The sequence below is a fragment of the Nostoc sp. FACHB-152 genome (genome assembly GCF_014697475.1).
In the GTDB taxonomy this organism is placed as follows: domain Bacteria; phylum Cyanobacteriota; class Cyanobacteriia; order Cyanobacteriales; family Nostocaceae; genus Nostoc_B.
The window spans coordinates 1-115343 of record NZ_JACJRV010000005.1 but is presented as its reverse complement, the minus strand read 5'-3'; the positions used below and the strand labels follow the sequence as shown (position 1 = coordinate 115343).

The 115343-nt window shown below is 40.9% G+C and carries 95 protein-coding genes, 2 tRNA genes, 3 pseudogenes and 1 CRISPR repeat array (1 of these 101 running past the window's edge); of the genes and pseudogenes, 65 read left to right on the top strand and 35 right to left on the bottom strand.

Annotation, left to right across the window (positions count from 1 at the left end):
• From H6G76_RS07060 to H6G76_RS06930, 27 genes are all read left to right on the top strand, one after another.
• A protein-coding gene (locus H6G76_RS07060) for a hypothetical protein (protein ID WP_190697550.1) crosses the window boundary here: on the top strand, positions 1-778 show its 3' portion. 47 nt of this gene lie to the left of the window's left edge; only the last 778 of its 825 coding nucleotides appear in the window; its start codon lies beyond the left edge, outside the window; the stop codon is at positions 776-778.
• Between the two features lie 185 nt (positions 779-963).
• Complete coding sequence (locus H6G76_RS07055) at positions 964-1344, top strand: nuclear transport factor 2 family protein (RefSeq protein WP_199337282.1); 381 nt, start codon at positions 964-966, stop codon at positions 1342-1344.
• Positions 1345-1362: 18 nt separating this feature from the next.
• Positions 1363-1941: an adenylyl-sulfate kinase gene (gene cysC / locus H6G76_RS07050; RefSeq protein ID WP_190697544.1), complete on the top strand. Its 579-nt coding sequence runs from the start codon at positions 1363-1365 to the stop codon at positions 1939-1941.
• 151 nt (positions 1942-2092) lie between these two features.
• Positions 2093-4255 (top strand): Rieske 2Fe-2S domain-containing protein, encoded by a 2163-nt coding sequence (locus tag H6G76_RS07045; RefSeq protein WP_190697539.1) that lies wholly within the window; start codon positions 2093-2095, stop codon positions 4253-4255.
• A complete protein-coding gene (gene fni, locus H6G76_RS07040) occupies positions 4252-5334 on the top strand; it encodes a type 2 isopentenyl-diphosphate Delta-isomerase (protein WP_190697536.1) in 1083 nt (360 codons plus the stop codon). Before H6G76_RS07045 ends, fni begins: the two co-directional genes overlap by 4 nt.
• 50 nt (positions 5335-5384) lie before the next feature.
• Positions 5385-6290 (top strand): DMT family transporter, encoded by a 906-nt coding sequence (locus H6G76_RS07035; protein ID WP_190697535.1) that lies wholly within the window; start codon positions 5385-5387, stop codon positions 6288-6290.
• Positions 6291-6342: 52 nt separating this feature from the next.
• Positions 6343-6945: a LysR family transcriptional regulator gene (locus tag H6G76_RS07030; protein ID WP_190697532.1), complete on the top strand. Its 603-nt coding sequence runs from the start codon at positions 6343-6345 to the stop codon at positions 6943-6945.
• Entirely contained in the window at positions 6945-7643 is a 699-nt protein-coding gene (locus H6G76_RS07025) for a cupin domain-containing protein (protein ID WP_190697530.1), read from the top strand. Before H6G76_RS07030 ends, H6G76_RS07025 begins: the two co-directional genes overlap by 1 nt.
• Before the next feature lie 13 nt (positions 7644-7656).
• Positions 7657-8451, top strand: coding sequence for an SDR family oxidoreductase (locus tag H6G76_RS07020; RefSeq protein ID WP_190697527.1), 795 nt, complete (start codon positions 7657-7659; stop codon positions 8449-8451).
• Between the two features lie 45 nt (positions 8452-8496).
• Positions 8497-13386 carry a non-ribosomal peptide synthetase gene (locus tag H6G76_RS07015; protein ID WP_190697524.1) on the top strand — a complete coding sequence of 1630 codons (4890 nt, stop codon included), beginning with the start codon at positions 8497-8499 and terminating at the stop codon, positions 13384-13386.
• Positions 13387-13457: 71 nt separating this feature from the next.
• The gene (locus H6G76_RS07010) at positions 13458-14234 is read left to right on the top strand and encodes an SDR family NAD(P)-dependent oxidoreductase (protein WP_190697521.1); all 777 of its coding nucleotides are present in this window, start codon (positions 13458-13460) and stop codon (positions 14232-14234) included.
• 29 nt (positions 14235-14263) lie between these two features.
• The gene (locus tag H6G76_RS07005; RefSeq protein WP_190697518.1) at positions 14264-16060 is read left to right on the top strand and encodes an ABC transporter substrate-binding protein; all 1797 of its coding nucleotides are present in this window, start codon (positions 14264-14266) and stop codon (positions 16058-16060) included.
• 82 nt (positions 16061-16142) lie between these two features.
• Positions 16143-17117: an isopenicillin N synthase family oxygenase gene (locus H6G76_RS07000; protein WP_190697515.1), complete on the top strand. Its 975-nt coding sequence runs from the start codon at positions 16143-16145 to the stop codon at positions 17115-17117.
• A gap of 58 nt (positions 17118-17175) precedes the next feature.
• Positions 17176-18165, top strand: coding sequence for an isopenicillin N synthase family oxygenase (locus H6G76_RS06995; protein ID WP_190697512.1), 990 nt, complete (start codon positions 17176-17178; stop codon positions 18163-18165).
• 35 nt (positions 18166-18200) lie between these two features.
• A complete protein-coding gene (locus tag H6G76_RS06990) occupies positions 18201-19370 on the top strand; it encodes a hypothetical protein (protein ID WP_190697509.1) in 1170 nt (389 codons plus the stop codon).
• Between the two features lie 33 nt (positions 19371-19403).
• Positions 19404-20924 carry an MBOAT family protein gene (locus tag H6G76_RS06985; RefSeq protein ID WP_190697507.1) on the top strand — a complete coding sequence of 507 codons (1521 nt, stop codon included), beginning with the start codon at positions 19404-19406 and terminating at the stop codon, positions 20922-20924.
• 31 nt (positions 20925-20955) lie between these two features.
• Complete coding sequence (locus H6G76_RS06980) at positions 20956-21666, top strand: class I SAM-dependent methyltransferase (RefSeq protein ID WP_190697504.1); 711 nt, start codon at positions 20956-20958, stop codon at positions 21664-21666.
• Positions 21667-21769: 103 nt separating this feature from the next.
• The gene (locus H6G76_RS06975; protein ID WP_190697501.1) at positions 21770-23608 is read left to right on the top strand and encodes a carbamoyltransferase; all 1839 of its coding nucleotides are present in this window, start codon (positions 21770-21772) and stop codon (positions 23606-23608) included.
• A gap of 5 nt (positions 23609-23613) precedes the next feature.
• The gene (locus H6G76_RS06970; RefSeq protein WP_190697498.1) at positions 23614-24021 is read left to right on the top strand and encodes an SxtJ family membrane protein; all 408 of its coding nucleotides are present in this window, start codon (positions 23614-23616) and stop codon (positions 24019-24021) included.
• Positions 24021-24185 (top strand): DUF5989 family protein, encoded by a 165-nt coding sequence (locus H6G76_RS06965; protein ID WP_190697495.1) that lies wholly within the window; start codon positions 24021-24023, stop codon positions 24183-24185. The genes H6G76_RS06970 and H6G76_RS06965 overlap by 1 nt, the downstream gene beginning before the upstream one ends.
• 10 nt (positions 24186-24195) lie before the next feature.
• Positions 24196-25482: an SGNH/GDSL hydrolase family protein gene (locus H6G76_RS06960; protein WP_190697493.1), complete on the top strand. Its 1287-nt coding sequence runs from the start codon at positions 24196-24198 to the stop codon at positions 25480-25482.
• A gap of 14 nt (positions 25483-25496) precedes the next feature.
• The gene (locus H6G76_RS06955; protein WP_190697490.1) at positions 25497-26588 is read left to right on the top strand and encodes a GDSL-type esterase/lipase family protein; all 1092 of its coding nucleotides are present in this window, start codon (positions 25497-25499) and stop codon (positions 26586-26588) included.
• A gap of 5 nt (positions 26589-26593) precedes the next feature.
• Entirely contained in the window at positions 26594-27553 is a 960-nt protein-coding gene (locus H6G76_RS06950; protein WP_190697488.1) for a carbohydrate-binding protein, read from the top strand.
• Positions 27554-27602: 49 nt separating this feature from the next.
• Positions 27603-28487, top strand: a complete 885-nt coding sequence (locus H6G76_RS06945) for a carbohydrate-binding protein (RefSeq protein WP_190697485.1) — start codon at positions 27603-27605, stop codon at positions 28485-28487.
• Positions 28488-28632: 145 nt separating this feature from the next.
• A complete protein-coding gene (locus H6G76_RS06940) occupies positions 28633-29319 on the top strand; it encodes a radical SAM protein (RefSeq protein WP_190697482.1) in 687 nt (228 codons plus the stop codon).
• A gap of 68 nt (positions 29320-29387) precedes the next feature.
• Positions 29388-30395, top strand: a complete 1008-nt coding sequence (locus tag H6G76_RS06935; RefSeq protein ID WP_190697479.1) for an isopenicillin N synthase family oxygenase — start codon at positions 29388-29390, stop codon at positions 30393-30395.
• Positions 30396-30464: 69 nt separating this feature from the next.
• Positions 30465-31418, top strand: a complete 954-nt coding sequence (locus tag H6G76_RS06930) for an isopenicillin N synthase family oxygenase (protein WP_190697475.1) — start codon at positions 30465-30467, stop codon at positions 31416-31418.
• Between the two features lie 6 nt (positions 31419-31424).
• Here H6G76_RS06930 and H6G76_RS06925 read toward each other — a convergent pair whose 3' ends face one another.
• Entirely contained in the window at positions 31425-32258 is an 834-nt protein-coding gene (locus tag H6G76_RS06925) for an aldo/keto reductase (RefSeq protein WP_190697472.1), read from the bottom strand.
• A gap of 151 nt (positions 32259-32409) precedes the next feature.
• Between H6G76_RS06925 and H6G76_RS06920 the strand changes: the two genes are divergently transcribed.
• From H6G76_RS06920 to H6G76_RS06905, 4 genes are all read left to right on the top strand, one after another.
• Positions 32410-33681: a glycosyltransferase family 4 protein gene (locus H6G76_RS06920; RefSeq protein ID WP_190697470.1), complete on the top strand. Its 1272-nt coding sequence runs from the start codon at positions 32410-32412 to the stop codon at positions 33679-33681.
• Positions 33682-33683: 2 nt separating this feature from the next.
• Positions 33684-35042, top strand: coding sequence for an MFS transporter (locus H6G76_RS06915; RefSeq protein WP_242056330.1), 1359 nt, complete (start codon positions 33684-33686; stop codon positions 35040-35042).
• Between the two features lie 74 nt (positions 35043-35116).
• On the top strand, positions 35117-37147 hold the full coding sequence (locus H6G76_RS06910) for an ABC transporter ATP-binding protein/permease (protein ID WP_190697467.1): 2031 nt from the start codon (positions 35117-35119) through the stop codon (positions 37145-37147).
• Positions 37132-37356 carry a hypothetical protein gene (locus H6G76_RS06905; RefSeq protein WP_190697464.1) on the top strand — a complete coding sequence of 75 codons (225 nt, stop codon included), beginning with the start codon at positions 37132-37134 and terminating at the stop codon, positions 37354-37356. The genes H6G76_RS06910 and H6G76_RS06905 overlap by 16 nt, the downstream gene beginning before the upstream one ends.
• Before the next feature lie 12 nt (positions 37357-37368).
• On the opposite strand, the gene H6G76_RS06900 is transcribed toward H6G76_RS06905, so the two are convergent.
• From H6G76_RS06900 to H6G76_RS06875, 6 genes and pseudogenes are all read right to left on the bottom strand, one after another.
• A complete protein-coding gene (locus tag H6G76_RS06900) occupies positions 37369-38115 on the bottom strand; it encodes a creatininase family protein (protein WP_190697462.1) in 747 nt (248 codons plus the stop codon).
• An 81-nt stretch (positions 38116-38196) separates the two neighbouring features.
• Positions 38197-39829: direct repeats of the CRISPR family, unit length 37 nt; unit sequence GTTTCAATCCCTGATAGGGATTCGGTGTAATTTCAAC.
• Positions 39830-40236: 407 nt separating this feature from the next.
• Positions 40237-40509, bottom strand: a complete 273-nt coding sequence (locus H6G76_RS06895; RefSeq protein ID WP_190697458.1) for a cupin domain-containing protein — start codon at positions 40507-40509, stop codon at positions 40237-40239.
• Between the two features lie 23 nt (positions 40510-40532).
• Positions 40533-40898 (bottom strand): Mo-dependent nitrogenase C-terminal domain-containing protein, encoded by a 366-nt coding sequence (locus H6G76_RS06890; RefSeq protein WP_190697455.1) that lies wholly within the window; start codon positions 40896-40898, stop codon positions 40533-40535.
• 911 nt (positions 40899-41809) lie between these two features.
• Positions 41810-42529 (bottom strand): annotated as a pseudogene (locus tag H6G76_RS06885) (RtcB family protein); the annotation flags it as partial.
• Positions 42529-43338, bottom strand: a complete 810-nt coding sequence (locus H6G76_RS06880) for a hypothetical protein (RefSeq protein ID WP_190697452.1) — start codon at positions 43336-43338, stop codon at positions 42529-42531. The gene H6G76_RS06880 and the pseudogene H6G76_RS06885, both read right to left, overlap by 1 nt.
• A 242-nt stretch (positions 43339-43580) precedes the next feature.
• Positions 43581-44042 (bottom strand): annotated as a pseudogene (locus H6G76_RS06875) (RtcB family protein); the annotation flags it as partial.
• 253 nt (positions 44043-44295) lie between these two features.
• On the opposite strand from H6G76_RS06875, the gene H6G76_RS06870 reads away from it, so the two are divergent.
• From H6G76_RS06870 to H6G76_RS06850, 5 genes are all read left to right on the top strand, one after another.
• On the top strand, positions 44296-45207 hold the full coding sequence (locus tag H6G76_RS06870) for a class I SAM-dependent methyltransferase (protein WP_190697449.1): 912 nt from the start codon (positions 44296-44298) through the stop codon (positions 45205-45207).
• A complete protein-coding gene (locus H6G76_RS06865; protein ID WP_190697447.1) occupies positions 45204-45932 on the top strand; it encodes an HAD family phosphatase in 729 nt (242 codons plus the stop codon). Before H6G76_RS06870 ends, H6G76_RS06865 begins: the two co-directional genes overlap by 4 nt.
• Positions 45933-45948: 16 nt before the next feature.
• Positions 45949-46021 (top strand) — tRNA-Ala (locus H6G76_RS06860).
• A 340-nt stretch (positions 46022-46361) separates the two neighbouring features.
• A complete protein-coding gene (locus tag H6G76_RS06855) occupies positions 46362-46748 on the top strand; it encodes a 6-carboxytetrahydropterin synthase (RefSeq protein WP_190697443.1) in 387 nt (128 codons plus the stop codon).
• Between the two features lie 432 nt (positions 46749-47180).
• Positions 47181-47396: a hypothetical protein gene (locus tag H6G76_RS06850; RefSeq protein ID WP_190697440.1), complete on the top strand. Its 216-nt coding sequence runs from the start codon at positions 47181-47183 to the stop codon at positions 47394-47396.
• Between the two features lie 210 nt (positions 47397-47606).
• Here H6G76_RS06850 and ribD read toward each other — a convergent pair whose 3' ends face one another.
• The 4 genes from ribD to H6G76_RS06830 form a co-directional block, all read right to left on the bottom strand.
• On the bottom strand, positions 47607-48848 hold the full coding sequence (ribD, locus tag H6G76_RS06845) for a bifunctional diaminohydroxyphosphoribosylaminopyrimidine deaminase/5-amino-6-(5-phosphoribosylamino)uracil reductase RibD (protein WP_190697437.1): 1242 nt from the start codon (positions 48846-48848) through the stop codon (positions 47607-47609).
• A 304-nt stretch (positions 48849-49152) separates the two neighbouring features.
• The gene (mreD, locus tag H6G76_RS06840; protein WP_190697434.1) at positions 49153-49767 is read right to left on the bottom strand and encodes a rod shape-determining protein MreD; all 615 of its coding nucleotides are present in this window, start codon (positions 49765-49767) and stop codon (positions 49153-49155) included.
• Between the two features lie 23 nt (positions 49768-49790).
• Positions 49791-50624, bottom strand: a complete 834-nt coding sequence (mreC, locus tag H6G76_RS06835) for a rod shape-determining protein MreC (protein WP_190697431.1) — start codon at positions 50622-50624, stop codon at positions 49791-49793.
• Positions 50625-50717: 93 nt separating this feature from the next.
• Positions 50718-51725, bottom strand: coding sequence for a rod shape-determining protein (locus H6G76_RS06830; protein WP_190697807.1), 1008 nt, complete (start codon positions 51723-51725; stop codon positions 50718-50720).
• A gap of 374 nt (positions 51726-52099) precedes the next feature.
• Here H6G76_RS06830 and H6G76_RS06825 point away from each other — a divergent pair, with 374 nt between their 5' ends.
• The gene (locus H6G76_RS06825; protein WP_190697427.1) at positions 52100-52462 is read left to right on the top strand and encodes a single-stranded DNA-binding protein; all 363 of its coding nucleotides are present in this window, start codon (positions 52100-52102) and stop codon (positions 52460-52462) included.
• 68 nt (positions 52463-52530) lie between these two features.
• On the opposite strand, the gene H6G76_RS06820 is transcribed toward H6G76_RS06825, so the two are convergent.
• The gene (locus tag H6G76_RS06820; protein ID WP_190697425.1) at positions 52531-53277 is read right to left on the bottom strand and encodes an SIMPL domain-containing protein; all 747 of its coding nucleotides are present in this window, start codon (positions 53275-53277) and stop codon (positions 52531-52533) included.
• 228 nt (positions 53278-53505) lie between these two features.
• Between H6G76_RS06820 and H6G76_RS06815 the strand changes: the two genes are divergently transcribed.
• The 5 genes from H6G76_RS06815 (at position 53506) to murI (ending at position 61594) form a co-directional block, all read left to right on the top strand.
• A complete protein-coding gene (locus H6G76_RS06815) occupies positions 53506-53913 on the top strand; it encodes an EVE domain-containing protein (protein ID WP_190697422.1) in 408 nt (135 codons plus the stop codon).
• Between the two features lie 123 nt (positions 53914-54036).
• The gene (locus tag H6G76_RS06810) at positions 54037-55416 is read left to right on the top strand and encodes a cation:proton antiporter (protein ID WP_190697419.1); all 1380 of its coding nucleotides are present in this window, start codon (positions 54037-54039) and stop codon (positions 55414-55416) included.
• 783 nt (positions 55417-56199) lie between these two features.
• Complete coding sequence (locus H6G76_RS06805) at positions 56200-58089, top strand: N-acetylmuramoyl-L-alanine amidase (protein ID WP_190697416.1); 1890 nt, start codon at positions 56200-56202, stop codon at positions 58087-58089.
• A gap of 621 nt (positions 58090-58710) precedes the next feature.
• Positions 58711-60579 (top strand): N-acetylmuramoyl-L-alanine amidase, encoded by a 1869-nt coding sequence (locus H6G76_RS06800; RefSeq protein ID WP_190697413.1) that lies wholly within the window; start codon positions 58711-58713, stop codon positions 60577-60579.
• A 148-nt stretch (positions 60580-60727) separates the two neighbouring features.
• On the top strand, positions 60728-61594 hold the full coding sequence (gene murI, locus H6G76_RS06795) for a glutamate racemase (RefSeq protein WP_190697804.1): 867 nt from the start codon (positions 60728-60730) through the stop codon (positions 61592-61594).
• A gap of 48 nt (positions 61595-61642) precedes the next feature.
• Here murI and H6G76_RS06790 read toward each other — a convergent pair whose 3' ends face one another.
• Together H6G76_RS06790 and H6G76_RS06785 are read right to left on the bottom strand one after the other, a co-directional pair.
• Positions 61643-61834, bottom strand: coding sequence for a hypothetical protein (locus H6G76_RS06790; protein WP_242056329.1), 192 nt, complete (start codon positions 61832-61834; stop codon positions 61643-61645).
• Between the two features lie 1006 nt (positions 61835-62840).
• On the bottom strand, positions 62841-63056 hold the full coding sequence (locus tag H6G76_RS06785; protein WP_190697407.1) for a hypothetical protein: 216 nt from the start codon (positions 63054-63056) through the stop codon (positions 62841-62843).
• A 378-nt stretch (positions 63057-63434) separates the two neighbouring features.
• Between H6G76_RS06785 and sds the strand changes: the two genes are divergently transcribed.
• On the top strand, positions 63435-64406 hold the full coding sequence (sds, locus tag H6G76_RS06780; RefSeq protein ID WP_190697405.1) for a solanesyl diphosphate synthase: 972 nt from the start codon (positions 63435-63437) through the stop codon (positions 64404-64406).
• 83 nt (positions 64407-64489) lie between these two features.
• Here the strand turns inward: sds and H6G76_RS06775 are convergent, their stop codons facing one another.
• Positions 64490-64966 carry a hypothetical protein gene (locus H6G76_RS06775; protein WP_190697402.1) on the bottom strand — a complete coding sequence of 159 codons (477 nt, stop codon included), beginning with the start codon at positions 64964-64966 and terminating at the stop codon, positions 64490-64492.
• 193 nt (positions 64967-65159) lie between these two features.
• Here H6G76_RS06775 and hetZ point away from each other — a divergent pair, with 193 nt between their 5' ends.
• From hetZ to gmk, 5 genes are all read left to right on the top strand, one after another.
• Positions 65160-66365 (top strand): heterocyst differentiation protein HetZ, encoded by a 1206-nt coding sequence (gene hetZ, locus H6G76_RS06770; protein ID WP_190697399.1) that lies wholly within the window; start codon positions 65160-65162, stop codon positions 66363-66365.
• Complete coding sequence (locus tag H6G76_RS06765; RefSeq protein ID WP_190697396.1) at positions 66358-67338, top strand: PatU; 981 nt, start codon at positions 66358-66360, stop codon at positions 67336-67338. Before hetZ ends, H6G76_RS06765 begins: the two co-directional genes overlap by 8 nt.
• 313 nt (positions 67339-67651) lie before the next feature.
• The gene (locus tag H6G76_RS06760; protein WP_190697393.1) at positions 67652-69949 is read left to right on the top strand and encodes a DUF3488 and DUF4129 domain-containing transglutaminase family protein; all 2298 of its coding nucleotides are present in this window, start codon (positions 67652-67654) and stop codon (positions 69947-69949) included.
• 287 nt (positions 69950-70236) lie between these two features.
• Positions 70237-70503 carry an extracellular matrix/biofilm regulator RemA gene (gene remA / locus H6G76_RS06755; RefSeq protein ID WP_190697390.1) on the top strand — a complete coding sequence of 89 codons (267 nt, stop codon included), beginning with the start codon at positions 70237-70239 and terminating at the stop codon, positions 70501-70503.
• Between the two features lie 175 nt (positions 70504-70678).
• A complete protein-coding gene (gmk, locus tag H6G76_RS06750; protein WP_190697387.1) occupies positions 70679-71281 on the top strand; it encodes a guanylate kinase in 603 nt (200 codons plus the stop codon).
• A gap of 254 nt (positions 71282-71535) precedes the next feature.
• Here gmk and H6G76_RS06745 read toward each other — a convergent pair whose 3' ends face one another.
• The 3 genes from H6G76_RS06745 to H6G76_RS06735 are packed head-to-tail and all read right to left on the bottom strand — an operon-like array spanning position 71536 to position 72796.
• Positions 71536-72054 (bottom strand): photosystem I reaction center protein subunit XI, encoded by a 519-nt coding sequence (locus H6G76_RS06745; protein WP_190697384.1) that lies wholly within the window; start codon positions 72052-72054, stop codon positions 71536-71538.
• 58 nt (positions 72055-72112) lie between these two features.
• Positions 72113-72262: a photosystem I reaction center subunit IX gene (psaJ, locus tag H6G76_RS06740; RefSeq protein WP_190697381.1), complete on the bottom strand. Its 150-nt coding sequence runs from the start codon at positions 72260-72262 to the stop codon at positions 72113-72115.
• Between the two features lie 39 nt (positions 72263-72301).
• Positions 72302-72796, bottom strand: a complete 495-nt coding sequence (locus H6G76_RS06735) for a Photosystem I reaction center subunit III (RefSeq protein WP_190697378.1) — start codon at positions 72794-72796, stop codon at positions 72302-72304.
• A 176-nt stretch (positions 72797-72972) separates the two neighbouring features.
• Here H6G76_RS06735 and tsaD point away from each other — a divergent pair, with 176 nt between their 5' ends.
• Positions 72973-74016: a tRNA (adenosine(37)-N6)-threonylcarbamoyltransferase complex transferase subunit TsaD gene (tsaD, locus tag H6G76_RS06730; RefSeq protein ID WP_190697375.1), complete on the top strand. Its 1044-nt coding sequence runs from the start codon at positions 72973-72975 to the stop codon at positions 74014-74016.
• 138 nt (positions 74017-74154) lie between these two features.
• Here the strand turns inward: tsaD and H6G76_RS06725 are convergent, their stop codons facing one another.
• Together H6G76_RS06725 and H6G76_RS06720 are read right to left on the bottom strand one after the other, a co-directional pair.
• The gene (locus tag H6G76_RS06725; RefSeq protein WP_190697372.1) at positions 74155-75087 is read right to left on the bottom strand and encodes an alpha/beta fold hydrolase; all 933 of its coding nucleotides are present in this window, start codon (positions 75085-75087) and stop codon (positions 74155-74157) included.
• Positions 75088-75269: 182 nt separating this feature from the next.
• Positions 75270-75989: a hypothetical protein gene (locus H6G76_RS06720; protein ID WP_190697369.1), complete on the bottom strand. Its 720-nt coding sequence runs from the start codon at positions 75987-75989 to the stop codon at positions 75270-75272.
• A 373-nt stretch (positions 75990-76362) separates the two neighbouring features.
• Between H6G76_RS06720 and H6G76_RS06715 the strand changes: the two genes are divergently transcribed.
• From H6G76_RS06715 to H6G76_RS06690, 6 genes are all read left to right on the top strand, one after another.
• Positions 76363-76908, top strand: coding sequence for a GNAT family N-acetyltransferase (locus tag H6G76_RS06715; protein WP_190697801.1), 546 nt, complete (start codon positions 76363-76365; stop codon positions 76906-76908).
• A 253-nt stretch (positions 76909-77161) separates the two neighbouring features.
• Positions 77162-77235: transfer RNA gene (locus H6G76_RS06710), tRNA-Pro, on the top strand.
• 658 nt (positions 77236-77893) lie between these two features.
• A complete protein-coding gene (locus H6G76_RS06705) occupies positions 77894-78691 on the top strand; it encodes a Tic22 family protein (RefSeq protein ID WP_190697366.1) in 798 nt (265 codons plus the stop codon).
• Positions 78692-78787: 96 nt separating this feature from the next.
• Positions 78788-79711, top strand: a complete 924-nt coding sequence (gene prmC / locus H6G76_RS06700) for a peptide chain release factor N(5)-glutamine methyltransferase (protein ID WP_190697363.1) — start codon at positions 78788-78790, stop codon at positions 79709-79711.
• Between the two features lie 100 nt (positions 79712-79811).
• The gene (locus H6G76_RS06695) at positions 79812-80387 is read left to right on the top strand and encodes an L-threonylcarbamoyladenylate synthase (RefSeq protein ID WP_190697360.1); all 576 of its coding nucleotides are present in this window, start codon (positions 79812-79814) and stop codon (positions 80385-80387) included.
• A 52-nt stretch (positions 80388-80439) separates the two neighbouring features.
• On the top strand, positions 80440-81381 hold the full coding sequence (locus tag H6G76_RS06690; RefSeq protein ID WP_190697357.1) for a sensor histidine kinase KdpD: 942 nt from the start codon (positions 80440-80442) through the stop codon (positions 81379-81381).
• On the opposite strand, the gene H6G76_RS06685 is transcribed toward H6G76_RS06690, so the two are convergent.
• The 6 genes from H6G76_RS06685 to H6G76_RS06660 form a co-directional block, all read right to left on the bottom strand.
• Complete coding sequence (locus H6G76_RS06685) at positions 81332-81790, bottom strand: GNAT family N-acetyltransferase (RefSeq protein ID WP_190697354.1); 459 nt, start codon at positions 81788-81790, stop codon at positions 81332-81334. The two genes, H6G76_RS06690 and H6G76_RS06685, sit on opposite strands and share 50 nt — an antisense overlap.
• 114 nt (positions 81791-81904) lie before the next feature.
• Positions 81905-82297: a hypothetical protein gene (locus tag H6G76_RS06680; protein WP_190697351.1), complete on the bottom strand. Its 393-nt coding sequence runs from the start codon at positions 82295-82297 to the stop codon at positions 81905-81907.
• Positions 82298-82363: 66 nt separating this feature from the next.
• A complete protein-coding gene (secF, locus tag H6G76_RS06675; protein WP_190697348.1) occupies positions 82364-83332 on the bottom strand; it encodes a protein translocase subunit SecF in 969 nt (322 codons plus the stop codon).
• Positions 83329-84741, bottom strand: a complete 1413-nt coding sequence (gene secD / locus H6G76_RS06670) for a protein translocase subunit SecD (RefSeq protein ID WP_190697345.1) — start codon at positions 84739-84741, stop codon at positions 83329-83331. Before secD ends, secF begins: the two co-directional genes overlap by 4 nt.
• A gap of 158 nt (positions 84742-84899) precedes the next feature.
• Entirely contained in the window at positions 84900-85883 is a 984-nt protein-coding gene (locus H6G76_RS06665) for an alpha-ketoacid dehydrogenase subunit beta (protein WP_190697342.1), read from the bottom strand.
• 233 nt (positions 85884-86116) lie between these two features.
• On the bottom strand, positions 86117-86407 hold the full coding sequence (locus tag H6G76_RS06660; RefSeq protein ID WP_190697339.1) for a DNA-binding transcriptional regulator: 291 nt from the start codon (positions 86405-86407) through the stop codon (positions 86117-86119).
• A gap of 834 nt (positions 86408-87241) precedes the next feature.
• Here H6G76_RS06660 and H6G76_RS06655 point away from each other — a divergent pair.
• Positions 87242-90493: an EAL domain-containing protein gene (locus H6G76_RS06655; RefSeq protein WP_190697336.1), complete on the top strand. Its 3252-nt coding sequence runs from the start codon at positions 87242-87244 to the stop codon at positions 90491-90493.
• Positions 90494-90584: 91 nt separating this feature from the next.
• On the opposite strand, the gene hemB is transcribed toward H6G76_RS06655, so the two are convergent.
• The gene (gene hemB, locus H6G76_RS06650; protein ID WP_190697333.1) at positions 90585-91565 is read right to left on the bottom strand and encodes a porphobilinogen synthase; all 981 of its coding nucleotides are present in this window, start codon (positions 91563-91565) and stop codon (positions 90585-90587) included.
• Between the two features lie 286 nt (positions 91566-91851).
• Positions 91852-92193: a DUF4870 domain-containing protein gene (locus H6G76_RS06645; protein ID WP_190697330.1), complete on the bottom strand. Its 342-nt coding sequence runs from the start codon at positions 92191-92193 to the stop codon at positions 91852-91854.
• A gap of 142 nt (positions 92194-92335) precedes the next feature.
• Here H6G76_RS06645 and prfC point away from each other — a divergent pair, with 142 nt between their 5' ends.
• The 4 genes from prfC (at position 92336) to H6G76_RS06625 (ending at position 100407) form a co-directional block, all read left to right on the top strand.
• Complete coding sequence (gene prfC / locus H6G76_RS06640) at positions 92336-93964, top strand: peptide chain release factor 3 (protein ID WP_190697327.1); 1629 nt, start codon at positions 92336-92338, stop codon at positions 93962-93964.
• Positions 93965-94072: 108 nt separating this feature from the next.
• The gene (locus H6G76_RS06635) at positions 94073-96340 is read left to right on the top strand and encodes a M48 family metalloprotease (RefSeq protein ID WP_190697324.1); all 2268 of its coding nucleotides are present in this window, start codon (positions 94073-94075) and stop codon (positions 96338-96340) included.
• A gap of 685 nt (positions 96341-97025) precedes the next feature.
• A complete protein-coding gene (locus H6G76_RS06630) occupies positions 97026-97514 on the top strand; it encodes an RNA-binding protein (RefSeq protein WP_190697321.1) in 489 nt (162 codons plus the stop codon).
• A 1621-nt stretch (positions 97515-99135) separates the two neighbouring features.
• Positions 99136-100407 (top strand): glycosyltransferase family 1 protein, encoded by a 1272-nt coding sequence (locus H6G76_RS06625; protein WP_190697318.1) that lies wholly within the window; start codon positions 99136-99138, stop codon positions 100405-100407.
• A gap of 25 nt (positions 100408-100432) precedes the next feature.
• Here the strand turns inward: H6G76_RS06625 and H6G76_RS06620 are convergent, their stop codons facing one another.
• The gene (locus H6G76_RS06620) at positions 100433-102754 is read right to left on the bottom strand and encodes an FAD/NAD(P)-binding protein (protein WP_190697315.1); all 2322 of its coding nucleotides are present in this window, start codon (positions 102752-102754) and stop codon (positions 100433-100435) included.
• A 382-nt stretch (positions 102755-103136) separates the two neighbouring features.
• Positions 103137-103286, bottom strand: a pseudogene (locus tag H6G76_RS06615) (selenium-binding protein SBP56-related protein); the annotation flags it as partial.
• Positions 103287-103590: 304 nt separating this feature from the next.
• Here H6G76_RS06615 and H6G76_RS06610 point away from each other — a divergent pair.
• Entirely contained in the window at positions 103591-105063 is a 1473-nt protein-coding gene (locus H6G76_RS06610) for an SIMPL domain-containing protein (protein ID WP_190697312.1), read from the top strand.
• A 203-nt stretch (positions 105064-105266) separates the two neighbouring features.
• Here the strand turns inward: H6G76_RS06610 and H6G76_RS06605 are convergent, their stop codons facing one another.
• Entirely contained in the window at positions 105267-105602 is a 336-nt protein-coding gene (locus H6G76_RS06605; RefSeq protein WP_190697310.1) for a hypothetical protein, read from the bottom strand.
• A 318-nt stretch (positions 105603-105920) separates the two neighbouring features.
• Here H6G76_RS06605 and H6G76_RS06600 point away from each other — a divergent pair, with 318 nt between their 5' ends.
• Positions 105921-107123 carry an FAD-dependent monooxygenase gene (locus H6G76_RS06600; protein ID WP_190697308.1) on the top strand — a complete coding sequence of 401 codons (1203 nt, stop codon included), beginning with the start codon at positions 105921-105923 and terminating at the stop codon, positions 107121-107123.
• 18 nt (positions 107124-107141) lie between these two features.
• On the opposite strand, the gene H6G76_RS06595 is transcribed toward H6G76_RS06600, so the two are convergent.
• Together H6G76_RS06595 and H6G76_RS06590 are read right to left on the bottom strand one after the other, a co-directional pair.
• The gene (locus tag H6G76_RS06595) at positions 107142-107864 is read right to left on the bottom strand and encodes a molybdopterin-dependent oxidoreductase (RefSeq protein WP_190697307.1); all 723 of its coding nucleotides are present in this window, start codon (positions 107862-107864) and stop codon (positions 107142-107144) included.
• Between the two features lie 109 nt (positions 107865-107973).
• Positions 107974-108573, bottom strand: a complete 600-nt coding sequence (locus tag H6G76_RS06590; RefSeq protein ID WP_190697304.1) for a cytochrome b/b6 domain-containing protein — start codon at positions 108571-108573, stop codon at positions 107974-107976.
• Positions 108574-108765: 192 nt separating this feature from the next.
• Between H6G76_RS06590 and H6G76_RS06585 the strand changes: the two genes are divergently transcribed.
• On the top strand, positions 108766-110097 hold the full coding sequence (locus H6G76_RS06585) for a Rieske 2Fe-2S domain-containing protein (RefSeq protein WP_190697301.1): 1332 nt from the start codon (positions 108766-108768) through the stop codon (positions 110095-110097).
• Between the two features lie 165 nt (positions 110098-110262).
• On the top strand, positions 110263-111486 hold the full coding sequence (locus H6G76_RS06580; RefSeq protein WP_242056327.1) for a glycosyltransferase family 4 protein: 1224 nt from the start codon (positions 110263-110265) through the stop codon (positions 111484-111486).
• Between the two features lie 193 nt (positions 111487-111679).
• Here H6G76_RS06580 and H6G76_RS06575 read toward each other — a convergent pair whose 3' ends face one another.
• Complete coding sequence (locus H6G76_RS06575) at positions 111680-113149, bottom strand: aldehyde dehydrogenase family protein (protein WP_190697289.1); 1470 nt, start codon at positions 113147-113149, stop codon at positions 111680-111682.
• Between the two features lie 515 nt (positions 113150-113664).
• On the opposite strand from H6G76_RS06575, the gene H6G76_RS06570 reads away from it, so the two are divergent.
• Entirely contained in the window at positions 113665-114198 is a 534-nt protein-coding gene (locus H6G76_RS06570; protein WP_190697287.1) for a hypothetical protein, read from the top strand.
• A gap of 212 nt (positions 114199-114410) precedes the next feature.
• Here the strand turns inward: H6G76_RS06570 and H6G76_RS06565 are convergent, their stop codons facing one another.
• Positions 114411-115181 carry an acyl-CoA dehydrogenase family protein gene (locus H6G76_RS06565; RefSeq protein WP_242056326.1) on the bottom strand — a complete coding sequence of 257 codons (771 nt, stop codon included), beginning with the start codon at positions 115179-115181 and terminating at the stop codon, positions 114411-114413.
• Between the last annotated feature and the right edge of the window lie 162 nt (positions 115182-115343).

Below are 115343 nucleotides of genomic sequence, written 5' to 3'. Positions count from 1 at the left end.
TTTAGTTAATAAACTCGCTTCTAAAATCTCCTGTATTTCTTATCAAAGTATCCGTCGGTCTAGCAGAGTATTGAGAGAATTTATTCTTTATTATTTTCCTATTTATAATCTCTCAATGAATGACTTTTTTCGATTTTATCCCATCTTAGGTTTTATCGAAGCTCTGGTATATCAAACTGATGACGAAGTAGAAAGAATCCAACATGATGGTTGTGAATCACTGCAAAATTCTCCTTGGCAAGCTAAACAGGAAATGATATTGGCTGTTTTAGAAGAATATAATCTCAAGCATTGCAAAGTAGAATTTTATATGCAGAAGCTAGGCGAGTATTTCGAGTTGGAAACTCACTTATTAGCCAGTTCTCATGTTACTCATGGCATGATTAAACAGGCGGCGGAATTACGTTCTTCTGACTATCGAATTTTGCATTGCACCTTGCTCAAAATGTTAGGTTTAAATTACCAACAAGATGAGTTAAATGAAGAATTAAGGTTAATGTGGCCTTTAGAGGTGTTAAATGACATCGAAGATGATTTGATGTCTTATGCAGAGGATGTGTCTGCTAAACAATATAATACTTATAGAATGTTTGTCAAAGTTTATGGAGAAAAAGCTCCATATTATTTAAAGAAAGAATTAGATTTTTATGAAAGTTTATATCATAAGCAAATAAGTAGGTTTTCAGGAATGAGACGAGAAGCTTTTCTCAAACCTTGGCAAGCTTATCGTCTTGATCATCCAGTACCAATGATTCCTGAACCGATTATTGAAGAATAATATCAAATATTGCTAATGGCTAATAGTAAATTGCTAGTTATAGCAGGTTATAGGAAACATAATTACAACTACTCTTTAGGGTTTTGTGATTACTCTATTGGCAACTGCTATATGGTTAATATCAACTATTGGTTATTAGCAAATGATTGATAAAGCGAAATGAAATGCATAACAGGAGTGTCATTATGTATGCCAATAGCAATTCGCAAATACTCACAGATTACAGTGCATTAGTGATTGAATTATTTCATGTTGTTGATTCCTGTAAATGGGAATCTCTCACAGATGTTTTTCATAGTAATATAATTTATGAACGTCCAGGTTACAATGCTTTTGTTGGCATTGAACGCTTGCTCAAGTTTTATCAGATGGAAAGAGTAATTGCATCAGGTAAACACTACATTGAGCATATTACAATTGATGGGAGTTATGGTGCTTGTTGGGGAAGATTTATAGGTGTTAGCAAAGAAGCCTGTCAAATAGATGAGCTTTTTGCTGATGTCTATTCGTTTGAAAAAGGTAAGATTAAAACTCGCAAAACACATTTTTTTAGACCAGCCGTTTAGTAAAATTGTTGAGGTGGGATGGTGGAGCAACAGCGTGGCGTAACAATTTGGTTAACTGGTTTGAGTGGTGCTGGTAAAACTACCATCAGTCAGTTTTTGGAAGCTCAATTGCGATCGCAAGGTTATAAAATTGAAGTGCTTGATGGCGATGTAGTACGGCAAAACTTAAGTAAAGGTTTAACTTTCAGTAAGGAGGATAGAGACGAAAATATTCGGCGGATTGGTTTTGTAGCGCATTTGTTAACTAGAAATAATGTCATCGTCCTGGTTTCAGCCATCTCACCATATCGAGCAATTCGAGAAGAAGTGAAAGCGAAAATTGGCGATTTTATTGAAGTATACGTCAATGCACCATTAGCAGTTTGTGAACAGCGAGATGTAAAAGGTTTATATAAAAAAGCTAGAGCAGGCGAAATCAAAAACTTCACAGGAATTGATGATTTATACGAAATACCTTTTAACCCAGATGTGGAATGTAAAACTAATCAAGAAAGTGTTAACGAAAGTGCTAATAAAATTTTAAATAAATTAGCAGAATTAGGTTACATTAATTCTATAGTAATGCCACAATTACACAATAACTGTTTGCCTGTATAGCAATTATACTTAATTTTAAAACTAGTTATGGAGATAGGCAATAGGCAATAGGTAATAGGCAATAGGTAATAGGTAATAAATTTGTTTAGCTCTCCTACACGGTTTGTTATAGATTATTTGATTTTGGCGATAAAAAGTAGGTAAAAATGAAATGGTTTTAGCCAAAGAAAAGGAATTATGTAAACTTTTTGTGGAAGTGGGACGACAGCAATACTCCCTTGCTTTTATGGGTAAAAATTTTGCTCAAAATGATGAATTAGCTTGGAATAGTTTTGTTAATAAACTACTATCATCTAAGGGCGAACCTGCTGTTGAAACAGCCTATAAATGTCTAGAAAACTTAGTTGATAAATATAATCAACGTCATCACACAGAAGTCGATATCAAAATTGTTTATAATTACTTTGCCGCTAAAATTATTCGTTCCATATTTGTGGAACCATCAAAATTAGAGAAAGACTGGTATTTTATTTGTTGCACCACAGAAATTCCCCAGGCTGGGGATTTTGTGACTGTGCAGATTTTTCAAGAACCGTTGGTGGCTGTACGTCAAGCAGACGGAAGTATTCGCGTTTTTCTCAATGTCTGCACTCATCGCCAATCACCAGTCTTTGAAGGTCACGGTTGTGTAGGCGTAGATAAAGCGGCTCTTTGTCCTTATCATGGATGGGCGTTTGGTATCGATGGTGATTGCAAGAATGCACCAGGGGCAAATAGAGGAGAGTTTGGGGCTGATTTTGACCTCAAAAATTATAGTTTGCAGGAGTTTGAGGTCAAAATTGATGACAATCAACGTGTTTTTGCCAAGATTGTCCAAAATAATCACCACCCCCTAGAAACACCGCCGCAAAGCCATCAAAACATCGGGGTAAAAATTACAAATCTGCTCAATTCTGTCAGTCCTGGCTATGCAGATGGGGAAACCGCCACCCTTCCAGAACAAATTCGCCTCTGGTTGAGGATAGGTTATTTAGAGGCGGAACTACAACAACTAATTGCAGACATCAACCAAGGACAAACAAGCATTAGCCAGCAATTAATGTTAGATTCATTACTTGGGGAACTGAGACAAGCTATTCTTACCGTCGATAGTGATGGGTTAGCTTCAGAATTGGATGAAGTGGTGCAAAGAGTTTATAGCTTTGACGAGCAAAAGCAGTTGATTGGCCAGCCGAGAGAATACCCGAAATTTGAGCCTGATCATAAAGAAGATTCCCCAACAGATGAAAGAAGACAAGCATTGCCAATTTGGATTTATGGCGATGCGTCATTGTTTGCTTTAGAAGTTGAGCATTTAATTAAACCAACTTGGCAATTTGTTTGCCATGTCAACGAAATTCCCCAACCAGGTAACTTTACTTGGTTAGATATTGTAGGCTTGCGCGCCTACGTTATTCGCACCGCCAATGGGGAATTTTTCGCGGGTAAACTTCTTGATGTCACACAACGGGGGAACTATCCGCAATTTGGTTTACCCAACTACGGTTTAGAACCTATTGATATTGACATTTTTTATGGATTTATTTTTATTCGCTTTACTTGGGAAGGCTTAAGATTAGCCGAGAGTTGGTATCAACCGGGCTTATTAGAACCATACCAACTCGAAAAAATGCAGCCGATTGGTGGTGTCGGTCGCTATGACATTAATGTGGAGGTGGATTACAAACTACTGTGGGAAAACTTTTTAGAAGATTACCACTTTCCCATGATGCACAAGGGTTTAACCCGTCGGTTTGGAGTGTCGAGCGATTGTGAAGGCATTAACGGCATGATTATTCCCATGCGCGATCCGGCTTCACCCAGCTTAACCCCAATCGAGCGCGAATATTATGATTGCGCTAAAGCGATCGCTCACCATTCTTGGGAACGCGAACAAGAATTACAAGAGTACGCCTCTCAAAATCATTCTTTACCCGAATCCCTCTGTTTCTCAGCCTTCTGTTCCATGTCGGCGCAAGAAGAAATCCCCATGCCTTTTTCTTTGAGCGTATTTCCTGAACACGTACAAACTTTTTCCTTAGTTCCCGCCGGGCCGAGAGAAGCTCGTTTTCACGTCCGTAGTTATGGCCATGTCCTCGATCCTGACGATCCTCAAACTCCAGCGATTGAAAAGGCGCGAAGCGCAAATATTCAACTACTGGTGGAATCGCTACATGAGGACATTCGCGTTAACTATATCTGTCAAGACAGTGTTTCCTCAAGACTGTTTGAGAAAACAGGTGTATTCAGTATTGCCGAGTTTGATGTGGCGAAATTTCAAGAGGCTATCCGCTTGAAGTTGCCCATCACCAGTCATCAAAGGAAACCCTTATGACTTCTACTGTGCCATTATTCAATCCTGCAACAGAAATTGAGACTCGCAAAGCTGACCATCTGCGTGTCTGCTTAGAAGAAGATGTCCAGTTTCAGCAAGTAACTAGCGGATTTGAATGCTATCGCTTTACACATCATTGTCTCCCGGAAATCAACCGCAGCGATATTAACCTGCAAACAACCTTTCTGGGTAAGCATCTCGGTGCGCCTCTATTGATTTCTTCGATGACAGGGGGAACAGAATTAGCAAAGCTAGTCAACACTCGGTTAGCAACAGTTGCTCAACGCTACCGATTAGCAATGGGGGTAGGTTCACAACGAATTGCGATCGAACAGCCTCAATTAGCCTCTACCTTTGCCGTCCGTTCCTTTGCGCCTGACATTTTATTGTTAGCCAACTTGGGGGCGGTGCAACTAAATTATGGCTGCGGGCTGGATGAGTGTTTGCATTTGGTAGATTCCCTAGAAGCGGATGCACTAATTTTGCATCTTAACCCCCTGCAAGAGTGCGTACAGTCCAAGGGAGATACCGATTTTCGGGGATTGTTAAGTAAAATTGCCCAGCTTTGTCAACAGCTACCCGTCCCGGTGATTGCTAAAGAAGTGGGCAATGGCATTTCTGCGGTGATGGCACAAAAGCTAATTGATGCCGGGGTTGCAGCTATTGATGTTGCTGGGGCTGGTGGAACTTCCTGGGCAAAAGTAGAAAGCCAACGCGCCAAAGATAACAAGCAACGCCGTTTGGGGCAAACTTTTGCAGATTGGGGTTTAGCAACCGCAGACTGTCTAAATTCCATCCGCGCGATCGCCCCGACAATTCCCTTAATTGCTTCGGGTGGGCTAACTAACGGATTGGATGTAGCCAAAGCGATCGCACTAGGAGCCGACTTAGCCGGATTAGCCCGACCTTTTTTAGCAGCCGCCGTCACATCAGAAGCCGCCGTTGATGAATTAGCCGAAATTCTGATTGCTGAACTCGAAACAGCTTTATTTTGTACTGGCAATACCAGCTTGGCAGAACTGAGAAGTTCTGGCGCGTTGCAACCTGTAGCGAAGTGGGGAGTAGAGAGTATGGAATAGGGGAAAAACCTTCTGCCTCCTGCCTTTTATAAACAAGTGATAAATGTAACATGAAAGTAGATGACTGCAACCAATCCACGCAAAACGGCCTGCATATTTGGGGCATAATTGCGATCGCGATCGTTAGCCTGATCTGGGCGACGACTTTTCCATTAACTAAAGATGCAGTCACTAGCTTTTCGCCAGCTGTACTTACCGCTAGTCGTTTCACTGTTGCTGCTGCAATATTTACCCCATCCCTACGTTCCCTCAACGCTGAGATATTACGCGATGGCATAGTTTTAGGGCTACTACTTTTCGTTTGCTTTACCTGCCAAGCGGTTGGGTTAGAAACTGCCAATGCCAACCAAGGCGGATTTATTTTCAGCCTGAATGTAATCATCGTACCCCTGCTAGGGGCTTTCTTTGGTCAGTCCTTGCTGCTGAAAACGGTACTCGCCGCCGCAATTGCCCTCACAGGCATCGGTATTATGTGCTGGGAAAATGGTTCTCTAGGTATGGGTGACTTGCTGTTATTTGGCGATACCTGCTTTTACGGGGTCTATATGCTAGTACTTCAGGGAACCGTACAACGCCATTCAACCCTTACCCTCACTGCTATCCAACTTTGGAGTATAGCAGTATTAAGTGCCATCTGGGCTGCACCAGAGATAGTCGGACAATTTGAGACTCTTAGCAATAACTATAGTGTTATCCTTTACCTCGGTTTAGTCGGGACTGCTGCCTGCATCTGGTTAGAAACAATAGGTCAGCAATGGATTTCTGCTTCTGAAGCTGCGCTATTGTGTACCCTCGATCCGGTACTCACCTCTGTTTTTTCCTTTTGGCTACTAGGAGAAAAGTTTGGAGTACGCGGTTTAATTGGCACAGCTTTAGTACTAACTGCATTGATTTTAAGCCAGAGTAAGTCTCAATATATAGACCGAAAATTAATATTTGGTACAGACGATGTTTAAGTATTAATATTTTTAACTCTCTTTCTTTCAATATTAGATTTTGGTTAAAACTATGCTGAAATTTTCAATTGAATTTCGACCTCCTACTCCTCCTAGCAAAACTTTAATTATTGGGACATTGGGGCCTAGTGGTACTAGTAGTGACTATGCTTCAACTCATATAATTAAACAATTAGAATCAGAGAAATTATCAGGAGAAATTCAGTTATTTGATACCTTCCCAGATGTCAAAGAAGCCTTACTCCAAGGCAAAGTAGATTTGGCTGTAGTTCCTCATGCTTACCACTCGATTAATGAGTTTTATATGGAGCCAAGCCTTGATTTAGGCTTCATTTTTATCTATCCAACTCCAGTTTATGGATTAGCTAAAAAGAAAAATACAGAGGTAAATTTTAAAGGAGCAAGAATTGTTACCCATCCTGCACCCTTACCTTTATTGTCGAAACTTTTACCAGAATCAGAAGACCAATCAGAAATTCAAGTTGATTTGTCTCCTTCTACTAGCGATGCAGCGATTCAAGTTCAAAAAGGTTTAGCAACTCTAGCCATTACTAATAAAAATGCTGTGGAAGCGTATGATTTAGAGTTTATTTCTACTTATGGGAAAATTCCTATGAGTTGGTCAATTTTTTATAAAAAAAATAGCATAAACTAATGAGTAAATATTTTCCTACACCCAAAGTTACACAACTCAACTCAGATGTAGAGTTAATTGCCTTCGATTGTCAAGATACGCTTGTGCAACTAGTGTATCTAGCACCAGGGGCAACTTTTCCCCTACATCAACATCTCGAAAGTCAAATGGGGATGATAATTTCTGGACGTTTAGAAATGAACGTTAACGGCATTAAAGAAATTATTGAACCACTACAACAAGCTTATATTGCTAATGCTTATGTTCCTCACGGTTCTGTAAATATTTTTCCAGAGACAGCACTAGTATTTGATGTCAAACGTACTATCAATTCTTCCCCATCAGTAAAAGTAGATGAAGTATTTATCAATGTAACGCCGAAAAAAGATGAAACTACAGGCTTTTTCTGCGAATATGTTGTTGCTTCTTGGTTTGAAATCGCGATTATCAAAATACCACCGGGAGGAGTAATACCGATTAATAAATCTAATAAAGAACAAATGGGAATCATCCTCAACGGTCAATTGATAATAACTGTGAAAGAGGAACAGCAACTAATAGAATATGGTAGTATTTATTATGCTCCAGCTAATATTTTATGTAGAGGATATAATTCCTCTGATGAGACAGTAAGTTTGGTCAAAATTTTGATTCCTCCTTGTTCTAATTTAGCTGAACAAGAAGCTAAAATAACTGCGCGATCGCTAACTGCTACCTAGAGGACTATTAAGTATGGATTTAGGACTATCAGGGAAAGTAGTTTTAGTGACAGGTGCTAGTGCTGGTATTGGTTATGCCATATCTGAAAAACTAGCAGCAGCCGGCTGTCATTTAATAATTTGTGGTAGGAATGCCGAAAGATTAGAACAAGCCTATCAGCAATTGGTGAATTCTCCAGGCAAAATTATTACCTGTTGTGCTGATGTTCACCAAGCAACTGACTCTGAAAAATTAGTGGAGTTAGCCCTCAATCAATTTAATAAAATTGACATTTTAGTTAACAATTCTGATGGAGCTAAATTTGCCAGCGTTGCAGTAGAAAATATATCTGATGAAGATTGGTCAACTGTATTTGAAGGGAAATTAATGGGCTATATCCGCATGACTAATCTGGTTTTACCTACTATGAAAAATCAGAAATGGGGACGGATAATCAATATTATTGGCACATCTGGTAAAGAACCTTCGCCACGTTTAATCAAATCAGGTGTAGCGAATGCAGCATTAATCAACTTTACCAAATCTGTAGCTACCCAAGTTGCCAAGTGGAATGTATTAGTTAACTCTGTTAATCCCGGCATTATTGATACACCAAGACATAGAGAATATTTAGAAGTATTCGCCCAAAAAGAAAACCGAAATATTGAGGAGATTATAGCAGGAATAGATAACAGCATTCCTATAGGTCGTCGTGGACTTTCTAGCGAGGTGGCTGATTTAGTAGCTTTTCTGAGTTCAGAATGCGCCAGTTATATCACAGGTGTAACTATTCCAGTTGATGGTGGATTATCGACGGCAGCTTTTTAAGTGATTTAGTTAGATTTAATAAAAATATATTTAATAAATAAAACAATGGTCGCTATACAAAATCAAAGTAAAAATAAAGATATCGAAGCCATTTATCCCCTCTCAGCAATGCAACAGGGGATGCTATTTCACACTCTTTATCAGCCAGAATCAAGAATATACTTTGAGCAGTTTCGCTTTACGCTGCATGGCAACTTAAATCAAAGTGCATTTGAGCAAGCTTGGCAACAGGTGGTGCAGAGGCACTCGGCTTTACGCACTCTGTTTGTTTGGAATAACCGCAAACAGCCACTGCAAGTAGTAAGGAAACAAGTTAGTTTACCTTGGATTAACAAAGATTTACGTTTCCTCTCACCTGAGGAACAGCAAACAGAAATTAATTCTTATTTAATCACCGATAAAGAAGAAAGTTTTGCACTGGATAAAGCTCCCTTGATGCGCTTTGTGTTGTTTCGGTTAACAGACGAGACTTATCATTTTATTTGGAGCTTTCACCATATATTACTTGATGGTTGGAGTTGGCCGATTCTCTTTAAAGAAATATTTGCTTTTTACGATGCGATCGCCAATCATCAACAATTATATTTAACGCCATCTCGCCCTTACCGAGATTATATTAATTGGTTACAGCAGCAAGATTTATCTCATGCAAAAGAATTTTGGCGGCGGACTCTGGAAGGTTTTAATGCACCTACCCCTTTAGTTGTAGAACAAACTGGAGGGCAGATTTCTCAGCAGCAAACTAGTTATATTCGACACCAAAATTTATCAGCCGAGGCAACTGCTAAATTAAAAGCTTTTGCTCAACAACATCATCTCACCGTTTCTACCTTGGTGCAGGCAGCTTGGGCATTGTTATTGAGTCGCTACAGTGATGAGTCTGATGTAGTATTTGGGGCTACAGTTTCCGGTCGTCCGCATCACTTATCTGGTGTTGAGTCGATGGTAGGTTTGTTTATTAATACTTTACCTGTACGGGTAAAAATTCTGGAAACAGCCGATTTGTTGCCTTGGCTTGTGCAGTTGCAACAAGAACACATAGAAAGGGAACAGTATTCATACACCTCACTGGTAGATATTCAAGGCGTAAGCGAAATTCCTCGCAATCAACCATTGTTTGAAAGCATTGTGGTGTTTGAAAATTATCCAGTCAACGCCACGCTGCAAGCACTTCCGGGAAATTTGCGAATAGCCAACCGCCAAGCTTTGGGCGAAACGAATTATCCGCTAACTGTGGTGGCAATTCCCGGTGAAGAACTGGCAATTAAAATTAACTACGATCGCCAACGGTTTCATGCAGATACAATTGACAGAATGATTGGTCATTTGCTGACACTATTGCAGGGAATTGTCACAAATCCGCATCGTCGTGCAGCCGAACTACCACTCCTCACACCAGCAGAACAAGATTTACTGTTAGTAGAATGGAACGCTACCCAAGCCGTCTATCCCATCAAAGATTGCATCCATCAATTATTTGAACAGCAAGTTGAAAAAACACCCGAAGCTGTAGCGGTTGTCTATGAGAATCAACAATTAACTTATCAAGAGTTAAACCAACGCGCCAATCAACTAGCCCACCATCTGCAAAATTTGGGTATCAAACCAGATGCGCCTGTAGGGATTTGTTTAGAACGTTCTCTAGAAGCGGCAATTGCCATTTTAGGAATCCTCAAAGCTGGCGGTGCTTGTTTTCCCCTTGACCCTACATATCCGCCAGAGCGTTTAGCGTTTATGCTGGCTGATACTCGTGCTAACGTCGTATTAACTCAGGCTAGTTTAAAGCCATTGCTAGAGAAAGATTTCCACCACCATCTAATTTTGTTAGATCAAGGATGGGAGGAGATAGGAAAAGAATCTGATATCAATCTTCAAACTGATGCACAAGCGCATAATTTAGCCTACATCATTTATACTTCCGGCTCTACCGGCACTCCAAAAGGTACGCTTGTCCCTCACAGATCCCTCACCAACTTAGTAGAATACCATCAAGCACAGATGGCTACAGGCGTGGGCGTGCTTCAGTTTGCTTCCCTCAGCTTTGATGTTAGCTATCACGAAATGTTTGCGGCGTGGGGTTTAGGCGGTACGCTGTATATGATTAGCGAAGGCGATCGCAAAGATTTAGATAAATTAATTAAGTTACTAGCAAAAGAAGCAATAGGAAAAGTATTTCTTCCCGTCACCCTTTGGCAACAATTAGCAGAAATATACGGAGAAGAAGTACATCTATTTAACAACATTAGAGAAGCGATCGCCTGTGGCGAACAATTGCAAATTACCCAACCCATGATTAAGCTGTTTCAACGTCTAGAGAATTGTAGACTTTACAATTTCTACGGCCCCACAGAAGCAGACTTGGTTACAGCTTATACCTTTAGCCAGCAACCAGAAACATGGCCAATTTATCCCCCCATTGGTAAACCTGCCGTTAACGTGCAAGTTTATCTCTTAGACCGCAATTTACAACCCGTACCGATTGGCGTTCCTGGCGAACTTTATGTTAGCGGAGATGGTTTAGCCCGTGGCTACCTCAACCGCCCAGATTTGACAGAACAGAAGTTCGTGCCAAATCCGTTTGAGGAGGCAGGAGACAGCACTCAGCACTCCCAAACAAAACTATACAAAACAGGCGATTTAGCTAAATATTTACCAGATGGCAACATCGAATTTTTAGGACGGATAGATGATTTAGTCAAAGTTCGGGGTTTTCGGGTAGAACTTGGCGAAGTAGAAGCCGTTTTGAGCAAACATCCGCACATCAACCAAGCCGTCGCTAAGGTGTTTGGAAAAAGTGCTAGAGAAAAATATTTAGTCGCTTACTTTGTCCCCATTCAAGGACAGACAATCACCGTTGAAGAGTTGCGTGATTTTCTGCAAGACCAGTTGCCCGATTATATGATTCCATCGGCTTTTGTGCAGGTAGAGTCATTTCCCTTAACCCCTAATGGTAAAGTCAATCGTCGCGCTTTAACAGAACCGACAAATAGCCGCCCAGAATTAGTGCAAACCTTTGTTGCACCCCGCACTCCCACAGAAGAAATTTTGGCAGGTATTTGGCGGGATGTTTTAGGGTTAGAACAAGTTGGGATTTACGATAACTTTTTTAATTTAGGGGGACATTCATTACTAGCTACACAAGTAATTTCCCTGACGCGCAAAGCATTTAAGATAGAATTATCCCTGCGGAGTTTATTTGAATCTCCTGCGATCGCATCATTAGCAAAAATCGTCGAAACAGCTTCACAACAAGAAAATTTGCCGGAAATTGTGCCTGTGCAATTACCAGAGGCAACACAGCCAATTTCCTTAACTCAGCTAGAGTTTTGGTTTTTCGAGCAATTCTATCCTGGTAATCCTGTATACAACTTACCGCTAGTTTATCGTGTCATAGGTGCGCTGGATGTACAAGCGTTAGAGGAGAGTTTAAGAGAAATTGTCCGCCGCCACGCAACATTGCGAACCACCTTTAAAGTAGAAAATGGACAAGTAGTTTATGCAATTTCCCCTGAACCTGTATTTGATTTTATTGTTATAGAAGTACAAGATATAGCGGAAGCGAAACAACAAGCAGAGAAAGAAATTAAGCAACCTTTCAATTTAGCGCGGGGGCCATTATTGCGAAGTAAGCTTTGGCGGTTAAGTGAAACCGAGCATTTACTTGTTGTGACTACCCACCATATTGTTGCTGATGGTTGGTCTTTTAGCGTGTTGACTCAAGAATTAGCAACGCTGTACGAAGCTTTTTCGCAAGCTAAACCCTCCCCGCTAACAGAGTTACCCATCCAATATGCAGACTTTGCCCATTGGCAACGGCAACTATTACAGGGGCAAGTTTTACAATCACAGATGGAATTCTGGAGACAACATCTAGGTGTTACTCCTCCGATATTACAACTACCAACCGACCATCCACGCCCAACTGTGCGAACCTTCACAGGTGCGCGTCATCCCATAGTTATTTCCAAAGACTTAACCAAAGCACTCAAAAACTTGAGTCAGGAAGAAGGCGTAACCTTATTTATGACCTTGTTAACAGCACTCAAGACATTACTTTTCTGCTACACAGGACAACCAGACATCGTGGTTAGCAGTACAGTTGCTAATCGTACCCGAAGAGAAACAGAAGGACTGATTGGTTTCTTTGTCCACTTATTGCCATTCTGCACAAACTTAGAAGGCAATCCCAGCTTCCGCGAACTACTGCGGCGAGTTCGAGAAGTAGCTTTAGGAGTGTACGCACATCAAGAAATGCCCTTCATCAAACTAGTAGAAGAAATACAACCAGTTAGAGATTCTAGTTACACACTACTAGCGCAAGTGATGTTTGTTTTTCAAAACACTCCCGAAGATGATTTAAAACTAGCAAATTTGACTTTAAAAGAGGAGTTTATAGCCACAGATACCAAAGACACAGCCGAATTTGATTTGAATTTAACACTCCAAGAAACATCCCAGGGAATTGAAGGCGCGTTAGTCTACAGAACTGATTTATTTGCAGCTAATACTGTTACCAGGATGATAGAAGTATTTAAAAAATTATTGGAACATATAGTTACTAATCCTAACCAACGTCTTAATGAACTTCCCTTTTTAAACGAAGGCGCGAATTTACCAATTCAAAATCACAAATTATTAGTAAATAAACATAACGAATTTACTGAACCTAAAAACCCCATTGAAGAAACCATATTAGCTATTTGGCAAGAAGTCTTAGGGTTAGAACATATCAGCACACAAGATAACTTCTTTGACCTGGGAGGACATTCTGCACTCGTTCTAGAACTCACAGACAAAATACAAAAAACCTTGCAAATAGAACTAACCTTAACTTTCCTATTTGAAAAACCAACTATTATCCAACAAGCAAAAACTATCAGCAATTTACTAAACAAATATTTATTTCACGCAGAGCCGCAGAGACACAGAGGCTAAACTCTCTCTGCGCCTCCCCGCCTCTGCGTGATAAATCATCTTAAAACCACCCTCACTCAAACAAAAAAACTGTGAAACCCTCCCTTTTTGACCTAACAGGTAAAGTCACCATTATCACCGGATCTGCAAGAGGTATCGGCAGAGCGATCGCACAAGGATTAGCATCTGTAGGTGCAAAGGTTGTAGTTGCCGATATTAAAGCACCCGAAGCCCAAAAAACCGCACAAATAATTCAGGAAGCTGGAGGCGAAGCGATCGCCATCCCCACCGATGTCAGAAATCACCAAGATTGTTTACGCCTAATTGAACAAACTCTAGACAACTATCACAGACTCGACATTATGGTGTGTAATGCCGGCATTGACATTATCAAACCGGCGGCTGTTTTAGACGAATTCGAGTGGGATAACATCATCAACGTCAATCTCAAAGGATACTTCCACTGCGCTCAACTGGCAGCTAAACAAATGATTGAACAAGGGACAGGCGGTTCAATTATTATGAACTCCTCCATCGGCGGTGTAGTGGGGATTGCTGGTTCAGCAGCTTATACAGCATCGAAAGGGGGTGTAAATTTATTAGTGCGATCGCTCGCCCTAGAATGGGCAGATCATAATATTCGCGTTAATGGTTTTGCTCCTGGTTATATCGACAACATTATGGAAGGTACGGAAGAATTTCGCCGTCCACCACAAGAAGATCAGCAACACCTCAGTGCTGTGATTCCCATGCGACGACGCGGTAAACCAGAAGAACTCATCGGCCCAGTGATATTTCTCGCCTCTCAAGCAGCTTCTTATGTAACAGGGGAAGTCTTGATGGTGGATGGGGGATACAGCGCGATGTAATCAAGGTGAAAGAATCTGGGAACACAACTATGCCAAGTTTAAGGAAATTTACTTCTATACGCCAATGGCGATTGCCAGTTCTACTAGGATTTATCCTGGGGATTGTGGCAATCGCAGTAGCTAGTTGTGAGCAAACTCAGCTGTTAGCCAAACCAGTAAACGACTCTCAAATTATTATTAGTAGTTCTGTCGAACCTAACACCTTTAACCCTCAACTCATGGAGCAGGGAGCAGGTATTTTAACTTTTATCTATGAAGGGTTAATTCGTGAGAATGGTCAAGGAGAAATTCAACCAGCCTTAGCCGAATCGTGGAAAATTTCTGAAGACCAAAAGCACATTACTTTTACGCTTAGAAAAGGATTGAAATGGTCAGATGCTAAACCTCTGACTGCTGATGATGTAGTGTTTACTTATCAAGATATTTATACCAATCCGGCTATTCCTTCCTATGCCAAAGATTTCTTACAAATAGGACAAAATCGCCAATTTCCGATAGTTAAAAAACTGGATAATTTGCGTGTTGAATTTACACTGCCAGAACCTTTTGCTCCCTTTCTGCGGACAACCAAACTTGAAATTTTACCGGAGCATATATTACGAGATAGTATCACCAAAAAAGACTCCGCAGGTAGACCATTATTTCTTTCAACTTGGGGTACAGACACACCACCAAACCAAATTATCAGCAACGGTGCTTATAAATTAGAATCTTATATTCCAGGTGAACGGATAACTTTTCGTAAAAATCCTTATTACTGGCGTAAATATAATCAAAACTACTCTCAGCCTTATATTGATCGCATTATTATTAGTACTGTGAGTAATAATGATACAGCATTAATTCAATTTCGTTCTGGCAGACTTGACTATCTTGATGTAAATTCCAACTATTTTTCATTATTAAAACGAGAAGAAAAAAAAGGCAAATTCACAGTTTATAACGGTGGTTCTCAAATAGGAACTACAGCAATGATGTTTAATTTGAATACAGGGGTGAGAAATAATCAGCCTTTAGTTAATCCGATTAAATCTCGTTGGTTTAATACAGTAGCATTCCGCCAAGCAGTTGCTCACAGCATCAATCGTCAGCGTATGGTCAATAACCTATATGCGGGGGTAGGAGCGTTACAAAATTCACCCATCGCTGTGCAAAGCCCTTACTATCTTTCTCAAAAAGCAGGTTTACCAGTCTACGACTATAACCCACAAAAAGCAAAAGCATTACTTATCAAAGCAGGTTTTCGATACAACAATCAAGGTGAGTTATTCGATAGCGATGGGAACCGAGTCCGGTTTACACTCACCGCTAATGTCGCTAATAAAGTCTTGCAAAACATGGCTCCACTAATTCAAGAAGATTTGCGTCAGATAGGAATACAGGTAGATTTGAATTTAATTGCAGTGGGATTAGTTGTAGATAAATTAACAAATCGTCTCGATTGGGATTGTCAAATTATTGATGGTTTTCCCATGACGATAGAACCCAACGAAGCAGTAAATATTTGGGCTACTAAAGGGAATTGGCATTTTTTTAATCGCCAACCTCAAGCCGGACAAGTACCAATTACTAAACAGCGAGTGGCAGATTGGGAACAAAATATTTCTGACCTCTACATTCAAGGTGCAGCAGCAAAGGAAGCAGAACGAAAACAAATTTATGCAGAAACTCAAAGACTAAGTCAGGAATATTTACCGTTTATCTATTTAGTTAACTCATTATCAATGGTTTCTGTACGCAATCGCATTCAAGGCATAAAACACTCAGCTTTACAAGGAACATTTTGGAATGTTTATGAATTAAAAAGTAATCTTATCAATAATTAATAAAAACTCCGCGTTACTTTGCGTTTACTTTGCGCCTCTCTGCGTAAAAAAAAATACGAATTATACAGAGGATTTTTTTACAATGAACCCAATCAAAGAACGTGAACCTCAATTAATTGTTTCAACACTGATTCCGGTTATTGATTTCCATCCATTTATAGTTGGTGACATGGCTGCTAAACAAGCAGTAAGCGATCGCATTTTATCTGCTATTCAAGAAGTTGGCTGTTTTTATCTGGAAAATTGTGTACCTCAAACCTTAGTCGAGCAAGTGTTTGCTCAAGCGCAGAGTTTTTTCGCATTACCACAAGAAGAAAAAGACCAAGTAAACCTACTTCCTGGTACTAGTCGCGGCTATGTGGCTCGTGGTAAAGAGAGGATATTATTAGAAGCATTCAATTTTGGTTTAGACGTTACGCCAACTGAAGCGGGTGTAACTCAGCAGCAGTTTGGTGAACCAAATCGCTGGCCTGAAAATCAAACTCAGTTTCGTCAACTGTTATTGGAATTTTTTGCAACTTGTCGTGATGCCTCTTTTAGGATTTTACAGGCACTAGCGATCGCCTTAAAACTACCACAATCCTACTTCACCGATTTCCATAAAGAACGTAACTTCAACACCTCCATCAATCACTATCCGGCTATAAATCAACCCCTGTCCCCTACAGAGACAAGGTTTGCCGAACATACAGATTACGGTAGTATTACTCTGATATTTCAAGATGAGACAGCAGGGTTAGAAGTTTGCGACGATGTAGGGGAATGGGTTGCAGCACCCTATCTACCTGGTAAAGTTCTGGTTATCCTTGCAGATTTAATGCAGCGTTGGACAAACGATAAGTTTCCCGCCACTAAACATCGAGTTCCTTTACCTTCTCAATTTCCTACTAAACCCAGATACTCAATTATCTATTTTGAGTCTCCTGATTATGATGCGGAAATTAGTTGTATAGAAAGTTGTGTAGAAGTAAACACAACGCCCAAATATTCACCAATTCTCACTCATGAATATATCAATCAAGTGACTACAGGAGGCTATACATCTGAGAAAAAATAAACTTTCTCTTCTTACCTTCTTTTTTTGTGTCCTTTGAGTCCTTTGTGGTTCGTTAATAATGACCCTAATCAACAAACTTTCAAAAGAATCTATTGTTTCCACACAGATTCCTGTTATTGACTTCCATCTATTTTTGGCAGGTGACAGAGTTGCTAAAGAATTAGTTGCTAATCAAATTGCCAGTGCTTTACAGGAAATAGGATGTTTCTATCTTAAAAATCACGATATTTCCCCAAGTTTAATTAATCATGCTTTTGCTCAAGCCAAGCATTTTTTCGCACTGCCATTAGAAGAAAAACAACAGATAGCCTTAACAGAACAGTGTCATCGAGGATATATCCCTATAGGTAGTTCAAGTATACTCAGCGAACAATTTTACTTTGGTAGAGAAATGAAACCAGAGGAATTAGATAAGCTAAATCATCCATTTCACAAACCGAACCAATGGCTACAAAATCAACCAGAGTTTCGGGAAGTAATGTTGCAATTCTTCGTTGCTTGTCATGCAAGTACGCTGAAAGTTCTTGAAGCTTTAGCCATTGCTTTGAAATTGCCTGATTCCTATTTTTCTGAGTTACATTTTGAGCAAAATCATGCTGTAGGATTGCATCACTATCCTGCTGCATCTCAACTTCCCCAAGCCCAAAATGTTCGCTTGGGAGAACATACAGATGGAAATACTATTACTTATGTATTTCAACATGAAATAGAAGGTTTAGAAATTTGTACCAAAACTGGAGAGAGAGTTCCAGTCACTTTAATTCCTGATACGGTTATCGTCATGGCAGGAGAAGTTTTGCAGCGATGGACAAACGATAAAGTTTATGCCACAAAACATCAAGTTTCTATCCCCTCTAAAACCCAAAAAATCCAACCAAGATACTCCTTTGCTTTTTTTGCATCTCCTAATAATGATGCTGAAATCGTCTGTCCCGCAACTTGTTTAGACGCAAATGAAACTCCAAAATATCCACCGATTTTAACAAGTGAATTTTATATCCAAAGAAATAATAACAATACATCAATTTTAACTTCCTACAAAAATTAAACTTGTTCGTCTTTGCATGAAACAAAAATACGACAATGAATATAGATATTTTAACCAAGACTATACCAAGACCAGTAGTGATGTTTTTTTATAGCATGATATTTGTGCTTGCTGTGATTTCAAGTGCTGGATTAATTAATATATTTTTACCATCTTCTAATATTCCTCAAAATCTTGATGATATTAGTACTAAATTTGAATATTTTGCTAAATATAAAGATGATTATGATGTGATTTTTTTGGGGTCTAGTACCACATATCAAGGAGTTGTCCCCAAAGTATTTGATGAAACAATGGCAGCTAATGGTAGGAGGATCAAATCTTTCAACTTTGGAATTATGGGGGCAAATATAGCTGAAATGGATTTTTACTTAGAAAAAATTTTAGCTTTAAAACCAGCAAACTTAAAATGGATATTTTTAGATTGTTTAGTTAACGGTTTTATGGAGAATGCGCCAACTGCGGCTAAAAATGTTTACTGGCATACTCCTCTTAAAACAATAGAAAATTTTCAATTAATTGCAGAATCAAACTATGACTTCAAAGAAAAAATTAGAGGATTTTATGCAAATTCAATCAGCTTTATCTATCGATGGTTAGGAATTGGTTATTTTTCTAGTTTTTGGCAGCAAAGCCCGGATAAATTACCAGCAACTGGATTACAAAAAGTAACCTCTAGTGACAAATTACTACAGGAAGCTGGATATTATGCAATGGATTGGATGAAAGATAGTGAGGAATGGAATAAAACTTTCCAATCTAAATATTTGGAGAGTTATCAACAGAGATTAGAAAAAGCAAAATCAGGAGTTTTTGAGCAAAATAAATCATCTACATATCCAAAAAATTCCTCTGGTATTAAAATCATTAATAAGGTTATTCATAAAATTGATAAATCGGAAAGTTCTAGCAATAATAAAATTGTACCTGTGTTCTTGATTCCTCCAGTCCTAGATTCTGATGCTGACCCTAATTCTATTATGACAGCTTACGATTTAGGATACATTTCAACACTATTTGCTTTCAATAATCCTAATACTTTCGCCACTTTATATGAACTCGATCGCCGCGCTGATGGTAGGCATTTAAATCACCAAGGGGCTGAAGAATTTACCCGGATTTTGGCAACAGAGTTTTCTAAACATCTGAAGTTATCTCAAAATGGAATATCTCAACGATCGCCTATATCTATAAGTCAGAATTGATGTTGTAGACGTTAATTTTCCCATAAAATCAATATGGTATTTACAGAATTTCGTTTTATATTTTTCTTTATTCTTATTTTCTGCGTCTACTGGGCTTTGCAGAAACAAAATCATCGTAAAACCTGGTTGCTAGTCTGTAGTTATATCTTTTATGGTGCTTGGGATTGGCGGTTTCTCTCCCTGCTTTTGCTTTCGACAGTGGTTGATTACTTTGTGGGTTTGATGCTATCTAGACCACAGGTAGATAGTGCCACAGCAAAAGCAGAAATTCCCACAAGCGAGGCTATTAAGGAGGGATGGAAAAATTTATTTTCTTGGGATGCCCTGCTAACTAAACCACTAAATCAGCAGCAACGCCAAGGATGGTTGATACTTAGTTTAGTTGTAAATTTAGGGTTATTAGGATTTTTTAAATACTATAATTTCTTTGTTGACTCTGCCTTACATTTATTAACTTTTTTAGGATTATCTGTTAGTGTTACAACCTTGCAAATTATTCTGCCGGCTGGCATTAGTTTTTACACATTTCAAACCCTAAGTTATTCAATTGATGCGTATCTAGGTAAAGTCAAACCTGTTAGAAGTTTTTGGGATTTTTCTTTATTTGTATCTTTCTTTCCACAATTGGTTGCCGGGCCTATTGTCCGGGCATCTACATTTTTGCCGCAATTACTAACATCCAAAAATTTAAACGACGTTGATTTTCGGGGATGTTTAACGCTGTTTTTGGTGGGATATTTTAAGAAAGCTTGTATTTCGGATAATCTCTCTCCGTTGGTAGACCAATATTTCACGAATCCGGAGATTTATACTGCCTTAAGTTGTTGGGTTGCTGTAATTGCTTTTGTAATCCAAGTATACTGCGATTTTTCTGGCTATTCAGATATGGCGATCGCCTGTGCAGGGTTACTTGGCTACAAGCTACCCCTCAACTTTAATTTTCCCTACTTCTCTAGCAATATTACTGAATTGTGGCAACGTTGGCACATTACCCTCTTCACCTGGCTACGAGACTATATTTATAGCCCTTTGATGAAAATGCGTCCTAGAGAACAACGCACAGAACTTTTTAGGTATAGAAATATTCTCATTTTGATGCTTACCTCTGGGTTCTGGCATGGTGCGGCGTGGCATTTTGTAATTTGGGGAGGTTTGCATGGCATCGCTTTAATTGTTCACAAGCAATGGTCATCTTGGCTTGCTCCTTATAAGCAATTGTTGCCACTGAGAAATATTGTAGGTCTTCCCGTCACATTTTACTGGTTTTGTGCCTCGGCAATCTTCTTTCGCAGTAACGATATTATCAGTGCCATACAAATAGAGAAAGCTTTTTTATTCCTAAATTCTCCTGGTTCTGAAAATATAAATATTCAAATTGCCTGGTTTTTTCTACCTTTAATTATTCTGCACTGGGCTGCTTATAAGGGTTGGTTAACAGACTGGTGGCAGAAAATTCCTAAATGGAGTTTTGCCGTTTTTTATGGGGCATTAGTTTCACTAATACTTAGATTTACAGCAATCAATCCTCAACCATTTGTCTATTTTCAGTTTTAATTATCTTTGACATTTATCCTAATTAAAAATCATGAGTAAAAACACCATTTTAAAACCAATTAAGTCTTTTTTTGACTATGTATCATTTAACCTGCAATATGAATTAATGCTTTTATCGTATCGAGGTAAAAACAGAAAAGAAGTTTTTAATGATATATATTATCGTAATAGATGGGGTGGTCAGGAATCTATTTCTGGCAGAGGTTCTACTCTGAAACAAACATCGGTAATTATCCAAAAACTACCAAGGTTACTAGAAAAACTTAATGCCAAAATAATGCTTGATGCTCCCTGTGGAGATTTTTATTGGCTAAAAGAAGCACAACTTAATTTAGAAAAATATATCGGATGTGATATTGTTGCTGATTTAATTACCACAAATCAAAGTAGCTATGGGAACGAAATCAGAGAATTTATCAATCTCGATTTAGCAACAGATCCACTGCCGCAAGTTGATTTAATTTTCTGTAGAGATTGTCTCGTACATCTTTCATTTAAAGATGCTCTGGCTGTAATTAAAAACTTTAAAAAAAGCAATTCTACATATCTATTAACAACAACTTATCCGGGAATAATCGAAAATAAAGATATTGTTACCGGTGATTGGCGAGCCATCGATTTACGATTACCTCCATACAACTTTCCTGATGTGCTGGAAATTATTGATGAAGAATCCACGGAAAGAAAAGACTACCCACAAAAGAGTTTGGGTTTGTGGAAATTGAGCGATATAGATTTATAAAACAGGGAACGCACAATAAAAACATACTCTAAGTGAAAAAAAATAAATACGACTAAAACTTTCTTTCCTCCTGCCTTTTTAAAAATAGGAGTTTTATATAAAAATGCGTATTCTAGGAATTTCAGCTTATTACCACGATAGTGCCGCCGCCTTAGTTGTGGATGGTGACATTATTGCCGCCGCACAAGAGGAACGTTTTTCCCGCAAAAAACATGATGCGAGATTTCCTAAAAGTGCGATCGCTTATTGTCTCCAACAAGCAAATATTAAATTACGAGAAATAGACCAAATCGTTTTTTACGATAAACCATTGGTCAAATTTGAACGACTCCTAGAAACCTATCTCGCCTACGCACCCAAGGGATTAGCTTCTTTTATTGCAGCGATGCCAGTTTGGTTAAAGGAAAAGCTTTATCTAAAATCACTGTTAAAAAAAGAACTATCAACCCTCGGAGATTGCAAAAAAACGCAATTACCCCAACTTTTATTTACTGAACATCACCAAGCGCACGCCGCCTCGGCCTTTTTCCCCAGTCCTTTTGAACGGGCGGCGGTACTGTGTCTCGATGGAGTAGGAGAATGGGCAACTACCTCAGTTTGGTTAGGAGAAGATAATCAACTTACTCCCCAATGGGAAATTGATTTTCCCCATTCTCTAGGACTGCTGTATTCTGCCTTCACCTACTACACAGGTTTCAAGGTCAACTCTGGGGAATACAAACTCATGGGTTTAGCACCCTACGGTGAACCCAAATATGTAGACCATATCCTCAACCATCTTTTAGATCTCAAAGAAGATGGCACATTTCGGTTGAATATGGACTACTTCAACTACACCACGGGGTTGACCATGACTACCCCGAAATTTCATGAATTATTTGGTGGTGCGCCACGGGAAAGCGAAGGGAAACTCACCCAACGCGAAATGGATATTGCCCGTTCCATCCAAGAGGTGACAGAGGAAGTCGTTTTGCGTTTGGCGAGAACGGTCAAAAAGGAACTGGACACAGACTATCTTTGTTTAGCTGGAGGAGTCGCTCTAAATTGCGTCGCTAATGGTCGCATTTTACGAGAAACAGGTTTTCGAGACATTTGGATTCAACCCGCCGCCGGAGACGCAGGAGGCGCAGTTGGGGCAGCCTTAGCTATTTGGCATCAATATCACGAAAAGCCGCGCATTCCTCATGATGGGGATGCGATGCGGGGCGGTTATCTCGGCCCTTGTTTTGGGAAAACAGAGATTCAAGACTATCTCCAGTCCGTGAATGCGCCTTTCCAATACTTAGAAGATGATCAACTCATGCCTCATCTGGCGGAAATTCTCGAACAAGGTAATGTTGTAGGTTGGTTTTCTGGACGGATGGAGTTTGGCCCCCGCGCTTTGGGTGGTCGTTCAATCATTGGTGATCCTCGCAATCCCAAAATGCAATCGGTGATGAACCTGAAAATCAAATATCGTGAATCCTTCCGTCCCTTTGCCCCTTCTGTTATAGCAGAACAGGTTTCTAACTACTTTGAACTTGACCGTCCCAGCCCTTATATGCTTCTGGTTGCACCAATTCACCCCGAACTGCGGATTCCCATGACATCAGAACAGGAGGAGTTGTTTGGGATTGATAAATTAAACGTCAAGCGATCGCACATTCCCGCCGTCACTCATGTAGACTACTCCGCGCGGATTCAAACTGTTCATCAACAAACTAATCCGCGTTATTATGACCTGCTGCGGCATTTTCAAGCCAAAACAGGTTGTGCAGTTTTGGTCAACACATCCTTTAATGTCCGGGGTGAACCCATTGTCTGTACACCCGAAGATGCCTATCGCTGTTTTATGCGAACCGAGATGGATTACTTGGTCTTAGAAAACTTTATCCTCGCCAAATCCGACCAACCCCAGGTACAGAAAGACGAATCTTGGAAAACAGAATTTGAATTAGATTAACGCCTATGAACGAGATACAACAACTTGATCGCAAAGGACTACGGGATTTTGGACTGCTTGGCGGTGCGATCGCTGCCGGATTATTCGGTAGCCTCTTACCCCTACTCCATCACGAACCCTTACCGATTTTACCTTGGGCGATCGCTGGCATCCTGTGGGTGTGGGCGCTCATTGCCCCCGCTACCCTCAATGGTCTTTACCAAATTTGGATGAGAATTGGACTGGTTTTAGGTTGGATTAATACTCGGATAATTCTCAGTATTCTTTTCTATACCTTAATCATGCCAATTGGTATAGTGATGCGGTTCTTATTCCGTCATGATGCGATGGCAAGAAAGTTCGATGCTGACGCAAAAACCTATCGCATTATCAATCAAGTAAAACCTATAAACACAATGGAGAACCCTTTCTAATGTTTGATACAACACAAGACTTAATTAAAGATTTGTGGGGATTACTGAAAGAACGCCGTAAATTCTTCCTCTTTCCCCTCATCGTCACATTATTACTTTTAGGTGTCCTGATTGTCTTTGCACAGTCCTCCGTACTTGCGCCCTTTATTTACACACTATTTTGAGGAAAGAGAGGTGGCAACATCGTCATTACCCTTAAAGCGGTGGGTAGCGGTAACGCTGACCCTAGCTTTATTGCTAGGCGGAATTGTCTTGGGGCTGGCTGTCGTAGAAATTGGCTTACGCATTGCTGGCATTGAATCCAAGACATTTTATACCTACGACCAACATAGAGGTTGGGCAGGAAGACCATATATAGCTGGCTGGGTGCATGATGAAGGGGAAGCCTACATCCAATACAACAGTGAAGGTTTCCACGACCGAGAACACTCCCCGATTAAGCCACCTAATACTTTCCGTATTGCCTTGTTGGGAGATTCTTTTACAGAAGCACGCCAACTCCCACAAGCACAAGGAATCGCCGCCGTCATCGAACGCGCACTGAAAACTTGTCCCACCCTCGCAGGTCATGACGTAGAAGTGATGAACTTCGGAGTTAATGGTTATGGAACTGACCAAGAACTCATCACCTTACAGGAAAAAGTTTGGAACTATTCACCAGACTTTGTACTTTTAAATTTCTATCCCGGCAATGATTTGATCAACAACTCCCGCACTCTCGCCGAAAAAATGGTGAGTACAACTGCTATGGATGATAGCTCACTGATGAAACCTTTTTTTGTTAATCAAAAAGGTGATTGGGTGGTTGATGACTCATTTGTCAATATGGATATTTATCGTTCACAAAAGTCATGGTGGCATCAAACTTATCTCCAACTTCAAGACCATTTGCGGATTTTACAACTGATCAAACAAGCAAAATACGCTTTCCCACTTCCGCATCAAGAGAATAAAAAACCAGACACTCAGTTAGCAACCAAACCCGCAATACTATCTCCGGTCACTGACCCTGAATGGCAGAATTTCTTGAAGCAAACAGAATGGCTTGTTTACAATACTGCAACCGATCCTGAATGGCAACAAGCATGGCAACAAACAGAAGGACTAATTCGCTTAATACATAATCAAACAATTGTTAAAAAAGCGAGTTTTGCAGTAGTTACGCTAACAACTCCTCTGCAAGTTAATCCCGATTCTAGCGTGCGTCAGCGTCAGGAGGTATCAGGAGTAACAGATTGGTTTTACCCAGAAAAACGACTAGCAGCGTTAGGAGAAAAAGAAGGTTTTACCACAATCAATTTAGGACAAACTTTTCAGGCTTATGCCGAGCAAAATAATGTTTGCTTGCATGGGTTTGATAATACTTTTCGCTGCGACGGACATTGGAATGCTTTAGGACATCAGTTAGCAGGAGAAATTGTGGCTAAACAACTATGTCAACAATCTATAATTCGTAATTAAAAGAGTAACAAGTAATGCGAAAAATCAAGCCTTGGCTACAAAATTTATTCCTCATGCTGGCTGGAGTTATAGTCGGGCTGTTAATCGTTGAAACTTTTGCCATTACTACCGGAGTTGCTACCCCGCAAAAGTCCAAGGCGCAAATTTTTTATCAGTTTATTCAACCCGATACTCAATTAGGCTACAAGCCAAAATCAAACCTGAAGGATTTTAAAACTGTTTGGCAAGAAGCAAAAGTTACGGAGATCGCCAATACAGATAGTTATGGATTTCGCAATCTCGGCAGAGATTATACCAAATCAAATTTATATTTTATTGGAGATTCATTTACCTGGGGGCAATGGGTAAATGAACAAAAAACATTTCCCAGACTTGTAGAAGCAAAATTGCAGCAGCCAGTCATTAATTTAGGTGTTCCTGGTTATTCTTTCGCCCAATATGAAACATTGTTTAATGAATGGATTGCAAAATATAAACCTCAGAGAGTAGTCTTATCTATAGTTTCTAATGATTTGACTAACTATTCATCGGATATTGGTCAAAAGATATATAATACTCTTAAACAAAGAAGTTTTTCACCTTGGTATGAAAAAAGTTTTTTATATCAATTTGTTTTAAAAAATAACAAAACAAGCTTGCCAGCAGCAACCGCAAATTCTATTTATAAAGAAGCCAAAAATGGTTTAACTCTATTTAATTTAGGGCTGGCAGCACCAGAATCAGGGGTAGGTGTAGATAGCGATTATTTAACATCTGGTGGTGTTGTCAAAGTAGAAGCGGCATTAACACGAATTATTAACTTAACAAAGAAAAACCAAGTTAAGCTGTTTGTTTTTCTTGTACCTTCAAAAGAATCAGCCTATATCAAAGATTACGCTCAATTATTTCCTGAAAGTGTAGCTTTACTTAAAAATGAAGAAATTGGTTATCAGCGTTTATGTGATCTGGCTAAATCACAAGATATAACTTGTGTCAATTTAACAGATGATTTTAGGAAAAATAGCAACCAAGAAAAGCTTTACTTTGATATCGATGGTCATTGGAATGCTGCGGGACATCAACTAGCAGCCGAAGTAATTTTAAATACCCTCAATCATAATTCATAATTCACATGAGCCAAACAACCACCGAGCAAATATCTCATGAAATGCCACCTCTGGAAATGGAAATTCCAGATGTGTCACTACGTATGCCCTATCCTCCACCAACCCCATACCCGATGATGGGTGCTGCTTCCACAGAAGATATGCCAAGGTTTGCTATGGATGGCGAAAAGCTTGGCGGCTACTCTCAGTATGGTATTGCTGCGACTTCGGGGGCAGAAAATCGATTAGATGTTTTGACGATTGGCAAGGATAGTGCTGTTTACTACAAGAGGTGGAATGGCTCTATTTGGAGTGATTGGGAAAGACTTGGGGGTTACTGTATTTCTGCACCTGCTGCGGTTTCGAGAGGAGAAAACCGACTTGATATTTTTGCGATTGGGGGCGATCGCTCCGTCTACTATAAAAGCTGGGATGGTTCAACCTGGAGTGATTGGCTAAATCTTGGCGGCTACTCCCAGTATGGTGTGGCGGCTGCTTCTGGCGGAGAGAATCAGCTGGATGTGTTTATCGTTAACTGGGATGGTGCGATATACCAAAAGTCTTGGGATGGTTCAATCTGGGGCAATTGGGAGAGGCTAGGAGGGTACTGTATTTCTACACCAGCTGCGGTTTCTTGGGGATTAAACCGGATTGATACCTTTGCATTGGGTAGCGATCGCGCAGTCTATCACAAGTATTGGAATGGTTCAAACTGGGTTGGTGGGGAAAAACTCGGCGGCTATTCTCAGTATGGTGTGGCGGCTGCTTCTGGGATGGAGAATCGGCTAGATATCTATATTATTGCTCGTAATGGTGCTGTGTATCAGAAGTATTGGGATGGCTCTAACTGGATTGGTTGGAATAATCTAGGTGGTTACTCGATTGCTGCGCCGGCTGCGGTTACTTCAGCACCAAAGCGTGTTGACACTTTTGTTTTGGGGAGTGATCGCGCAGTGTATCACAAGTGGTATGGGGTGGGGAATTAAGAATTTGTCTCACGCAGAGGCGCAGAGAGTAGGAGTTGAAGAGAGAGAAATGACAACAAGCAATTTAATTACAGCAGCAATTGGTATGCCCTTTCCGGCGATGAGTCCCGCATCAAAAGAAGATATGCCCACATTTTCTAGTGATGGGGAATATTTAGACGGATACTGTCAATATGGTGTAACAGCTACTTCTTGGTCAGAGAATCGGCTAGATGTCTTACTGACTGCGAGTATTGGCCCTTTATGGCATAAGTGGTGGGATGGCTCAACTTGGAGCGATTGGCAAAGACTGGGAGGTTACTGTATTTCCTCGCCAGCTGCGGTTTCTTGGGGGAAGAACCGCATTGATACCTTCGTTTTGGGTAGCGATCGCGCCACATACCGAACATGGTGGGATGGTTCAAGTTGGAGCCGTTGGGAGAACTTGGGCGGTTACTCTCATTATGGAGTCGCCGCCACTTCTGGTGGTGAGAATTTGCTAGATATTTTTACTGTTGGCTTTGATGGTGGGATGTACCATAAGCGGTGGAATGGTTCAGCGTGGGATGAGTGGGAAAATCTCGGCGGTTACTGTGTTTCTGCGCCAGCTGCGGTGGCTCGTGGGATGGATTGTATTGATACCTTTGTGTTAGGCGGGGATGGTGCGATTTATCACAAACGCTGGAATGGCTCAAATTGGAGTAGTTGGCAAAATCTGGGCGGGTATTGCCAGTATGGTGTGAGTGCTACTTCTAGCTCAGAAAATAGGCTAGATATCTTTACTGTTGGCTGTGATGGTGCAATGTACCGTCAGAGTTGGGATGGTTCAGCCTGGAGTGATTGGCAGCATCTCGGAGGTTATTGTACTTCTGCCCCGGCTGTGGTTGCTCGCGGGAACTGCATTGATACCTTCGTTGCGGGTGGCGATCGCGCCGTATACCACAAATGTTACTAGCTTGAAGACTAAGTAAGTCGGTGAGAAAAAACCTATGTTACGAAAATTTAACTAAGCTAAAAACCTCTTCCCTTCTGCCTCCTGCCTCCTGCCTTATCCCCACTACAAATATTTACGCCGTTCTACTTAATTTGCAATTAAAACAATGTATATTTATCAAGTTGAAATTTCCAATTTTTGTAATCTTACTTGCTCTTACTGTCCTCACCCATCTCAAAGTAGAGCGAAAGGAAATATGACATTTTCTACATTTGTAGATGTTGTAGAATTAGCAATTGAATGTGGACAGAAAGATTTATTTCTAAATAATTTTGGTGAACCCCTAATTCATCCAGAGTTATTTGATTTTATTGCTTATGCCCAAACCAAAGGCATCGAGTGCAAGTTTATCACTAACGGGATACTTCTTGACGAAGAAAAGGCGCGGCGTTTAGCCCAATTAGGTGTGCGTGATATTTATCTTTCCGAACATCTTGTTGGGCAGAAAGAACGTATTCAAGAAATGTTTAAAGAAAAGTCCATCCCTTTATCTATTGTCTATACCTATAATCCTCATCAGCAAGAAAAGCATGATTGGGCTGGGCAAGTTACTTCTAATACTACATCCCGTCGCAGTTTAACGATGACGCTAGATAAGTACAAACCTTGCATTTTTGAAACGAAAAAGCGAGTTGTAGTTTTATGGGATGGCAGCATCAACACCTGCTGTATAGATGTGAACGGCACAGGTATTGTTGGTACTGTGAAAGACTACCTTGGCAGAACAGATGAATATGAATTTCAGCAAATTCCGCTATGTAGCACTTGTGATTTAATGCGTGACGAAGAATAAGTTTTACAGAAGGTAAAAGATTTAATTACTCAAGAAGAAATCATCAATTTTTTAGGAAAATTTTAACTATGACCTCACTCAATGAACTGACAAAGCAAACCACTGTAGCATCCCAGATTCCCATTATTGATTTATATCCATTTGTTACGGGTGATAGCAATGCCAAAGCAGCAGTAGCAAACCAAATCTCTGATGCTATTCAACAGATGGGCTGCTTCTATTTAAAAAATGGAGTTTCTCAAACTTTAATTGACCAAGCCTTTACCCAAGCCGAAAAGTTTTTTGCACTCCCATTAGCAGAAAAAGAGAAAGTAGCCTCAGCAGTAACCGGGCGGAGTCGCGGTTACATACCCTTTGAGAAAATGTTCATTGGTACTCAACCAGGACAATTACACGAGTCTTTTAGTTTTGCTAATGAACTTGACCCCAACAAAGCCGCAATTGATAGTTATGCAGAGATGTTGGATGTTCCAAATCAATGGCCGCAAAATCCGCCCCAATTTCGTCAAGTCCTGCAACAATTTTTTCAGGCTTCCCAAGAATGTGCTTTGAATGTATTGGAAGCATTTGCGATCGCTTTACAACTACCAAATTCCTACTTTACCGATTTACATTCTCAGCAAAACCACGCCGGAGTCTTCAATTATTATCCCAACATCTCCCAAGCCCCCAAAACAGGACAAACTCGCTTTTATGAACACACTGATTTAGGCAGCATCACCCTGCTATTTCAAGATCAGGGAGGAGGGCTAGAAGTATACACACCTCAAGGAGAATGGATTACTACCTCTTCAGTTCCGAACACTGTTTTAGTCATGGCTGCCGATATGATGTCACGCTGGACTAACGATAAATTTTGCGCCACACCTCATAAAGTCTCTGTACCAACTGACTTCCAAAAAGTAAAAGAAAGATACTCATTTAGCTTTTTTGTCATTCCTAATTACGAAATAGAAGTCACTTGCCTAGAAGGTTTCTTAAAACTCGGTGAATCTCCCAAATATCCCCCAACATTTGTAGGCGATCATCTGCTCAAAAGAACCAAAGACCGAGCCACAAAATACGGTCGAAATTGAAACTCCGCGTACCTTCGCGCTAACCTCATACCCCTCTGCGTTTAAAAAAGTTTACTCCAATCACACCCCATGAACACCATTCAAAAACTCGCACAACCTACTGCGAGTTCTACACAAATTCCCATACTGGACTTGCATAACTTGACTGCCGATCGCGTATTACGTGCAATTCAAGAAGTAGGCTGCTTTTACCTCAAAAATTGTGTCTCCCAAAATGCAATTGACCAAGCCTTCGCCCATACTAATGGCTTCTTTGCACTACCAGAATTAGAAAAAAGACAGCTAGCTTGGAAAGACGGCGCACCACTCGGATACTTTTACAGTAAATATAACGCTGACTTTAGAGAAGCCTTCGTCTTTGGCGAAGCCGTTTTAACAGACAAGATATATACAGATTCCACTGTCGCGCAGCAGGTTCATCAACACCTTAGACAGCACCCCGCCTTTTGTGATGCTGTACAACAATTATTTATAGCTTGTCATAATGCTGGTAATAGTATCCTCAAAGCGATCGCCCTTGCCCTTAACTTACCAGAATCTTACTTTAGCGATCGCCATCCTCAACAAGCCGACTATGGGCTATTACATCGCTACTATGAAGTATCCGAACCTCCCCAACCCGGCGAAGCACGTTTCGAGGAACATACAGATTGGGGCAGTCTTTCCTTACTGTTTCAAGATGAAAATGGCGGGCTAGAAATCTGCACTAATGCCGGAGAATGGATTGCTGCGCCCCCCCTCCCTAACTCAGCAATAGTCTTTATCGCCGATGTCATGCAGCGATGGACAAACGATAAACTCCCGGCTACCAAACATCGGGTATTAATGCCAGCTAATGTCCGTAGTCTTCCAGAAAGATACTCCTTAGTTTTCTTTCTCTCTCCTGGAGATGATACAGAAATTGCCTGTATTGAAACTTGCTTAGATGCTGGCGAATCTCCTAAATATCCGCCAATACTCACCAAGGAATTTTATAAACAGAAAACCGAAGATTTGGCAAAAAGATTTAACAACCCTACATAAAGGAGATTACCAATTATCAAGCAGCGCAATAGGTGCAGATGGGGGAGGAAAAGCAACATCCAAAGCATTCAGTTCTTCTGTTGTTAACTTTAAATCGAGGGCGGCGCGATTTTGTTCAACGTGGGCGATACTGCTGGCTTTGGGAAAGACTATCACCTCTTGCTGCAACAACCAAGCGATCGCCACCTGTGCAACGCTTACCCCGCGCTGTTGGGCAATTGAGTGCAATTTAGGATGCTTGAGTAATTCACCTTGTAACAAAGGTGAATGCGCCATGATTGGGATTCCTCTTTGCCGACACCAAGATAACAACTTCCACTCACAGTTGCGATGCTGCAAATTGTAGGGGATTTGATTAGTAGCAATAGCTTTATCTCCAGCTAAAGCACAGGCTTCTTCCATATCCGCAACATCAAAATTGCCCACCCCATAATCTCGAATCTTGCCTGATTCTTTCAACTTCTCCAATGCTGCCAAAGATTCTGATAACGGTACATTCCCCCGCCAGTGCAACAAATAAAGGTCGAGATAATCTGTCTGCAACCGCCGTAAACTGTTCTCGCAAGCTGCGATCGCCCCTTGTCCAGCCGCATTGCGAGGCGCAACCTTACTCACGAGAAAAACTGATGCACGACAATTAGCGATCGCTTCCCCAACTAACCTTTCTGCTGCACCATCACCATAAATTTCTGCCGTATCAATCAACGTCATACCCAAATCAATCCCGCGACGCAAAGCAGCAATTTCATTTTCCTGTTGTGCGATCGCCTCACCCAATCCCGCCGTCCCCATTCCCAATCTCGGTATCAATTGACCAGATGGTAAACAAATACTTTTCATAAACCAATTTTTAACCTAAAACTTCTAAATTTATCTAACTAGTTTTCAATATTTTCACATAATAAAACCACAATATTTTTATTTTTTAAAACTCCTAAATTCTCTCTGCGCCTCTGCGCCTCTGCGTGAAAAAACTCTCATCTTCCAAATTATGAAAATTGCCTTTTTCGATTATCATGCTACCCTAGCCGAACCCCCTAAAACCGGAGGAATTCGCCTAGTATCTTATGCCTTAGCACTACGTTTAGCTCGTGCTGGACATGAAGTTTTATTCTATGGCTCCAAAGGTCACTATCAAGAATTGGAATATTACGAAGATGGCATTACCTATCGCCGCATTCCCGACTCATGGATAGATAAAATATTAGATCCATTAAACCTTCTTGATATCTGGGGAATTTCCCACCCCCAAAGACCTTTTTACGCCTCCACATTATTTTTTCGGGAATTTTATCGTCAAGTGGCTAAGGATATTCAAGCCCAAAAATGTGATGTAATTCACATGAATATCGTGTTTCAATTCGTCCCCCTCATGCGTGCCTATAATCCCCATGCAAAGATAGTTTTACATCTCCACAGTGATTTTCTACCGTTATTCGATCCAGTAATAGTTGAACAGCACCTTAAGTCAGTTGATTTAGTAGTTGGATGTAGCAATTACCTAATAAATCAAGTTCGTAAATATTTGCCTCAAGTGAAGAGCGAAACTCTTTACAACGGTGCAGATACTCGTCACTTTACTATCTCGAATAATTCCTATAAAAAAGTTAAAAATAAAGATATTAAACAAATATTATTTGTAGGCAGAATTTCACCAGAGAAAGGTGTACACATTTTAATTGATGCTTTTAATAAAGTAGTATCTCGTTATCCCCAAGTACAACTAAAACTTGTTGGTTCAGAAAATGCCTTAATACCTTGGTACACACTGGATAGAGAAGACCCACAAGTGCAAAAGATTCTGCTTTATTATCAAGGTAATTATAAATCGCAATTAGAAGAGCGAATTAATCCTAACGCCGCCAGTTCAGTTTTTTTTCTGGGCAAAGTTCCTCATTTCGAGCTACTTGAATATTATCAACAAGCATATATATTTGTTTTTCCATCTGTTTGGAATGAGGCATTTGGAATGCCAATTATTGAAGCCATGTCAATGGGATTACCTGTGATTGCGACTTATGGCGGTGCATTCCCTGAATTAATAGAAGATGGAAAAACAGGATTATTAGTAGAACGTGGTGATGCGGATGCTTTAGCCGAAGCCATGCTGCGGTTGCTTTTAGATGACAATCTCGCCATTGCGATGGGAGAAGCAGGAAGGCAACAAGCCATTGAAAAGTTTGATTGGGAGCATCAGGCGCAAAAGCTATTGCATTATTACCACGCCATGATGAATCTGACTGCACCTACACTTAGGAGTTAATCATGTTGGCAAGTATAGAAAAAACGCCACTGACGATTTTTCGAGAGATGAAGCTGTTTATCATTGTTTGGGTGGGACAGCTGGTTGCATCTATTGGTAGCAGCATCACTGCATTTGCTTTGGATGTTTGGGTTTACGAACATACTGGTTCCGTCACCCAATTTGCTTTGATTACCCTTGCCAATACTTTACCCCTGATCATACTTGCACCTGTAGCTGGGTTATTAGTGGATCGTTGGGATCGTAAATGGACAATGATTCTCAGCGATTTATTTGCAACTTTATCAACAGTAGCGATCGCAATTTTATTTAGCTTCGGTCGCTTGGAAGTGTGGCACATTTACTTAGCCAATACTTTCAGTGCTATTTTCATGGCTTTTCAAATACCCGCTTTTTATGCTTCCATCAGTTTACTAGTACCAAAACACCACCTTGGTCGTGCGAATGGAATGCTGAGTTTTATGAACGGTACAGCGAAGCTAATCGCACCACCATTAGGAGGAGTGCTGCTAGGCGTGATTTCTCTACCAGGAGTGATAGTGCTGCATTTAACCAGTGTATTTTTTGGGATTACTCTTTTGTTACTGCTTCAGTTCCCTAAATCTACTACTGCTGCTGTGGCGATCGCCCAAAATTCTTTTGTCAAAGAAACAACCTATGGACTGACATATTTACTAGCTCGACCAGGACTGCTAGGAGTGTTAATCATCTCAGCTTATAGCATTTTTTTGGTCGGAGGAGTTCAGGTAATCACTACACCCCTGATATTATCTTTTGCTCCCGTCACAGTTTTAGGAACGATTCTTTCGCTGTTTGGCGTTGCTATTTTGGCAGGTGGGTTGCTGATTGGAATCTGGGGTGGTCTAGAGCGTAACATAAATATGATCTACGGTTGTATGCTCCTTACCGGGGCGTTTTTGATTGTTGCTGGTTTGCAACCTTCTATTTTTGTTTTCATTATCGGCGTATTTTTATTCTTTTTGCTCCGACCCATAATTGGTAGTTCCACCCAAGCTATTTTTCAGTCGAAAGTAGAACCTTCAGTCCAGGGTAGAGTATTTTCTATCAAAGGAGCGATCGAAGCCGTAGGTTTACCTCTGGGCTACATTACGATTGGCCCCTTAGCAGAAAAGATTTTTGAACCTTTAATGGCTACTAATGGTTTATTAGCAGGTAGTATCGGAAAAATTCTTGGTGTAGGTATAGGTCGTGGTATGGGACTGTTGCTTGTAATTATGGGAATCTTAACTATTTCTATCACCTTTATTGCCTACTTCTACCCTCGTCTTAGACTTGTCGAAGACGAACTACCCGATCATGATGTTTTATATCCAAGCAATACTCAAAATCTGATTCAGTAAAGTTTTAAGGATATATCTGCCTCGATTGTCAGTGATCCAGTTATAGAAAATTTTTGACCTATTAATTATAAAATATGCAAGCTCAAGCTGTTCGCAATCAATCCTTAAAAGATAGTACCTCTGCTTTTTCGGATTTTAATCAATTTTGGGAGGATGTCAAAGCGATCGCCGCACCATATTGGTATCCCACAGAGCCAGGAGGTAGAGCGTTCTCTGAGGTTCTGCGTACATGGGGAATGCTTAGTCTCCTGATATTATTAATCATCGCTCTTGTGGGCGTAACTGCATTCAATACCTTCGCAAGTAACTATTTAGTCAATGTCATCATTGAAGATAAAGATTTTGATAAGTTTTATCAAACGTTAGGTGTGTATGGCGTTGGTTTGCTCAGTGTCACGATTTTGCTAGGATTCACTAGACTTGTGCGAAAAAAGCTGGCGCTGGACTGGTACAAATGGCTAAATAATCAAATTTTAGATAAATATTTAAGCAATCGAGCTTATTATAAAATTAACTTTAAATCTGATATTGATAATCCAGATCAACGCATATCTCAAGAAATCGAACCTCTAACTAGTAATACTTTGAGCTTTTTAGCTACTACCTTAGAAAAAGTGCTAGAAATGCTGGTTTTTCTCGTAATTATGTGGTCGATTTCCCAGTTTGTTGCAGTTGTTTTGGTTGTTTATACAATCATAGGTAATTTGATTGCTATTTACTTAACTCAAGAAGTAAATAAGATTAATCAAGAACAACTAGATTTGAAAGCAGAGTATACTTACACTATTACTCATGTCAGAACTCATGCTGAATCAATAGCTTTTTTTCAGGGAGAAAAAAAAGAGTCAAATATAATTGGGAGCAGATTTAGTAGACTTCTGAAAAGTATTGAACGCAAAATTAATTGGGAAAGAAACAAAGACATCTTCAACAGAGGCTATCAGGCTCTAATTCAAGTTTTTCCGTTTATAGTTCTTGGGCCTTTATATATTAATGGCGAAATTACTTTTGGACAAATTGGCCAAGGCAGTTTAGCTGCTGGCTTTTTTGCTAACGCAATGGCTGATTTAATCAATGAATTTGGCAACTCTGGGCGATTTTCGAGTTACATTCAGAGGTTATCAGACTTTTCAAATGCTTTAGAAGGTGTTACCAAACAACCAGAGAAGGTTAGTAGCATTAAAACAATAGAAGAAAACCGTCTGGCTTTTGAAGATGTTACCTTAAAAACGCCTAACTCTGAGCAGGTAATTGTCGAACATTTAACATTGACTGTTCAACCAGGAGAAGGTTTATTAATTGTCGGGCCAAGTGGTCGAGGTAAAAGTTCATTACTAAGAGCGATCTCAGGTTTGTGGAATGCGGGAACTGGTCGCTTGGTCAGGCCTCCTTTAGAAGAAGTGTTATTTTTACCCCAACGTCCTTACATCATCTTGGGAACTTTGCGTGAACAGTTGCTTTATCCTAATACAAACCGTCAAATGACCGACGCACATCTGAGAGAAGTTTTGCAACAAGTAAATCTCCAAAACTTACTCAGTCGAGTGGAGGGTTTTGACACGGAAGTTCCTTGGGAAAATATATTGTCATTAGGAGAACAACAACGCCTTGCTTTCGCACGACTATTAGTGACTCATCCTCGGTTCACAATATTAGATGAAGCCACAAGTGCATTAGATTTAACTAACGAAGGTAATTTATATAAACAATTACAAGAAACAAAAACAACATTTATTAGTGTTGGGCATCGAGAAAGCTTATTTGATTATCATCAATGGGTTCTAGAACTGACACAAGATTCCAATTGGCAACTTTTGAAAGTACAAGATTATCGCAACCAAAAAACAACTACCCAGAACTCTAATGAAGATACTCTCACTACTACAGACAGCTTGCCTAATCATGAATACCAAAATAAATCAACAAGATTGATTCAAAATAGTCTAAGTGAAGGGCTTTCTCATAAAGAAATGAGTGAATTAACATTCTATGCCATTAACACTATAAGGAGTAAGGCAAGCAAAGGAGAGACGATTACAGCTAAAGATGGCTTTGCCTACCGCTATGACAAAGATCCTCATGTACTGAAATGGATCAGAATTTAACAGTTATCAGTTATCAGTTATCAGTAAAGGATGAGGTGTTTATCTTTGGCGAAACACCACAACAATTGGTGGTAGGCGTTGGTGGCGGGTTTAAATCTCCATCATACGCCGTGATTACTGTTCACTGTTTAACGCGTGACACTTGCTACAAGTCGGCAAAACCGCCCACCACGCTGTCTCCCCTTGCGGACTATTTGTATCAAACTTAAATTGAAACGGTATTAATCCGAGTTCACAAATTCCAAATAACCATTACTAAGTTCTTTCACTGCCAAGTCATAAAACTGTTTACCATGTTCTGGTGTCGCTAAAGCAGGATTTGAACCCATACGTCCATCTGGGTAACGATTGCGAAAGTCAGTTGCACTATAAATTTTGTGTCCACCCGCAACTTCTGGCGAGAGAGGTGCTTGCTTAATTGCTTCAGGATAGACAAATTGAGTCACAGCCACTTCACTAGGAGTTGCATGAGAGCCTTCTTGATCGCCGTATAATTCTTTTGCCAACTCATATACAGATCTGCACATAAACCAGTTAGCTACCTGACATTGCACCTGATGAGCATCGGGAATTTGTAAATCTTCGAGATAGGCGTAAGTTTCGGAGAAAGCTGCTTTGAGAGTAGCGATATTACCGCCGTGACCGTTGATAAAGTAGAACTTAGTAAAACCAGCTTTGACTAAACTACTCACATAATCTCGTACTAATTGAATCATTGTACTAGGACGCAAACTAATCGAACCAGGAAACGCTGTGTGGTGTAATGCCATCCCTACATTGATTGTAGGCCCAACCATCGCCCCAGTCGCTTCACCCACACCGCGAGCGATCGCCTCTGCACAAATAGCATCAGTACCAATTAATCCTGTCGGCCCATGCTGTTCTGTAGAACCAATCGGGAAAATTATCCCCTTAGACTGCTGTAGATAAGTTTCAACTTCCTGCCAAGTACTCAAATGCAATAACATTTTTATCTACGTCCTCATTTCAATTGCTGTGAAAGGCCACTTTCTCTGCTGTATAGCATCCTTTCCCAATTATGAATGCAGGTTTCAATCCCTGATAGGGATTCGGTGTAATTTCAACATTATGAAGCAGTCCCATTATCACAATTAGAAACTGTTTCAATCCCTGATAGGGATTCGGTGTAATTTCAACCTTAGAATTAGTCCAGGGTAAGGAAGAAATTTTAGGTTTCAATCCCTGATAGGGATTCGGTGTAATTTCAACTTTAAACTCTTATAGAATAAGGCTTTCAGCGTTTTAGTTTCAATCCCTGATAGGGATTCGGTGTAATTTCAACGTTAAAGTCACTGGTGCGAAGTCTCCAATCAAGCCAGAGCGTTTCAATCCCTGATAGGGATTCGGTGTAATTTCAACCTTTGCGGCTACTGAAGCAAAAACAATGCAGCTGCAAGTTTCAATCCCTGATAGGGATTCGGTGTAATTTCAACATTCCCGTTCTTAACATCACGCTGACAAGGCATAATCCGGTTTCAATCCCTGATAGGGATTCGGTGTAATTTCAACGTGACTTTTTAAATAAGTCTAAACCCTGGATAAGTTGTTTCAATCCCTGATAGGGATTCGGTGTAATTTCAACCAATTGTTAAGCGCGCCAGCCGCGCTTTTTTATGTGTTTCAATCCCTGATAGGGATTCGGTGTAATTTCAACATAAGCTGTTGCTTTGAAATTAGCCTCTGGTACTTCAGTTTCAATCCCTGATAGGGATTCGGTGTAATTTCAACGCATTACCTGATTTCACGTTTGAGGATACAGAGTTTCAATCCCTGATAGGGATTCGGTGTAATTTCAACTTCTACATTTATCCATTGAGTTCCGGTAGCTGCTAGTTTCAATCCCTGATAGGGATTCGGTGTAATTTCAACTTGAGTTCCGGTAGCTGCTAAACCGTATCCATTAGAAGGTTTCAATCCCTGATAGGGATTCGGTGTAATTTCAACTTCCTTTATGTTTGATTAAATGTGTGTACGTTTGGTTTCAATCCCTGATAGGGATTCGGTGTAATTTCAACTTAAAGGAGGTTGGAGAAGTAGGTATTTAATAGAAAAAAGGTTTCAATCCCTGATAGGGATTCGGTGTAATTTCAACTTTGCAGAAGTTCAATAATTTTAAATTTCACACGTTTCAATCCCTGATAGGGATTCGGTGTAATTTCAACTAAAGAGTAGAATCTTGTCTGAAAAAAACAAGTTTCAATCCCTGATAGGGATTCGGTGTAATTTCAACTTTCAATTCCAACTATTAGCATTCCTGGCGTTTCGTTTCAATCCCTGATAGGGATTCGGTGTAATTTCAACAACCTTACGACTTTGAAAAACATGGTGATGGTACAGGTTTCAATCCCTGATAGGGATTCGGTGTAATTTCAACGGGTGCTGGAGCTTTGGCTTATGCTAATCGGAAAAGTTTCAATCCCTGATAGGGATTCGGTGTAATTTCAACAAAAAATTCGGCTACAACAATCACTGAGCTAGAGTTTCAATCCCTGATAGGGATTCGGTGTAATTTCAACTCTAGCCTCTAAAGGATATTACGAAATGCCAGATGTTTCAATCCCTGATAGGGATTCGGTGTAATTTCAACTTTAAGGCGTTCAGAAAGTTTTTTCAACTGTTCCATTGTTTCAATCCCTGATAGGGATTCGGTGTAATTTCAACTGCGGAAGGCTGAAAGTCAATGCTTATTAGGTTTTCATGGTTCAGTTTCGCGGATGGTCTGATTTTATCACTATAAAATATCAACTGATTTACGCAAGAACCCCAAAAACCTTACAGGTAAAGATGCGCGGCTAATTTTAATTTATTTTTTTCGCAAAAGCTTACACAGCAAAGGATACAGGCATTTTGCTAGAAACCTGTTTTTGTACACCTACACATTCGCGCGATCGCAATTAGACTATTTATTTTTGGCATGACTGTTTTGGTGATCTCGTAACGAGCTTTGCAAAGGATTGTGAAACTTGCAATTAGGCGATCGCTGCGAACCATTATACAAGTAAACTGAGGCATACTTGCGTTGGGATCATTCAAGGATGCAAAAGAAATAATCCTTGACTATTTATGGATTAACTAAAATAATAATGTTTCTTTACGTCGCTGATAACTTCCCATATACAGGACATACCAGCAGGAAAAGTCACCAAATCTCCTTTACCCATTTGCACTGGTTGTCCGCCAGATGGCGTAACAATTACATCGCCTGCCAAAAAGTAGCAAGTCTCTTCAGTATCATAAGTCCAGGGAAACTTGGAGACTTCTTTTTCCCAAATCGCCCATTTGAACACACCCAAGTTTTGTAGATATTCTTGACTGGGTTGATGCTCAACTTTGATTTCCATGTTTAAGTCTTCTCGGTTTGTATTTAACAGTAGGATTGGATATCTTCTCCACACTCATCTACTAAATAACACAAAGCACGAAAACGCAAGCCGACAAATTGATCGTAAAGAGGATTAAGCTTACACATAGGAGGAATGTGAGCTATTGTGCGACCGAACAAAACAATGTCGCGCTCGAAAGGACACTGTGCTGGGATCAATTTAGCAATAAAGTGTGCTAGTTTACGATTTTGGATTTCGAGTTCGTCAAGCCATTGTCGTAATGGTTGTAAAACATCATATTTAGAGTTAGCCAACGCTTTTTTCTTAGCGACTGGCGCAGTTTCATCTAAAGTTTCAGGCTGAATAAAAGCAGCAAGAATAATATGTAGATTAGTTGTTTTAAGCATAGTCGTTAGCAAGAATTTTCTCAGGTTGATAAACTAGCGCGTTGCAGATTTAAGTCTGAACCCGCAATTTATTTCAGCAGATTAGGTTGCACTTGCAGACATATGTTCTCCAAGTACAAAATGCTTGTTTGTTTTACAAAATGCGGGAATGTTGACTTAATTGATATTTAAACTCACCGTATGGTGGAGAACTGTCCCGTTAAATACAAAATAACAAAGAAAATATAAAAGTGGGATTTTTTTAACTTATCAATTGCTAATACGGTGAATAGCAATTTCATATCTTGAATTTAGAACATAGTGCGGAAACTACACAGTACCTAGAGATGGACTTTTGCAGGGAAAAGCACATTTGTATTCTAACTTCAGCTAGACTTCGTGAGAATTATTCCCCTAAGCTAAATGATTGTAGGTCATTAAGTATAAAAAAAATTGTTATGTACGATACATAAACAGCCCTAGATATTATTTAATTAGTTACACAAAATCCTTAGATAAGGATAAATTAATTATGTTGTGCAAATAACCAAGCAGAACATCAGGACGTAAATTAAATCTACCCCCGTAGGGAATAACGAGATACGAGAAGTAGACACTTCCTACTTAAATAAATGCCAAAGCAGAAATACCTAAAAACTTCACACAATCTTCATACAAAAACCAATTTCACTACCTCAACTGGTAGGTTAAAATTTCTAATTCAGCAGCAGTTAATATTGTTATTGCTTGATATTAAGCTGCTTTATCTAATATCTTTCAAATTATTTCACAACTCAAGAGCAGCAACTTGACACAACACCCTAAATTCAAATCCCCTCTCACCTACAAAATCTCAGCGCACCTCCGCGCCTACCTCAGCGTTAATCTGCGTTAAAAAATAAAAAAGTGGGCATACACCCACCATTTTTAATTTAACCCTTCACACAAACAACCTGCTTAAGTGTAGCGACAACTTCCACCAAATCTGCTTGATTTGCCATCACTTGCTCAATTGGTTTATATGCACCAGGAATTTCATCTAAAACATCATTATCCTTTCGGCATTCTACACCTTTAGTTTGCTCTATTAAATCATCAAGAGTGTAGACATTTTTCGCCTTATTTCGAGATAATAATCTGCCTGCGCCATGACTACAAGAACAGAAACTATGAGTATTCCCCTTCCCTTTGACAATGAAAGATTTTGCTCCCATTGAACCAGGAATAATACCATAATCTTCCGTTTGAGCGCGGACTGCACCTTTACGAGTTACATACACATCTTCACCAAAATGAACTTCTTTTTCGGCGTAATTATGATGGCAATTTACTTGCAATAAAGGTTTAGTTACTTTTCCACCCGCCAGATGCTTTTCGATGATGTGCTTAAAACGTGCCATCATCACATCGCGGTTGACACGTGCATAGTCTTGCGCCCACTGCAAATCATTCCAGTAAGCTTGAAATTCTGGTGTATTAGCGACAAAGTAAGCTAAATCAGGATCAGGTAAATTATTCCCTGCCATCTTGGCTAACTCTTTGGCAGTATTAATATGACATTGGGCTAATTTATTTCCAATGTTGCGTGAACCAGAATGTAACATCAGCCAAACTTGGTTTTCTGTATCGAGGCACACTTCAATAAAGTGATTCAGTTTGTTACTGATTGCTTGCTTAATTTATTTAGTCTCCATAGTCTTAGTTCTACACTATTTCGACTTCTATTAAGCACTTCCATTGAACAATCAATTGAATGGGTTTTAATAAACTGATCTTCTTCAGGTGTCCATAATTTTCTATGTTTCACCTTTCTCATATCAGTAGGACGACTCCAACTCAGCACTTCACTTGCCTTGATTAGTTTTCTAGATAAAGCTAGGCAATTATCATAGTACAAGTGTCTAACTAATATTTGAGCATCTTCCTTGTAAACCACTATGTTATAAACGCTATCTCTAGTATTCCTTGTAGATGTCTTTACTTTGCCTGTTACCTGGTTAATAAATTCTATATACCCAACAGCAATCTTGGAGCTAGATGTAACCAGAGATAGAAAAGGAAATCCTTTTGCAGTAAGCCCTAAAGAACCATCTCCATCTATCAGACCTCGAAAATAATCAACTTTAGAGAACTGACCACTAGGGAGCTTTATTAACTGTGATTTACTACCATTCGGTAAACCCCACATTTCAAGATAATCTCGAAACCTTTTATCATAAACTCTCCAAATAACTGATTTTTGATTCGCACTAAAATTAGTTGTGCGTACACGTTCAGTAATGGAGGAATGAAAAGGTATGAAATTCTTGAAAGCCAAAAGTATGTGTTCATCCTGCTTATTGATTTCTATACTTAGACGACCGCGATCGCGAGTGCTATTGTATAGATGACCGTCAGTTTGAATGAAGCCAAATAAGTAGGCATAATAGGGGTTTTCGAGAGTGATATCAGTGGATTCCATGAAACCACAATATCATAAATGAAAGTTGCAATCGATCAAGTCATTTCTGCTTGATTCTATACCTTCCTATTCGGTATAGTTCGGAGCACACCTTCATCCTAAATTATTAATTATTTAGGATGCCCAAGTCCCTCTGCTCTCTACGGGGCGTTTTACCGCTTCCCTCGGTATTAGCAATCCCAGCTTTCACCGATTTGGACGAGTTTTGATTACTGTATTACTACAGTAAGGGGCAATCTTTTACCCCCGCCGAGAGAACCCATTTGTTTCATGGCTTTATTTTGTAAGTCTTGCACACCAGGATGCAAGTCTTGAAAATCTTGCCAACGTTGCCAATTAGTTACTGACTTTTCAATATCTTTGTTTTCGTTGAAACCTGTAGGAATTACTGCTTCAATATCTTGGCGAATTTTCTTGAGTTTACCTTCTAATTTTTCGCCTGTGAATGGCATTTTAATTGCACACATACCGCAACCAATATCCACGCCCACAGCAGCAGGAATGATGGCATCTTTTGTAGCAATTACAGAACCAACTAAAGCACCTTTCCCTAAATGAACATCTGGCATTAATGCTACGTGTTTAAACACAAATGGTAGCGATGCCACATTTTTAGCCATCTTGGTTTCATCGCTGGCTAAAGGGTGATTCGCCCAAGATAAAACGGGTGATGGTGTGTTGATGTCTAAATTTTCGTAAGGCATAATTTTCTGTATTTGTGTTGAGAAATTATCTAAGTGTAATCCTTTGGTTTTTGTATTGAACAGTCATCATATTGATGAATCCATACGAAATTAAATTCTGCATTGTGTTTTAATTATTTGTCCGCATATACTACAAATGTAATATATGTAAATATGAGTGTCAATCATCGCTCCAGTAAGAAAAGCAGATTTTGGCAAGATATATTAAAATTCGTAAAGAAAGTTACTAGTTCATCAACTCAAAATCCATTCTATGGCTGTCCCTCAAGCTACCCTCTGGGAACGTTTTTTATCTCCAGTAGTACGATTTTTGATTGATGAGGAGAAGTTACAAAGATACGCGCAAAGTATTGATTGGGAAAAAGAAAGCGCACGTATCCGTTCTGCCGATGTGACAATTCCTGCGTACTACAAGCAAAAATTTCACGGAATCAAATCAGGATATCTTAATTCTAGTGCAGCCGTGAGCTATGACCCAATTACGGAATACGCCCTAGCACCAAATGAAACTTGGGTACGTCAAGCCTTAATTGATGCGGTAAAAGTTCAGCCAAGGCGCATACTTGACTTAGGCTGTGGTACGGGTTCTACCACTTTGCTGTTAAAGCAGGCTTTTCCGCAAGCAGAAGTTATTGGCTTGGACTTATCGCCTTATATGCTAGTCAGAGCAGAAGATAAAGCCAAAACTGCGGGTTTAGATATCAACTGGCGACATGGAAATGCAGAAAAAACTGGCTTTTCAGATGCTTCTTTTGATTTAGTCACAGCTTCCTTGCTATTTCACGAAACACCAAGTGTAGTTACTCAAGCAATTTTGCAAGAAAGCTTTCGCTTATTAGTCGCTGGTGGACAAGTTTTAATTTTAGATGGAAATCAGAAAACTTTACGTCAGTTAGATTGGCTCAACAATATTTTTGCGGAACCGTATATTCATGAGTATGCTGCTGACAGTATAGACGCACGTATAGGTGCTGCTGGGTTTGAGGCGGTACGCACCGAGGATATTTTGTGGATACATCAAGTCTCTAGTGGAATAAAGCCAACTCCTGTCAAAAACTCAATGCAAGCAAAAGTCCGCCAGTACAACAGGGGATCAACAGACAACACAATAGATAATAATGATTTGGAGGGTTTAGGATCTCCAGTTTTTGGCATAACGGCATGAGTTTAAAGGCAGTTCTATTTGATTTTAATGGTGTCATCATTAACGATGAGCGCATCCACCTGCAATTGATAGATGAGATTCTCATTCAAGAAAATCTCCAACCCCAAAAAGTCCAAGAGCGTCAGAGTTCTTTAGGAAGGAGCGATCGCGCTTGCTTTCAAGAACTGCTGGCGAATCGCGGTAGAGTAGTAACGGATGAGTATCTAAATCAGCTACTTAACCGTAAAGCTGAAGCTTACGTGCTGGAATTAGAAAAATTAGATAAACTGCCGATATATCCGGGTGTTGAAGATTTAATATATCAGGTGCGTTCTCAAAATATAAAACTAGGCTTAGTCAGTGGCGCACTACGCAAAGAAATAGAATTGGTACTCAATCATACCAAACTAGCAAACTACTTTACAGTTATCGTTGCAGGTGACGACATCACCACCAGTAAACCACAACCAGATGGTTATATATTAGCTGTAGAACGCTTCAACCAAAACTATCCCGAATTGGATGTGCAACCGCAAGAATGTTTAGCAATTGAAGATACCCCCGCAGGTATCCAAGCAGCAAAACAAGCACAAATGCAGGTAGTTGGCGTAGCGAATACATACCCCTTTCATATGCTTCAGCGTTGTTGTAACTGGACTGTAGATTATCTGACTGATTTGGAACTAGAACGAGTTCAAAATGTTTTTTCTGGCAAAGAACCGCAGCCAAGTGTAAGTGAATGTTAGAATATGCTGTGATAACGGGGAATTAGCTCAGTTGGTAGAGTGCTGCGATCGCACCGCAGAGGTCAGGGATTCGAGCTCCCTATTCTCCATTTGTCCATTAAATAATTATTGTCAGTTTTAAAGAATTATTGTCCAATTTGACCAAGTGAAGGGACATAAGTTACCGATTTTTCTGAATTTTCAGCATCAAATTGATATTAATTTATTAGTTTTTGTAGATTTTTTAACATTAAATAAATGTAATAGGTTGATTGATGTTTAGTGGAAAAGAATATTTACAACATTTGTGATGGTCACAGGCGATCGCTTTTTCCTTCTCCTTCTTAATTCAAGTATTAAGCAATACTGGTAAATATCCTTTTCATCACTTTAGTTAAGATAAAGTGGCATCAGAATTAACTTAATAATTTATCACGAGGTGATAATAAAATGCCTAAATGGAAAGTAGTTACAGAATTTTCCTTTAATAGCGCCCACTACATCAAAGATTATGATGGCCCTTGTGGTCGGATGCATGGGCATAATTATCAAGTCCGTATTGAAGCCATCTCAACACAACTGCACTCTTCACAATACTGCCCTCACCCAGTGATGGTAGCTGATTTTAGAACTTTACGCTGGGCAAAGCAAGATGTGACAAAAGGAGGGCTTGACCACGGCATTCTTAATGAAGTTATGCCTCCTGAATATGAGACTACTGCTGAAATGATTGCTAAGTACATTTACGATGAAACTAAGAAGCGAGTACCACCAAATGTGCAGTTGAAAGTTCAAGTTTCAGAAACACCCAATAGCTGGGTAGAGTATGAAGAGTAAGGTATAGCAATCCTATGTCATTCATAAATTACTTGTCGGTGCAGGCAATAGATTTGTTTTAATCTCATTTATGTTTGCGATATAAATATTATAACTTCAGTAAAAATACAGATAAAATCCCATAATTTATCTGTATTTTTTACTATTTATTTTTAATAGATTGTTAAGCAATGTATCACACAAAAATAGTTGCAATTAGAATATTTCTTATGATATATGTCATTTAGATAGCAGTATGTTAACTACAGGATTGTAACAGTAAATTTTTATGAACTGATAGGTTGATTGCCACATTTCTGAAAGTTCATAAAGTTATAAATCCTAATATTAATTTTTTAATAATACTTATCTCAAGTTCTACATTTATGGCGTAAATTCCTATCAAAATTGTGTAACCTGAAAACAGCTAGGCTAATTTTCAATTGAGGTCTGATGACTCCTAAAATTCTGCGTCAGCTTTGGTCCGTGGTTGAAACTTCCCAAACCGTGACCCTTTTGCAGCTGGACGATGCTAGCTTGGTGCAATGGTTAGTAAAACAAACCACAACACAAGTATTGTTAGATCCTAACGAGACTGATTTTTTGTGTGACTATATCCAATCTCGGCTAACTCTCATACGTGATATTGCTTATGAACGAGAGTTTTAGCTATAGCCTTGATAAGTTCAGCGTTAACTCAAGGATGAAATATGAAGCCCCTCATCAACTAATGAGGGGCTTGAAAAAATATGGCTTGTTTTTCGCACTATGTAGCTCGAAACAGTTTTTTATCAATTAAAAACGATTAAATGTGGGGGTATTTATCCGTTTTTTCATCCTTTATCGTTCATCTTGTTGATGGTTAATGGTTAACTATAACTATTGACCAAATTTTTGGGATAAATAACCTTCAACTAAGCAATCTGAACCAATTACGCGCCAACGAACACGCTCTAGGGGCAATGCTTCAGTCATATTGGTAAAACCTAAGTCACCTACAGGTGTAGGCGCATGGCTACCACCAATAATTTTAGGAGCAATAAAGGCCAAAACTTTCTGTACTGCGCCTTGAGCGATCGCACTGGCGGCTAATTTACCGCCACACTCCCATAAAGCACTGCAAAAACCGCGTTCATATAAATGTGCCATTGCTTGTTCGGGTGTCAGTGCGGGTAATTCTACAACCTCCACGCCCCGTTTGAGCAAAAACTTTTGGAAATCTGGGTTAGCTCCGATTTCGGTTAACACTAAAGTGGGGGCTTCTTCTGTTTGCCACAAGCGCGCGTTTTCTGGCAAATTCAGTTGGCGACTCATTACCACCCTCAGGGGATTATGCGCCCCCGCTTGATGGCTAGTTAAGTAGGGATTATCTTGCCGGACTGTATTACCACCCACAATAATCGCATCACAAGCCGCCCGCAGTTGATGTACTTCACTCCGGGCGGCTGGGTTTGTTACCCAAGCACTATGACCAGAAGTAGTGGCAATTTTGCCATCTAAAGTCATGGCATATTTCAAAATGCCTAAAGGTTTTTTGTGGAGAATGCGATGGACAAAAGCTTCGTTAAGCTGCTGACAAGCTTCTGTTTCAACCCCGACCACCACCTCTATACCAGCAGCGCGTAAACGGGCAATTCCCCCACCAGCTACTAAGGGGTTCGGGTCAACCATACCCACTACCACCTTAGCCACACCAGCTGCAATTAAACCTTCCGAACAAGGAGGAGTGCGGCCGTAGTGATTGCAGGGTTCGAGGCTGACATAAACTGTAGCACCACGAGCGCGATTCTCCTCAGGAGAGGCTGCGCCAACGCCTGCTGCCCTCAGTGCAAAAACTTCCGCATGGGGTTCTCCAGCACGGGGATGAAACCCTTCCCCGACAATTTCCCCATCTTTAACTACAACCGCCCCCACCATCGGGTTAGGCGAAGTGCGTCCCAACCCACGACGGGCAAGTTCCAAGCACCGCCGCATCATGCGGGAGTCAAAGTCAGCTTCACTGCCCATAGTTTCTTGCATTTGTGAATTAGATGTAACTGCCGATGGCACTAGCAGCCCATTTTCTTGAGTGTAAATTGTTGAAGATGTATCTGCTTGAAGAATAGCTTGAGAATTATCCATAAGTTTTGGCTAAGAATTTCAATATTTTGCACCTTGTCGGCTTCTTGATACTTCAACAGTAATATCTCAAAGCTATTGTTCGCTGTCGGGGTGCTTACTTATATTGTTTTCTTTCAGTTTTATACATTTAGACAAGCAGGGGAAGTAGAGGTGCAGAGGGAGCAGGGGGGGTAAGAAATAAAACAACTAATGACATATGACCATTGACCCTTGACTCTTAACCATTAAAAAGAGTGAGGAATTACGGGCATAGACCCTAAATCCTCACTCCCAAATTTAAACTCAAAATTATCTCCTACTGTAACTATTGCTCTAGCATTTTTCTTTTTTGCCACCAACGATTCAGAGGATAGTAAACTACAGGGGCCCAAAGACTACTGAGAATGGCTGAAGCCAGGGCGACTCGTTGGTAATAAGCCCAAATGTATTCCACCTTGCGATCGCCAGTCAAACTCAATTGCACGCCGAAAATGGTTTCTGCCAAAATTGCCATTAAAAAGACAATTAAAGCTATGGAAATGAAATCTTCCTGAATAAATCGTTGTTTGTGAAGTATTCCAGTCAGAAATCCCACTAACCCCAAAGCTACAGCATGAGTGGGATCAGGTGATGTCATGGCATCTTGAAGTAGCCCCAGAAGTATACCCGCTATCGTTCCTTCCCAAACTGAACGCTTCACACTCCAAGCCACTACCCAAATTAACAACCAATTCGGCCCAATCCCCAACAATTCTGTACCAGGGAAGCGAGTTGGCAATAACAGCAAACATAACAGCACAGACCCAACTGTTACTGTCCAATCTAACAGTTGAACTGCGCGAGGATGCCAACGTGCTTTTGGCTTGCGATAAGCCTTAGATTTTCGCTCCGAAGATTTTGGCTTTTGTTGTCGGCGACCATTCAATGAGGGTAACTTCATTGTTTTGAGATATTTCCTCGCATCTAATTAGACTTTTGCGATTGTTGTGCCTGTTCTTGCTTCGCCGACTCAGGATTTTCTTGTTCTTGGCTGGTCGGTTTCGGATAGACAGCTACCCAATCTAATGATCTAATCGGTGGAAAAAGTTCAACTTTCGCCACTGATGCGGGGAGTTTCTTTAAGTCTAAAGATTTGATTCTACCTACTGGTAAACCAGAGGGGAATTTTTGACTGTAAGTTGAAGTAGAAACTAAATCTCCTACCTTTACATTGGGAACTTTTTCATAAAATTCCAGCACAGCTTCTGCTGAAGAATCGCCGCGCAAAACGCCTTTAGCTGAGGTGCGACCAATAGTTACACCCACTTGACTTTTTAGGTCACTAATTAATAACACACGGCTAGTGTTAGGAGTAACAGAGTCCACCAACCCAACTAATCCGCCCTCAGCCCTAACAATAAATCCTTCTTGAATGCCAGAATTTGAGCCACGGTTGAGAGTAACTTGTTGCCACCAATGATCTGCACTGCGTCCTACTACCTGTGCTGGAACTGGACGTGATGAAACTGGCTGTGTTTGCACATAGCCTAACAAGCTTTGTAATTGTTTGTTTTGGCTTTCCAGTTCTTGGATACGCGTTTGCATTTCCATAAAGTGGGCATCTTTTAAGCGTTCTTCCAAACGTTCTGCTGGCGTTTGCTCAGATTGCAACATTTGTAAAGGACGCGTTACGACTTGGTAGACTTCCAGCAGCATTGCTCCTTGAGTCTGCCGTAATATTCCAGCACCACCTAATAAAAGGGCAAACAATCCTATTTGTAACCCTTTGCGACCCCACCAACGACGTACAGTAACCATTTAGACCTATTTTTATAAATTAAGAGATATCGGATTCTATTTATATAGAACCCAAATCACAGCTAAATAGAACCCAATATCCAATATTTATCGCTACATATTTTTAGAACGTGCGCTGAATACGCGTTCTAGCTGCTTGAAGTTTTCTAACACACGGCCTGTCCCCAACACAACACAGCTGAGAGGATCAGCTGCAATATGAGTAACAATGCCTGTCTCATGACTGATGAGGGTGTCTATGCCTTTGAGCAATGCGCCACCACCGGCCAGCATGATCCCGCGATCGATAATGTCAGATGCTAGTTCTGGCGGTGTCCGTTCCAACGTCCGCTTGACAGCTTCGACAATTACTGATAAAGGTTCCATCATACTTTCCCGGATTTCTGGGCTTTTGATGGTAACAGTTCTTGGTAAACCAGAAAGCAAGTGTACACCTCGGACTTCCATCATGGCTTCATTATCATCATTGGTAGGATAGGCGGAACCAAGGCGAATTTTGATGTCTTCCCCAGTGCGTTCGCCAATCACCAAGTTATGAACTTTCTTCATATATTGGATGATGGCTTCTGTGAGTTCATCCCCTGCAATGCGTACAGATTCACTCAATACAGTTCCTTGTAAACTCAATACAGCCACTTCGGTGGTGCCACCACCAATGTCAATAATTAAGTTACCAGTTGGTTCAGCTACTGGTAGTCCGGCTCCAATTGCCGCAGCTACAGGCTCATCTATTAAAAAGACTTCTCTCGCACCAGCTTGCATGGCTGCATCCATCACTGCCCGTCTTTCGACTCCTGTGACACCACTAGGAATCCCAATCACAATCCGGGGTAAAATCAGCGATCGCCCCTCACTAACTCGCTGAATAAAGCTTTTCAACATCAACTCGGCGGTATCAAAATCAGCGATTACACCATCGCGCAAGGGGCGCAGGGCAATCACGTTTTCGGGTGTCCGACCGAGCATTTTTTTGGCATCTTCACCTACTGCTAATGCAACCTTTTCGATTTGATCAATTGCCACTACAGAAGGTTCTTGCAGTACAATGCCTTTACCAGACACATAAACAAGGGTATTGGCAGTACCGAGGTCGATACCCATATCCCACGATGAGCGAAAGTTCCTAAACAGACCCACGCGTATCTACGCCCCCTATTCGCAATACTTTTTTGACTATAAAAAAATGTTAGAGTGAATCGTGCTGGATTCTATTACGTTTTTCATCCTCAGTCTAGTAAAGTTAGCTAGTCTTTGTTTGACTTTTAGCTATACTTCCTAAGTTTTAAGCATTCACGTCTTTGATATTCTCAGACCAATTCAATATATCCGTACAGTTTTTTAGTTTTCCCAAGTGATAACTCAAATTTTCCTGCCCTGCAAGGTTGTTAAGTTTTTAACACATTTTCAATAAGTTCACAATTGGCTATTATAGAAGTCAAAATAAATAAGTACGTCAGTACTAAAGGGTAAAACACATGACTATTAATATAGTCCACCTCATTGGGCGTGTAGGTGGAGACCCAGACATTAAGTATTTTGAGTCTGGTAAAGTTAAGTGTAGATTAACACTGGCAGTGAACAGAAGAACACGCAATAGTGATGAGCCTGACTGGTTCGAGTTAGAACTATGGGGAAAGACAGCCGAAGTTGCAGGTAATTACGTGCGTAAAGGCAAACAAATTGCTGTCAAAGGTTCGCTGAAGTTTGACACTTGGAACGATCGCCAAACAGGAGCCAGTCGTTCTAAACCAGTTATTCTTGTAGACCAGCTAGATTTATTAGGTTCCAAACAGGAAGGAGACGGCGGGATGAGCGATATGTCTCCAGATAATTTTTAGATGGTCAAGAGTCAATGGTCAATGGTCAAACATTTATAACCTTTGGACTATTGACTCTTAACTAGTAACTAATAACTAATTTGCAGCGTTACCGATGCTTCAACTTCCTGTTCACCACCAACCACAGGAGTGGAAACATCCTCATTGGCAACTTTCGCAGCCTGGGCGCGTAACATTACAGGAGGTGGCGGTGCGCTGGCATTATTAATTTGGATAGTAACTATTTCTTTTTGTTTGAATCCTAACGCACCGAACACAGCTTCAGCTTGCTGTTGAGCATCTTGGGTGGCTTCTTTAAGTGCGACTTGCCGAGCAGATGCGATCGCTTCATCAGTAGCAATAAAACTAACACCGTTAATTTGAGTTGCCCCAGCTTTCACCGCATCGTCTAACAATGTACCAGCTTTCTCGGTAGGGATGCGAAAACTAACAGTATTACTAGCAGCATAGCCAGTAATGCGCTGCACGTTATTGGTGTAACTATAAACTGGGTTGAGGCGAATACCTGTAGTTTCTAGTTTCTCGACATTGCGGCTTTTGAGCAAAGCAACTACAGCAGATGTTCTCTTGGCTGCTTCTTGCTGTACCCCTTCGGCAGTTTTTCCTTGAATTTCTACGCCCAAATTAACGAGTGATAAAGTAGTAGGAATTGATTCCGTCCCGCGTCCACTAACAGTCAAAGTCCGCCACACCTTTTCCCTTTCCTGTGCAGATGCCGGTAAAACCAACGTAACGAATAACAGTAAAACTAACGGTAAAGATTTCCATAACTTGCCAGCACGAAACCCAGAACCAGACAAAGCGGCTCTATGCATAAACTTGCACTCCTCTGAAAAATATATACAGATGCTAATAAGTAAACTGCATCAAGCAATCATCCGTTAACTGTTGAGTATTAATAGTTAACAGTCAGTTCAACTCAGAACTTATAGCGCGATCGCTCGATTGGATGTTTCTACTGTGACACTGCTGTAGTCAAAAACAGGTATTGTTACATTTTTGGAAACTAAAAAAATCACAGCATAATTTCTGGAGATTGTGTCATGGCGTATTGGCTGCTAAAAACTGAACCGGATAAATATTCTTACGCGGATTTAGCACGAAACGGCAGTACAGTTTGGGATGGAGTTACAAATGCTTTAGCACTCAAGCATATCCGCACAATGCTTCCCGGTGATTTGGCTTTGATTTATCACACTGGCAAAGAACGGCAAATCATGGGTATAGCAGAGATAATCAGCCAACCATACCCTGATCCAAAATTAAATGATGCCAAGCTGGTAGTTGTTGATCTAAAGGCAATCCGCCCAGTTTCTCAGCCTGTCAGCCTTACCCAAATCAAACAGAACGACAAATTTACAGACTTTGACTTATTGCGACTTCCTAGATTATCTGTTGTCCCAGTATCAGAAGCTCATTGGCAGCAGTTAATCCATCTCACAGCAATGTAGAGACGCGACGGCCGTCGCGTCTCTACAGAACCAATATAATTCAAAATCCTCCTTCCAGAGAGTAACCACGCCAAGAATTGCCACAAAAGAGTAAAAATAAGGAGAAGGATTTTTACGGAAACCATGCAGTTTTTAGGTGAAATCAACTTCTCTTTTCCTCTGTTAGCCACTAACACAACAGAACCAGCAGACGGTTCTATGGTAGTAGCAGCAGTCCTACTGAGTTTAGTGGTAGTTTACCTGGCCAGCAAAGTTGGCGGGGAAATATCCAACCGAGTCGGCTTACCACCCGTCTTAGGCGAACTCGTAGGAGGTGTATTTGTAGGTATTTCTGTTATGCATCTGTTGGTATTTCCTGGAGGTGGTGCAGACAGTTCTACTTCTCTAATTATCACATTCCTCCAAACGACTGCGGGCCTCAGCCCAGAGGCAGCACCACAGGTATTTGCAGCCCAATCAGAAGTCATCACTGTGTTATCAGAATTGGGTGTAATTATTCTGTTGTTTGAAATTGGCTTGGAATCTAACTTAAAAGATTTAATGGCAGTTGGTATCCAAGCCACTGTTGTCGCAATTGTGGGGGTGGTAGTACCCTTTACTGCTGGAACCGTAGGTTTAATGACTTTATTTGGTGTTGGTGCTGTACCAGCAATTTTTGCGGGTGCAGCTTTGACAGCTACAAGTATTGGGATTACATCTAAAGTCTTGTCAGAACTAGGCAAGCTTAATTCCAAAGAAGGGCAGATTATTCTTGGTGCGGCTGTGATTGATGACGTACTGGGAATTATTGTGTTAGCGGTAGTTGCCAGCCTTGCTAAAGATGGTGTAGTAGATGTGGGCAAAGTCATTTACCTAATTATCAGTGCTACGGCATTTCTTTTAGGTGCGATCGTTCTGGGTAATGTTTTTAATAAAAGCTTTGTGGCGATCGCTGATAACCTAAAAACACGGGGTGAATTAATCATTCCCGCTTTTATCTTTGCCTTTGTTATGGCATATCTAGCCGCCGTCATTCAATTAGAAGCAATTTTGGGAGCTTTTGCAGCTGGTTTAGTTTTAGAAGAAACTGATAAGCGCATAGAACTGCAAAAGCAAGTGATTCCTATTGCCGATATGTTAGTGCCAATTTTCTTTGTCACCGTTGGCGCAAAAACTGATTTAGGAGTTCTAAACCCAGCTATTCCTAGCAATCGCGAAGGTTTAATTATGGCTATTTTCCTGATTACAGTAGCCATTATTGGTAAAGTGATTACAGGTTTGAGCGTATTTGGTCAACCCCAAATTAATCGTTTAGCGATCGGTGTGGGTATGATTCCTAGGGGTGAGGTGGGATTAGTATTTGCTGGTGTCGGCGCGGCTAGTGGCGTTCTCTCAAAACCATTGGGAGCGGCAATTATTATGATGGTTATTCTCACAACCTTTTTAGCTCCGCCTTTGTTACGTTTCGTCTTTCCCGAATCCGATACACTGGCAACTGAAAGCGAGCAATTAATTAAAGATTAAGTATTCAGGGCTGGGGATGAGGAAGAATCAAGGCTGAAATTTCATACTTTCTCCTTCATGCTTTCTTCCTCAATCCGACTATTAAAACAGTGAACAGTGATCACGAAACCCGCCACCAACGCCTACCACCAATTGGTGTGATGTTTCGCCAAAGATAAACACCTTATTCTTTACTGATAACTGATAACTGTTAAAAGGAAACTTCTATTCCTCTAGTTACGTCCTTAGATATCGTTGTTTATATGTCTAGCAATGTTATTTGTTACCAATTTTACTTTAATTCAAATCATTACTTAAATATGTTGCTTAAAATTTAGAAATTAATAATTTATAACTCCAGCAAAATTAGTCAAAAGTCATTGAAATTTCAACTAAAAAAATTGTTTTATAGTTTTTACAAAAATCAAAATAGATGGTTAATTAATCAAAAATTAGCAAGGATTGACTATTTATAGTTAATTCTGGTTAGATTTTTGTGGCAACCAATACTATTTACAGCAGTTTTCATCCCCATGAGGTACATTCCTCTAGCCTCTAACCCCTAGCCTCTTGCTCTGTCTACTTGTACTGCACTCAACCGAAAAACGCTATAAATAGAAGTTTTACCTTTCGATAATACCGCAACATCCTATGTAAAAAATCTAGATCATTAATTGTTGTTTACCTCAAAACAGAAATTAAAGTCAAATCTCCAAGCTTAAGATTAGCTAATGACGGTGGGAGGATTTACCCATATGTTGAGATATTGACAGTTCCCATGAATGTGAATCAGGAGAAAGGATTGTGAAATTACACTGGTTACTACCCGGTACTGTTGGGATTATCTGCTTACTGTCGTCGCCAGTTTTGGCAGGTAGACTAGAATCGTGGCGTTTTGATGCCAAGCAAAACCGCTTAGAATTTAATACTGTGGGCGGTGTTCAACCCAAAGCGCAACTAATATTCAATCCCACACGGCTAGTTATTGATTTACCAGACACAACCTTTGGCAGACCACAGGTAACACAACCTGTAGGTGGAGCAATTCGTTCTGTTCGTGTTGGACAGTTTGAACCGCAAACAGCGCGAATTGTGGTTGAACTAGCTCCTGGTTACACTCTTGACCCCCAAGGTATAAAATTTGTTGGCATGACTGCCAGCCGTTGGAAGGTACAATTACCCAGACCCAGACTACAGGCAGTAGAGTCTTCTTCAGATAGCGTTTATAACTTAGTAACCCTGGATTCAAATGCTAGGCAAGAGTTGCCCAGAGTTACCAGCACTACACCTAGGCCAGAGTTACCTCCAGTTGCTAGCACTACACAAGCAACAACTCAAATAGAAAACTTACAAGTTACAGGAGATGGGTTGTTTGTTCGGACTAACGGCGGCAATCCGCAGGTGAGGCTGAACCGTAGCCGCGATCGCGCTACTATTTTTATGGATATCGCTAGCGCAACTTTATCAGCAAATTTAGCGCAGCGAGATTTAAGTGTTAATAAACATGGTGTGAGTCTTGTTGAATTCACCCAACTCCAAACTAGTCCACCCACTGTCCGCATGACCTTGCGGGTAGATAAAAATAGTCCCGACTGGCGAGCTACAAGAAGTGGTAATAATGGTCTAGTTATTCTACCTAACCGCTTTGCTTCATTACTAAGAAATAACTCTAATAATTCCTCAAACAATCAACCAGAATTCTCTCCACCTAGCCGCCGGAGTGTTAGCGATGAACTAGCAACTATTGAAACTTTAGAACTTGATGATAATAAGCAACTAATTATTAGAGCTAATCAACCTATATCTGCTAAGGGTGGATGGGATCGCAGCTCTGGTTTATATCGCATCACAATTAACAATGCTAAATTAGCACCTCGGATTAAAGGCCCGAATTTTAACGCCAATAGTCCCATCCTGCGGGTACGTTTGCAAACACCAGAACCAGATACTGTAGTTATATTTATTCAACCAGCTGCTGGTGTGCAAATTGGGCGCATTAACCAAGACGGCGACCAACTAGCTCTGCAATTACAAGGTTCACGCCGAAACGTCGCAATTCCAGGAAATTTCCCTTTACCTCCACTAGGTCAACTACCAGACCCTAACGAAAATACCCAGCCAATTCCTCAACCAGGGATACGTCCCATTCCTAGAGGCAAATTAGTAGTTGTGGTTGACCCTGGACACGGCGGAAAAGACCCAGGTGCAATTGGTATTGGCGGAGTCCGCGAAAAAGATATTATTATGCCCATTGGCAGAAGAGTAGCTGAAATTCTGCAACAAAATGGTGTGCAAGTAATTTTGACTCGGACTTCTGACTACTTTGTGACCCTCCCAGGACGAGTCCAAATGGCGGAGAGAGCTAATGCTGATGTGTTTGTTAGTATTCATGCTAATTCCGCAGGTGCTGGTCGTCCTGATGTCAGTGGTTTAGAGACTTATTATTATGGTAGTGGTTTAAGTCTAGCTCGCGTTGTGCATAACACCATTCTTCAGGGTTTGAATGTTAGAGATCGGGGAGTGCGGCGAGCTAGATTTTACGTCCTCAGAAAAAGTTCTATGCCCTCAATTTTAGTCGAGACAGGTTATTTAACTGGGCGAGAGGATATTGCTAAATTACGCAGTTCCAGTTATCAAGAGCAAATGGCAGCAGCGATCGCTCGTGGTGTACTTCAGTATCTCCGACGCAGATAAATAATTAAAAATTAAGTATTTTTACTTAAAAAATCCGCTTAGTCAGCAATTGATTTTTCCTTTTAAGAGTAGTCTTGCTGATTCTGAGCAAAAGTTGACCTCAATTTTACTGATGCTCATCTGTTGTTCTCACTACTTGTCGGTGAGAACATTTTTTTAAGTATTGAACAATACTTGTATCAATAATATTGCTTTTAAAATGCTAAATTAAATGTCACTAGCTTTACCATATCAGTTGTTACTAGTTGGAACTTTTTGGGTACATTGATTATCAGCTATTAGACAAGTCAGCACCAATCCCTACGGATTTTTTGTGTTATTCACTGAAGTTATTATTTACAGTTAATTTTGATTGATTCTTATTGAGTGTTATCTCATGCCTTCTCAGTAGAATTCCTTACTTTGATAGCGTGGCAAAATCAGATGGTCATGCTAAAATCTTGCGCCATTAATTGTTGAATACCCGATCAAGATTTTTGGCTGGCGTAGAAGTTCTGATTAGCAGTAGACACTGTGAAAACTTCAGAATCAAACAACTCAAGTCTGGCGGTGACGGTGTGAGGATTGACCAATATCTTGACAAATAACGGCTCCCATAAACGTGAATTAGGAGAAAAGACTGTGAAACTACACTGGTTACTAACCGGTACTATTGGAACTATCTTCTTACTATCGTCGCCAACTTTAGCAGCAAAGCTGGAGTCTTGGCGTTTTGATGCCCAGCAAAACCGCTTAGAATTTAATACTTTGGGGGCTGTTCAACCCACAGCACAACTGATATTTAATCCCACACGTTTGGTAATTGATCTGCCAGACACAAACTTTGGCAGGCCGCAGTTAACACAACCAGTCGGCGGAAGAGTCCGCTCCATTCGCGTTGGACAATTTGACCCGCAGACAGCCCGGATTGTCGTAGAATTAGCTCCTGGTTATACCCTTGACCCTCAACAAGTCAAGTTTGTCCCAACCACTGGTAGTCGCTGGATAGTACAATTACCAACACCCACAGCCGAGCCAGTCGGCTCATCGCCAGATATTGCACTACAGCCACAACCTCCAACATCTAATTCCCAGTTTCCTCCCAGAAATATTTACAGTGTCATCAGAACAGAACCAAGCCGCAGACCTGTTGGTAACACCATCGCCGCCGCCACAACTCAACTTGAAAGCGTCCGCATCACTGGGGATGGTTTTTTTGTGCGTACTAATGGCGGCAGCAGTAATCCTCAAATTCAGGTAAATCGCACTTCCGACAAACGAGCAGTTAATATTGATATCACTGGCGCGTCTTTATCACCAACTTTGGCGCAGCAAGATTTATCTATTAATCGTTACGGTGTCAGTCGGATTCAATTTTCTCAACTGGAAACAAGACAACCAACAGTCCGCATGACTTTGTATGTGGATCAAAATAGTCCAGACTGGCGTGCAAGCACTAGTAGTATTGGCGGATTCGTACTTCTACCTAGCCGCGTTGTCAGATTACCAGGAAATAGCGATGCCACTGTGATTTCTGAAGCTACTGACTCACCAGCCCAAATTCAAGCTGTGGAATTAGCTGATAGTGGTACTCAACTTTTAATTCGCTCTAACAAACCTATATCTGCCAAGGGTGGTTGGGATAGGTCTTCTGGTTTGTTCCGCATTACAATCGCTAATGCTAAGTTAGCTCCGAGGGTTACCGGCCCAGCTTTTAATGCTAATAGTCCTATCCTCCGAGTGCGTTTGCAACCTCAAGAAGATTCCGTAACAGTTTTGCTGCAACCAGCTTCTGGGGTACAAATTGGGGAACTTAACCAAGTCAGCAATCAGTTGTTGGCTTTACAATTACAGCGCAGTCGTTCAATTACTCCGCCAGTAGGTTTACCTATTCCATCAACTAGCGGTCAATTACCAGATATAAATGTTCCCCAACCTGTATCGCCACCAGCAACACGTCCAGTTCCTAGAGGAAAACTGCTAGTAGTGATTGACCCTGGACATGGTGGTAAAGATTCGGGCGCACCTGGTTTAGGTGGATTATTAGAAAAGGATGTTATTTTACCCATTGGTAAACGGGTAGGTGCAATTTTAGAGCGAAATGGTGTACAAGCTGTTCTGACGCGAGATGCCGACTTTTTTGTTGAACTTCAAGGCAGAGTAGATATTGCCGAACGAGCAAATGCGACTGTATTTGTCAGCATTCATGCGAATTCGGTAGATAGTCGTCCTGATGTTAATGGCTTAGAAGTATATTATTACGATAGCGGTTACAGTCTGGCGGAAGTAGTTCGCAAGACTATTCTTGAAGATATTGGCACTATTAAAGACCGAGGCACACGCAAAGCCCGTTTCTATGTTCTCAGAAAAAGTTCTATGCCTTCAATTTTAGTAGAAACAGGTTATATGACTGGTCGAGAAGATAATCCGCGCTTAGGTTCACCAGAGTACCAAAACCGAATGGCTGATGCGATCGCTCGTGGAATTCTCCAGTACCTCCGCCAAAGGTAAGAATACAGCTAAGTTAAAAATATAGTACAAATTTTTAATTAACGAGGTCGGATGTAAACTTCTTAAGTATCAAGAATTTAGTGGTCAGTTCACAAATTGTCTGCTAAATTCTGTATTTTAAATGCCAAACCTAAATAAATATCTGCCTGTGTATTCATCTTCTCTCTTTGAAGGTAATCTTTACGATTTTTCTGATAAAGAACCTCAACGCGCTCCTATCGGCGTTTTTGACAGTGGTGTGGGTGGGTTGACGGTATTACGACAAATCTACCGCCAACTACCAAATGAATCGATTATTTACTTTGGCGATACAGCAAGACTGCCTTACGGTATCCGTTCACAAGCCGAAATTCTCCAGTATGTCCGCGAAATTTTGGACTGGATGCAACAGCAAGGCGTAAAAATGGTGGTTATGGCTTGTAACACCAGTTCTGCCCTCGCCTTAGAAATTGTGCAAGAGGAATTTAACATCCCGATTTTAGGAGTAATTCTCCCTGGTGCTAAGGCGGCGGTGCAGCAAGGAAGGCGTATTGGCGTGATTGCTACGCCTGCAACCGCTAAAAGTAATGCCTACAAGCAAGCAATTTTAGAAATTGATCCTGAAGTTCAAGTCTGGCAAGTTGGCTGTCCAGAGTTTGTCCCCTTAATTGAACAAAATCGCATTCACGACCCTTACACCACTGAGGTAGCACGTTCTTATTTAGAGCCTTTACTTCACCAAGAAATTGATACTTTAGTCTACGGTTGTACTCATTATCCTCACTTAGCACCAGTACTGCGATCGCTGCTTCCGGCTCATATCAAGTTAGTTGACCCAGCTGTTCATGTCGTCGCCGCTTGTAATCAAGAGTTAGACTTACTTGGCTTAAGTAATACTTATCCCCCATTACCTACTCGGTTTATGGTTAGCGGTTGTCCCCAACAGTTTGCTCAATCCGCAGTTCAATGGTTAGGTCATACGCCAATGGTTGAAGTCGTAGACTTAACGAATACAGTATTCTCCCAACTCTCCTAAAAAAAATGAAGTATGAAGTACAAAATTTCACACTTCATACTTCATAATTCAGGTAACTATTGACTCTTGATTGTTAACCATCTCAGCCACCTGTGATTCTACTGAAACTTCCTGTTGATGTTTCTCGTTATTTATAGGTACAAAATTTCGAGGAGCAGATTTTTGACCACTGCGTTTTGCTAATGCTAATAATAAATAAACTGTGAATAAGTATCCAGCAGCTAAAATAAAAATCATCATAGGCATATTTCCGTACATCATTGTGCTACCAACTTTTTTCAGAAAAATAAAAAATTCCATACAATTAATCGAACCTCAACCATTTAAGAAAATTCTTAATGGCCGTGGTTTTCTATACTAAATTCTGCCGTCAAGTTCTATTACTCTCCGGTCGCCAAACTAACTATTCAATTGAGCTATTTGCAGACTACAAACACCACAACAGTTAAATTGCCAAACGGCATCATTAACTGCGCTCCTCAGCAGTTTGTTTAGTCTGCATTATTCTTTTTCAAGCCTCTGTGGTAGGATATACCACGACTTGCAGCACAAGCTGTAAGCCGAAAGCGAACTCCTTTAAGGATACCGCCTAACTCCATCCCAAGAAGTTTACCTGCCGCTAAAAAACCACAAGAAGTTTTTTCTTGTCAGTATTTGACAGCAATTAGCTATTTTGGACTTCCAACAGTATGAAGGCAACATCACATAAAAGTGCTTGACCTTCACATTGCCAATACCTGAAAAATTTAAAATTCCTACATTTTAGCGTAACACAATGATCCTGACTTTAAGCCACCTTTGAGGCTAATTTTTGGATTTTTTCTCAGGCTAAATTCAAAGGCATAACAGATTTTTATTTAGTCAAAAATATTATTTGTGTCAAAAGTTATGAGGAATAATCAAACTGTAATATTTTAATATTGTGCTTAATACTACCTTCACAAATAGAAGAAAATATAAATTTATTATGAAAAAGCAAGCAATCTTTAGGAAACAATGCTTATTTAATCAGTAAGCAAGGATACTTGGCTAATTTATACTAGTGAATACACTGAATTACTGAGGTGAGCAGAACATTGGGAATCAGGAAGAAGCAAGCGAGAAATACTGAAAATTATCTAAATACGCTGTCAGGAAGAGGACAAGGGACAAGGGGGCAGGGGTAAAAACCCCATACATAAATGTGGAGGCTTGAAATAAGGACGTATTATTTTGAGACGCGAAGCGCGGCGAGAAATAAATGTTTTTATAAAGCCCCTTCTCCTGCGGAGACGCTACGCGAATGTGGGCGAAAAAATCCTTGTCTCCCAAGGTAGGCTAAAACCCCAACGCCAGTTCTCTCAAGTCGAGCCACTGCTTTGCGGGGGTTCCCCCCGTTGAAGCAAGTGGCGGTTGGAAACCCGCCCACGAGACTGGCTCCCCCTGGTGGGTGGCTTGCCCTACACCCTTTTATTTTGAGCATAAATAAATGTAGGAGCTTGTATCCCTTTTGGCAGGGGATTTCTAGAATCTTTCTCCTCTGCTCCCTCTGCTACCCCTCATGATTGGATATTTTTTAGTTGGAAGTCCCTCACCGGACACGATATTATCCGTCCTTTTCCCTTTTCGCCTTAACCGAAAACTATAGCTTCTCATAATTCATCTAGCACTAAAAAAACTTTTACCATCCCAAAACTGCCCAAATACCTTGATGAGAGCGCAACGGCATCTACTTTCCGTAATGACTTTACAGAGAAAGAAGAAGTATTCTCTCATCAAAACTTTGCGCTGGCACAGGGTTATCTTAAAATGAGTATAGGATATGTAAACTTTCGTAACCTAAGCCAGAGTCCGGCCATCCATGACCCCAGCTACCTCCCTGTTCACCCCTGTGGAAGCAGATTTGCAAATACTAGCCGATAACCTCAAGCAGCTAGTTGGCAATCGCCACCCCATTCTTTTTGCAGCCGCCGAACACCTATTCGGAGCTGGGGGAAAGCGCATCAGACCAGCCATCGTCCTGCTAATATCGCGGGCGACAATGTTAGAAGAAGAAATTACCCAGCGTCACCGCCGCCTAGCCGAAATCACAGAAATGATTCACACGGCAAGCCTAGTACATGACGACGTGGTAGATGAATCACAAATGCGTCGTGGTGTGCCTACAGTTCATAGCTTGTTCGGAAACCGCATTGCTGTACTAGCCGGAGACTTTCTCTTTGCTCAATCATCCTGGTATTTGGCAAACTTGGATAATTTGGAAGTAGTAAAACTGCTTTCAGAAGTAATTATGGATCTGGCTACTGGAGAAATTCAGCAAGGCATGAACCGCTTTGATAGTAGCTTGCCAATTGAAAATTACCTTCAAAAGAGTTATTACAAAACAGCTTCACTAATTGCTAATAGTGCTAAAGCAGCAGGAATACTTAGTGAAGTTGCTCCAGAAACCGCCCTGCATCTATATAGCTACGGGCGTAATCTAGGTTTAGCGTTTCAGATTGTTGATGACATTTTAGATTTCACTAGTACCACAGATACTTTAGGTAAACCGGCGGGTTCTGACCTCAAGAGTGGCAATCTCACTGCGCCTGTTCTATTTGCCTTAGAAGAAAAACCATATCTAGAGGTGCTGATTGAACGTCAATTTGCCCAGGAAGGAGATTTAGAGCAAGCACTGGAACTAATTCAAGATAGCCAAGGAATACAGAAGGCAAGAGAATTGGCTGCTCACCATGCGAAGTTAGCAGCTGAAGATATTGCAGTGCTTGCACCGTCAGCATCACGGCAAGCTTTAACCGACATCACCGAATATGTATTAAGTCGGCTTTATTAAAAATTTTTAATTGTAAATTTTTAATGTTAAAGTTTGGAGTTGGAAAATTGGGTTGTATCCAAAATTCCAACTCCAAATTTCTTTTAAGCAATGTTGGGTGGGATATTTTTAGACTGTTGCGGCTGCTTTGGTTTTAGCTGTTTTTGAAGAATTTTTTCAAACTGGGAACGCTGTACTTCAAAGGCATTATTCAGTGTACCCGGTGTTTCTAAAAAAACTATGCTATCTACGGGTTTTAACGCTACTAATTGGAACAAAATATGGGTTGCAGCGATGGGTGTAGGCACCACCTGAGGGTCTCGCCCAGCAGATGAAATTAGGGAAACATCTTGTATGGTAGAAAAAGCGTAAATCACCTGCTTCTCCAATCCAGGATTTGCACGGTGGCTCAATGTAGTTAAGACCCAGTTTCCTTCTTTTTGGAGAATATAGTACTGGGAGTGGCGTAATTGTTGAGCGATCGCGCGCAGAGCAGGAGCAATTGCTGCAACAAGATGTGGTGTAATACCATCGCGGGGTGCATTGTCGATCAGCAATTGAATTTGTGTTTCTACATCCATAATCACTTGTCACCGACTCTTGGGTAATAGCAAGGCAAAGTGTGAAAAATCCCTTCTAAGTTGGGAATAATAAAATCAGTCATACCTCCATACATGATTGGTCTGCATTTAGCTTATAAGCAAAACACACACAGCTAATACCCACAGTCGTACAGGTTATCTCTATGTATAGGGTCTTTTAAACACCGAGACTATGAATTCAGCCGCAACCGCAACTATTCCAACCACAACTTTTCTGGGAGAACATACTATCGGCGTGGAGGTGATATTTCAACTCCTGTTTAAGGAGCTTCGGCAATCAACCAAAGCCTCAGAACAAAATTGCCATGATGTGGCAACACGTATTACTACCGAAGTATACCGAATTTGCAGCGAAAGTAAACGCATCCAAGCTTCTGGTGCTATCGAAAGCTCGGCAATGACCCTAGCTAGACACCGCCTACAACAATGTCTCCGATACTACCAGTTAGGTTCCAATAGAGGCAGAGTTGAATTACACAGTACTTTAAGTGCCATTATTTATCGTTACATTAATCCTCCCCAACGGCAATTGAGCTATCAAGGGCGGCTAACAATCATAGAAGATTTTCTACAAAGTTTTTATCTCGAAGCATTAAACGCTTTCCGGCGGGAGAATCAACTAGGTACAACCTATCGTCCACAAACTCTCTTAGAATTAGCCGAGTACATGGCCTTTACCGAACGCTATGGTAAACGCCGCATTCCTTTACCAGGCCGTCAGCAACAGCTAATTATTCTGCGGGCGCAGACCTTCTCTCAACAGCAACCCCCCGAAACGAGCGTAGATATAGAACAAGCTGCTGAAGGTAGCTCTAGTGATGGCGATGGTTCTTGGGAAGAGCCAGCAGTACACCAATTACGCTCCACAATGGCGACACAACCAGAACCAGAACCCGAAGAAGATACTTTGCGTTCGGTTGTGATTACAGAATTAATGAATTATTTGGAGCAGAAACAACAATCTGATTGTGCTGATTACTTCTCCCTGCGTCTTAAAGATTTATCAACACAAGAAATTGAGACAATTTTAAATCTCACCCCTCGTCAGAGAGATTACTTACAACAACGCTTCAAGTATCATTTGATTAGGTTCGCTTTATTACACCGTTGGGAACTAGTTCATGAATGGTTAGAAGCTTCTCTACACACAAATTTGGGGTTAACTCCGCAACAGTGGCAAGCCTACACCTCTCAACTGGACGAGAAACAACGGTCTATACTCGACTTAAAGCAGCAAGGACAACCCGACGATAAGATTGCCAAAACTCTAGGGTTATCAATGGCACAACTGCAAAAACGCTGGTTTAAGATTCTGGAGCAAGCTTGGGAAATTCGTAACTCATTAGTGTCCGGATCAGGTGCATCTACTCATGAATAGTGACTCAGAATCCTTAAATGACCAATTACTCACGTGGCTGTTGGCAAATAATGTCAACACCAGTGAAGATAAATTGAGCGAGTTTAAGGAGATTGACGGGGTTGATAACTCTCTCAAACAAGCCGCCACTTTCGCCAGTGGCGAGCCAAAGTTGAGAGGGAAACCCCAAACCTTGAAACTGGGAGACATTCCTACTGTGCAAGACCGTTTCCAAGCCGTACTCAAGCGTCGGTTACAAACCGAAATCGAAAACCAGCCACCTTTGTTTCCTTGGGAAACACAAATGATGGAATATCCTGAGCGTTTGGAAGAGCGATCGCTCACATTAGTTCCTGCGTGGGGCTGGAAGGTACAACAATCTAAGCTGAATCTGCCTGTTTCTCTGCCAGAAGAAGTTTTTCGAGAATTGCTAGAAAAGTGCCAAACACTGCTGACTGCTTCGATGCCTTTGGGAGCTAAATTAGTTCAAGCAGTGGAAAGCTTCTTTCCTCAAGAGCCTCAGGCAATCAATGATATCGCTGGTTTGGTGCTGAGAAGTACCTATCGGTCTGCGGATGTTCTCGATCACAAACTCAATATCGAGAGCGATTATCCAGATCTACAACCACGTCAACAAATGGCATTGTCTCTACTCGCCGCTAAACAACTGCTAGAAAATTTAAGTCTACCAGTCACACCAAACAGTCCAGTAGTAGAAAGACAATGGTTTACAAGTGAGGGTCTTTTGACTCTGCGGGTAGAATACCAATCTCGCGGTAAACAAACCCAGTTAAAAGTTCAGGCTGATTTACCTACCAAAGGTATTGTGACATTGCGAGCAGATGGTACTTTGGCAATGGCTCAGTCTTCAAGTGCGGGCTGCTTGAATGTCGAGTTATCATGTGAGGAATTTAACCCAACTTATACATTAGAAGTTGAGTTTCCTGAAATAGATCAACAGCCTTTGTTGTTTGTGATTAATCCCACGACTTAGCCAAAGTTACCAAAGCTACCATAATTGGTTGAAGAACGCTGAGAAATTAAAAAAATTATTGTGGTTTTGGAACTTAGCCTTTTTTAACAAGCGATCATTAGGGCTTCTACGTTTTTGAAACGATCATTAGGGCTAAAAATATTAGACTCCCAAAGACTGACTTCGGGGAGTTACAGTTATCTGAATAGGAATTTACGCAGGGTATGAGCTACAACTAGGTAGATAGTTTTACTCTGCCCATTTTAGATTGGGTCATTGAGCAATTCAAAATCCAAAATTGTTTGACTGCATCTACACCATTGCTACCCTTTAAATGTTTAATTCATCCAGGATTAGTCGGTTTTCGCGTCTACCTATAGTTGCTAATTGGCGGCAAAATAACCAGGGGTCGCCTTTAATTTCCGTGGAAGATTCTATTTCCCTGCGGATGTTCGTGTTAGGGCTGGTAATTATGGGAACGGTGGCTGTAGATATTGCCGCCAATACCAAATTTAGTCTTTGGTCAGTACCGCTAAATGTTGTCGGTGCGATTTGGAGTTACCGTTATCGTCGCCATCCCAATATTCCAGTTAAATTTTGCATCGCCATTGGAATGTTAGTTGCACTAGGTGCATTCTTTGGGCGGTTGTTGGGAGAATTGAATGATACGCGACTGGCTTTAGCAGAGTTATTAATTCAACTTCAAATACTCCACAGCTTTGATATACCCAGGCGTAAGGACTTGGGTTATTCAATAGTTATTGGACTGATTTTATTGGGTGTGGCAGCAACGCTAAGTCAAACTTTAGCGTTTGCACCTGTATTACTCTTATTTTTAGCGATCGCCTTACCAACTTTAGTTCTAAATTACCGTTCTCAACTGGGTTTAACTCAGCCAACGGTTAAAAAGCAAAAATTACAAATAACATCAAAATTACCGTTTTATTTTTTATTATTTACTGTAGTTATTGTGCTAGGGTTAGGGATTTTTGCTATCTTACCCCGATTCCCTGGTTATCAGTTACGCACATTTCCAGTTAGTTCACCTATTGAAGTCAAAGGTGGGTTTACTGGAAAAAGTATTATTAATCCTGGCTATGTCCGCCAAGGTAATGGCGAAAATCAAGGTAGTGGCACAGGTGAAGGCAAAGCTGGGCAACCCGGCAAGATAGACGATAATTTTTATTACGGCTTTAATAGCCAGATGAATCAAAACCTGCGGGGAACCATGACACCCAAAGTAGTAATGCGGGTGCGATCGCAGGCAGAAGGATTTTGGCGGGTATTAGCATTTGATCGCTACACAGGTAAAGGTTGGGAAATTTCCCGCAATGAAGATGTTACCACTCTCAAGCGATCGCCTTGGTCTTATCAAATTTATCTGTCTCCACCTGCTACCTCTGGTAAAACCAGAGAGGTAGTACAAACCTACACAGTGGTAGCAGATTTGCCGAACTTGATTCCGGCGATGACCTATCCCAAAGAAATCTATTTTCCCACACCAGTTGTCGCTGTAGATAAAGAAGATGGACTGCGATCACCTGTAGGTTTATCTGAAGACCTTACCTACACCGTCATCTCGGAAGTACCATACCGCGATCGTACCGCGTTAGGAAAAGCTACTACTGACTATCCCCAGCATATTAAAAAATACTATCTCCAAATTCCGCCAGAAATTGCCCCCAAAGTCCGACAGCTAACTGAAGAAATTCTGGCTAACTACAGTCGAGACAATGTATCTAGAGTCTCAAAAACTTTGGATTCAACCTATGAAAAAGCACTTTACCTAGCGCAGTACCTCAAGCAACGTTACTCTATTCCTGAAAATCCCTTCGATTTTCCTTATTTAGAAGAAAAAGAAGATTTAGTAGAAGCTTTCTTGTTCAAATACAAAGGAGGCTACCCAGACCATTTCTCAACAGTACTAACCATGATGCTGCGTTCCATTGGTATTCCAGCGCGGTTAGTAGCGGGGTTTAGTCCTGGAGAGTTTAATCCTTTTACAGGGATGTATGTTGTCCGTAACACCGATGCTTACGCGATGACGGAAGTTTATTTCCCCAACTATGGGTGGTTTGCCTTTGACCCAATTCCCAACCATCCTTTAATACCCCCATCAATAGAAGATTCGCAAACTTTTAGTGTTTTGCGTCAATTTTGGAATTGGGTAGCTGGTTGGCTACCTACACCTGTGACTGGGTTACTTAATAATGTATTTGGGGCAATCTTTAGCTGGGTAACAAAAGCGATCGCTTGGTTTATTGCTTTATTCACTCAAGGTTGGCTAGGTGTGCTAACTGGCTTAACCTTAGCCACTACAATCGCTTTCTTTGGTTGGCTAGGTTGGGTACAGTGGCGCGAGTGGTTAAAGCATAGGTGGTTGAGTAAATTGCCACCTATGGAAAAACTTTATCAACAAATGCTGCAATGGACTACAACCAAAGGTTTAGGTAAGCATCCAGCACAAACACCGCTAGAGTATGCCCAAGTTTCATATCAACATCATGCCCCAGCCACCGCGCAGGTAATAGATGAAATTAGTCAAGCTTATGTTAGCTGGCGTTATGGTGGTCATACGCCTAACTTGCAACAATTACGCCAAAAATGGCGGGACTTAAAAAAAAGTCAATAGTCAATAGCCAATCGTCATTGGTGATTAGTTCTTCTCTTGTTTGTCTATCCAACTCTCTATTCCCTACTCTCTACTCCTAACGCTACTAGATTACATTCTTGTAGTTCTGCATATGTCTTTAGGATGATTTTCAGTATATTTGGCAAATAAATAGCTAAAAAAAAGCGTTTGCTCTATAAAAACTAAAGCAGGCTAGATGTGATGCGTTGTAACTCCTGTTTTTTATGGATAACATGGAAATAAAGTCCTTACTGGATTCTAGTGTCACATTTAGTGTCAGTTATTTTATGGATATTCAATTAATAAACATTGGTTTCGGCAACATTGTGTCGGCTAACCGAGTAGTTGCGATCGTTAGTCCAGAGTCAGCCCCAATTAAGCGAATCATTACTGATGCGCGAGACAGAGGGCAGCTGATTGATGCGACTTATGGCCGTCGAACCAGGGCTGTAATTATCACTGATTCTAGCCACGTAATTCTTTCCGCGATTCAACCAGAAACGGTAGCAAATCGTTTCGTGATTTCTCGTGATCATCATGCGGTAGATAATTAACTAGGGATAGTTGACAAATACTCAGATTATTTGCACCATATCGGCAGTACCATGTGAATTAAACTGGTGTTATGTCACCAGTGCTACAGTGCTACAAATTCGTTAGTCGAGGTAGCTCTGGCAACGAACATAAACTCACTAATCATGTTTACTGATTAATTCACAGGTTGAACGGATGATGCAAGTTTTACCCATCCAGAAAAGTGCTACTACCACCGAAGAATGCCCGTCTACAGGCAAGTTAATCGTTTTAACAGGCCCTAGTGGAGTCGGCAAAGGTACCTTAATGCGATCGCTTTTGCAGCGTCATCCGCAACTTTATTATTCTGTATCCGCGACAACTCGTTCTCCTCGTCCTGGAGAAATCAACGGCAAAAACTATTACTTTATTGATCGTAATAAGTTTGAACAGCTGGTTGCTCAAGGTGAGTTTATAGAGTGGGCGGAATTTGCGGGGAACTATTACGGTACTCCGCGTGAAGCTGTGCTAAACCAAATTCATTCGGGTAAGTTAGTAGTGCTGGAAATTGAGTTGGAAGGGGCAAGGCAAATTCGCGCTTCCTTTCCTAATGCCCTCAGCATTTTCATTTTGCCGCCTTCCTTTGATGAATTAGAAAGACGGATACGTGGTCGTGGCCAAGACTCGGAAGAAGCGATCGCTCGTCGCCTATCCATTGCTAAAGCAGAAATTGAAGCAGCTGATGAATTTGATGTTCAAATCGTGAATGACGATTTTGAAACTGCTATTCAGGCGATCGAAGCGGCTTTATTTGAATAATCACAACCAAGCATTTCATACACCAAATAATGAAGGACACATAGAATTATGTGTCCTTCAAATGTTTTTATGGTGAGAATACATTTTTATATTAGATAGTCTATCTCTGTCATCTTTCATCTATAACCTGTTCCCTGTTCTCTGCCATAAGATTTTGGTAAATGGTAATCAGTAATTAGAAAGTTATAACCAAAAGTTATATTTCTGATTATTAACTTCCATTAATCACTAATTACCAATTACCAAAAACCAAATTAGCCGACCAGACCTTGGATCAGCGCAATATTGCTAGTTAAGAAGTAAGCAACTACTGCACCACCAATGCCACCAATTAAGAAAGCACTGGCGAAATTGTTCCAGCCTTCGTTTGATTGAAAAGCATCTGGAGGGTTGGGTACAGTAACACTACCTAAGGCTTTGGGAGGATTACTATTGGCATACAAAGATAGTGCGGCTGTGAATAGCACAACTAAGCCAATGTCCGCCAATAATCCAGCTAAGTTAGCATTAGGAGCATTACGCAGGGGGCCATATTTAGCGAAGGGGCCAAATATCCAGTAGCCATGTGCCATCCCAACTTCTAGCCCACGTCTGAAAGGAGTAAGACCAGGGCGGTAAGCTGGCAAGTTATTAATGAACCACTTGACCAATGGAGAAGAATTAATTGGAGTTTCAAGATTGCCTATCTGAGGATCGCGATGTGCGGGAAAAACTACTTCCCGATTTCTAGGATCGCTCGGCGAATTTTTGGATGCATCTACTGCTTGCGCCATAATTTTATGTTTGCCTCTCAATTACACGTGCAACAGTCGTAAAATCTCAATGCGCTGCTTATGGCATTGGGTGGAACAGTAGGTCTGGAAAAAAGCGGTTAAACTCAATCAAAATACCTGCTGTAATTGTCAACCAGATGGTAGCTGCAACTGGTGCTGTGGAAATAAATTTAATCAAATAGGATGATTGATCGGTTTTTTCAGCCATGTATTTAGCCTCCAAGAACAATGAATTAGTGATGCTGAATTAACGAGGAGAAACAGGAATTTCTGTATCTTTAGCAGTCAATTCACCAGAAAGGAATTCTTTCAAAGCTGCTGCTGGCCAAGCGAAACCTGAAAGCATGATGGGTAATGCTCTAGGTAAATCGATTTGGATTTCTTTTTGTTCGGAGTCAGATTCTTTTCTGACTGAGATGAGGTAAGCACGACCTACCCAACCAATCCAACCAGCAATATAGAGAAAAAGAATGCTGGGAATGATAAAATCACCAGCACGATCTAGACGACCATCAACAATCAAGTGAGGGTAGCCTTCAGGGCCACACTGAGCTTGAGCGTAACGCTCAAATCTCTTTTGACCTGATTGGGGATCAGAAGTAGTATTCCGGGCATTTTGAGCTAATGCTTGAAATGCGGGGTTGTCTCGGCAAGGTGTCAGGTTAGCTCCTAAAGCTTTAGCTGGTGGAGCAAAATTGAACCAAAGACAAATCGCTAAAATCAAAGCAAACAATCGTCGCATGGAGTTGTTTCCTTTTATTACAAAAGAAAAAGTTTTATGTACAAAACGAAGCGGCTTGTACATCCTTTATTTGGCTAACTAGCAAGTCATCATACTCTTGCCTGGGAACCGAGTAAAGTTTAAGTAAATAAAAGTTAAAGCTTCTCAACCAAGTCGGTATTTGGATGAACCCTGGTATGGCAACCGTTTTAGCAATCGAAACAAGTTGTGATGAAACTGCCGTCGCAATTGTTAACAATCGTCAAGTTTACAGCAGTATTATTGCTTCACAAATTCCAGTGCATCAACAGTACGGTGGAGTTGTGCCAGAGGTAGCATCGCGTCAGCATTTAGAAACGATAAATGAAGCGATCGCTCAGGCTCTAGAACAAGCCGGGTTAGACTGGTCAAAAATCGATGGTATAGCTGCCACCTGCGCTCCTGGGTTAGTCGGAGCGTTATTGGTGGGATTAACTGCTGCCAAAACTTTAGCAATGGTACACAATAAACCATTTTTGGGAGTTCATCACCTCGAAGGCCACATTTACGCGACTTACTTGAGTGAGCCAACTTTAGATCCCCCTTTTCTTAGCTTACTGGTTTCAGGCGGACATACAAGCTTGATTTATGTAAAAGAGTGTGGTACGTACGAAACCTTAGGAGAAACCCGTGATGATGCTGCGGGGGAAGCCTTTGACAAGGTGGCACGGTTGTTAAAGCTAGGTTATCCGGGTGGACCAGTCATTGACAAGTTGGCACAGCAAGGCGATCCCCAAGCTTTTGCCCTGCCAGAAGGCAAAGTCTCGCTCCCTGGCGGAGGATATCATCGCTATGATGGCAGTTTTAGTGGCTTAAAAACGGCTGTGCTAAGGCTAGTGCAGCAATTAGAGCAAGATAACAAGCCTGTGCCTTTAGCAGACGTAGCAGCCAGCTTTCAGACAACAGTAGCAAAAGCTCTGACCAAAAGAGCGATCGCCTGCGCCCTTGATTACGGTTTAAATACGATTGCTGTTGGTGGCGGGGTAGCAGCAAATAGCGGGTTGAGGCAACATTTGCAGGCCGCAGCTAGTAAACATAACCTGCGTGTTTTATTCCCACCCCTAAAATTCTGTACCGACAACGCCGCCATGATAGCCTGTGCGGCATCTGACCATTTATCTCGTGGTCATATCTCCCCCTTGACATTGGGTGTTGAATCACGACTATCCCTGAGCCAAGTTATGAAGTTGTATAGCAGGTAACAGGTTATAGGTTACAGGTGAGACCACTGCGGTGGACGGGTTTCCCGGCATAAAGCAAGTGGCGAACCCGAAGGGTGACAGAGTTACAAGCCTTAGTCATTTGCGTTTTATGACAAACTATTGACTTTTGACCAATGACTATTGACTAACAACTATTGACTCATGACTTTTAACTATTGACCGGATATGGTTCGCAACTGCATCTGGTTGCTCTAACATTGCCAAATGTCCACAATCAGGAATTTCAATCACATTGTCACCACAGTATTGAAAAAGCCGATGAAAACTGGCTAGATGACGAACATACTTGGGTTCCATTACCTTGTCATTTGCACCAGCCAAAAAGTAAACAGGCTGCTTCAATTGAGAGACTAACTGAGGTAAGCGGTTAACTTCCTCTTCTGTTGTGGAGTCTAGTAGTGAACCCAAAGCGGCTTCTGGGTCAGCAACCACGAAATCTATTACCCTTTGACGCGCCCAGTAGCGGTCTAAGGGACGAGATACACTAGCTCTGGTAAAGAGCAAATCAATCAAAGGTAACTGAGATAGCCAGCGCGGACGAACTTGTAAAAATTTCTGACCGGCTGAACGAAATTGTTCAAAAGCTTCTTTGAGATAAATACCGCCACCAGCGTTAATACAGATAACGCCTTGAACAAGCTCAGGCATGAGGGCTGCTGCCCAAAGAGCGATCGTTCCACCCAAAGAATGTCCAATTAGCCAAGCACTGGTAATATTTAGCTCTTGTAACAAACTGGCTAAGTCCTGAGCATAAGCAGTTGGTGTATACAGAGAATCAAGTTGTGAGCCAGACGCATCAAGCAAGTTGGATGTCAGCCCAAAATTAGTTTGTACTCGATTTACATCAGTTTCTGGCTGGGCTTGCGACTCGCCAAAACCTCGTAAATCATAAGATAAACACTGTAAATCAACTGACAAACGGGAAATCACAGGTTGCCAGTACCCACGGCTATTTAGCCAACCGTGGATAAATACTAAAGCATGGGAGCATGACGTAGGAGCCGTTAACTCGTATGCGTGTGGAACGCCCAAGATTTCTATAGTTGCCATATTTCTATCGTACCCTTAAGGATGGGTACGACTAAATACAAAAGTAGAGACTAGAGATTAGAGATTAGGGGTTAGGAACTAGTATTTTCATCAGCACTTTTAAATCAGCTATTCATAAAAAAATTACACAACCAAACATGAAAACATTCTTCTCTAGCCTCTAGTCCCTATCCTAAGCACCTCTATTTCCCTAACAATCTCTGTCGGACTCCTTCAGCAATTTTGTGTCCTAAATATTCAGGAATCAAGCTTTCATTCGGCCCTAACAAATAGAGAATCAGCCGTGTACGTCCCCGCCAAACTAGTAAATTAGCATTGACTACTAAAAGATCTTCCTGCCAGATGGCGTACATCACTTTATAAAATAATCCTGGCTGGTTATCTGCTTCAATCACCAAAGCCGGTAGATGAAATACTGGATCGACATAAAACTCAGTTTGTACTTGCTCTAAGCCTGCATCTAAATTAAATTCTACCGCTAGCATTTCCTCTACCTCAAACCGCCCTCCTAAAGCCTCCCGAATAGCGCGACAAACATTTTCTGCGGTTTTATCCGTCAAAGCTTTGCTACCACGAGACACCAAAAGTTTGATAAAAACCAACATTGGTGGGCGGATTTGTCCATAAAGACTCAGACCGTGGATGGTCAAACCGTAAGCCGCCAGGACACCAAAAATATCACTGAGGAGAAACGACTGGTTGCGGTAGGCAAAATGCAGCGCGCTTTTACTACCTTCCGGCTTTAATTCGATAACAGCGCGTTTAGTTTTATAGAGACGGTAAGCTAACCGCAAATTTTGCAGTTGAATTTCGCTACTGACAAATTGCTCATAAAACTGGGGAAACGCTCGGTTAAAGCGTTTTAGGAGTTCTAGTGTCGAAGATTTTAAACCAGAAGCCATCGTTGTAGGTAGACTCGCTTGCTTTTGTCGCCTGGGGGCTGGGGACTAGGTAAAAAGTAGATATTGGGGGTTAACAAAGAGTATTCCCCATAAACAGTATTTACTACCTAATTCCTGGTTCCCCTTTATATACAATTGACTCTCATAACTTCGTCTTTTGGGGAATTTCTTCTAGGCTTTACAACAAAATGCTAAAGTTGAAAATGATTGGTATGAAACACGCTTAGGAAAAGCTATTGCCATTGCCTATCCCAAGAAAACTCGAAAAAATTCGGTGTTTGGGGTATAAAATGGTATTTGCTTGATAAAACGTGAATCATCACTCAAAAAGAGTGGTAGCCTATCTCAGTTATATTACCCGAACCACGTTGGCATGGGTTTTTGGAAAACTTGGTTTAGTACTCCTGAATCTGTAGCGATAAGTAAAACAACCTCTGATGAACATACAGCAGAAGTTGACAGTAGCTCTAGTACCAATAGTGATGCAGCGTCACGCAACGCAGAACGCATCGTTTTTAGTACGGAGCGAGACATCGACTTGTATGAATTAGAAGAACTGTGTGATGCAGTTGGTTGGTCGCGCCGTCCCTTGAGAAAAGTCAAAAAAGCTATTGAGCATAGTTTTCTCGTTGCCTCAATGTGGCAAGTGCGAGGAAACCAAAGGCGGCTCATTGGTTTTGCCCGTGCTACTTCCGATCATGCATTTAATGCCACGATTTGGGATGTAGTAGTTCATCCAGATTTTCAAGGTAAAGGACTGGGTAAAGCCTTAATGAAATACGTACTCAAAAAGCTCAGAAGCGAAGAAATCAGCAATGTCACTCTCTTTGCTGACCCTCATGTTGTTGATTTCTACCGGAGTATGGGTTTTATGTCCGATCCTGAAGGTATTAAAGGAATGTTTTGGTACCCTCATTAAAAATATTTAGTTCTCAATGCCACAACTTACTTCAAGCCAAGCCTAGATACTTGTGCCACAAAGTTGGATGAGAGCAAAAATTTTTGGTTAGGACAAGAGAAACATAAGTAAGGCGTACTTTACAAATATATGTTAAACTTAGTATAGTAATGTGGCTGGTGTGGTACGATAGTAATCTTGAAAGTTCAAGTTACTTTTACCTGCTTTCTAATTTTGTTAAATTAGCAAGCCAGCAAAACTTGACTAAGACCTTCGGGATGTAGCGCAGCTTGGTAGCGCGCCTGCTTTGGGAGCAGGATGCCGCAGGTTCAAATCCTGTCATCCCGATTTTAATCTATACTTTGCAAAATATCCTATCTAAGAGTTTTTTTATTAGATAGGATATTTTTTGAGAATTTTTAAGTCACAATTAGAATTTACTATATTTGAACTCAGCCGGGAATGGGGTTTGTGTAGTAAGTTTGACAATTAAATAGTAAATATTACAGTAAAAAATAATTTCATTTATTTAATTTTAGTCTTCAGTTTAGGAATTATAGCTCTAATATGAGAATCAGCTTGAAATAGCTCTAGGTATTGATTTAGGCAGTAATAAACTAAATAGATAAATGGAACGAATTACTTGGCGATCTCGTCACCTGTTTTTGAAAAAGCCAACAAAATGTCACTAACTGTCTCAACGGTAAACAAAATTTTTAATTCCTTGAAGGCGGCCTATAATAGGCATTTATAATTCTTGTGCAGGAATTCAGTCAAAGCAAAGTTGAAAAAAGCAGGTTGCATCCCAGTTAACTGGAGACAAAATCTCATAGAAGTTTTCAAGAATTTAGAAACATCAAGTTTTGCGAGTTAATTGCGACCATGTAACAGGAGTGCGGCTTTTTTACATCTCAAATGGATTGCTATATAACTAAAAACAAGTTAATACTGTGCAAATCCAACCATTAGTCTGACTTAATTAGAAGCATTGACACTAGGAGTAGTCATGAAAGCATTAGTTCGCTGGGGCGCAACATTGGGTATCGCTGGTAGCGTAATTTTTGGGGGAATATCGGAAGTAGGAACATTGCGGGCAGTAGCCTTGCCACAAAATGAGATAGTGAAAAAGCTACAGCCAGTACCCGTTTTTACTCTGGTTAACACCAAAGGCGAATTCTTAGTTATCTCCAGAAACAACGAATCTAAGCCTATTTCACAAGTCGGGTTTTTTATCAGCAAGCAAGATGCTCAGAAATTTCTAGATGTGCGGATTAAGAAAGAAAACCCTAAGTTAGCCAGTACGTTCCAGGTAAGACCTCTATCTTTAGCAAATTACTATCAGATAGTACAAGAAGCTAAAAACAAAAAAGATTCGACAATTTATACTTTAGTACCAACACAACAACAGTTAGAATCAGCAAAAACTCTTCTGAATCAAAACGGTCAAAAAGTACAGCAATTTAACGGTATTCCCTTGTTTATACCGAAATTGAAAAAAGGTTATCTAACCATTCCTATTCCCCAAAGCAAAGAGCGGTATGTCCCTTTATATTTCGAGAAAGAACAAGCCACAGCTTTGTTAGACGAATTTAAAAAAGCTGTACCACAAGAAGCTAAGGATGCGGGGATTGAAGTAGCGGATTTATACAGTGTGATTGATACTCTCAATAAGAGTAACGATCCAAGTATGAATAAATTTATTCTGTGGCCATCACGGGAGTCTATAAACTTTCTCAGCTCACTAGCACCCAAGCCAAACGCGCCTAATCCAGCACCAGCTAATAGACCTGCTCCTAAAAAATAATTAATTTAGGATTTGCACAATGTATATCCGAACTCTACCAAAAAATCATGCTAGTGGTGGTATAATTCCCAGTCTGCAAAGTCAAAAAGTTCCAGCATGGTAGAGCAACAGGCGGTAGTGTCGGGTATAGAACTTTGGCAGTGGCGGAATCAAGCAATGCAAGCTGCGATCGCCACTGCTGTACCACCATATGAAGTTGATTGGCTGCTGCAAGAAATTGCTGGTTTAGACCGCTTGGCACTACGTTTAGAGTCTTTCAAAGACTGGTCGGAAATTCCAATCGCAATGTCTCTAGCAGACTTAAATCAGCTTTGGCAAAGACGATTGCGCGATCGCTTACCAGTGCAGTACATTGCCGGAGTTACACCTTGGCGACAATTTAAACTGGCGGTGTCGAGTGCGGTTTTAATTCCGCGACCAGAAACAGAATGCTTGATTGATTTAGCTGTGGCAGCTATTAGCTATAGTGCGGTAAATCCACCCTTAGACAGAGGACACTGGGTAGATTTGGGAACAGGCAGTGGTGCGATCGCCATTGGGCTAGCAGACGCGTTACCTCAAGCCCAAATTCATGCTGTTGATTACAGTCCCGCAGCTTTAGAAATTGCCCAAACCAACGCCCAAAATTTGGGATTTGCTGACCAGATTCAGTTTTATCAAGGTTCTTGGTGGGAGCCATTGGCATCTTTGAAAGGACAAATTAGTGGTATGGTTTCTAACCCGCCATATATCCCTACAGCAACGGTGGCTACCCTAGAACCAGAAGTCATGCAGCATGAACCACATTTGGCCTTAGATGGTGGGGCTGATGGGTTAGATGACATTCGTCATTTAATCGAAGTCGCTGCCAATTATTTGCGGCCTGGTGGCGTGTGGCTGATTGAGATGATGGCAGGACAAGCCGATACAGTGCGAGAACTGCTGCAAAGTCAAGGTAGCTACTGCAATATTCAAATTCACTCTGATTTGGAGGGGATTGAACGTTTTGCTCTAGCTTATATGAAGGAAATAGGCGAATGAATTCGCCCAGGCTGCTCATATAGGAGTTATGAATTGTGTGAAATAAAAGCGAAAATACAAAAAATCGCTTTTTTTCCATTCATAACTCCTAACTTTTATCGTGACCCTAGTTAACTTAGAAACCCTCATAGCTGGCGCACAAGCTGGCCGCTTAGTGAGTTTTCCTACTGATACTGTACCTGCGCTGGCAACTTTACCAGAAAAAGCAGGATTAATTTTTGCTGCTAAACAGCGCAGTCAGGATAAACCTTTGATTTTGATGGCTGCTAGTGCCGAGGATTTATGGCCTTATGTCAAAAGTAGTGAGCATGAGTATGAAATTTGGCAACAAATAGTGAAAAAATATTGGCCGGGGGGATTAACGTTGGTGTTGCCAGCAAGTAACCACCTGCCTCCAGAAATGAACCCGACTGACCCAACTACCATTGGTATTCGAGTACCTGACAATGCGATCGCACGTTCTATTTTGGCGAAAACCGGGCCTTTAGCCACAACAAGTGCCAATTTTTCTGGTCAACCGCCGCTACAAACAATGGCTGAAATTGCTGTTCAGTTTCCTGATGCTTTGGCGTTGGCAACAACAGAAGCCTCAGGTGGTGGTGTACCTTCTACCGTTGCTAAGTGGACAGGGACGAATTGGCAAATTTTGCGACAGGGTAAAATCACACTGGATTAATCTGTGATTTTGTATGATTGTGTTTTCCTAAAAAGTTATTAATCGCCAAATTATGAATTGGAGCAATTGGGTATATATCGGAGTTGGATTAGTATTGGGAATGGGTTTAAGCCAGTTATTGGCAAGGTCTAGAAATAACGCCTCTGATTCATCTCCCATAGAATCACAAGAGCAACCAAGTGTGCCAGAACTGCTACAAGAAATTAAGCAAACGCAGCTAGCATATCAAATGGCACAGGAAATGAGCCAGTTTAAAGCGGGTTTTTTGGCGCGGACTACCCATGAACTGCGATCGCCTCTCAATAGTTTAATTGGCTTGCATCAATTAATTTTGTCAGATTTATGTGAAAATCCGGAAGAAGAACGCGAATTTATTCAACAAGCTCACGAAAAAGCTTTGAAATTGCTCCATTTGATGGATGAAATTCTCAGTGTAGCGAGAACAGAATACGGCACGAATAAATTAAATATTCAGCCACGCTCTTTAGAAACAATTTTTCAGGAAGTTAAAGATTTAACTTATATGTTGGCCGCCAACCGCAATTTTTCATTGCGCGTGTCGCCCGTTGAGCCAAAAATTTATGTGTTGGCAGACCACCGTTGGCTACGCCAAGTATTAGTTAATTTAGTAGACACTGCTATTAAACAAATGGAAGAAGGGCGTATTGACCTTTCCAGTAGTGTTTCACATACCAGTAATACAGTTCATATTTATTTGGATGTGCCTAGCCATGCATTCCCTAAAAGTGAACCGATTGATTTAATCCAAAATAGTAACCAGCCTCCTCAAAGTAAAGATGAGCAGGACAATTTATCGCCAGGAATGAAGCTATTACTCAATCAAACTCTATTAGATGTGATGGGAGGAAAGCTAGAAATACATTCTATTACAACGAAGGAATCAATTGAACAGCTTACTAGGGTGCAAATTTTTGTCCCCCTAGCTATTCCTGAAACTGTAGTTCCGCAGCCGATAGAGAATCAAGTTGTTTAGATTGGTTTAGCACCATAGTTGTGGTGGTGTTGGGTTTGAAACCAATTTTTTCGTAAAATCCTTGTTGGTGAGTTGTCATTAAGTAGACTCGCTCAACCCACCTCATACGGGGATGGCTCAACACAGTTTCAACTAACTTACTGCCTAGTCCGGTTCTCTGATAGTCTGGGTGAATTACGACATCCCAGATTGTAGCGCGATAGATACCATCAGAAGTTGCTCTTGCAAAGCCAATAAGTTTTGTGTCATCCCACAAAGAAATTACGGGGTCGCTGTTGGTAACGGCTATGCCTAAATCCTCAATACTACGTCCTTTGGCCCAAAACGTTGAAATATTAAATAACTCTTGGAGTTGGTAAAGGTCTACATCAGAGTGGCGATCGCTAAATTTAATCTGAGAATAGTTCATTTGTAAGCACTCAATTGCCGTAATAAGTATTTTTGCTTTTGTTTAGTCATATTGTGCTAAATATTTTTGCATAGGTATATCTACAAGTAAGTATAAATTTATCTAATGCAAGATTTACTGACAAATTAACTTCCATAGCGGATGAGAAGGCCCTTGCTGGCGGATTCGACAAACTTGTTTTTCTAAGCGTTCCTTTTCTTCCTGTGGTAGTCCAATTAAAATATTGCGACTTTGCCACACTAAAACTGCAACGGTCATTCCGATGCAAAAACTTAAACCTAGGGTAGACAGTGGATGATATATAAGTCCATATCTTACCGCTACCCAGGTAAAATACTGTTGCCACAAAGCAATGTCTGAGCGTAAATCCCACAGGCAAAACGGTACAATTGTCAGCCATAGAAAAGTAACAAACAACCATCTGCCGTATACAGTCAGCTGATGTAGTTTCTGAACTTGTTGAGCAAACAATGGGTCAGTTATTGGTGGCTGTTGGGATTGATCCATATTTCGAGAAGCAGGAGATTGATGAGTGGAGGGTACAGCATAGGCAAGACAGAGAATAACTTTTGATTAATTCTCCGCAGATGTATCAATTGCTTCGCTGCTTGTTGCCAGGGTAGATTGACCTGTACGTTCTCGCCACCAAGCAAGGAGAGTGCTGGCAATAAAAATACTGGAATAAGCACCCATTGTGAAACCGATGATTAATGCCAAAGAGAAATTTCTGAGCGTTTCTCCACCAAAGAAAAAGATGGCTGATAAGGTGAGCAATACTGTTAAAGTCGTATTAATTGACCGCGCCAAGGTTTGATTGACCGCATCATCTACAATTTCAGCAATTGGGCGGTTGGGATGGGTTTTGGTTGTTTCGCGGATGCGATCGTAAATTACTACTGTATCGTTAACCGAGAAACCTGTAATTGTCAGTAGGGCAACGATGAACAGGCTATCAACTTCAGTACCAAAAACCAAACCCAAAATTGAAAAAGACCCGACCGTAATCAAAATATCGTGGAACAGCGCAACGATCGCAAAAATGGCAAAGTCCCATTGAAAGCGAAAGCTCATGTATAAAGTAATGCCCAAAAAGGAAACTACCAGGGCTATGACTCCAGAACGAAAAAGTTCTTGTCCTAAGGTAGGCCCAACAGAATCTATTTGATTTTTTTGCGGATCAAAAGCCCCTACTTTTTCACTTAAAGCATTTTGTAACTGGGTGCGTTGGTCTACATCTAGATTCTTTGTCCGAACCGATATACCATTTTCCCCAACAATTTGAATGCTGCTGTCACCTAAACCTTGGGCTTTGGCTACATCTCGAACGGTTGTGATATCAATTGCTTTGTCGCAGTTACCTGGTTTTGTACAATCGCGCTCAAACTGTAACCTTGTACCACCAACAAAGTCTAAACTTGGACGCAGGGGAGAGCGAATTTCTGGGTTCTGCCAAGAAATTACCATTGCAATGATACCACTGAGGATGATGACACTAGAAATAATCCACCAGAGCGATCGCGATTTATTAATACTTAGTTTCATTTAGCCACCTCAGCCTTATTCGATACTGGCACGTTAGGACAGTAAAGTTCAGGTTTCCGCAAATTAGAAAGGGAAATTGCCAAAAACAAAAATGTCCGACTACAGGTAATTGCAGTAAACATACTAACTGCTACCCCCAAAGCCAAAGTTAAGGCAAAGCCTTTCACTAAGCCAGAACCTAACCAGAACAAGGCAGCACAAGCAATCCAGGTAGTAACATTACTATCTAAGATACTGGAGAATGCGCGGTAAAAACCCGATTCCACAGAACGATACAAGGATTTCCCTGCTTTTAATTCTTCCCGCGTCCGTTCAAAAATTAGCACATTGGCATCAACTGCCATACCAATACTTAAGATAAAACCTGCAATTCCTGGCAGGGTCAAGGTTACACCCAACAAGGCAAAGCAAGCCCAAGTCAGGAGTGAGTAAATTACTAATGCGATATCGGCAATTAATCCTGGTAAGCGATAGTACACGATCATAAAAACTAATACTAAAGCTAGACCACCGACCCCAGCATAAATACTGCTTTGAATACTGTCTTTACCTAATGTTGCACCTACAGTCCGTCTTTCGGCAATTTCTACGGGTACAGGTAAAGCACCACCACGCAACTGTACACCTAAATCGTTGGCTTGTTGAGCGGTAAAGCGTCCTGTAATTACGGCTGCACCACCAGTAATCCCAGTCGCAGCAAATTCAGGGCCAACAACAGGCGCGCTGATAAGTTCGTTATCAAGAAAAATGCCAATACTGCGACCCGTACCTGCAAGATTTTTTGTGATTTCGGCAAATAATTCACCACCCTTTTGGTCGAAGCGAATGGCAACATTCCAATTGTTACCTTGAGTGGGTTCACCGTAAGCATCTTTGAGGTACTTACCATTGAGTGGGGGGTCGGTGCTTTCAAACAATTCTAGAATTGCTTGATTATTTTTTTGTAATTCTTCTTGATTTTTGGCAATTGCTGCTTTGTCGCTGCTATTCCGCAATTCTTGTTGCTTGGCTTTCAGTTCTGCGCGCGAGGATTGAAAGGCAAACACTTGAGTTTCTGTTCCAGGTTTTTGTTTGCGAAATTCTAATTGTGCTGTTCCACCTAGCACTCTTTCTGCTTGTTCTGGGTCGTTTACCCCTGGTAACTGGACTAATATTTTGTCTGCACCTACGGTTTGGATAACTGGTTCTGAAACACCAAGGCTGTTAATTCTGCCCTCAACAACCTTCTTCACCGCATCCAATTCACGTTCAGTGATTTGTTTAATTTCTGGAGTGGGTTTTACCTGGATTGTAAGTTGGGAACCTCCCCGTAAATCCAGACCCAAAGGCACAGGAATTGTGGCAATCACCGCGATCGCGGCAATTACCAAAACTAAAATTAAAGCTAATACCGACTGCTGTCTTTGCATACCATAACTCGCAACTGACAAAGGCTATAATAACGCTCTTTGATTGAGTTATGAGTAAGAATTGGGAGTGGGTAGGGGCGGGTTTAAACAGTGATTCTGTGGGGAGATGAAATTCTTCATGAACCCGCCCCTACAGTTTCTTCCCTATTCCTTATTCCCTAAACTCGCATTGCGACCATTTTCTGCACAGCTTCGACGATTTGCTCTGGCTGAACAATGGTGAGACGTTCCAGATTACCGTTGTAAGGCGTGGGAATATCTTGAGAAGAAAGACGCAAAACTGGAGCATCTAATTCGTCAAACAAGCGATCGTTAATTGAGGCGGTTAATTCTGCGCCAATACCCCCAGTCCGCATACACTCTTCAACGATAATTACTCGATGGGTTTTGCGTACTGATGCGCCTATGGTATCAAAATCTAATGGTTTTAAGGATATTAAATCAATTACTTCTGGATCGTAACCTTGTTTTTCTAAAGGTTTCACAGCTTGCATTACATGATGGCGCATCCGTGAGTAAGTCAAAATTGTGACATCTTTACCGCGACGCACCACTTCAGCTTTATCCAAGGGAAGGAGATACTCTCCTTCTGGTAAATTTTCTTTCAAGTTATACAGCAGTACGTGTTCAAAGAACAGCACTGGATTATCATCGCGGATGGCTGATTTTAGCAATCCTTTGGCGTTATAGGGTGTTGAGCAAGCAACAATTTTTAATCCTGGAACAGCTTGGAAGTAAGCTTCTAAGCGTTGGGAGTGTTCTGCACCTAGTTGTCTACCCACACCACCAGGGCCACGAATTACCATTGGAATTTTAAAGTTACCGCCGGAGGTATAGCGCAGCATTCCGGCGTTATTCGAGATTTGGTTAAAGGCTAAGAGCAAAAAGCCCATGTTCATACCTTCAATTATCGGTCGCAACCCGGTCATGGCCGCCCCGACTGCTATACCAGTAAAGCTATTTTCGGCGATGGGAGTATCTAAAACTCGCAAATCACCATACTTTTTGTATAGGTCTTTGGTAACTTTATAGGAACCACCATAGTGTCCTACGTCTTCACCAAGCACGAATACACTGGAATCATGCGCCATTTCTTCATCAATGGCTTCGCGCAGAGCGTTGAAAAATAATGTTTCTGCCATTTAAACCTTTAGTTCCGACTGTTGTTTTAAAATCTTATCGTGCCTTCGTGACCAATACCGTGAGCGATCGCACTAGTAAAACTATGACTTGAGGATAGAGGTTAGAGATTAGAGAGTCTCAAACATTTTTTTAACTCTAGCCCCTAGCCCCTTTTTCCTACACCAGATTTACTCACCCAAGCTATCACCATAAACTAGATTTTATCAGTGGCTATGCTACACTTAGCAGCCTATCAGGTGCAAACTGGTGAATCCGTCATCTGAGCTACCTGATTATCAGGAAAGCGTTTTGGTCTGCCAGGTTTACGCTTATGCCGTTGATTTATTGACTTTTCGCTCGCGGCTGCCAATTCTTCTGGTGTACATCTGAACAAACGCAAAGCATCTAAATATTTTTTTGGTGTCATTGTTGGTTCGGTGCGTCCGGCTTCCCAGTTACGAACACTCGTCTCACTGATTGCAAGCCTGAAGGCTACCTCTGCACGGCTAAGTCCAGCACGCTCTCTCAGGACTTGCATATCCATAATTCCATGCTCCCCTTAAAATAAATTATAAATTATTTATTAAATCAATTGGCGTTTCAGCCAGTTGCCATTAATTTGTCAATCATTTTATTTGATTAGCAATCGCCCGTTCCTCTAGCAAACGAGGTAATTCCTTTAGGAAATAGGCATAAAGGTTAATACCGAGTAGCAATCCAAGATAGTAACTTGGGCTAGGAGTAGGGAATAGGGAGTGGGGAGTAGGAGTACTATTTCTATACGCTTGGTATCAGTAGTTGAGATCGGTTGTAGGGGTATAGAGTTTAGGAGACTTCTTTAGGACTTACGCAAAAACTCTCTCAAACTCTTACGTCTTCGTGTACTTTGTGTCCTACCCTGCGGGTTCGCCGTCAGGCGTTCTCGTACTGCTAAAGCAGAACCCGAAGGGTAGAGTAGCCGCTTGCGTGTCTATGCTGTTCGTTCTTCTTTATCCGTGCGTAAGTCCTATTCTTTTAGAAGTCAAAAACAGGGTGTGGGGCAGGGCTTGTACCCACTGGTTGTTAGGGCTGTCTTTTTCCCCACACCCGCCCCAACGGGGCTTGCTCAAAAAAAATGGTAAGGGGGAAATAGTAACATTTTTTCCGTTGTCTCCACCGACTGACAATTAGCGGTAAGCGAAGCCATACAGTTAGGCTGATCGCAACAGTAAATTGTTCTGAAAGTTCTCAATCTTGTAGCAATTGATAGCACACTGGGCCATGAATTTTGTGCCAATTTTTAAAAGAAAAAAGTTTCGCAAATGTACTGTGTTAAGTCAGATAGCGAAACAGGCATCATAAAAATCTAAATTAAAGTATTTTTAAGATTTTTACACGAATGCTTATATCTTCTACCGCTTTGACAGAGGCTGATCTGGAATTAGCGATTGTTCGTAATCCTTTGATGGTTTCGCCAGATACAACTGTAATGACGGTAATTACTCAAATGAGCGGTATTCGGGATGTTTGTCCATCTTTTAAAGCAACAAATACTGAAATTGATGCCATACATATTGAAGCACGCTCAAGCTGTGTATTGATTGTAGATGGGAATCAGCTATTGGGTATTTTTACGGAACGAGATGTGGTGCGCCTCAGTTCTCAAAAGACATCCTTTGAGAATATATCCGTCGCTGAGGTAATGGCACATCCGGTTATTAGCTTGCATGAGTCTGCATTTACCGATCTATTCTTTGCGGTCAATTTACTTCAGAAATACCATATTCGTCACTTACCACTGCTCAACCAACAGAATCAAATTGTGGGACTGCTAACTCATGAAAGTTTACAGCAATTATTACGTCCCATAGATTTATTACATCTCCGCCGGGCAGCAGATGTGATGACATCTGGGGTGATTTGTGCTGTTCCTAGTGTTTCTATGTTAGATATCACGCGTCTGATGGCAGAACATCAAGTAAGCTCAGTGGTGCTAATAGAAGAACAAGTTAACAAACTACAAAATAAACTTCTACAATTACCGATTGGCATTGTTACAGAGCGAGATATTGTTCAATTTCAAGCCTTAGAACTAGATTTTGAAGATATTCCAGCACAAGTTGTGATGAGTACTCCGGTTTTCTCAGTCAAATCTGAGGATTCTCTGTGGAAAGTACAGCAGATAATGAAGCAATATTTAGTAAAGCGAATAGTAGTAACAGGAAATCAAGGAGAGTTGTTAGGGATTGTTACTCAAAGCAGTATTTTGAAAGTACTTAGTCCTTTGGAGTTAACTAACTTAATTGGATTATTAGAACATCAAGTATGCCGGCTAGAAGCAGAAAAATTAGAGTTGCTGCAAAATCGTAATACCGAATTAGAGCAACAAATTCAAGAACGTACAGCCAAACTAAAACTCAAAGCAGAGCGAGAACAATTGATGGCAACCATTGCGACTCAAATCCGTTCTTCTCTTAACCTACAGGATATTCTTCAAACAACAGTTCAACAAGTGCAAGCTGTATTAGGGTGCGATCGCGCTGCCATTTGGCAATTCCAATCAGATGGCGGCATAGTTGTAGTTGCAGAAACGGTAAATAATGGTTGTCTTTCTTTGCTGGGTCAATCTATTTACGAGCTAGATTGTGCCGCTAACTGGATTACTTTATATGGCAATGAACGAATTAGGGTCGTGTCTGATATTTATACGACACATATGAGTGATTGCCACCGGGAGCTACTAAAATCTTTGCAGATTCGGGCAAAAGTTTTAGTGCCAATTATTCATGATGGTAACATTTGGGGATTGCTCAATGTAGTTGAATGCCATACACCTAGAGAGTGGCAAGCCGAAGAAATCACTCTATTACAGCAACTTTCAACTCAGTTAGCGATCGCTATCCAACAGGCTACTGCTTACAAACAACTACAAACTGAACTAGCAGAGCGACGAAGGACTGAAGCGCATTTACGCCAAAGTGAACAACGTTATGCTTCTTTGACAGCCGCCGCTCCCGTTGGCATTTTCCGAACAGATGCTCAAGGTAAATGTATTTACGTCAATGAACGCTGGTGCAAAATTGTCGGGCTAACTCCTGAAGAAGCTATGGGTAATGGATGGGTGAAAGGACTTTACCCTGATGATCGAGAAAAGGTTTCTCATGAATGGTATTTTGCGGCTTTAGAAAATCGACCTTTTCAGCTAGAGTATCGGTTTCAACAGCCTGATGGTGCTGTGATTTGGGTATTTGGACAAGCTGTTGCCGAGTTCGATCTCACAGGGCAAATCATCGGGTATGTCGGTACTATCACCAATATTAGCGATCGCAAACAGGCAGAAGAAAAACTTTTTTATCTCGCACTGCATGATCCTTTAACTGGCTTACCCAATCGTAACTTACTCATGGAACGTTTGGAATTAGCCATTCATCGAGCCAAACAAATTGAAAATTATCATTTCGCAGTTTTGTTTCTTGATTTAGATCGGTTCAAAATCATTAATGATAGCTTGGGACATTTAGCTGGCAATGAACTACTAATAATCATCGCTCAGAAGCTAAAATTCACAATTCGTTCAATAGATTTAGCATCTCGATTAGGTGGTGATGAATTCGTCATTTTACTGGAAAATCTCGCAGGGATTGAAGAAGCAGTTATAGTTGCCGAGCGGATATTAGCAAAATTTAAAACTCCATTCATGCTCAATGGCTATGAAGTGTTTATCGCTACTAGTATTGGAATTGTTTTAGGTAATCAAAAGTATCATCAAGCCTCTGATTTGCTGCGAGATGCTGATATTGCGATGTATCGTGCCAAAGCTCAAGGCAAAAATTGCTATAAAATTTTTGATTCCCTAATGCACACTCAAGCGGTAAGAAGACTTACATTAGAAAATGACCTACGTAAAGCTTTAGAACGACAAGAGTTTATTGTTTACTATCAACCAATTATTGATATTCAGAAAAACCATTTGATTGGTTTTGAAGCATTGGTACGTTGGCAAAATCCGACTCGTGGATTTGTTTGTCCTGGAGAATTTATTGCGATCGCAGAAGAGATAGGGATGATTGTGAATTTGGATAAATGGATTCTTTACACTGCCTGTCAACAGCTTGCTACTTGGCAAACTCAATTTCCTGATCACAATTCTCTAAAAATTAGTGTCAATCTCTCAGTTCAAGATATTCGTAAAAATACTCTAGTTAAAGATATAGAAGATATTTTATCTCAAACAGGGTTAAGTGGTCATTGTCTCACATTAGAAATTACTGAGAGTATCTTGATTGAAAATATCAATGAATTCATAATTGTTTTAGAACAATTAAAAAAATTAGGTATCCAAATCAGTATTGATGATTTTGGTACAGGATACTCATCACTCCATTACCTCCATCGATTACCTGCCGATACCTTGAAAATTGATCGTTCTTTTATCCATCAAATGGAATCAGAAAATCGCAATTATCAAGTTGTCAAAACTATCATCGCACTCAGTAATCAGTTGGGATTAGCAGTCATAGCCGAAGGAATTGAAACACAAAAACAGCTTCAATTGCTACAGGAACTTGATTGTGAATTTGGACAAGGTTATTTGTTTTCTCAGCCTTTAGCTGCTGATGAAATTGAGTCAAAATTTCTCAAACACTATTAAACAATCTCACGCCTAAACACAAAAACACAAAGATAAACTCTGCGCGATTATGCCTCTGCGTGAGATTCCAAGAGAACTGACAAAAATCAACCTACCGCAACCAACGTGCAGCATCTTTGGCATGGTAAGTTAAAATCAAGTCTGCACCAGCACGTTTAAAGCTGGTTAATGTTTCCATAACTACACGCTCTTCATCAATCCAGCCGTTGAGAGCCGCCGCCTTAATCATGGAATACTCGCCAGAAACATTGTAAGCCGCAACAGGTAAATTACTCGCTTCCTTCACCCGCCAGATAATATCCATGTAAGCCAAAGCTGGCTTCACCATCAGCATATCCGCGCCTTCGGCGATATCCAATTCAATTTCCTTAATGGCTTCCCGCGCATTACCAGGATCCATTTGATAGGTTCTTCTGTCGCCAAATTGCGGTGTTGATTCGGCTGCATCTCGGAATGGGCCATAATAAGCCGAAGCATACTTAGCAGCATAAGACAAAATCGGCGTATCTTGGAATCCCGCTTCATCTAGTCCAGCACGAATTGCTTGGACAAATCCATCCATCATCCCGGAAGGCGCGATGATATCTGCACCAGCTTTTGCTTGCGAAACTGCTGTTTTTTTGAGCAATTCTAAGGTGGGGTCGTTTAATACCCTTCCGCTCAAGTCACCAACTTGCAAATAGCCGCAGTGACCATGACTGGTGTATTCACACAAGCAAGTATCAGCAACCACAATCAAATCTGGTACTGCTTCTTTAACAGCAGTCGCAGCTTTCTGCACAATGCCACAATCATGCCAAGCACCAGTAGCATCTGTATCTTTATCTTCAGGTATACCAAATAAAATAATGCCGGGAATTCCTAAGTCATAAACTTCCTTAGCGTCTTCCACGATTTTGTCTACCGATAGTTGGTAGACTCCAGGCATAGATTTGACTTCCTTGGCAATTCCCGTACCTGGTACGGCAAACAGAGGGTAAATCAAATCACTTGTGGTCAGGACAGTTTCACGTACCATCCGGCGCAGTTGAGGATGGCTACGCAGACGGCGGGGGCGTTGTATGGGGAACATAATGTTTTGTAAGGAATATAATGCGATGGACACAACACAAAGCGTCACAAAAGCAGAGACAAACTCTGCCGCAGTCGGACAGACTACAATCAGTGCTTAACTGTCCTTTGCCCTACTTTTGATGAAACTGTAGGGCAATTTTGTATTTTACTGCTTGGTTGTCGCTTAATATAGCTAACAGTTTGGCGAAGAAATATTAATTTTTAATGCTCACGCATAGACACTAAGGCGCAGAGAGTTTTATCTTGCGAATGCTGAATTTTTTTTAGCAATTACCATGTTTGTGCTATAAGACGCGGAAAATGAAGGGATAGCGAACAGGTTGATCTGGATTGGTTAGTACGCGAGCGATCGCCCAAATTGTTAGTCCCCAATGCAGCAAATAGCCAATACCAGCTAAGGGAAATAACAAACCCAAAGTTAGCCAAATCAATGCTGTAATAATAATTCCATAAATCCAAACATTTAGATGGAAATTAATAGATTCTTTGGCATTTTCTAGTACTACCGGATCGCTAGAGATAAACAGCATAGCAATAGGTATGCCGACGGATACAAAAGCCGTACTGAAAAAAATGGCTCCATGACACAAAGCAGAGAAAAGCTTTCTCTTGTCTGGATCGTACATTCTTTTCTCCTCTTCACTCAGGTTGTTGGTAATATTACGACCCTATCACGAGCCTTGTTGTTTTAAGATTAAAAGACTTACTAAAGTAGAGAAAAATTAAGTTAAGTAAAGTAACAAGGTAACGAATACATTTAGGTCAACTATGTCAACTGAACTTCAGTCAGAACTTCTTCAAGCAGTAGAACTGCGACGCAACTTTGCAATTATTTCTCACCCTGACGCTGGTAAAACTACACTCACCGAAAAACTGCTGCTGTACGGAGGTGCAATCCACGAGGCTGGGGCGGTGAAAGCTAGGCGGGCGCAGCGCAAGGCTACCTCAGACTGGATGGCAATGGAACAACAACGGGGAATTTCCATTACCTCCACTGTATTACAGTTTGAATATCAAAACTGTCAAATTAATCTCTTAGACACACCCGGACACCAAGATTTTAGTGAGGATACATACCGAACTTTGGCCGCTGCTGATAATGCGGTGATGTTAATTGATGCTGCTAAAGGCTTAGAACCGCAAACCCGCAAATTATTTGAAGTCTGTAAACTACGGGGTTTACCGATTTTTACCTTTGTAAATAAACTCGACCGTCCGGGTAGAGAACCTTTAGAACTGTTAGATGAAATTGAACAGGAATTAGGGTTGCAGACTTACGCGGTCAATTGGCCGATTGGGATGGGCGATCGCTTTAAGGGTGTATTTGATCGTCAGCAACAACAAATTCACTTATTTGAACGTAGCGCTCACGGTAGCAAAGAAGCCCGCGACACAGTTGTTGATTTAGGCGATGCCACAATTGAACAACTGTTAGAAGAAGACCTATACTATCAACTCAAAAATGATTTGGAACTGTTAGAGGGAGTCGGCCCGGAACTAGATTTGGAATTGGTACATCAAGGAAGAATGACACCAGTGTTCTTTGGTAGCGCCATGACCAACTTTGGGGTAGAGTTATTCCTCAAGTCGTTTCTTGACTATGCCCTGAAACCAGGTGTTCATAACAGCAGTGTTGGTGAAGTTCCGCCTACTTATCCAGAATTTTCCGGCTTTGTGTTTAAACTGCAAGCCAACATGGATCCAAAACATCGCGATCGCGTCGCTTTTATCCGGGTCTGCACTGGCAGGTTTGAAAAAGATATGACAGTCAATCATGCGCGCACAGGTAAAGTTGTGCGTTTATCTCGTCCGCAAAAACTTTTTGCTCAAGAACGAGAATCGATTGATGTTGCATATCCAGGTGATGTAATTGGTTTAAACAATCCCGGCGTGTTTGCGATCGGCGATACCATTTACACAGGTCAAAAGCTGGAATATGAGGGGATTCCGTATTTTTCACCGGAATTATTTGCCACACTGAGAAACCCCAACCCCTCGAAGTTTAAGCAATTTCAAAAAGGCATTTCGGAATTGCGAGAAGAGGGTGCTGTACAAATTATGTACTCAACTGATGAATCTAAACGCGAACCAATTTTGGCGGCGGTTGGTCAGTTGCAATTTGAAGTGGTACAGTTTCGTTTACAAAACGAATATGGTGTAGAAACTTATTTAGACTTATTACCTTACAGTGTTGCCCGTTGGGTAGAAGGTGGTTGGGAAGCTTTGACCAAAGTGGGACGTTTATTTAATACCACCACAGTCAAAGACAGTATGGATCGACCAGTATTGCTATTCCGCAATGAATGGAATTGCCATCAGTTACAAGAAGACCATCCTGATTTAAAATTAAGCGCGATCGCCCCGGTATTTTATGGTCAAGAACCAGTGGAATCATAATTCATTTTGGGTAGACCAATCGGGTATAGTTGATGTCCACGGCATCGCGGGGTCGCGTTGTGATACAACCGTGAATCAGTTAGCAGAGATTGGAGTGCCAGAATTTCTATGCCTTCACGTGCTGAATCATCTTTGGAGGCTGGTTTAACTGCCCTCAAGCAAGGAAATTACCAAACAGCGATCGCTCAACTAGAGTCTGTAACTAGTAGTCAAGTCAATGGCACTACTAGCTTACAAGCTCGTGTTGGTTTAGTAATGGCCTATGCACGCATTGGCGAAATCCGCAAGGCGATCGCCCTATGTGAAACTTTAAAAGAAAGTCAAAATAGCCAAGTTCAAGATTGGGCAGAACGCGCTCTTGAACATTTAGCAAAAGCTAAAAAACGGAAAAAAGTTACCAAAAAAGCTGAAACTGGCTTTGTTGCTTTTGACAATTCCGAAGCTCAAAATCGTCAAAGCTCGACAGTATCTCCAAGGGAAAGAGCAAAAGAAACGACAAGCCCTCATTATCGAGCATCGATACCACCAGAAAGTTTAGAAAATAATTACATTGAAACATCTATAGTGCCTCAAGGTGGCTACAACCTAGCCACAAGACCTGGTGCGTATGTTGAATCTGAAGGCTATGCACCACCTCAACCACAGATTTATTGGCGGCAAGCTAAACGCGCTAAAGTATGGCAACCCCTACGTAAACCAAGTTTGCACCCCTTACGCTTGCTAGGGTTGGGAACAATCGTGGCTTTGTTTTGGGTGCTGCGGGCAACATTGGAATTTGCAATGGCATCTGTAAACTTGATTTTGGATAAGCTGCCTTATCTAGAACCATTGCAGTTGCTATACCGTGACCCCAAATTTGTAGTGCTAGGAATTTTGTTAAGTGCGATCGCCTTGTCGCCTTGGCTACTAGATTGGTTACTAGCCAGATATTATGGTCAGGAACCTTTGTCTAAAGATAGCTTACACAATTACAGCCGCGAAACAGGCAGGGTATTACATCGTTATTGTCAACAAAAACGTTGGCAGTTACCTCAGCTAAGAATTTTACCAATATCTGCACCCATAGCACTGACCTATGGCAATCTTCCCCGCAACGCTCGAATTGTGGTTAGTGAAGGGCTACTACATCAACTGGCAGATGACGAAATTGCTACTATCTACGCCACACAGCTAGGACACATTGCTTTTGGTGATTATTTGGTGATGTCTCTGGTTTTGTTGATTACGCTACCAATTCACAGGCTATATCAGCAAATATCAGATTGGGGCAATGGTATACCTCCAGGTTTTTTGCGCTGGCCGTTTAATATTTTGGCTAGTTTGAGTTACGGTATTTGGTGTTTATTTACTGGGCCAGCTTTATGGTTCTCTCGGTTACGGCTTAATTATAGCGATCGCCTAGCTGCCGAAATCACTGGTAATCCCAACGCTTTAATTCGTGCTTTACTCAAAATCGCTATTGGTATTGCTTTTGATGTTCAAAAAGCCCAAAAAACTAACTCTGAATTAGAAAGTTTAAATTTGTTGATGCCTGTAGGCTACAAACAAAGCTTATCTTTGGGTAGTGTTGTTGGGCATATCCCTTTTGAATGTGCCTTGATGTGGGATCATCTCAATCCCTATGCTCGTTGGTTCACTATAAATAATAGTCATCCTTTAATCGGCGATCGCGCCCAGATTTTGTGCCAAATAGCCCGCCATTGGCACGTAGAAACCGAACTCCATCTCGCTCGGCAACAGTCTATCAAAACTACCCGCCAATCTTTCTTACGCCAAATTGCTCCTTTTGTGGGTGTTCCCTTGGGTTTTATCCTTGCGGCTTTAATTTGGCTGAGTTGGCAAACCGCTTTTTCCCTGAAGTTTTTAAACTTGAAATGGATTTACGAAGATTGGAATTTTGTGAGTGGTTGCTTACTGATTGGTTTTAGCATCGGGTTAGTAATTCGGATGAATGCCTTTTTTCCTGATATCAAAACTGCCAATGGGCAAGCTGATGATAGTTTATCTAACTTGATGGCTAATCCCTCCAGTCTCCCCATTGATAGCCCTAGTGTGAAACTTGTGGGTAAGCTATTAGGCCGTCCTGGAACAGCCAATTCCCTAAGCCAAGACTTAATCCTCCAGTCCAGCACAGGTTTAGTGAAATTACATCACGTTCCTTGGCTGTGCTTGGGGCAGAAAGTCAATCCTCAAGATTTGATTGGTCGGCAAATTACGGTTACAGGTTGGTTTCGTCGCGGCGCAACACCTTGGATTGATATCCACACTTTGCAAACTCAAGGCGGAAAAACTGTTTATAGCCATCATCCAATTTGGTCAACCATTTTGGCAATAGCAGCACAAGCTTGGGGTGCTTATATATTCCTCATTGGTTAAAAAATTGGGAGTTGAGAGTAAGGAGTGGGGAGTAGGGGAGGCAGCGCGTTGCGGGGGTTCCCCCCGTTGTAGCGACTGCCGTGAGCAGGGGAAATAGAGAATTACTAATGACAAAATTTGCAACATTTCTTCACAAGTGTTACATTTATTAACAATATCCCTAGCAACCGTCATAATTCAGCATTCCAGCTTAGTTATTATGAGCGGCTACTTGCGCCAATGGATCTTTTTATCCTCCCAACACAGCAGCAAATTGACCAGCCATTGGCTGGTTTTTGTTTCCAATATCCGTTATTGAGAAAAAAATGTATTTTATGTTACGATCTACACGCAATCTAGTGAGAAATGTATGTTCTGAACTAGCTACGTAGAAGATACCGTGATAATGTAAGGAATGGTGTTAAATTCTGCGGGCAAGGACATTAAAAAAAATGTTTACTGTGGCAGACAGTAGGCTAATTAATTTACAAATTTTAGAATTAAGGTGGTATTAGCTGCGCGTTGTGTGCGCTTTCCTAATAAAAAAGCTTTATCCAAACGAAAAACTGTATTGTATAGTTTGGCAGTTTGGATTAAAAGAAATTGGTTTATGGCAATTTTTGGTTAATAGCATCTATTTAAAAGCCAAAGCCAAGTGATTGTTCTCTTGCCTTGCTACGTTCATCAAACTCTGGAGGTATAGTTCATGTCTGTTCGCCTATATATAGGCAATTTGCCAAAAGAAGAAATAGATCGTCAAGACCTGCAAGCAGTTTTTGCAGCCGAAGGCGATGCTGTGACCACGAAATTAATTAAAGACCGGAAAACCGGCAAATGTCGTGGTTTTGGTTTTTTAACCGTCAACAACGATGAACAAGCTGATCAAATTATTGAAAAATATAATGGTCAGATGTTCAAAGATACCCCAATCAAGCTAGAGAAAGCATTGCCCCGAACAAAGGGTGAAGAAGGCGAAGAGCAAGCTCCTAAAGCGGCTACTAGCAGTCCTGTTCCTAGCAGCAATAAAGACAGCAACCGTCGAGACAAAGGCGCTAAGAAGTCTAAACGCAGTGGTGGTGGACGCAGCGAAAGTAGCACTAGTACTACTGACTCTGATGCTATTCGTCCAGATCCGCGTTGGGCATCTGAGCTAGAAAAGCTCAAGCAAATGCTGGCAGCACAAACCACAAATTAAGCCTAATGGCCGAAGTTAAAAATTAAAAATCAAGTTTATGGTTTTTAATTTTTAATTATCTATGAATCCCGATTTAGTCAATCAAAAGGTGAGTGGCGGCTATTGTTGTCAGAGCGATCGCAATTGTTGAGTGTAATGTGGTTAAGGTATAGTTGCTCTATTTTAGAGATGCTATTGCTGATTTTGGGGGTAATTACCCAAAAAGAAAGCAATAAAGTTTTTTAATTATCTCTAGCACATATTGACAATTAGATCAATCATCCATATTCAGTCAACAATTGCGTATTTTAATGCCTTAGACATAGCCTTGGTTCAACTCCATTAGGTTTTTTCAAATCTTCCAGAGTTCCGAACCGTCAGCGTGAGAGCAAATTACATTCTTACACTAAAAAAGCTTAACTATTCAAGCATATTTTAGTCAAAATAGCTTTTATACCCTTGCTTAAAAAGGTATAACATTCTAGTAGTCTGCCAACCCAAAAATGTTAGGTGGAGGTTGGGTAAAGGGGAAAGGGAAAAAGGTAAGGGATAAAAAACCTTTTCCCTTTACCCCACCAAGTTGCCTTGGCGTACTACTAGTAAATACTTAAACCCCTTCATACTATTGAGGCTGAAGGGGTTTTCATTTTTTCACCCTTCAGTACGAAGCATTTATAGCGATAGCCAGTAGTATTAGGACATCAGTAGATGAAAAAACTTAAATACTCAAAGACTTTTAACCCTATGAACAGGGTGTAGGTTTTTTACGTTCTGCCCCAAAAACATTGATTTGGGTGTAGGGGGCTGTAGGGTTGATAGAACGATGATTATCCCTGTTGTGTCACTTTTATTAGAGAATAATCTGAGATGTTTACAGCATAAGGGTTTTACTAAAAAAGGTAGATTTGAGACATTCTAAGTCCTATGAATATTTTATTGTTCGTAGTTTATCTTTTGGACTAAACCGCAGCAGTGGCAATTCAACCAGATGTATTAACTCGTGTTATTGAAGTTAATACAAGCATTTTGTGCAATTAATTACTTAAATTTTCCCAGAGTTTTACATTCTATATATCTTTATTTGTTTGTATCAATCATAGCTATAGATAAAAAACATCATTTTTGAGAAAAAGAGTATCGGAAATTACAAATTAATTAAAAATTTACAATTAATATAAATAATTACAATTCAAAACAATACCAGTTTAGGTGATTACTAAATAATAAATAACTAAAATTCAATAATATTAGTTATTTTAAAAGCTTATATTGTCAAATAAATAATAATTTTTTCAATTGGGATTTTTGCTAAGAGTAATAAGAGCAAAAATGTTTAGATAAACCTAACAATTAGTTAGGAGTAGTTGTTGTGGCATTAAATTTTGTATTTTGAAAATATACTAACTTGAATAGAAATTCATCTATCACAAGTATTATAACTTGATATAACAATTGATATAAAAGTAGGTTAAGTATAGATATAGATAAAAAAGTTTATTTCTGGAAATAGATATATCAAACCCACTTTAATGATTAAACTGAAATAAACAAATAATTTTCACACTTGTTAAACAATTCAAGTTGGTACGAGAACCAGACTTGAAACTTCTAAATACCTTTTAATATCATCAAAAGATATCCTATGATTATTACAGAAAAACGCATTGCTTTAATTTCAGTTCACGGAGACCCAGCTATTGAAATTGGTAAAGAAGAAGCTGGAGGACAAAATCTTTATGTACGAAATGTGGGTGAAGCACTAGCGAAACTGGGGTGGCAGGTTGATATGTTTACCCGTAAGGTGAGTGCAGAGCAAGACTCTATTGTTCAACACAGTGAAAATTGCCGAACTATTCGCTTGGAAGCTGGGCCTTTAGAGTTCATACCACGAGATAATCTGTTTGGTTATCTGCCAGAATTTATTGAGAATTTCCGAAAATTTCAAGATGAAAATAATATCACTTATAAATTAGCTCATACCAACTATTGGCTTTCTAGTTGGGTGGGAATGCGATTGAAAAAGTTGCAAGGAACTCAACAGATTCACACATATCACTCTTTAGGAGCAGTTAAGTACAACACAATAAAAAATATTCCCCTAATTGCTAGCCAGAGATTAGCAGTAGAAAGAGAAGTATTAGAGTCAGCCGAGCGAATTGTGGCTACAAGTCCGCAAGAAAAACAACATATGCGATCGCTTGTTTCTGCCAAAGGTAATATTGATATTATTCCCTGTGGTACAGATATCGAGCGATTTGGTTCTGTGGAACGAGAAGCGGCTAGAACCCAATTAGGAATTGATCAAGAAACTAAAGTTGTACTATATGTTGGACGTTTTGATCCGCGCAAAGGTATAGAAACTTTAGTACGTGCAGTTAACGAGTCTCAGTTACGTAACTCTAACAAACTAAAGTTAATTATTGGTGGTGGTAGCACACCTGGTAATAGCGACGGTATAGAACGCGATCGCATCGAAGGTATTATCAAAGAATTAGGGATGAGCGAGTTTACTGTCTTCCCTGGTCTTCTGAATCAAGAAAGTTTACCCACTTACTATGCAGCTGCCGATGTGTGCGTTGTTCCTAGCCACTATGAACCCTTTGGACTAGTAGCAATTGAAGCAATGGCCAGTAGTACGCCTGTAGTAGCTAGCGATGTGGGTGGACTTCAGTTTACTGTAGTTCACGAAGAAACAGGTTTATTAGCACCAGCGCAAGATGTACCTGCTTTTGCAAATGCTATAGACCGAATTCTATTGAATCCAGAATGGCAAAATAAATTAGGTGAAGCTGCTAGAAAGCGCGTTGAAAGTAAGTTTAGTTGGGATGGTGTAGCTAAACAACTAAGCAAACTTTATACGCAATTTGTGCAACAACCCGTTAAAGATCCGTTATTTCTATTTACCTCTGCCTAGAGTGACAAAAGAGGGTTAAGCGGCTCTAGATGTACATAGCAAAGTAATCATTGTAAATTTCTGTATTAGTCATAACTGTAAGTTCTATTTGTTTGAGTTCTTCATCGGTAGCAGAACTCGCAACTGTATTTAAACTTTCTTGAGGAATAAAATCACCACAGTATTCATTTGCCGGGACTGCTGCATTCATCTTTTGGGGATAACTCAATTTGAGATTATTCATGATCGTAATGAACTGACTGCGGGTGCGATACTCGTTCCGAGTCGCTCCGCGAACGCTAAATCTGGGATTGAGGTGTTTTTCTTCGCCAATGGTGGAAACTGTACGTCCTTTGTAGTCATGAGCCGGATATACTAAAGTATCATCTGGCAAGGTAAATAAACGTTGCGTGACCACATCATATAAAGTTCCTGCATCGCCGCCTTGAAAATCTGTGCGTCCACAACCACGAATAAATAAGGCATCACCAGTTAATAGGTGGGTTTTGTTGACTAAATATGCTATGTGACTAGCAGTGTGACCAGGAGTAGAAATTGTTTCAATATTGACTGAGCCGACTTCGAGGATTTCGCCACCAACGAGGGAGCGATCGGCTTTTGTCACAGCAGGATTCTGGGGAACAATCACTTGACAACCGGTTTTATATCTGAGTTTGCCTGCCCCTGTAATATGGTCTGCATGAAGGTGAGTTTCCAGACAATAGCGTAGCTTTAATCCCAGTTCATCTAGTGATTGCAAATCACGGTCAACTTGCTCTAAGACAGGATCAACTAAAACTGCATCTCCTGTTTGCCGATCTGCAATTAGATAAGTGTAGCTACTGCTTTCTGGATCAAAGAATTGACGGAATAGGAACGTTGATTGAGATTCAAAATTGCGATTGCTTGTTTCTTTATCTAATAAAGGCATAGCAGGGATAGGACGTACACGCACTGGCAATGACTGCAACAAAGTCTGAGATAATTGCTGTGCCTGTAGCCGTAATTCTGGAACAGCAATAGTTTCCCACAAGTCACCTTTGCGAAGAGTTCCTAAAGTATAAAGCCACGCCGAAACTTGATCGTCTGCTGTATATAAAGCACCGTGCTGATCTGTATCTAATCCTAAACCTATGACATTGGGACGGATTAATCCTTGCGATCGCAAATTAGCAATTAGGGGATGAGGCGAGCGGCGATAATCTGCTGCTACCCCTGTACAATTCACTACCCGTTGGACGTGCAAGACAGTATCCGTCTGAGTTTTGCGTCCAGATATAGTTACTGCTACCCCATCAGACAATGGTTGATATACTTGAATTCGCCCGGCGGAAATATTAAGTTGACCAGATTCCAGCATTTCTTGCACTACATCTGCCACTTTTTGAGCAATGCGATGACGATGCACGTCCCAATAGGGTGTTAGATGACGCAAAAAACGCTGCTGTTCTACAGTTGGTAATTTTTGCCAAATTTTTTGAGTAATTGGGCGTAATGAATCAATCACGGCTCGCCAATCGTAACCTTGAGCAGTGGCAACTTTCACTTCGTCTCGCAGCCGACGTAACCAACCGTGCGCTGTGTTGGGTGAAGTTTCCAGAGAAACGAAAGTAGGATAAGGTTGAGATGCTTGATGTTTTAGTGGAAACAACCCTCTTCGAGACACTGCATAAATTTTGCCTTGATGTTGGCGATCATGAAGAGATAAAACCATATCCACCATCGTCAGTCCTGTACCAATCAGCAATACCGATGCATGAGGATCAATCTCTGCTAGGGCATCGGCTGACCAAGCATTCCGCCGATAACTTTCATTGTTAGTATCTGCACGATCAATTGCGGGAGGTGCAAAGGGCGAGTTTCCTAATGCCAAGACTACTCTGTCTGCACTAAAACAGCGACCACTACGTAAAGAGATCGTTGCACTTTGTCCTTCAGGCTCTATCCCTACCACTTCATCACTCAAGCGTTCTAGCCGCACATCACTAGGTGCTGTAGCTTCGGCTTGGGCCAAAATCGACTGAATATATAAACCATAAACTTTACGAGGTATAAAGCTACTAGCATTAACTTCTTCAGGAAAGAATGCAGCTAACTCGTTATTGTTGTACTGAAGCCACCGCATTAGATGTCCCGGATCGTGAGCAAATGCACTCATGTTGCCTGCCGATACATTTAGCAAATGGCAGTTGGTATCTGTACTGTAGGCAATTCCTCTACCTATTTGATGACTACGCTCAATCAGCTTGATTGTGAGGGGTTGGCTGGCAGTTTTTAATAGGTGCGTAGCAACTAGAGAACCACTAAACCCTCCGCCAACAATAACTATCGTGGTTGGAGTTTGAGTAGTTAAGTAATTAGGATTCATAATGATTTTTTGATTAATAGATAAATAAGTTTGTCAAGTCTGCTTAATAAAAATAAAGTTATTTTCAATACTGACAATAGAATTTAGGCTTGATTTCACATAATCTCTCATCATACTTTGCTTTACTGTATAAAGTGCATCTAATTGGTAGACAAACCGTATTTTTAATTAGACAGCCATAATATAAAAATTTGATTTAATCCATCAGCCAACTAGAAAATAAAAAAAAGCAGGTATATTACCTGCCACATTTCATATAATTTCTCCTGATATAGCAGTAGCCACATAAGATTAGACATCAAAAATCACACAAACCTGACTTCAAAGGGCTTTTAACTCTGTCACCTGTCCCCTGTTACCTGTCACCTGCTATATGTGATTTTTATAACCAGATATCCGAAGTAAAATCCCCACTGGGATAGCGCATTTCATGAGCGCAAGCCAGGCCTGGTGGTTCTTTACCAAGGTCAACGTAAAAATTGTCGTTGATTTTCATTCCGCCATTTTCAGTATTGCAATCAATATGCAATAAATATGAGCCAGTTTTTTACAAGTCAGGGTTAAATTGTCGCGTGCCAGAGCTACATCCCGCCCGCTATTTGTGCCAGTTGCGTAAGTCCTGATTAATTGAACGTGAGTTCGACGGAGCTAAAAAACCCCTCTCCAAACCTCTCCCCCACAGGGGGAGAGGCTTTGAAACCCTTATCTTTCGTTGAAATATCACAATGTTTTAGCCCCTCTCCGCGTCGGAGAGGGGTTGGGGAGAGGTTCATCGAACTCACGTTAAGATTAAAACATCCACAGATTTCAAATATCCTCTCAGCAAGGAGAATAAGATGGCTAACACAGCTAAACTCACAGTTACAAGTGAGCAGGCTCTAGTGATCATCGATCCTGTGACTGGTAGCACAGATTCAAAAAATGCTCCGACATTGGAAGTTACTGGTCAAGGAGAGGTCTCCGTTCCCACAACTTTAACTGACGTGCAATTGGCGGTTCAAATAGAAGGAAAAACCGCAACCGAAGTTCAAGAAGAAGTGGCTCAACGTTCAACAGCTGTAGTTAAAGTGTTGCGAACCTTGGGAGCGCAAGAACTTCAAACTACATCTATTCAACTCAATCCCGTCTATAGCTTTGACAATGGGACTCAAACCCTCACAGGCTTTAGAGGGACAAACACACTCCAGTTTGAATTACCAACAGACCAAGCTGGGGGAGTAATTGACAAAGCTATTCAAGCAGGGGCGAATGTCATAAATAATATCAGCTTCACTGCCTCAGACGAAGCATTGCAGCAGGCACGTCTCCAGGTTCTCAGCGAAGCTGTAAAAGATGCTCAATCTCAGGCTGAGGCTGTTTTTGATACCTTAGATTTAACCCCTGGAGAGATTATTGACATTGATATTAACTCTGCTGGTAATCCTCGCCCAGTTCCTTTGCAGTTTAATCTAGTAACAGCAGAGGCGGCTTTCGCCGGAAGTGCTACAACCCCTATAGTTGGTGGCCCTCAAACGATAGAGGGTAGTGTTTCTTTAGATATCGGTTATTCTGCAAATTCAGCAGATACTGATAATCTTATAGGTAGGAGTGGGCAGACTCTAGGGGTCATCGATCTCCTGACTGGTAGCACAACTCCAAACAAGCCTCAGATATTGGAAGTTACTGGTCAAGGGGAAATCTCCGTTCCCACTACTTTAGCTGAAGTGCAATTGGCGATTCAAATAGAAGGAAAAACCGCAACCGAAGTTCAAGAAAAAGTTGCTCAACGCTCAACAGACGTAGTTGAGGTGTTGCAGAACCTGGGAGTGCAAGAACTCCAAACTACATCTATTCAACTCAATCCCGTCTATAACAATGACAATGGGACTCAAACCCTCACAGGCTTTAGAGGGATAAATACACTCCAATTTGAATTACCAACAGATCAAGCTGGGGGAGCAATTGACAAAGCCATTGCAGCAGGGGTGAATGTCATAGAGAATATCAGCTTCACTGCCTCAGACGAAGCATTGCAGCAGGCACGTCTCCAGGTTCTGAGCGAAGCGGTGAAAGATGCTCAAGCTCAGGCTAAAGCTGTTTTTAATACCTTAAACTTAATCGGCGGAGAGATTATTGACATTGATATCAACTCTGCTGGTAATCCTCGCCCAGTTCCTTTGGAGTTTAATTTAACAGCAGATAAGGCTTTCGCCGGAAGTGCTACAACTCCTATAATTGGTGGCCTTCAGACGGTAGAAGCTAGCGTTTCTCTAGACATTCTTTATTCTCCAGCTCCAGCAGTTCTTACAGAGCCATTCTTGATAGCTTAAAACAAAGTGTTCTGTGTCAATCAGCTAAAACTATTTCCCAGGGTAAAAGTGAAAAGTAAAAGGGACAGAAAAAACTATGACCCTTTTCCCTTTTACCAAGGCGAAGCCTTTACCTCTTAACCTTTTCCCACTACTGCTTGTAGATGAGAAGGACGTTTAAGAGCAGCTATGCACTGTAAGATTAACTTATCTAAAAAGTCTTGTTAATCATTCTGCCAATTGCAACTATTATTTGGTGGAAAGTTCTCAGGTAAAGCCCGAACACCAGTCATCGGTCTACCAAAGGAAAATCCAAATTGCTGAAAGCATCCAAGCTGAAACTGTGCTGCGCCCACCTCTCTTCGGAAGGAGTCACACTGAGTTGTATACCATCCTGTAACAGGGACTGTAACTGTATCTCGCCAATTATCTGGGACAAAAACACTACATATTTTCTGACTAGTATTACCAGTATTAACAGTAATTTGTGCAAGGAGGGCTTTTGGAGCTATGAGAAAGATTGATATGCCGATTATGAATGCAAGCAAAATTTTTTTCATGATGCTTTTTCCTATTTGCAAGTGAGTAAAGTATGTCGCTGATAGAAATGAAGAGATTGCCATCTGCCTGTTTATCGAAAAAATATTCTCATGGGGATTTCTAAATGTCTATATTAAGACAGAAAACTTAGCAAAAATACCTCTGAAGATAGATAAAAAAAATCAAAATCTTAATATAATTAAATCAACATTTAAGTAGTAATATAATCACTATTCTTTTAACGATTTCATATAGGTCAAAAGATATGAGAGCAACCACACTGATTAACACTTGGCTATTCAAGCTAATCTAGAGTTATTCAGCTTTAGCAAAAAGTGATGTCTCTGGTTGTCATTGTTGGGGCAGGGCCTACTGGTGCAACGCTGGCACTTTTGTTTGTCAAACGTGGCATTGAAGTTAAATTAATTGAAGCATCTCGTAACTTCCACCGAGTTTTTCGTGGTGAAGGTTTGATGCCAAGTGGATTAGATGCGATCGCAGAAATGGGAATGTTGCCTATCTTAGAACGCATTCCTCATCGTGCTTTAGATGCTTGGGAGTTTTTCGTAGACAATCAGTTTTTGTTCCGTGTAGAAGAACCATTTGAAACTGGAGGTAAACCGACAACACTTGTCTCACAGCCATCTCTGCTGCAAGCTCTAATCGAAGAAGCTAGCACCTATTCTAATTTTGAGTTCATCCAAGGTGTGCCTGTACAGGATTTGCTATGGATTGAGCAACGGGTCAGAGGTGTAAAACTAAATGATGAGCGCACTATTGATGCTGATTTGGTTATCGGTGCAGATGGTCGTAATTCTCTAGTTCGGCAACGAGCAAATTTAACTTTAAAGCATTACTCTAAAACCTTTGATGTTCTCTGGTTCAAATTAGCCAATAGTCCAGCTTTGGGGTTGGAGAATATATTTTATTCAGTTGTTAATGGTAGTAATGTGTTTGGTTTGTTTCAGGGAGCAGAAGGCAATTTACAATTAGGCTGGTCGCTTCATCAGGGCGATGCCACTGATTGGAGGCAAGTTGATTGGCCTTCTATGTTAGTGTCAGTATCGTCTCCCTTTTTAGTAGAGCATTTCAAGCAAAATAAGCAAACAATTGAGCGACCTGTATTGTTGTCTGTGGTGGTTGGGCGCTGTCCACGCTGGTGTATTCCAGGATTATTACTTTTGGGAGATGCGGCTCATCCGATGTCACCAATTCGCGCCCAAGGAATCAATATGGCTTTGCGAGATGTGATTGTTGCTGCCAACCATTTAGTTCCAGTATTGCGTTCAACGAAGCTAGAGCAGACAAATATTGATGCAGTATTACCCCTAATTCAAGCCCAACGAGAGCCAGAGATTGTGCGTGTACAGCAACTTCAAGCTCAAGAGGCGACACAGGCTGAACTCCTGCGCAAAAGCGCATTACTGCGCTGGACAGTAACTAAGCTACCGCCTATACTAAGTCAAATTATTCGCCAGTCTTGGCTAAAGCGACAGATACAGTTGCGTCAAGGAATAAAACCGTTAAAGTTAACTGTTTAGTTACAAAGCTTTGATAATCTAAATTCCGGCAAACCATTCATAACCTTGATCCTCCCAGTAGCCTTTAAATACAGATAAACTGCTAGTGAGGGTAATTTGAGTTACCCACTTACTCTGCTTATAACCTAACTTAATTGGCGAAGCTAAACGCAAAGGCGCACCATTTTCAACTGGTAAAGGTTCACCATTTTTTTCATAAGCCAAGAGTGTTTGTGGATGTAAAGCTGAGGCTATATCCCAGCTTTCGTAGTAACCATCAGCCGATTTAAAATAAGCGTATTTGACATGAGGTTTTGGTTGAGAAAGGGCAATAATTTCTCTTAGCTGTACTCCCCCCCACTGCACGATCGCAGCCCAACCTTCTACACAAACATGGCGGATAATCATCGAAGTTAAGGATAAGTTTTGAATATCTGCCATGCTAATATTCAAAGGATTATTTACTTCTCCATCAATAATTAAACGATATTTTTCTATATCGATAATTGGTGTAGAACGAAAGCTATTAACTATTAATGCTTCTGGTTGAATTTCCCTAACTGAAAATTCTGGTACCAGTTTTTGTGGATTAAAAATTAATTTCTCTACTGTTTGATTAAGTGGCTGAGAAACTGCACCTACTAAATCTTCAAAAACGGGTGTACCGCAGCCGCCCAGTAGTAAACTCATACTGGAAATTCCAGATAGCTGCAAAAACCGACGGCGTGATAATTGAGAATGACGTATATGAATTAAACCCATCTGCTAAATAGTTATACCAACCCGTGTAGGAGATCCAAACAAATCTGTTGCCTATTGCCTATTGCCTATTGCCTGCCTCCACGACTATTAAGCAGGATTGCTATATACTCTACCAAAACATTGACTCTGTTAATTGCTCACCTCCGGCTTTTCGCCCTAATGCTGAGTGAACTATCGTAAAGATAATTACCATCGGCACTGAAGCAAAATGCACAATTCTCAGTGCTTGCCAGCTGCCAAACATATCGACAATCCAAGGAAATTGAGCCGGTTTATACATACCTATACCTGTAAGTAATGCCAGTAGTAAGACAGGAATGATAGATGTATAAACAATTCGATGCCAAGCATAAACTAAACGCTTAGGATTTTGGCTTTTTTGTAATGCTTTAATGTCATTAGTACCAACAAATCGATGTCGCCAACGTTGGGTAATTAAAATATAAAATCCATACCACAAAAGATTTAAAGAAAATAACCACATGGCGGCAAAATGCCAGTGTCTACCTCCAGCTAACCAACCTCCCAAAGTAAATATAGGCGGGATGTGTAAACCTGCACGTCCACCAAAAACGGGATTTGCGTTGTAGATTTGTAACCCACTGGTGAGCATGAGGAATAAGCTAATAATATTAATAGTGTGAAAAATTTTAGCACCTATCGCTTGGTAGGGTAATTTTCGGTTTTTTGGGGGAATAGTTGCAGTCATACAAATTCAGGTAAACATAGTCTACAAATTACCGCAAAATGGGGTTCTGCTAGTGTGATGGAGAGCGATCGCAGCACCAACCGTTGAAACAAAACATACTTAATTTAATCATACAGAGATACTTAGTAGTATTCATAATATAAATAGTTTGCGCTCAATTGATACACATTAATTGAAAACTCCGTTAATCAAATGGAATCTGAATTCAACTTTTTTCAGCAGTGGTATCCTCTTTCACCAATCGAAGACTTAGATCCCAACCAACCGACATCTGTCACACTTCTGGGACTGCGCTTCGTTATTTGGAAACCAACATCATCCCCAACTTTTCGGGTGTTTTTAGATCAATGCCCTCACCGCCTTGCGCCCCTAAGTGAGGGACGCATTGATGACAAAACGGGAAACTTAATGTGTAGCTATCACGGTTGGCAATTTGATGAACAAGGAATTTGTACTCAGATTCCTCAAGCGGAAAATCCAGAACTTGTAAGTAAAAATCGAGACAATTTGTGTACTGTGGCACTACCAGTTCGTCAGCAGCAAGATTTACTTTGGGTTTGGCCAGATGTAAAATCGAGCCAACAAGCGGCTGATACACCTTTACCTTTGTCACCCCAAGTAGATGCTAGTAAAGGCTTTGTTTGGTCTTCTTTTGTCCGAGATTTAGAATATGACTGGCAAACCCTGGTAGAAAATGTAGCAGATCCCAGTCATGTACCTTTTGCTCATCACGGTGTGCAAGGCGATCGCGAAAAAGCACGACCTATACCTATTAAAATTGTGCAATCAACGCCAAATTTGATTGAAGCAGAAACAGTGGGACGCTTCCAAACAACAATCACGTTTGAACCACCTTGTCGCTTAGAGTATGCAATCAAGTTCGGTAATGCGGAGAAGCAGGTTGGACTTGTCACCTATTGTCTGCCCGTATCGCCTGGTAAATCAAGGATTATCGCGCAGTTTCCCCGTAACTTTGCCAAAACCCTCCATCGACTTATACCTCGTTGGTGGAATCATCTTATTGAACGCAATCAAGTTATCGATGGAGATATGGTGCTATTACAGCAGCAAGAGTATTTTCTCCAACAAGCACAATTATCCCAAAGTTGGAAAACTGCTTATAAACTACCTACAGGCGCAGATAGGCTAGTGATTGAGTATAGAAATTGGTTGGATAAGTTTTGTCACGGAAAGCTACCGTGGAGTGAAGTCGGAATAAGTGGGTCAGCAACCAGGAATATAAATGAAAATCGTGAACAAGTTTTAGATCGCTACAAACAGCATACGCAGCATTGTAGCAGCTGTCGGCAGGCATTGAAAATTGTGCAACGCTTGCAAGCACTGCTTTTGATATACTTTGCGATTACTGTTTGTACTGTTGCACTCCTTCCCGATGCATTGAAAGTTAAGCTAGGTTTACCGCTAACTGCGACAGCACTACTAAGTTTAGGGGCTTACGCTTGGCTGAAATTGTGGCTGAGTCCGAGGTTTTACTTTGTAGACTACATCCATGCACACAGATAAAAGTTAACGAACGATTTGGCTGTCATATACTGTCATCGTGAATTGAGATTTTGATTCAGTAGTGCATAAAAATTGTCACACCCAAAGAAGGAGCGTCATCTCCAAACCTGACTTTCCACATCCCGTGAAAAGTCAGGATAACTTCCTGTTTTACAATCACAATAGATGCAGACTCAAACAGGTATGCGAATTTTATTCTTACACCCTAATTTTCCTGCTCAATTTCGTCATTTAGCGATCGCTTTAGCGAAAGATCAGCGTAATCAAGTTGTCTTTGGTACTAATCGCCGCGAAGGCGACTTGCCAGGTGTCAACAAGGTCATTTATAGCCCTTCACGGGAAGCTCGGCTAGAAACTCACTACTACGTCAGACCATTGGAAAATGCTGTTCTTCAAGGTCAGGCTGTTTATCGCATGGCGCAACAACTCAAAGCACAAGGTTTTATCCCAGATGTGGTTTATGGTCATTCCGGTTGGGGTCCAACTCTATTTATGAAAGATGCTTTTCCCAATGCTGAATTACTATGCTATTTTGAATGGTTTTATCATGCTCATGGCTCCGACGCAGACTTTGATCCGACTGACCCTCTGACTGCCGACGATGAAGCCCGGATTCGCATTAAAAATACCCCGATTTTAACAGATTTGTATAGTTGCGATCGCGGTCTTTCTCCCACCTATTGGCAGCGTCAACAATTTCCCCTAGAGTATCAAAATAAGATTAGTGTACTTCATGATGGCATTGATACTAATTACTTCTGCCCCAAGCCAGGAGCAAAGTTAGTTCTTGCCCGGATAAATCTAGACCTGTCTCACGCTGAAGAAATTGTGACTTATGTGGCACGAGGTATGGAACCTTATCGAGGTTTTCCACAGTTTATCGAAGCAGTTTCTCTACTTCAGGAACGACGACCCCAGTGTCATGTTGTGATTGTGGGAGAAAACCGAGTCGCTTATGGCAAACAGTTACCTGATGGTAAAACATACAAAGAGGTAATGTTAGAAAAATATCCTCTCGACCTCAGCAGAGTTCATTTTACCGGTTTACTGCCTTACAATGAATATCTGCAAGTTATCCAAGCGTCTTCTGCACACGTTTATCTAACTCGTCCGTTTGTGTTATCCTGGTCGATGCTAGAGGCTTTATCTACAGGTTGCTTGCTGGTAGCTTCCAAAACTGCCCCTGTCACAGAGGTAATTCAAGATAACGTTAACGGTCTGTTGGTAGACTTTTTTTCGCCCCAAGAAATCTGCGATCGCATTGAAGAAGCACTCAAGCATCCAGAACAAATGGCTGCACTGCGTGCTAAGGCAAGGCAAACAATACTAGACCGCTATGATTTATCACAGCTATTACCCCAACATTTGCAATGGATACAGCAAGTATAGCAGGGGACAGGTCACAGGTTACAGGGGACAGAGTTAAAAGCCTTTTGGTGTCTAAGTTTTATTATCAGTGGATGTCCAATAGCTTACTTCGATTGCTATAACAGAAGCTGAGGAAGCAACTCGCAACAAACAAGTCACATCCTCTTAGCTTCTGCATTGATGAGCTAGGAAAGAAGAAGTCATCACTAAGTATTTACAACTTAATCGTCACAGTCTTAACTTCGGTGTAATGCTCTAAACAATACTCACCTAGTTCACGCCCCATGCCTGATTGCTTGAACCCACCGAAGGGTGCTGCTGCGTCGAAGACATGGTAACAATTTACCCAAACTGTACCAGCACGAACATTGTTAGCAATTGCATATGCTTTAGTAATATCCTTTGTCCATACACCAGCAGCCAGACCATACATTGTGGTATTGGCAAGATGAATCACCTCATCGATGTCCTTAAACTTGATGATGCTCATCACTGGGCCAAAGATTTCCTCTTGGGCAATCTTCATATCGTTGTTGACATCAGCAAAGACTGTGGGTTCGATAAAGAAACCGCGATCGCCTACTTGATGACCACCACATAAAAGATTAGCACCTTCGCGCATCCCCGATTCGATGTAGCTCATCACTTTATCAAACTGGTCTTTATCCACTTGTGGCCCTTGTTTCGTGTTGGGATCAAAAGGATCACCAACTACACGTTGTCTGGCTTTTTCTACACTTTTAGCAACAAATTCGTCATAGCATTTTTCTTCAACGAACAACCGTGAACCAGCATTGCAGCACTGTCCTTGGTTGAAGAACAAACTGAAGTGCGCGCCTTCTATGGCCATATCCATATCAGCGTCAGCAAAGACAATGTTAGGACTCTTACCACCGAGTTCGAGAGTAACGCGCTTGAGGTTGCTTTTAGCCGCCGCTTCCATTACCAGATGTCCAACTTCGGTTGAACCAGTAAATGCTAGCTTATCAATATCCATATGACGTGCGATCGCTGCCCCAGCAGTAGGACCATATCCTGAAAGAATGTTCACCACACCAGGGGGAAATCCCGCCTCGATGATCAACTCACCCACTCGCAACGCCGACAATGGGGTTTGTTCGGCTGTTTTCATCACTACAGTATTGCCAGTTGCTAATGCTGGCCCTAACTTCCAGGCTTGCATGAGTAACGGGAAGTTCCAAGGAATAATTTGACCAACCACCCCCACTGGCTCATGGCGCGTATAACAGAAGTATGGGCCGTTGATCGGAATAGTTTTGCCTTGCACCTTATCAGCCCAGCCTGCATAGTAGCGGTAGCAAGCGATAACTAACTTTAAGTCACCGTAGGAATCGTGCAGTGGTTTGCCGTTATCTAGGGTTTCCAGGCGTGCTAAAGAGTCAATATTCTGCTCAATCAAGTCTGCTAACTTATAGAGCAACTCCCCCCGACGCGTAGCAGACAACTTGCGCCATTCTCCACTAGTAAAAGCTTTACGAGCCGCTTGTGTTGCTAAATCGACATCTGGGGCATCGGCTTCTGCAACATCACAAATAACTTCGCCTGTAGCCGGGTTAATCGTTTCAAATCTTTTACCGCTAACACTTTCTACCCACTCATTATTGATCAGGAGCTTTGTTGAACTGATTTTTACCTGTTGTTCTGGTCGAGTAGCTGTAACCATCAGACCCTCCTTCAGATAGTGTTAAACACTGTTTTAAATTGAAACTAAGCGAGAAATAAACCGCGCAAGCTTTCCATCCCTAAATCTTTTTGTTATTTCTCGTTAAAAGCGATATTAATTATGCTGTGACGGATTCAGAAATTTGTAAGCTTTTTTTGATATAAATTCTAATTTTTTATATAAAATTTACATCACAAATCGTAAAGACTATACTCTGATTGCAACCAATTTATGTATGTATTACCTGCCTAAAAAGCCTCTATTAATTTTGATGGGTTTTAACTGAAAAGATTAAGAAAAAATAAAACCTTTGTTAGGTCTAGTGTTGATGGTAGGGTAGAGAAAAAATCAACAATAAATTAGAAATAAATGTGAACATTAATAAACTTCTTGGCTACGCAACGCTGAAACAAAAGTTACTACACCCGACACTCCACACTCAAAATCCTGATAAATAGATAACTTATCGTTATCTTAGTATAATAACTCACATAAGATTTTTGGAGAAAGGTGCTATGTCTATTTGGCGTTTTAGTTGTTGGGGAAGTTTATTCAGTATCGCCATCATGGGGATAAATCTCTTGCCAGGAAATTATGCACTGGCTCACATAAATTCAGGCGAAACAACTGACAAATTAAAAATTACCGCAGGCAGCTTACAAGTAAAAAATAACTTGTTACCTAACTCCTCTCAATTATACGTACCCAATAACAATGCTCAGGCTGGTAGTCTAACTATTATTACCCGTCCTTTAGTTCTTACTGATAACGCCAGAATCTCTAGTGAACATAGGAATGTAAATACTCTGGGCAATGCTGGTAACATTACTCTTAACACTAATACTTTAATTCTTACTAGACCTGGAAGCAAAATTACTCTTAACACTAATGATATAACTCCTACTGGACTTGGAGGCAGCCTCATTATTAACGCTTCATCAATTCGGCTAACATCCAAGTCTGTTCCTGAACCAACTTTAACATTCAGTACGCTGATGAGCATCGCTTTTTATGGTGCTTGGAAGTTAAAACGTAAACAGACAAGTTAATAATATTTAAAAATGAAAATTTTATCTTAGTATTTAGCTATGCACATAAGATATCTAGGAGATAAAAGCAGGGTACATAACTAACTAATTATGCCTAAAATACCTGCGATCGCTGTTTATTGTATGCTCATAATTCTCCCGTTGTAGCGACACACTCCAACATGAAAAAGATTGTATGACAAACACAATCTTCTTCATATTGGAGTATGTATTCAAGACAAAAAGTTAACCATTCCCAAACGCAATATTTCTCGCGTAAAGTCACAAGAATAACCTATAGTTGCATCAGCAAGAAACTTACCAGCTAGGGATTCTTTTGTTACTCCATACCCGCCGAGAATTTCAACGGCTGTTTGTGCATTTTTGATTGCCACATCGACTGCAAAAGTTTTCGCGGCTGGTGCTTTTACTGTAGCGGCCAGTTGAGGAGAAATTTCTGATGTCAGTGCTGCATCCCACACCATCAACCGTGCAGCCTGAGTATCAATCATCATCTGGGCTAATTTTAACGCAACTGCTTGATGTTCGATAATTGGACGACCCCAACTAATTCTTTGCTTGGCATAATTCAACGCATACTCATAAGCAGCACGAGCCAAACCAACATAAGAAGCTGCCAGCCCAATAGCTACTTCTGGAAGTAACATGAGTAATTTTGCTGCTTCTCCTTCTTGCCCAATCAAATTCTCTACTGGGACAGGGACGTTATCTAATACAATTTCCGCATGATGAGATGCTTTCCAACCTATCATTTGAGTCTTTTTGCCAAATTTGATTCCTGGAGTATTAGCCTCGACGTAAAAAATAGACAAACTTTCATGTAATGGTTTATCCAGATCCGTCCGAGCAATGATAAAGTAGGCATCTGCAATTCCGGCATTTGTCACTAACGAAGATTTTGTGCCATTCAGAATATATACATTACCCTCTCTCACCGCAGAGGTTTTTAAGCCAATACTAGAATCTGGAATTGGACAGAACAAGTCAGAAGCGGCGATATTCGGTTCACTTTCGGCGGCACTAAATAGATGGGGTCTTCCTAAATAGACATCTCCAAAATAGTATCATTCTGTGATAAAAGAACATCAGAAAGCTTTTTTTACACAGAAAAATGTGCGACATACTGAACCACATTGAACAGAATC

Bases quoted from the DNA above. Each gene is read 5' to 3' on its own strand.
- H6G76_RS06635 (WP_190697324.1), top strand. From the start codon at position 94,073: ATGCCTTCACGTGCTGAATCATCTTTGGAGGCTGGTTTAACTGCCCTC.
- H6G76_RS06920 (WP_190697470.1), top strand. From the start codon at position 32,410: ATGAAAATTGCCTTTTTCGATTATCATGCTACCCTAGCCGAACCCCCT.
- H6G76_RS07055 (WP_199337282.1), top strand. From the start codon at position 964: ATGTATGCCAATAGCAATTCGCAAATACTCACAGATTACAGTGCATTA.
- H6G76_RS06870 (WP_190697449.1), top strand. From the start codon at position 44,296: ATGGCTGTCCCTCAAGCTACCCTCTGGGAACGTTTTTTATCTCCAGTA.
- H6G76_RS06575 (WP_190697289.1), bottom strand. From the start codon at position 113,149: ATGGTTACAGCTACTCGACCAGAACAACAGGTAAAAATCAGTTCAACA.
- H6G76_RS06850 (WP_190697440.1), top strand. From the start codon at position 47,181: ATGACTCCTAAAATTCTGCGTCAGCTTTGGTCCGTGGTTGAAACTTCC.
- sds (WP_190697405.1), top strand. From the start codon at position 63,435: ATGACCCCAGCTACCTCCCTGTTCACCCCTGTGGAAGCAGATTTGCAA.
- H6G76_RS07035 (WP_190697535.1), top strand. From the start codon at position 5,385: ATGAAAGTAGATGACTGCAACCAATCCACGCAAAACGGCCTGCATATT.
- mreC (WP_190697431.1), bottom strand. From the start codon at position 50,624: ATGGTTACTGTACGTCGTTGGTGGGGTCGCAAAGGGTTACAAATAGGA.
- H6G76_RS06690 (WP_190697357.1), top strand. From the start codon at position 80,440: ATGAATTGGAGCAATTGGGTATATATCGGAGTTGGATTAGTATTGGGA.
- H6G76_RS06720 (WP_190697369.1), bottom strand. From the start codon at position 75,989: ATGGCTTCTGGTTTAAAATCTTCGACACTAGAACTCCTAAAACGCTTT.
- H6G76_RS06970 (WP_190697498.1), top strand. From the start codon at position 23,614: ATGAACGAGATACAACAACTTGATCGCAAAGGACTACGGGATTTTGGA.
- H6G76_RS06715 (WP_190697801.1), top strand. From the start codon at position 76,363: ATGGGTTTTTGGAAAACTTGGTTTAGTACTCCTGAATCTGTAGCGATA.
- H6G76_RS06975 (WP_190697501.1), top strand. From the start codon at position 21,770: ATGCGTATTCTAGGAATTTCAGCTTATTACCACGATAGTGCCGCCGCC.
- H6G76_RS06630 (WP_190697321.1), top strand. From the start codon at position 97,026: ATGTCTGTTCGCCTATATATAGGCAATTTGCCAAAAGAAGAAATAGAT.
- mreD (WP_190697434.1), bottom strand. From the start codon at position 49,767: ATGAAGTTACCCTCATTGAATGGTCGCCGACAACAAAAGCCAAAATCT.
- H6G76_RS06655 (WP_190697336.1), top strand. From the start codon at position 87,242: ATGCTTATATCTTCTACCGCTTTGACAGAGGCTGATCTGGAATTAGCG.
- prmC (WP_190697363.1), top strand. From the start codon at position 78,788: ATGGTAGAGCAACAGGCGGTAGTGTCGGGTATAGAACTTTGGCAGTGG.
- remA (WP_190697390.1), top strand. From the start codon at position 70,237: ATGGATATTCAATTAATAAACATTGGTTTCGGCAACATTGTGTCGGCT.
- H6G76_RS06625 (WP_190697318.1), top strand. From the start codon at position 99,136: ATGATTATTACAGAAAAACGCATTGCTTTAATTTCAGTTCACGGAGAC.
- H6G76_RS06665 (WP_190697342.1), bottom strand. From the start codon at position 85,883: ATGGCAGAAACATTATTTTTCAACGCTCTGCGCGAAGCCATTGATGAA.
- H6G76_RS06915 (WP_242056330.1), top strand. From the start codon at position 33,684: ATGTTGGCAAGTATAGAAAAAACGCCACTGACGATTTTTCGAGAGATG.
- H6G76_RS06735 (WP_190697378.1), bottom strand. From the start codon at position 72,796: ATGCGACGATTGTTTGCTTTGATTTTAGCGATTTGTCTTTGGTTCAAT.
- H6G76_RS06995 (WP_190697512.1), top strand. From the start codon at position 17,176: ATGACCCTAATCAACAAACTTTCAAAAGAATCTATTGTTTCCACACAG.
- H6G76_RS06930 (WP_190697475.1), top strand. From the start codon at position 30,465: ATGAACACCATTCAAAAACTCGCACAACCTACTGCGAGTTCTACACAA.
- H6G76_RS06660 (WP_190697339.1), bottom strand. From the start codon at position 86,407: ATGGATATGCAAGTCCTGAGAGAGCGTGCTGGACTTAGCCGTGCAGAG.
- hemB (WP_190697333.1), bottom strand. From the start codon at position 91,565: ATGTTCCCCATACAACGCCCCCGCCGTCTGCGTAGCCATCCTCAACTG.
- H6G76_RS06685 (WP_190697354.1), bottom strand. From the start codon at position 81,790: ATGAACTATTCTCAGATTAAATTTAGCGATCGCCACTCTGATGTAGAC.
- H6G76_RS06895 (WP_190697458.1), bottom strand. From the start codon at position 40,509: ATGGAAATCAAAGTTGAGCATCAACCCAGTCAAGAATATCTACAAAAC.
- gmk (WP_190697387.1), top strand. From the start codon at position 70,679: ATGATGCAAGTTTTACCCATCCAGAAAAGTGCTACTACCACCGAAGAA.
- H6G76_RS06760 (WP_190697393.1), top strand. From the start codon at position 67,652: ATGTTTAATTCATCCAGGATTAGTCGGTTTTCGCGTCTACCTATAGTT.
- H6G76_RS06585 (WP_190697301.1), top strand. From the start codon at position 108,766: ATGGAATCTGAATTCAACTTTTTTCAGCAGTGGTATCCTCTTTCACCA.
- H6G76_RS06935 (WP_190697479.1), top strand. From the start codon at position 29,388: ATGACCTCACTCAATGAACTGACAAAGCAAACCACTGTAGCATCCCAG.
- H6G76_RS06890 (WP_190697455.1), bottom strand. From the start codon at position 40,898: ATGCTTAAAACAACTAATCTACATATTATTCTTGCTGCTTTTATTCAG.
- H6G76_RS06765 (WP_190697396.1), top strand. From the start codon at position 66,358: ATGAATAGTGACTCAGAATCCTTAAATGACCAATTACTCACGTGGCTG.
- H6G76_RS06925 (WP_190697472.1), bottom strand. From the start codon at position 32,258: ATGAAAAGTATTTGTTTACCATCTGGTCAATTGATACCGAGATTGGGA.
- H6G76_RS06820 (WP_190697425.1), bottom strand. From the start codon at position 53,277: ATGCATAGAGCCGCTTTGTCTGGTTCTGGGTTTCGTGCTGGCAAGTTA.
- fni (WP_190697536.1), top strand. From the start codon at position 4,252: ATGACTTCTACTGTGCCATTATTCAATCCTGCAACAGAAATTGAGACT.
- ribD (WP_190697437.1), bottom strand. From the start codon at position 48,848: ATGGATAATTCTCAAGCTATTCTTCAAGCAGATACATCTTCAACAATT.
- H6G76_RS07030 (WP_190697532.1), top strand. From the start codon at position 6,343: ATGCTGAAATTTTCAATTGAATTTCGACCTCCTACTCCTCCTAGCAAA.
- H6G76_RS06600 (WP_190697308.1), top strand. From the start codon at position 105,921: ATGTCTCTGGTTGTCATTGTTGGGGCAGGGCCTACTGGTGCAACGCTG.
- H6G76_RS06785 (WP_190697407.1), bottom strand. From the start codon at position 63,056: ATGCTCAAAATAAAAGGGTGTAGGGCAAGCCACCCACCAGGGGGAGCC.
- H6G76_RS06955 (WP_190697490.1), top strand. From the start codon at position 25,497: ATGCGAAAAATCAAGCCTTGGCTACAAAATTTATTCCTCATGCTGGCT.
- H6G76_RS06580 (WP_242056327.1), top strand. From the start codon at position 110,263: ATGCAGACTCAAACAGGTATGCGAATTTTATTCTTACACCCTAATTTT.
- H6G76_RS07015 (WP_190697524.1), top strand. From the start codon at position 8,497: ATGGTCGCTATACAAAATCAAAGTAAAAATAAAGATATCGAAGCCATT.
- H6G76_RS06825 (WP_190697427.1), top strand. From the start codon at position 52,100: ATGACTATTAATATAGTCCACCTCATTGGGCGTGTAGGTGGAGACCCA.
- H6G76_RS06990 (WP_190697509.1), top strand. From the start codon at position 18,201: ATGAATATAGATATTTTAACCAAGACTATACCAAGACCAGTAGTGATG.
- H6G76_RS07020 (WP_190697527.1), top strand. From the start codon at position 7,657: ATGGATTTAGGACTATCAGGGAAAGTAGTTTTAGTGACAGGTGCTAGT.
- H6G76_RS06605 (WP_190697310.1), bottom strand. From the start codon at position 105,602: ATGAAAAAAATTTTGCTTGCATTCATAATCGGCATATCAATCTTTCTC.
- H6G76_RS07005 (WP_190697518.1), top strand. From the start codon at position 14,264: ATGCCAAGTTTAAGGAAATTTACTTCTATACGCCAATGGCGATTGCCA.
- secD (WP_190697345.1), bottom strand. From the start codon at position 84,741: ATGCAAAGACAGCAGTCGGTATTAGCTTTAATTTTAGTTTTGGTAATT.
- H6G76_RS06725 (WP_190697372.1), bottom strand. From the start codon at position 75,087: ATGGCAACTATAGAAATCTTGGGCGTTCCACACGCATACGAGTTAACG.
- H6G76_RS06705 (WP_190697366.1), top strand. From the start codon at position 77,894: ATGAAAGCATTAGTTCGCTGGGGCGCAACATTGGGTATCGCTGGTAGC.
- H6G76_RS06855 (WP_190697443.1), top strand. From the start codon at position 46,362: ATGCCTAAATGGAAAGTAGTTACAGAATTTTCCTTTAATAGCGCCCAC.
- H6G76_RS06910 (WP_190697467.1), top strand. From the start codon at position 35,117: ATGCAAGCTCAAGCTGTTCGCAATCAATCCTTAAAAGATAGTACCTCT.
- H6G76_RS06645 (WP_190697330.1), bottom strand. From the start codon at position 92,193: ATGTACGATCCAGACAAGAGAAAGCTTTTCTCTGCTTTGTGTCATGGA.
- tsaD (WP_190697375.1), top strand. From the start codon at position 72,973: ATGGCAACCGTTTTAGCAATCGAAACAAGTTGTGATGAAACTGCCGTC.
- prfC (WP_190697327.1), top strand. From the start codon at position 92,336: ATGTCAACTGAACTTCAGTCAGAACTTCTTCAAGCAGTAGAACTGCGA.
- H6G76_RS06865 (WP_190697447.1), top strand. From the start codon at position 45,204: ATGAGTTTAAAGGCAGTTCTATTTGATTTTAATGGTGTCATCATTAAC.
- H6G76_RS06965 (WP_190697495.1), top strand. From the start codon at position 24,021: ATGTTTGATACAACACAAGACTTAATTAAAGATTTGTGGGGATTACTG.
- H6G76_RS06815 (WP_190697422.1), top strand. From the start codon at position 53,506: ATGGCGTATTGGCTGCTAAAAACTGAACCGGATAAATATTCTTACGCG.
- H6G76_RS06610 (WP_190697312.1), top strand. From the start codon at position 103,591: ATGGCTAACACAGCTAAACTCACAGTTACAAGTGAGCAGGCTCTAGTG.
- H6G76_RS06745 (WP_190697384.1), bottom strand. From the start codon at position 72,054: ATGGCGCAAGCAGTAGATGCATCCAAAAATTCGCCGAGCGATCCTAGA.
- psaJ (WP_190697381.1), bottom strand. From the start codon at position 72,262: ATGGCTGAAAAAACCGATCAATCATCCTATTTGATTAAATTTATTTCC.
- H6G76_RS06810 (WP_190697419.1), top strand. From the start codon at position 54,037: ATGCAGTTTTTAGGTGAAATCAACTTCTCTTTTCCTCTGTTAGCCACT.
- H6G76_RS07025 (WP_190697530.1), top strand. From the start codon at position 6,945: ATGAGTAAATATTTTCCTACACCCAAAGTTACACAACTCAACTCAGAT.
- H6G76_RS06595 (WP_190697307.1), bottom strand. From the start codon at position 107,864: ATGGGTTTAATTCATATACGTCATTCTCAATTATCACGCCGTCGGTTT.
- H6G76_RS06905 (WP_190697464.1), top strand. From the start codon at position 37,132: ATGGATCAGAATTTAACAGTTATCAGTTATCAGTTATCAGTAAAGGAT.
- H6G76_RS06620 (WP_190697315.1), bottom strand. From the start codon at position 102,754: ATGAATCCTAATTACTTAACTACTCAAACTCCAACCACGATAGTTATT.
- H6G76_RS06985 (WP_190697507.1), top strand. From the start codon at position 19,404: ATGGTATTTACAGAATTTCGTTTTATATTTTTCTTTATTCTTATTTTC.
- H6G76_RS06775 (WP_190697402.1), bottom strand. From the start codon at position 64,966: ATGGATGTAGAAACACAAATTCAATTGCTGATCGACAATGCACCCCGC.
- H6G76_RS06680 (WP_190697351.1), bottom strand. From the start codon at position 82,297: ATGGATCAATCCCAACAGCCACCAATAACTGACCCATTGTTTGCTCAA.
- H6G76_RS06590 (WP_190697304.1), bottom strand. From the start codon at position 108,573: ATGACTGCAACTATTCCCCCAAAAAACCGAAAATTACCCTACCAAGCG.
- H6G76_RS06945 (WP_190697485.1), top strand. From the start codon at position 27,603: ATGACAACAAGCAATTTAATTACAGCAGCAATTGGTATGCCCTTTCCG.
- H6G76_RS06880 (WP_190697452.1), bottom strand. From the start codon at position 43,338: ATGGAATCCACTGATATCACTCTCGAAAACCCCTATTATGCCTACTTA.
- hetZ (WP_190697399.1), top strand. From the start codon at position 65,160: ATGAATTCAGCCGCAACCGCAACTATTCCAACCACAACTTTTCTGGGA.
- H6G76_RS06940 (WP_190697482.1), top strand. From the start codon at position 28,633: ATGTATATTTATCAAGTTGAAATTTCCAATTTTTGTAATCTTACTTGC.
- H6G76_RS06570 (WP_190697287.1), top strand. From the start codon at position 113,665: ATGTCTATTTGGCGTTTTAGTTGTTGGGGAAGTTTATTCAGTATCGCC.
- H6G76_RS06980 (WP_190697504.1), top strand. From the start codon at position 20,956: ATGAGTAAAAACACCATTTTAAAACCAATTAAGTCTTTTTTTGACTAT.
- H6G76_RS07045 (WP_190697539.1), top strand. From the start codon at position 2,093: ATGGTTTTAGCCAAAGAAAAGGAATTATGTAAACTTTTTGTGGAAGTG.
- H6G76_RS06900 (WP_190697462.1), bottom strand. From the start codon at position 38,115: ATGTTATTGCATTTGAGTACTTGGCAGGAAGTTGAAACTTATCTACAG.
- H6G76_RS06790 (WP_242056329.1), bottom strand. From the start codon at position 61,834: ATGATGATTTTTATTTTAGCTGCTGGATACTTATTCACAGTTTATTTA.
- H6G76_RS07000 (WP_190697515.1), top strand. From the start codon at position 16,143: ATGAACCCAATCAAAGAACGTGAACCTCAATTAATTGTTTCAACACTG.
- secF (WP_190697348.1), bottom strand. From the start codon at position 83,332: ATGAAACTAAGTATTAATAAATCGCGATCGCTCTGGTGGATTATTTCT.
- H6G76_RS06950 (WP_190697488.1), top strand. From the start codon at position 26,594: ATGAGCCAAACAACCACCGAGCAAATATCTCATGAAATGCCACCTCTG.
- cysC (WP_190697544.1), top strand. From the start codon at position 1,363: ATGGTGGAGCAACAGCGTGGCGTAACAATTTGGTTAACTGGTTTGAGT.
- H6G76_RS06830 (WP_190697807.1), bottom strand. From the start codon at position 51,725: ATGGGTATCGACCTCGGTACTGCCAATACCCTTGTTTATGTGTCTGGT.